The sequence below is a fragment of the Streptomyces sp. NPDC020681 genome (assembly GCF_044334895.1).
Taxonomy (GTDB): domain Bacteria; phylum Actinomycetota; class Actinomycetes; order Streptomycetales; family Streptomycetaceae; genus Streptomyces.
The window spans coordinates 176650-291992 of the sequence record NZ_JBIRTX010000009.1 but is presented as its reverse complement, the minus strand read 5'-3'; the positions used below and the strand labels follow the sequence as shown (position 1 = coordinate 291992).

Genomic DNA, 115343 nt, shown 5'->3' with positions numbered 1-115343 from the left:
AAGTGCGTGATGCACTGATGTTGGTGAACGACACATGACCTTCAGGCCACTGCCTTCAGGGGGAGGAACGATGGCGGACAGCTTCGGGCCGGTTCAAGACGACGCGGGCGACGCCGGTGACCCAGTCGTCGCAGTCGGCGATGCGGATCCGGGCGGCTCACGCAAGGAGCCGATCCGGGTCCTCGTGGTGGACGACCACGCCCTCTTCCGCCGAGGACTGGAGATCGTCCTCGCGCAGGAGGAGGACATCCAGGTCGTCGGCGAGGCGGGTGACGGCGCGGAAGCCGTCGACAAGGCGGCCGACCTGCTGCCCGACATCGTGCTGATGGATGTGCGGATGCCCAGGCGCGGCGGCATCGAGGCCTGTACGTCCATCAAGGAGGTGGCCCCCAGCGCGAAGATCATCATGCTGACGATCAGCGACGAGGAGGCCGATCTCTACGACGCGATCAAGGCGGGCGCCACCGGCTATCTCCTCAAGGAGATCTCCACCGACGAGGTGGCCACGGCGATCCGTGCGGTGGCGGACGGGCAGTCGCAGATCAGCCCGTCCATGGCGTCCAAGCTGCTCACCGAGTTCAAGTCGATGATCCAGCGCACCGACGAGCGCCGGCTGGTGCCCGCGCCCCGGCTGACCGAACGGGAGCTGGAGGTGCTCAAGCTGGTCGCCACGGGCATGAACAACCGCGACATCGCCAAGCAGTTGTTCATCTCCGAGAACACCGTGAAGAACCACGTCCGCAACATCCTGGAGAAGCTGCAGTTGCACTCCCGGATGGAGGCCGTGGTCTACGCGATGCGGGAGAAGATCCTCGAGATCAGATGAGGGCCGTGCTCAGGAAAGGGCCGCGACCAGGCCGGCGGTGAGCTCCGGGCGGTCGACGCGTTCGACCCGTACTGAGTCGCAGCCCACCCACTCGGCGGCCTCCAGCAGCGCCTGCGCCATCGGCTGCACGGCCTTCGGCGAGCTGAGCGAGACATGCTTGGCCACGAGCGTGGAGCCGTCGCGTGCCGGGTCGACGCGGCCGAGCAGCCTGCCGCCCGACAGCAGCGGCATCGCAAAGTAGCCGTACACCCGCTTCGGCTTGGGGACGTATGCCTCGAGGCGGTGCGTGAAACCGAAGATCCGCTCCGTGCGCGCCCGTTCCCAGATCAGCGAGTCGAACGGGGAGAGGAGCGTCGTGCGGTGGCGGCCTCGCGGTTCGGTGGCCAGCGCCTCGGGATCGGCCCAGGCCGGCTTGGCCCAGCCCTCGACCGTGACCGGCACCAGACCGGACTCCGCGACCACGGCGTCGAACTGCTCGCCCTTGAGCCGGTGATAGTCCGCGATGTCTGCCCGGGTCCCGATGCCGAGCGACTGACCCGCGAGCCGCACGAGCCGGCGCAGGCACTCCGTGTCGTCCAGCTCGTCATGCAGAAGATCACCGGGAATGGCGCGTTCCGCGAGGTCGTACACCCGCTTCCAGCTGCGCCGCTCCGTGCACACCACCTCGCCGTACATCAGCGCGCGCTCGACGGCGACCTTGGACGCGGACCAGTCCCACCACTCGCCGCCGTTCTTCGCGCCGCCCAACTCCGTGGCGGTGAGCGGGCCTTCGGCGCGCAGCTGCTTGATCACCGACTCGTAGGAGCCGTCCGGGAGGCCGTGGTTCCATTGGGGTCGGGCGCGGTGGGCGCGGCGGCGGAACGCGAAGTGCGGCCACTCCTCGACAGGCAGGATGCAGGCCGCGTGGGACCAGTACTCGAAGCTGTGGCCCTCGGTCCAGTACGCGTCCTCGACGGTCCTGCGGCCGACAGCGCCGAGCCGTGCGTACGGAATCAGCTCGTGCGAGCGCGCCAGCACCGAGATCGTGTCCAACTGCACGGCGCCGAGGTGGCGCAACACGCCTCGCACCCCGGCCCGTCGGTCGGGTGCGCCCAGGAAGCCCTGGGCGCGCAGCGCTATGCGGCGGGCCTCGTCGGAGGAGAGTTCGGCGGCGGGAGGCGGCAGCGTGGTCATGCCCGGCACGATAGACGGCGGCACTGACAGCCGTACCCTGACCTGCGCATCGACCCGGCTTCGCCCGCCTGCCGGTCTCGCCCGCCGGTCGGCCCACCTGCTGGTCTCGCTGCCGGTAACGCCCGCCGGTCCCTGCGTCAGTCCCTGGCCGGCAAGTACGGGTGCGGGCTCGGCAGGCCCAGGTCCGACGGGAGCAGCGCGCCCACCCAGGTGTCCCTGAGCGTGTCCTTGTTCAGCAGTGCTCCCCGAAGCGCCCCCTCGACCACGAAGCCGGCCTTCTCGGCGACCGCCCGCGAGCCCGTGTTGCCGACCTCCGCACGCCACTCAAGCCGCGTCGCGCGCAGCCTCGTGAAGGTCCAGTGCGCCACCGCGCCCACGGTCTCCGCCATGATCCCCTGCCCCCGGTACTCCTTGGCCGTCCAGAAGCCGATCTCCCAGGTGCCCGAGAAGGTGCGCAGGGTGACCGCCACCGACGCCATGAGCGGGCCGCCCGCACGAGGGAGTACCGCGAAGGTGCACATCGTCCCGGAGCGCCAGCCGTCCGGCACCATCTGGCCGGTGAACTCCTCGGCGTGCTGCCGCTCGTACGGCGAGGGCACCGTCGTCCACCGCTGGATGTCAGGATCCTGACAGGCCAGATAGGCCGCCTCCGTATCGTCGGTCGTGAACGTGCGCAGCAGCAGGCGCTCGGTGGTGAGGGTGATGGGCTCCATGGGCCGGATTCTGGTTCGGACCGCGGGCGGATGCGAGCACTTTTCGTACCTCACCGGCACCTTCCGCGCGTCCCGTGCGTTCACAAGGAAGGCGACAGCAGGCCTGGCTGACCGTGGACCTCCCGAGCCGGCGGGGTCCTCGCTTACGATGGCCGTTGCGGTGGGGCCCACCTGCCGTGCCCGCGCCAGTGTCCATAACACGACCCAGTGCCAGGCCCGATCGGCAAGGAGACCAACCTCAGTGTCCGTCTTCAACAAGCTCATGCGTGCAGGCGAAGGCAAGATCCTGCGCAAACTGCACCGCATTGCGGACCAGGTCAACTCCCTCGAAGAGGACTTCGTCAACCTCTCCGACGCCGAGTTGCGGGCGCTCACGGACGAGTACAAGGAGCGTTACGCCGACGGCGAGAGCCTCGACGACCTGCTTCCGGAGGCGTTCGCGACCGTCCGTGAGGCTGCCAAGCGCGTCCTCGGCCAGCGCCATTACGACGTCCAGATGATGGGCGGCGCCGCGCTGCACCTCGGCTACGTCGCGGAGATGAAGACCGGTGAGGGCAAGACCCTCGTCGGCACGCTGCCCGCTTATCTCAACGCGCTCTCCGGCAAGGGCGTCCACCTGATCACGGTCAACGATTATCTGGCCGAGCGTGACTCCGAGATGATGGGCCGGGTCCACAAGTTCCTTGGCCTGTCCATCGGCTGCATCCTCGCGAATATGACGCCCGCGCAGCGCCGCGAACAGTACAACTTCGACATTACGTACGGAACGAACAATGAGTTCGGCTTCGACTACCTTCGCGACAACATGGCGTGGTCCAAGGACGAGCTCGTCCAGCGCGGCCACAACTACGCGATCGTCGACGAGGTCGACTCGATCCTCGTCGACGAGGCCCGTACGCCGCTGATCATCTCCGGCCCCGCCGACCAGGCCACCAAGTGGTACGGCGACTTCGCCAAGCTGGTCACCCGGCTCAGCCGGGGCGAGGCGGGCAACCAGCTGAAGGGCATCGAGGAGACCGGCGACTACGAGGTCGACGAGAAGAAGCGGACCGTCGCCATCCACGAGCCCGGCGTCGCCAAGGTCGAGGACTGGCTGGGCATCGACAACCTCTACGAGTCGGTGAACACCCCGCTGGTGGGCTACCTGAACAACGCCATCAAGTCCAAGGAGCTCTTCAAGAAGGACAAGGACTACGTCGTCATCGACGGCGAAGTCATGATCGTCGACGAGCACACCGGCCGTATCCTCGCCGGCCGCCGCTACAACGAGGGCATGCACCAGGCGATCGAGGCGAAGGAAGGGGTGGACATCAAGGACGAGAACCAGACGCTCGCCACGATCACCCTGCAGAACTTCTTCCGCCTCTACGGCAAGCTCTCCGGCATGACCGGTACGGCGATGACCGAGGCCGCCGAGTTCCACCAGATCTACAAGCTCGGCGTCGTCCCGATCCCGACCAACATGCCGATGATCCGCAAGGACCAGTCGGACCTGATCTACCGCACCGAGGTCGCCAAGTTCGCCGCCGTCGTCGACGACATCGCGGAGAAGCACGAGAAGGGCCAGCCGATCCTCGTCGGCACCACCTCGGTCGAGAAGTCCGAGTACCTCTCGCAGCAGCTGAACAAGCGCGGCATCCAGCACGAAGTGCTCAACGCCAAGCAGCACGACCGTGAGGCGACGATCGTCGCCCAGGCCGGCCGCAAGGGCGCGGTCACGGTCGCGACGAACATGGCCGGACGTGGCACGGACATCAAGCTCGGGGGCAACCCCGACGACCTCGCCGAGGCGGAGCTGCGCCAGCGCGGCCTGGACCCGGTCGAGCATGTCGAGGAGTGGGCCGCGGCGCTGCCCGCCGCGCTGGACCGCGCCGAGCAGGCCGTGAAGGCCGAGCACGACGAGGTGACCGACCTCGGCGGGCTCTATGTGCTGGGCACCGAGCGGCACGAGTCGCGCCGTATCGACAACCAGCTGCGCGGTCGTTCCGGCCGTCAGGGCGACCCGGGCGAGTCCCGTTTCTACCTCTCGCTCGGCGACGACCTGATGCGGCTGTTCAAGGCGCAGATGGTCGAGCGCGTGATGTCGATGGCCAATGTGCCCGACGACGTCCCGATCGAGAACAAGATGGTGACGCGCGCGATCGCGTCCGCCCAGTCGCAGGTCGAGCAGCAGAACTTCGAGACGCGTAAGAACGTCCTGAAGTACGACGAGGTCCTCAACCGCCAGCGTGAGGTCATCTACGGCGAGCGTCGCCGCGTCCTGGAGGGCGAGGACCTGCACGAGCAGGTGCGGCACTTCATGGACGACACCATCGACGCCTACATCCAGGCCGAGACCGTCGAGGGCTTCGCCGAGGAGTGGGACCTGGACCGGCTGTGGGGCGCGTTCAAGCAGCTCTACCCGGTGAAGACCACCGTCGAGGAGCTGGAGGAGGCGGCCGGCGACCGTGCCGGGATCACCGCCGAGTTCATCGCCGAGTCCATCAAGGACGACATCCACGAGCAGTACGACGAGCGCGAGAAGCAGCTCGGCTCGGAGATCATGCGTGAGCTGGAGCGGCGCGTGGTCCTGTCCGTCCTCGACCGCAAGTGGCGCGAGCACCTCTACGAGATGGACTACCTGCAGGAGGGCATCGGCCTGCGGGCGATGGCCCAGAAGGACCCGCTGGTGGAGTACCAGCGCGAGGGCTTCGACATGTTCACCGCCATGATGGAGGGCATCAAGGAGGAGTCCGTCGGCTATCTGTTCAACCTGGAGGTCCAGGTCGAGCAGCAGGTCGAGGAAGTCCCGGTCCAGGACGCGGCCAAGAAGCCGTCGCTGGACAAGCAGGCCGCCGTGCCGGCGGGCGCCGGTCGCCCGGAGATCCGCGCGAAGGGGCTCGAGGCTCCGCAGCGCAGGGACCGGCTGCACTTCTCCGCTCCCACGGTGGACGGCGAGGGCGGCGTGGTCGAGGGCGACTTCGAGCACGACGGCGAGCCGGCCCGTTCGGAGACGGACGGGATGACGCGGGCCGAGCGCCGCAAGGCGCAGAAGGGCGGCGGCCGCCGCCGCAAGAAGTAACTGACTGAACGGCTGGGGCCGGACATCGCTTGCGATGTCCGGCCCCAGCCGTTTTCCGTGCTCTGTACGGCTCAGGGGCTGGTGGCCGCGCGGCCGAGGCCCAGCCGGCGGGCGATGCGGGTCATCGCCTGCGACATCCGCGAGGGCATGGAGTCCGGGGCCGGGACGGTGACCGGGCGCACTCGGCCGTTGTGGATGGCGCTGATCCGCCAGCCGTCCTGGGTGTTCACCACGACGACGGTCTGCCGTGACAGGCGGCGCTTGGGGAGCGTGGAGCGCCACGGCATCAGTACCGAGGCGGTGCCGTAGACGATCGCGACGTCCGGGGTGACGTACCGGATGTCCTCGATCTCGCCGACCAGCGCGGAGCCGGTGAGGACCCCGCGGAACAGCTTGTCGTGGTTGGCCTGGTGCTCGGCGCGGCCCACGGCGCGTGTGCCGTCGTACGAGACGTAGTCGGAGTCCTCGGTGAAGCAGGCGCCGAAGGCCTCGGCGTCGCCGTCGGTCCAGGTCTGCATGAAGCGCTGGAAGAGGTCTCGGATGTGGCTGTCGCTCGCGGTGCGACCGTCGCTCTTGTGCTGCTTGGTAATCATGGCTCTGCCCTCCGGGTGTTATCCTTACGACTGACGAAACTTACGATACCAGAAAGATTCGAATGTCGAAAGAAGCATTGATAGGTCAGGTCGCGCAGGAGCTGCGGTCGCTGCAGCAGAGCTTCGACGCGTTCGACGAGGCCGCGGCGACCCGGCTCGGCGTGAACCGCACTGACCTGCGCTGTCTCGACCTGGTGCTGGGCAGGGGGCCGCTCTCGGCCGGCGAGCTGAGCACCGCGCTCAAGCTCAGTCCGGCCGCCACGACGACGGTCATCGACCGGCTCGAGCGGGCCGGGCTCGTCGCCCGTACGCGCGACGCGGCCAACCGTCGGCGCGTACTGGTCACCGCGACAGAGGCGGCGGGCAAGGCCGAGGCCGAGGTCTATCTGCCGGTCGGCGCGGCCGCGGCGGAGGCGCTGAGCCGCTACGACGAGAAGCAGTTGGCGACGATCCTGGACTTCCTTCAAGTGGCGCGGCAGGTCCAGGAGGGGCAGGCGGCACGGCTCGGTGTGACCTCGGACTGAGCGGGCGGCCGTGCAGGGCTTGGCCGCCGCGCCCTCCGCCCCGTGTTCTGGCCCTCAGTCGACGGCCGGGCCGGCTGCGACCGGGACGCGTTCACCGCCCAGTTCGACCGCGGAGCACCGCCAGCGCTGGTCCGCGCCCTGTTCCAGGCGGAAGGCCATCGCGCTGACCCGGTCGCCCGAGCCGATCCGGGCGAAGGCCTCGATCACGCCCGGGCCCGGGTGGTACTCGCCGCAGTGCCGGACGACCGGTGTCACGCGCTCCGCGGGCCGCAGCGGTGCGCCCGGTGCGAGCTGTACCAGCTGCTCGTACGCCTCCCCGACGGTGTGCCCGAGCATCCAGTGGACCGGGCGACGGCCGCTGAGCACCGCCAGGAGTCGGTCGGCGAACCAGTAGTGCGGTTTGTTCTGCCGCCGTGCGCGTGCCGTCGCGGCTGCCGCGACGGCGGCGGGCCGGCGCTGGTCGTGTCGCCCCGCGGGCCGGGTCCTGTTCATGCAGATCGCCCCCGATGTGCCGGGCCCGGTTCAGTACCGGGCGGTAACTTCGATGGGTGATCTTCTACGGGGCGGGGACGGGCGTCCGCAAAGCGTGAGCCGCCGGGAGCCGGGCGGTCCGGAAGATCACCTATCAGAGTGACGAGAGGGCTCCTCGGGCCTTGGCGGGCAAAGATCAGATGTGTCCCCGGTGGACGGTCCGCAAGGCCCGGAGTGGCAGCCCGAAGGGGGACCTCGCACGTATCCTGAGGGCGTCTCCCGACTACGAAAGCGGCCAGCCATGCGCGTCTACGTCCCCCTGACCCTCTCCGGACTCGCAGAGGCGCACAAGACGGGCGAACTGGGCCCCGGCCCGCTGACCGCCTATGCCGTCACGCCGGGACTGCGCGAGTGGTACGTCTCCGACGACATCGAGGAGCTCGAGTACGCGGCGCTGAGCCGGGCCGCGGCCGCGTCGCTGCGGCTGCTCGCCGGCGACCCGGAGGTGGCCAGGCGGCGGGTCGTCGTGGCCGTCGACGTACGCGACCAGGACGCGACCTCCGATCCCGACCAGGTGCTCGACGCGATCGGGCTCGGCGAGGTGCGGATCAACGCCGCGGTGCCGCTGGCCAAGGCGGCCGCGGTGCATGTCGACGCGGACGACGCGGTGGGCGATGTGACCGCGGCGGCGGATGCGCTGGGCGCGGCGGACCAGGGCGACGACGACGCCCGGTTCACGGTGGACGGTGCGGAGGACCACGAGCTGCTCTGGTACGGGGTGCAGGAGATCCCCAACCTCATCGGCTGAGGAAGATCCTTCCTCAACCTCGTCGGCCGAGTTGTCGGACCCGGCAGGTACGGTCTTTCGCATGGGGAAGCACAACACGCATCTGGTCTGGGACTGGAACGGCACACTGCTCGACGACATCAAGGCGGTCATCGGGGCGACGAACGCCGCCTTCGAGGAGATCGGCCTTGAGCCGATCACACTCGAGAGCTACCGCGAGCTGTACTGCGTGCCGATTCCCAGGTTCTACGAGCGGCTGATGGGGCGGCTGCCGACGGACGCGGAGTGGGTGGTCATGGACGAGGCCTTCCACCGGCACTACAGCGATCACCGCGTCGGCTGCGGGCTCACGGAGGGTGTCGAGGAGCTGCTGCGGGAGTGGCGCGCTGCGGGCCGCAGCCAGTCGCTGCTGAGCATGTACGGGCACGAGGAGCTGGTCCCGGTCGTGCGGGGGTACGGCATCGAGAGCCACTTCATACGCGTGGACGGGCGCACGGGGCCGTCCGGCGGCGGGAAGTCACTGCACATGGAGCGTCATCTCGCGGCGCTGGACGGGCTGGCAGCGCCGGAGCGCACAGTGGTGATCGGGGACGCGGTCGACGACGCGGTGGCAGCGGCGCACGTCGGCGCGCTGGCGGTGCTGTACACGGGCGGCTCGCACAGCAGGGCGAGCCTGGAGTCGGTGGGCGTACCGGTGGTGGACACGCTCGCGGAAGCGGTGGAAGCGGCGACTCGCCTGGTGGCGTAGGGCGCGGGCGGGCCCGCCGCTGGGCCGTGCCTGCCCCAGCCCCCGGGGCGCCGCGCCCGCTCGCCCCGAAACGCCGCCTACGTCACCGGCGCCTTCGTCCTCAGGATCTTCAGGAACTCGCGCATCCATGCAGAGTGGTCCGGCCACGCCCGGCTGGAGACCAGGGTGCCGTCGACCACGGCCTCGGCGTCCTGGAAGCTCGCTCCCGCCGCCTGCATGTCCAGTTCCAGCGCGGGGTACGCGGTGACCCGGCGGCCCTCCAGGCTGCCGATCGCCGCCGTCAGCAGCGGGCCGTGGCAGATCTGGGCCACCGGCCGGTCGGCGTCGAAGAAGGACTTGAGGATCTTGCGCAGCTCCAGGTCGTTGCGCAGGTACTCGGGGGCCCGGCCGCCCGGGATCACCAGCGCGGCATACTGTCCGGGGTCGACCTCCGAGAAGGCCAGATCCGCGGGCCAGGTGTAGCCCGGCTTCTCCGTGTACGTGTCGAACCCCGGCTCGAAGTCGTGCACGACGAACTGCAGCTTCTTGCGGGCGGGGGCCGCGATGTGGACCTCGTACCCCTCCTCCCGCAGCCGCTGGTACGGGTAGAGGACTTCGAGGGACTCGGCTGCGTCGCCGGTGACGATCAGGATCTTCACTGTCATGGCTGCTCCCGGTGTCGGGCTGTCGACGGTTGCCTGCCGTGGGTGCAGGGTCAGCTGCTCGCGGTGGCGCCGTGTCGTCATCGCCAAACTGCACCGCGACGGGCTGTTTGCCAAGAGTGGGCCTGTGTCGCTGTCCAGACTGTCAAACTTCCGGCCCCGCTTTTGTACACATACGGCTCATGACGGGTCGGGGGGGCGGGGCGATAGCCTTGACCCGTGATCAGCGCTATATGCCGTGGGGGCAGCGAAGCCCCCGGCCAGCGCCCGGAGCGCCACAGCGCCCGGGCGGTCGTTGATCACCCCGTTCCGGCCCCGCCGCCAAAATTGGCCAATAACGGCTCGGACATCTCTCATCGCGGCATAGCGTCGACTCCGACCGGACACCCCGCGTCGTGGCGTTGCGCCGCTTCTTCCACCTACGTCACGCAACGGCGCGCGACAGGAGCCAGAGGACATGCAGACCAAGCTGGACGAAGCCAAAGCCGAGCTGCTCGCACGGGCCGCCCGGGTAGCTGAGAACAGCCCGGTCGGGGGGCACCTTCCGACTGGGGCCGAGCAGGGGGATCGTCCCGATCGGGCCACCCTGCTGACGTACCTCCAGCGCTACTACCTGCACACGGCACCGGAGGACCTGACCGACCGCGACCCGGTCGATGTCTTCGGTGCTGCACTTTCCCACTACCGGCTCGCGGAAAACCGTCCTCAGGGGACGGCCAACGTGCGGGTCCACACCCCGACGGTCGAGGAGAACGGCTGGACCTGCAGCCACTCCGTCGTCGAGGTCGTCACCGACGACATGCCCTTCCTCGTCGACTCGGTCACCAACGAGCTCTCCCGGCAGGGACGCGGCATCCATGTCGTGATCCACCCGCAGGTCACTGTGCGCCGGGACGTCACGGGCAAGCTCATCGAGGTGCTGCCCGCCGAGACGAACGGCAAGGCGCTTCAGCACGACGCGCTCGTCGAGTCCTGGATCCATGTCGAGATCGACCGCGAGACCGACCGCGCAGACCTCAAGCAGATCACCGCCGATCTGCTGCGCGTCCTGTCCGATGTCCGCGAGGCCGTCGAGGACTGGGAGAAGATGCGCGACGCCGCGCTGCGCATCTCCGAAGAGCTGCCGAACGAGCCGACCGCCGACGATCTGCGCGACCAGGAGGTCGAGGAGGCGCGTGAGCTGCTGCGCTGGCTCGCGGCCGACCACTTCACCTTCCTCGGCTACCGTGAGTACGAGCTCACCGACAACGACGCGCTGGCCGCCGTCCCCGGCACCGGCCTCGGCATTCTGCGCTCCGACCCGCAGCACAACACCGACGAGTCCCACCCGGTCAGCCCGTCCTTCAGCCGGCTGCCCGCCGACGCCCGCAAGAAGGCCCGCGAGCACAAGCTGCTCGTGCTGACCAAGGCCAACAGCCGCTCCACGGTGCACCGGCCGAGCTACCTGGACTATGTGGGCGTCAAGAAGTTCGACGCCGAGGGCAATGTCGTCGGCGAGCGCCGCTTCCTCGGGCTCTTCTCGTCCGCCGCGTACACCGAGTCCGTCCGCCGCGTGCCGGTCGTCCGCCGCAAGGTCGCCGAGGTCCTCGACGGTGCGGGCTTCTCGCCCAACAGCCACGACGGCCGCGACCTGATGCAGATTCTCGAGACGTACCCGCGCGACGAGCTGTTCCAGACCCCCGCCGACCAGCTGCGCTCCATCGTCACGTCCGTCCTGTATCTGCAGGAGCGCCGCAGGCTGCGGCTCTACCTGCGCCAGGACGAGTACGGGCGCTACTACTCGGCCCTCGTCTACCTGCCGCGCGACCGCTACACCACCGGTGTCCGGCTGCGGCTCATCGACATCCTCAAGGAAGAACTCGGCGGCAGCAGCGTCGACTTCACCGCGTGGAACACCGAGTCGATCCTCTCCAGGATCCACTTCGTGATCCGGGTCCCGCCCGGCACCGAGCTGCCGCATCTGACCGACGCGGACACCGAGCGCATCGAGGCCCGGCTCGTCGACGCCGCCCGCTCCTGGGCCGACGGCTTCGCCGAGGCGCTGAACGCCGAGTGCGGCGAGGAGCGCGCCGCCGAGCTGCTGCGCCGCTACGGAAACGCCTTCCCCGAGGGCTACAAGGCCGACCACTCGCCGCGCGCGGCGGTCGCCGACCTGGTGCATCTCGAGGAGCTGAACCGCTCGGACCAGGACTTCGCGCTCTCGCTGTACGAGCCGGTCGGCGCGGCCCCCGGCGAGCGCCGTTTCAAGATCTACCGCACCGGTGAGCAGGTCTCGCTCTCCGCCGTGCTGCCGGTACTCACCCGGCTGGGCGTCGAGGTCGTCGACGAGCGTCCGTACGAGCTGCGCTGCTCGGACCGTTCGGCCGCATGGGTCTACGACTTCGGTCTGCGCATGCCGCAGGCCACCGGCAACGGTGACTATCTCGCCGACGACGCCCGCGAGCGTTTCCAGAACGCCTTCGCGGCCGTGTGGATGGGCGAGGCCGAGAACGACGGCTTCAACTCGCTCGTGCTGGACGCCGGTCTGAGCTGGCGGCAGGCGATGGTGCTGCGCGCGTACGCCAAGTACCTGCGCCAGGCCGGTTCCACCTTCAGCCAGGACTACATGGAGGACACCCTCCGTACCAACGTCCACACCACCCGGCTGCTGGTCTCCCTCTTCGAGGCCCGGATGTCGCCGGAGCGCCAGCGCGGCGGCACCGAGCTGACCGACGCGCTGCACGAGGAGCTGGACGGCGCGCTCGACCAGGTCGCGAGCCTGGACGAGGACCGGATCCTGCGCTCCTTCCTCACCGTCATCAAGGCGACGCTGCGCACCAACTTCTTCCAGGAGGCGGCGGGCGGCCATCAGCACAGCTATGTGTCGATGAAGTTCGACCCGCAGGCCATCCCGGATCTGCCCGCGCCGCGCCCGGCGTACGAGATCTGGGTCTACTCGCCGCGCGTCGAGGGCGTGCACCTGCGCTTCGGCAAGGTCGCACGCGGCGGTCTGCGCTGGTCCGACCGGCGTGAGGACTTCCGTACGGAGATCCTCGGCCTGGTCAAGGCGCAGATGGTGAAGAACACCGTGATCGTGCCGGTCGGCGCGAAGGGCGGCTTCGTCGCCAAGCAGCTCCCGGACCCGTCCGTGGACCGGGACGCCTGGCTCGCCGAGGGCATCGAGTGCTACAAGATCTTCATCTCGGCGCTGCTCGACATCACCGACAACATGGTGGCGGGCGAGGTCGTCCCGCCGGCCGATGTCGTACGTCACGACGAGGACGACACGTACCTCGTCGTCGCGGCGGACAAGGGCACCGCGTCCTTCTCCGACATCGCCAACGAGGTCGCCGTCGCCTACAACTTCTGGCTCGGGGACGCCTTCGCCTCCGGCGGCTCGGCCGGATACGACCACAAGGGCATGGGTATCACCGCCCGTGGCGCGTGGGAGTCGGTCAAGCGGCACTTCCGCGAGCTCGGCCACGACACCCAGACCGAGGAGTTCACGGTCGTCGGCGTCGGCGACATGTCCGGCGACGTGTTCGGCAACGGCATGCTGCTCAGCGAGCACATCCGGCTTGTCGCGGCCTTCGACCACCGGCACATCTTCATCGACCCGAACCCGGAGGCGGCACCCTCGTACGCCGAGCGCCGCCGGCTGTTCGAGCTGCCGCGCTCCTCGTGGGCCGACTACAACAAGGACCTGCTGTCGGCCGGCGGCGGCATCCACCCCCGTACGGCCAAGTCGATCCCGGTCAACGCACACATGCGCGCGGCGCTCGGCATCGATTCCGGCGTCGCCAAGATGACACCGGCCGACCTGATGAAGGCGATCCTCAAGGCCCCGGTGGACCTGCTGTGGAACGGCGGCATCGGTACGTACGTCAAGGCGTCCTCGGAGTCGAACGCCGACGTCGGCGACAAGGCCAACGACGCGATCCGCGTCAACGGCGAGGACCTGCGGGTCAAGGTCGTCGGCGAAGGCGGCAACCTCGGTCTGACGCAGCTCGGCCGGATCGAGTTCGACCGCATCGGCGGCAGGATCAACACCGACGCCATCGACAACAGCGCGGGCGTGGACACCTCCGACCACGAGGTGAACATCAAGATCCTGCTGAACGGCCTGGTGTCGGAAGGCGATCTGACCGTCAAGCAGCGCAACAAGCTGCTCGCCGAGATGACCGACGAGGTCGGCGCGCTGGTGCTGCGCAACAACTACGCGCAGAACGTGGCCCTGTCCAACGCCGTCGCCCAGTCGCCCAGCCTGCTCCACGCCCACCAGCGCTTCATGCGCCGGCTCGGCCGGGACGGGGCGCTGGACCGGGCGCTGGAGTTCCTGCCGGCCGACCGGCAGATCCGCGAGCTGCTGAACGCGGGCAAGGGTCTCAGCCAGCCCGAACTGGCCGTGCTGCTCGCCTACACCAAGATCACGGTGGCGGACGAGCTGATCCACACCGCGCTGCCGGACGACCCGTATCTGCGCCGGCTGTTGCACGCGTACTTCCCGAAGGCGCTGCGCGACAGGTTCCCCGAGGCGGTCGACGGCCATGCGCTGCGCCGGGAGATCGTCACGACGGTGCTGGTCAACGACACCGTGAACACCGGCGGTTCGACCTTCCTGCACCGGCTCCGGGAGGAGACCGGCGCATCGATCGAGGAGATCGTGCGGGCGCAGACCGCGGCCCGTGAGATCTTCGGTCTGAGCGCGGTGTGGGACGCCGTCGAGGCCCTGGACAACAAGGTCGCGGCCGATGTCCAGACCCGTATCCGGCTGCACTCGCGCCGTCTGGTCGAGCGCGGTACGCGGTGGCTGCTGGGCAACCGGCCGCAGCCGCTGGAGCTCGCCGAGACGATTGAGTTCTTCGCCGACCGTGTCGAGCAGGTCTGGGGCGAGCTGCCGAAGATGCTGCGCGGCGCGGACCTGGACTGGTACCAGGGCATCCTCGACGAGCTTTCGGGCGAGGGCGTGCCGGAGGAACTGGCGCTGCGGGTGGCCGGATTCTCCTCCGCCTTCCCGACGCTCGACATCGTCCAGATCGCGGACCGTACGAAGAAGGAGCCGATGGCGGTCGCCGAGGTGTACTACGACCTCGCCGACAGGCTCCAGATGACGCAGCTCATGGACCGGATCATCGAACTGCCGCGGGCCGACCGCTGGCAGTCCATGGCCCGCGCCTCGATCCGCGAGGACCTGTACGCGGCGCACGCGATGCTGACGGCCGATGTGCTGACCGTGGGCAACGGCAGCTCGACGCCGGAGGAGCGGTTCACGGCCTGGGAGCAGAAGAACGCGGCGATTCTGGGACGGGCGCGGAGCACGCTGGAGGAGATCCAGAGCTCGGACACGTTCGACCTGGCGAATCTGTCGGTGGCGATGCGGACGATGCGGCAACTGCTGCGTGTGCACCGCTAGTTCGTACGTGTAGTGCGTGAGCGAGCCCGGCACCGTGATGGTGCCGGGCTCGCTGCTGTCCGCTCGGGCGCTCGGCCGTCGAGGCCCACAGACGTCGGCAGGAGACCACGGCAGCCGTGACCAGCAGCCCGTTCCGCAGGACCATCAGCGCACAGCCGAGCGCGGTGCCGCCCAGCACGTCGTCGTACAGCAGCGGATAGGCCAGTGCGCTCAGCGCGGCCGCCGGCAGCATCAGCAGCGCGACCGGGCGCTGCGAGGTGTGCCGGGAGGTGAGGCAGACCGCGGCGAGACCGAGCAGCCAGATCAGATACTGCGGGCTGATCACCCGGCTGGTGACGGTGAAGAGCAGTACGGCGGTGAACGCGGCGTCCAGCGGTGTGGCAGGAGTCCAGCGCCTGGCCCTGACCCGCCACAGCACCAGCCAGCACAGCGCGGCGACGGTCAGTGCCAGCGACAGCCGCGCCACGCTCGTCACATACGGGCCGGTGAACTCGAAGGCGCCGTACTGGTACCGGATCTCGCCGCTCCAGCCCGCCTTCCGCGCGAGTTGGAGGAACGTCCCGCCGAGCGACTCGATCTGCACGCCTCGCGCCTGTTGTTGCCGCAGAAAGTCGAGCGTGTGCGTGAAGCCGAGCGAGAGCGCGGCGAGCACCGCGGCGGCGCAGACGGCGGCCGACAGCCAGGCCTCGCGGGTGGTACGTCCCCGGGGCGTGCCGAGTACCGCGAGCAGCGGCCAGACCTTGATGGTCGCGCCGAGTCCGGCGAGCGCCCCGCCGAGCCGCGGCCGCCTGCGCACGGCGAGCAGCGCGACCACGGCGACGGCGGTGACCTGGACGTCGTACCGAGCCAGCGGCAGATTCAGCAGCAGCGGCAGTCCGCAGACCCACAGCCAGGCGCCCCGCACGCCGGCGCGGGCGAGTGCGGCGGTGATGACGGCGTCCGCGGCGAGCGTGAGAGCGACGAAGGCCTGGAAGTACGTGAGCCAGGGCAGCGCGCCCGGAGCGAGGAAGACGAGGGCGGCGCCGGGCGGGTACTGCCAGGTGACGTCGTTCAGCGGGAACGCGCCCTGCACGAGCTGCTCGTACCAGTGCCGGTAGAGCGTGTGCACCTCGCCGGCGACGCCGGAGTCGCCCAGGCGGTCGATGAGCAGCAGGCCGATCATGCCCAGGCGCGTCGCCGTCCAGACGGCGGTGAGTGCGGCGGCCTGCCGGGCGCGGGGGAGGAGACGGCCGGCACCGGGGCGGGTGGCCCTCGATGCCGGAGCGAGGTGGTGGGCGGACGGGAGCGGGGCGATCCGATGGGGCGTCATCGGCGGGTACTTTAGCCCGCTTTGGTCGGTTCTTTGGCTATTCCGCTCGGGCCGGTGACGCTATTTCTTGGCGCTGGTGAACTCCTCGTACGCGGCGACGACCTCCTTCGCCGGACCGTCCATCCGCAGCGTCCCGGCCTCCAGCCAGAGCGCGCGGTCGCAGGTCTCGGTGATGGTCCCGTTGCTGTGGCTGACCAGGAAGACCGTGCCCGCCTCCGCGCGCAGCTCCTCGATGCGCTGCTGGCTGCGGCGGCGGAAACGGGCGTCGCCGGTGGACAGCGCCTCGTCGATCAGCAGCACGTCATGGCTCTTCGCGGCGGCGATGGAGAACCGCAGCCGGGCGCCCATGCCGGAGGAGTACGTACGCATCGGCAGCGAGATGAAGTCGCCCTTGTCGTTGATCCCGGAGAAGTCGACGATGTCGTCGTACCGCTCCTGGACCTGCTCGCGCGTCATGCCCATCGCGAGGCCGCCGAGGATGACATTGCGCTCGCCGGTCAGATCGGACATCAGCGCGGCGTTCACACCGAGCAGGGACGGCTGGCCCTGGGTGAAGACCTTGCCCTCGGTGGGCGGGAGCAGACCGGCGATGGCCTTGAGGAGGGTCGACTTTCCGGAGCCGTTGGAGCCGATGAGGCCGATGGCCTCGCCCTTGTACGCGGCGAAGGTGACGCCCTTGACGGCGTGCACCTCGCGGACGCCGGGGGCGGCCCTGCGGGAGATGATCCGGCTGAGCGCGGTGGTGGCGCTGCCGCGGCCGGTGCGGGCGCCGTTGACCTTGTAGGTGACGTGGACGCCGTCGACGACGACGGTCGGTGCCTGGGTGCGTGTCTGTGTCTCGGTTGTCTCAACCACGGCCGTACTGCTCCTCCGCCTTCCAGAAGTACACGAATCCGCCCGCCCCGAAGAGCGCCGCCCAGAACAGGGCCACGACCCAGACGTGCGGCGGCAGTTGGGCCGCGGTGAAGCTCTCGATGAGCGCGAAGCGCATCAGGTCGATGTAGACGGCGGCCGGGTTGAGCTCCAGTGCCAGCAACAGCGCGTGCGGCAGCTGGTCGTGGCTGAGCACCTTGTCGATGGACCACATCACACCGGAGACGTACATCCAGGTGCGCAGCAGGAACGGCATCAGCTGCGAGACGTCGGGCGTGTGCGCGGCGATGCGGGCCATGGCCATCGACAGGCCGGTGTTGAAGACGGACTGGAGCAGCAGCGCCGGGATCGCCAGCAGCCAGGAGGGCCGCGGGAACTGGCCGAAGCACATCAGGATCGCGATGAGCGCGCCCATCGAGAACAGCAGCTGCTGGAGCTGCTGGAGGGCGAGCGCGATCGGGAGCGAGGCGCGCGGGAAGTGGAGCGCGCGGACCAGGCCGATGTTGCCGGAGATGGCACGGGTCCCGGCCATGATCGAGTTGGCGGTGAAGGTCCAGATGAAGACGCCGGTGACGAGGAAGGGCACGAAGTCGGCGACGTGGTCGCTGGTACCGAGGATGACGCCGAAGATGAAGTAGTAGACGGCGGCGTTGAGCAGCGGCGTCATCAGCTGCCAGACCTGACCGAGTTTTGCCTGGCTGTACTGGGCGGTGAGGCGGGCGGTCGCGAACGCGGTGATGAAGTGGCGCCGGGACCACAGCTGCCCGATGTACGCGCCGAGGGAGGGGCGCGCGCCGCTGACGGTGAGGCCGTGGCGGGCGGCGAGCTCGCTGAGGCTTTCGGTTGGATGGCTGCTCACGCTGGTCGCTTTCGCCGGGGGCAGGAATGTGTGCTGGCGATGGGACGGGTCCGTTTCGTCGCTACGGTGAGGTTAGGACGGAACGACGTCGCAACGCAACCGTCTCGTCGTGACGGGTATGCTCCTGGGCATGACCACGGACCCGGGAACTCCACGACGTGCCCCCGCGGGAGCCGCAGTGCTCCGGGAGGACGTGACCGAAGCGATCCGCACAGCCGTTTTCGAGGAGTTGGCGGCGGTCGGCTTCGCGCGGATGTCGATCGAGGGCATCGCGCGGCGGGCGGGCGTCGGGAAGACGGCGGTCTACCGGCGGTGGAAGTCGAAACTGTCGCTGGTGCTGGACCTGGTCTCGGCGTTCGCGGCGCAGGGGCTGCCCGCGCCGGCGACGGGATCGCTGTACGGGGACGTACGGGCGCTGCTGGAAGTCGCCTCGCACGCACTGCGCCATCCGGTGGCCTCGCAGGTCATCCCGGACCTGCTGGTCGAGGCGGCGCGCCACCCGGAGATCTCGGACGCGATCAAGGCGGCACTGCTGGACAGCCAGCAGGGCGTGGCGGCACTGGTGGTCCGCGACGCGGTGGCCCGGGGCGAACTTCCGGAGGACACGGACCCGGACAGGGCGCTGGACCTGATTGTGGGGCCGCTGTACTGGCGGCTGGTGGTGGTGAGGTCGGGGCTGCCGAAGGGGTACTTGGACGATTTGGCGTCGTCGGCGGTAGCGGCGCTGCGGGCCTGATTTCCCGGGGGCGGCTGCCCCGGGGGCCCCGCGGGTCCGGCTGCCGCGGGTGCGGGTCCCCGCGGGTGCGGGTCCGGGGTCGCTCCGGGGCTCGTGTCCTGGACTGCTTTCCTCACCGCGCTTCGCGCGAGTTGCGCCGCTTTACGTCCAGAACACGACCCCTGCGCGTCCCCTCGCCCGGGCTGAACGAACCAGGCGCCCGGGCACGGAGCGCCCGTCCGGTGGGGGGAGGGGCCGTGCAGGGTCGGCCCCGCAGGGATTGGCGGCAAGACCCGGGCGCGCAATGCAAGCGCCTGTATGCCGCCGACCCCGAGGAGTCGAGCCCGGAGGGGCCCCGTGCCCGAGCCGTACAAGGGGCGCACGCCCAGGGGCCGGAGCCTGTGTGGGCGAGAACCCGCGCTGCAAAGGGCCCAGGCCCTGGAGCGCAGGTCCCCGAGCCCCTAAGGCTCCCGGGGGCAGTGCCCCCGGGAACGTCACTTCACCGCGCCTGCCATCACTCCCGTCACGAACTGCCGCTGGAACGCGAAGAAGACCGCCAGCGGGATGATCATCGAGACGAACGCGCCCGGCGCCAGCACATCGATGTTGTTGCCGAACTGGCGGACCTGGCGCTGGAGCGCCACCGTGATCGGCGCGCTCTCCGAGTCCGCGAAGATCAGCGCCACCAGCATGTCGTTCCAGACCCAGAGGAACTGGAAGATGCCGAGCGACGCGATCGCCGGGCCGCCGAGCGGCATCACGACACGCGTGAACAGGCGGATCTCGCCCGCGCCGTCCAGGCGGGCCGCCTCCAGCAGTTCCCTCGGGATCTCCGCGAAGAAGTTCCGCAGCAGGAAGATCGCGAACGGCAGGCCGAACGCCACATGGAAGACGATCACGCCGATCGTCGTCTCGAAGATGCCGATCTCGCCGAACAGCTTCGACACCGGCACCAGCGCCACCTGCACCGGGACCACCAGCAGACCCACGACCACCAGGAACCACCAGTCGCGGCCCGGGAAGTCCATCCAGGCGAAGGCGTAACCGGCGAACGAGCCGATCACCACCACCAGGACCGTCGCAGGCACCGTGATCAGCACGCTGGAGACCAGCGAGTCGGTGATCGCCTCGTTCTCCAGCAGCCGCGAGTAGTTCTCGGTGGTCAGCTGCGCGGGCTCGGTGAACACCTTCCACCAGCCGCTCCCGCCGATGTCCGCGGGACTCCGCAGCGACGAGATCAGCAGTCCGATCGTCGGCATCAGCCAGAACAGGCCGATCAGCACCAGGAACACCCGCATCACGCCGCCGCTCGCGCGCGCCGCGATCCGTGCGGGAAGGGACTGTTTCGCCTTCACCACACCGTCGGTCGTGGTCATCGGCGACCCTCCCTTCGCATCCGCCGGATGTTGAACAACATCACGGGAATCACCAGCAACAGCAGGAGTACGGCGATCGCGCTGCCGAGCCCGAGGTTGTTGTCGCTGAACGACGAGCGGTACAGCTGCAGCGCGAGCACATTCGCGTCGTCCTGTGCCGAGCCCGGCGCGATGATGAAGACCAGGTCGAAGATCTTCAGGACGTTGATCATCAGCGTGACCAGCACCACCGCGAGGACCGGCGCCAGCAGCGGCACGGTCACCTTGCGGAAGACCTGCCACTCGTTCGCGCCGTCCACCCGTGCCGCTTCGAGCAGTTCACGCGGCACGCTCGCCAGTCCGGCCGCGATCAGCACCATCGCGAAGCCCGCCCACATCCATACGTAACTGCCGATGATCGCCGGAGTGACCAGCGACGGGCCGAGCCAGCTGACGCCGTTGTACGGCTCTCTGAAGTTGTCGGCGGGCAGCCGCAGTTGGGCTCCGTCCGCCGACGCGGGCAGGGTGAACGTACCGTCCGCGCCCGCCCGCGCCGAGGCCACCACCTTGCCGTCCTTGACCGCCTCCACCTTGATGCCCTCGAGGCCGAGTTCCTTGGCGTCGATGACATTGGGCTTGCCGCCGCCGCCCTTGGTGAAGTCCAGCCACACCGTTCCGGTGATCTTCCCGTCGTCCGGTTGCGCCGCCTTCGCGGGCTTCGCGTCCGACGGCATCTTCGCCGGCGCGACGCCGACCAGCGGCAGTTGCACCTGAGTGCCCGCGGTGACCGGCTCCTTGGTGACGAAGGACCCCTGGCCGCCCGCCTTGAGCGGGGCCACCGGCAGCGGATGCGCGTTGGGGAATCCGGTCGACTCGGAGAAGGTGTCATGGACGCCGACCCAGATCGCGTTGGCGATTCCGCGGTCCGGATCCTGTTCGTACACCAGCCGGAAGATGATGCCCGCCGCGAGCATCGAGATCGCCATCGGCATGAAGACGATCAGCTTGAACGCCGTACCCCAGCGCACGCGTTCGGTCAGCACGGCGAAGATCAGTCCGAGCGCCGTCGAGACGGTCGGCGCGAGTGCCACCCAGATCGCGTTGTTCTTGACCGCGGTGAGGATGGTGTCGTCGGTGAATATCTCCTTGTAGTTGTCGAGCCCGGCGAAGCCGCTGCCGGACTGGTCGATGAAGGACCGGTAGACCGAGTACCCGATCGGGTAGACCACGAGCGCGCCCAGCAGCACCAGCGCGGGCAGCAGAAAGCCGGCCGCGACGATCTTCCGGGTGCCAGTCACGCTCTTGCGCTTACCGCCGGGGGGCACCGTGCCTCCCGCGTTCGCCGCTGTGGTCACCCGTCAGCTCTTGTACGCCTTGGCGGCGTCCGACTCCAGCTTCTGCTGGGCCCCGGCCACATCCTTCGGGTTCTTCAGAAAGTCCTGCAGCGCTTTCCACTCGCCCTTGCCGGGCGTGCCGCCGAACGACTGCGGCATCTGGTCCGACATGTCGAAGCGGAAGTCGTCGCCCGCCGCGATCAGCGCCTTGGCGATATTGCGCTGTACGTCATTGGGATACGCGGCAAGGTCCAGCGACTTGTTCGGCGACAGGAAGCCGCCCGCCCCGGCCGAGATCTTGGCCGCGTCCGGCGACGCGAGGAAGGTCAGCAGCGCCTGCGCGCCCTTGCTGTCCTTCAGCGCGACGGCCGCGTCCCCGCCCGTGACCACCGGCGCCAACTCGCCGACCGCGGGGAAGGGGAACACCTTCGCGTCCGTGCCGATCTTGGCCTTGGTCTGGCCGATGTTGACGCTCACGAAGTCGCCCTCGAAGACCATCGCACCCTTGGGCTGGTCGCCGCCGGTGAAGGTCTGGGTGACGGACGTCGGGAACTCGGTCTGCAGCGCGCCGTCCGCGCCGCCCGCGATCAGATTCGGCTTGCCGAAGAGCTCGCCGAGCGTGGTCAGCGCCGTCGCCACGGACGGATCGGTCCACTTGATCTTGTGCTGTGCCAGCTGGTCGTACTTCTCCGGACCGGCCTGCGAGAGATACACGTTCTCGAACCAGTCGGTGAGCGTCCAGCCGTCCGCGCCGGCCACCGATACGGGCGTGACACCCGAGGCGGAGATCGTCTCGGCGGTGGCCAGGAAGTCCTTCCAGGTCTTCGGCTCCTGCGCGCCCGCGTTCTCGAAGACGGTGTTGTTGTACCAGATCAGCGACTTGTTGGCGGCCTTGTAATACACGCCGTACTGCTCGCCGTTCACCGCTCCGAGGTCCTGCCAGCCCTTGGAATAGTTCTTCGTCAACTGGGCCTTGGCCTCCGTGCCGACGGGCTTGGCCCACTTGCGCTCCACGGCCTGCTGGATCGCGCCGACCTGCGGCAGCATCGCGACATCGGGCGGAGCGCCGCCGGCGATCTTTGTGCCGAGGAAGTTGATGATCGGGTCCTGCGCGGGCACGAAGGTGACCGTCGCTCCGGTCCGCTTCTCGAACTCCTTGAGGACCTTGGTGAAGTTCTCCTGCTCGGGGCCGCTCCAGACCGCGGCCACCTCTATCTTCTCGCCGTTCAGCCTGGGCAGTTGGACGGTGGCCGCCGACTCCTTGTCATTGGTTTCGCCCGGTGTCGCCTTGTCGTCGCTGTCGCCGCATCCGGCGACGGCGAGTGCGCCGATCGCGGCGAACACCACTGCGGTCCTGCTCGTACGAAGAGTTGTGCGCATTACTGCCCCGTCTCTCCCGCGTGCACTGTCCCGTTGACCGACAGGTGTACGCCCGGTATCGGGACGTCGCAATAGTGCACTGGGCGTCAGGGAGCCTTTCGTAATGCCGTTGTGACGGGATGTCATGTCAAACGGAACAATCGTCCCGACGATCAGTCACCGATCAGTCACCGATCAGCCGCCGAACGGTCTTCGGTCAAGGGTGTGCAGGCGAGAGCGGAGGCAGCGGCACCGCGTCCACCGATCGCGCGGCCCGCTCCAGCGCGCTCGCCAGCAGCGCCAAGTCCGTTGGCCCATTGCCCAGTTCGCGAACCGGACGCCGGGTCGGTGGATCGCCCATCCGCTCCCACTCGAGCGGCACCACAGTCGGACGCAAGGTCGCCGTACGCGGAATCCGCCCCGTGACCCTGCCGCCCTGGAACGCGGTCACCCGGCCGTCCGGATGTCCCAACCTGCCGCGCCCGGGGACCGGATCCTCCGGACCCGCCGATGCCGGCGGCGCGTCCAGCACCGCCCGCAGCCGCGCGCCCTGCGCCAACTCCGTGTCGGCCGTGCGGTCCGGCCGCGCGGATGTCGCCACCAGATGGACGCCGAGCCGCTCGCCGTCCCGCGCCACCGCCTCCAGCGCCCGTACGACCGAACCGGCAGCCGGGCGGCCGGGGCTGCCGAGCCCCGGAGCCACCAGCGCGTCGAAGTCGTCCACCAGGACCACGAGTCGCGGCAGCGGGGCCGGACCTTCCGCCTTCGTGCGCGCCCCGGGCCGCAGCCGCAGCGTGCCGCTCGACGGAGAATCGAGGTCGCCGCGCTGCTCGGCGGCGCTCGGCGGCCGCTGGCCGACTATCCGGTCCGTGACCTCGCGCCGGGTGTGCCACTCGGCGAAGTCCTCGCCGCCCAGCAGCTCGGCCCGCCGCTTCAGCTCCGCGCCCAGCGCTTGCGCGAAGGCCCGCATCCGGACCGGGTCGCTGGCCACCAAGTGCTCGGTGACATGCGGCAGTTCCGTACAGGCCGCGAGTCCTTCGCCGCGCTCGCCGCCCGCGCCGTCGACCAGCAGCAGACCGAGCCGGTCCGGGCGGCCCGCGGCGGCCAGCGAGGCCGCGACAGAACGCAGCAGCTCGGTCCGGCCGCTGCCCGGCGGGCCCTCGATCAGCACATGCGGACCCTCGTCGGTCAGATCGACCGCCAGCGGGCCACGCGGACCCGCGCCCAGCACCGCGGTGCCGTCGCCGGCCGAGGCTGCCCAGCGCGCCATCAGCGACGCGGGGGTGGCGCGGGCCAGGCCCAGCTCGTCGAGCAGTCGCGCGGACCGGGGCAGGGCCGACGTCCTGCCCGGCTGTATGCCGCTGCCTTCCGCGCGCAGCGGCGCGAGCGCGCGGCCGAAGCGCTCCGCCCAGGCCGCGGACACCGCGTCCACCGCGCCGACGGTGCCATGGCCGGCCGGTCGGCCGCCCACCGTACGCATCAGCCGCAGCGCGGTCGCCACATCGCCGCTGAGCAGCGCGACCGCGCCGCACTCGCGGAAGGCGAGCGAGGCCGCGCACGCCGACTCGTATGTCGCCGCGACCGGCGACAGAGGCGAGGCGGCCGGGGTCTCGGCCAGACAGATCAGATGTATCCCGGCGGCCGCGCCCGCCCCGGCCAGCCGGGCGGTCGTCTCGCGCAGCACGGACGAGCCCGGGTCGCCGTCGAGGATGACCACGGTGCGCGCGCCGTCGTACTGCTCGGCCGCCTCGGAGACAGCCGCGCGGTCCGCGCTCGGCCAGCCAGGGCCGAGCGGACCGTCGTCCAGCCTGCGGGTCAGCTCCGCGGTACGGGCCGTTGCCTGATCGCGGTCGTACGCCAGCAGCAGCCGGCAGTCCTGGCCGCGCGCGGGGCGCAGGTGCGGCAGCCAGCCGAGCCAGCCCCACTCGGCCTTCCGCTCCTCCAGGCCCCGCGCCCGGTCCGTGCTGATCAGCACGATCTCCAGGTCGACGGGCGAGTGCAGCGCGGCGAGTTGAGCCACGGCGGACCTGGCGAGACCGGTCAGCCGCGCCCTGGGCCCGGCGAGCCCGAGCGAACCGGCCTCGCGCAGCCCGACGGTCACCGGCACGGACGGCAGGTCGGCCCGGTCGGCGGTGCCGAGCCGCAGCACCAGGGACTCGGGATGCGCGGGCCCTCGCTCCCAGAGCCGCGGACCGGGGCCGAGCGCGGTGAGCAGCACGGCGGCGGGGTCCGGCCAGCTCTCGACCAGGGGCACTGCGCTGAAAAGTTCCTCGGGCTGCGGCGCGACCTCGGCGGCGGGCTCCTCGCGCCCGCCGGCCAGCCGCCGCGCCCAGGCCCCTATCCCGCGCTTGCGAGCAGCCCCGGACAGCGGTGTGCCGCGATCCGGTGTGCTGCCCTGCCGACTGTGTGCCTCAGGGGTTTCGGGAGCGGTGTCCTGTGCGTCACCGACCCGCGAGTGCATGGTGTCGCCGCCCGCGCGGCCGGGGTCGTACTGCGGAGGCACGCGCAGATGCGTGTCGTCGGGGCGCAGCTCGGGGCCCGCGTTCCAACTGCCCGTCCCGTACGCACCGGTGGCCATGCCGCCCCAGACGGCGGTGGCGGAGGCGCTGGTGCCGTAACCGCTGCGAGTCGCCGCGGCGGGAGCCGACCCGTCCGCACTGCTGTCGGCACGGTCCGCGGGCGCGGGCTCCTCTTCTTCCTCGGGACGCTGGACACGGAGGTGTCCCTCGCCGTCCGGTGTCGTCGGGAGCGGGCAGGCGTCCGCCCCCACCGCCAGGCGGAGCGTCGATTCGCCGAGGCGCAGCAGCGCGCCCGCGGGCAGCCGGACCGGGCGCGAGCCCACCGGGGTGCCCGCCAGGGTCGTGCCGTTCGTCGAGTCGAGGTCCGCGACCGTCACCCGGCCGTCCTCCGCGACGGTCACCGCGCAGTGCAGACGCGAGACATCGGGGTCGTCCAGCGGTACGTCCGCGTCTGCGGAGCGGCCGATGCGGACCTGGCCGCCGTGCAGCAGATGGACCCCGCCCGCGTCCGGGCCCGCGACGACATGGAGCTGGGCCGAGGTGTCCGCGCCCGGCGACTCGTCGTCGCCCGGGAACTGGAGGGACAGCACCGCGCCGTCCACCAGCGGCGGCTCGCCCAGGGTGCGCCGCTGCGCGTCGAGCCGCTCCTGGCCCGCGTACAGCACGACAGCGCCCGAGGCGTCGGGTCCCGCGACGGCGGCCGCGAGGTCGGAGGCCACCGCGGCCAGAGCCGTCCCGGCGGGCGCGGTGATCAGCACGTCGCACGCGCACAGCGGAGTGGGTGCGGGGGTGTGTCCCGCAGCAGTGTGTCCCGCGCCAGCGGACTGCCCGCTGCGCGGCGCGAGAACGGTCAGCCGGATCTGCATCGCCGTCAGCAATCCCTTCTGCGCGGGGTGCCCGGCAGGGGAGCCGCCTGTGATCGCCCCCACCCGGCAGGTCGGCACGCGGCGCAGGGCTCCCGTCCCCACGACTGCGTGCTGAAGGCATCCTCGCACCTGCCACTGACAACACGCCCGGGGACCGGCATTAAGTGATCTTGATTGGTCCGCTCCGGGCGGAAAAATGGCTGGTTGAGCACTGATCCGGAACCGGAGTGACGTGCGCGGTACGGCCGTTCGGCAACCAAACCGTACGATGCCCGCGTCTTTCCTTCGAGCAGCGCCGGAATCCACGTCGGAATCCACGTCGGAATCCACGCCGGAAGCGGCGCCGCAGGACAACCGGGCGACGAACCGGCCGTCGGCAGGAGAGGACCGCAGGCAAGACGACCGGCCGGTGACAGGTCCACCCCCTAAAGTGGGTCGGACACCCGGGCGGTATCGGCAGTGGCCCGGGCCACGCAAGGACCACGATCAGCAGGGAGCACATGACGTGCGGCCGGTAGGCAGCAAGTACCTGCTCGAGGAGCCACTCGGGCGCGGGGCCACGGGCACCGTCTGGCGGGCCAGCCAGCGGGAGACCGCGGGCGCCGAGGCGGCGGTACCGGGCCAGCCCGGCGAGACGGTCGCGATCAAGGTCCTCAAGGAGGAGCTGGCGAACGACGCGGACGTGGTGATGCGCTTTCTGCGCGAGCGCTCCGTCCTGCTCCGCCTGACCCACCCGAACATCGTGCGCACCCGCGACCTGGTCGTGGAGGGCGATCTCCTCGCTCTCGTCATGGACCTGGTCGACGGCCCCGACCTGCACCGCTATCTCCGCGAGAACGGCCCGTTCACCCCGGTCGCCGCCGCGCTGATGACCGCGCAGATCGCCGACGCGCTCGCCGCCAGCCACGCCGACGGCGTCGTCCACCGCGACCTCAAGCCCGCGAACGTCCTGCTGAAGACCGAGGCCGACGGCCAGCTGCACCCGATGCTGACCGACTTCGGCATCGCGCGCCTCGCGGACTCCCCGGGCCTGACCCGTACCCACGAATTCGTCGGCACCCCGGCCTATGTCGCGCCGGAGTCCGCCGAGGGCCGCCCGCAGACCTCCGCCGTCGACATCTACGGCGCGGGCATTCTGCTGTACGAGCTGGTCACCGGCCGGCCGCCGTTCGCCGGCGCTACCGCGCTCGAAGTGCTCCACCGCCACCTCAGCGAGGAGCCCCGCCGTCCCACCACCGTCCCGGAGCCGCTCTGGACGGTCATAGAGCGGTGTCTGCGCAAGGAGCCGTCCGAGCGGCCGAGCGCCGAGAACCTCGCCCGCGGGCTGCGCACCGTCGCGGCCGGCATCGGCGTGCACTCCTCGTCCGCGCAGGTCGAGGCCGCGCTCGGCGTCGCCGCCCTGCTCGGACCCGACCTGGCGCCGGCCCAGGTGCCCGACACCCCGGGCGCGGCCGACCCGACGCAGGTGCTGCCGGGCAACGCCGGTGCGTACGACCCCAACGCCGCGACCAGCGTCATGCCGACCAACGCCGCGAACGGCCCCAATGCCGACCCCACCTCGGTCATGCCGCCCGTGTCTCCGGGGCAGTCCCGCCCCGAGGACCCGCACCCCTGGCAGTCCCAGCTCCAGGCGGCCCGCGACCGGAACGAGCAGACCCAGGTCCAGTACCTGGACCCGAGCCAGGACCCGCTGCGCCGGCGTCCGCAGCGCCAGCCGCAGCGGCCCCAGCAGCAGCCGCCGCAGTATCAGCAGCAGCAGTACCCGCCGCAGCCGCAGCCCCAGCAGCAGCGACCGCAGCCCCGGCGGCAGCAGCCCCAGCCGCAGCGTCAGCAGTACGCCCCGCAGCCGTACGCGCCTCCACAGCAGCCGCCGCCCCAGCAGCCCGCACCGCGGCAGCCGCGCCAGCGCAACCCCAACCGGACGCGGATCCCGGGCCTCGGCTGCCTCAAGGGCTGTCTGGTCTCGCTGGTCCTGATCTTCGTCGCGGGCTGGCTGGTCTGGGAGCTGACCCCGCTCCAGGGCTGGATCGCGGAGGGCAAGAGCTACTGGGACGCGATCGGCGACGGCATCACCAAGGTGTCGAACTGGATCTCCGACCTCGGCGGCTCCGACCCGGGCACCACGGACCCGAACACCGGATCGGTCCCCGGACAGCAGTGACTCCGTAGCTTTGTCGACTTCTGAGGGGTGATTTCCCCCGCAGAAGTGAAGGTTGGCTCCGTAGCGGGCACACAGGCCCCGGATGCCCGCGTATTTTGTGGGGATCGCCAGCCGCTGAGGGAGCAGTCTTGGCACGGAATATCGGCAGCCGGTACACCGCCCACCAGATCCTCGGGCGGGGCAGCGCCGGCACGGTGTGGCTCGGCGAGGGGCCCGAAGGGCCCGTCGCCATCAAGCTGCTGCGCGAAGACCTCGCCTCCGACCAGGAGCTCGTCGGGCGCTTCGTGCAGGAGCGCACGGCCCTGCTCGGACTCGACCACCCCAAGGTCGTCGGCGTCCGCGACCTCGTCGTCGACGGCAACGACCTTGCGCTCGTGATGGACCTCGTACGCGGCACGGACCTGCGCACCCGTCTCGACCGCGAGCGCAGGCTCGCCCCGGAGGCGGCGGTCGCGATCATCGCGGACGTCGCCGACGGCCTCGCCGCCGCGCACGCCGCCGGAGTCGTCCACCGCGACGTCAAGCCGGAGAACATCCTGCTCGACATGGAGGGCCCGCTCGGCCCCGCGGGATCCCACCCGGCGCTGCTGACCGACTTCGGCGTGGCCAAGCTGATCGACACCCCGCGCCGCACCAAGACGACCCGCATCATCGGCACGCCGGACTATCTGGCCCCGGAGATCGTCGAGGGCCTGCCACCACGGGCCGCCGTCGACATCTACGCCCTCGCCACCGTGCTGTACGAGCTCCTCGCCGGCTTCACGCCCTTCGGCGGCGGCCACCCCGGAGCGGTCCTGCGCCGCCATGTCACCGAGACCGTGGTCCCGCTGCCGGGCATCCCCGACGAGCTGTGGCAGCTGATCGTCCAGTGCCTGGCCAAGGCCCCGGCCTCCCGGCTGCGCGCCTCCGAGGTCGGCACCCGGCTGCGCGATCTGCTGCCGCTGCTGGTCGGCATGCCGCCGCTGGACGTCGACGAGCCGGACGCCGAGCCCTCGGCGGAGCCGTACGAGGACGTCGCCCCGGCCGTCCCGGGCGAGGTGCGCCGCCGCGGCGCGGTCCCGCTCGTCCCCGGCGCGGCACCCACGGACTCCAACCGCGACACCCACACCTCGATGCGTGTCCCGGCCCCCGACGAGCTCGCCGGTGGCGCGCGCGGCACCGCCCGCGCCCCGCGCACACCCGGCCAGCGCCGGCCCGGCTCCGCGCGCCACAAGTCCGAATCGGTCCGCAAGCGCCGGATCGCCCTGGGCGTCGCCGCGCTCGCCGTCGCGGCGGCGGTCGGCGTCGGCGGCTGGCTGGCCACGAGCGACGAGGGCGAGCAGACGCCGCCCCGGGACTCCAAGCAGTCGGCGCCGACGGAGCCGTGACCGGAGGGCGGCGGGCTGTGAGAAGGCCATCGCGCCGCGCTGCGACAGCACTTGCTGTGGTTGTAGGTGCAATTCTTTCTGTCGGCTTCCTCGGGTACTACTTCTTGGCTTCGGTGGATCGGAACCCTGGCGGGGTGGGAAAGTCGGATGCGGTCGGTGCATGGGAAAGTCCTCAGGGCGGGAGGATGGATCTCCTGAGTGATGGGAGGTTCATCGCGGACAACATCTCCCTGGGCCATCCCTGCGATCCGGAGGGTGTCCGGCCCGAGGGTGAGCGAGTTTCTGGAGCTGGGACCTGGAGGGCGGGTTCATTTCGGGATGAGGGGCCGGGCGTGGAGATCGACTTTCAGCCGGCCGGCAGCCCCGTAACCAGCTGCCGGATCTGGGCCGTCTTTACCGGGCCGGAGGCTTCGTCTCAGATGTACCTCCTTCATGAAGATGGCGAGGGCGAGCGTTACCAGCGCCCGTGAGTTCTTCAGCTCCCCACGGATTCTGTTGCCTGGGGCGAGGCTTCCTCGAATCGCGATCTGGGGTACTCGGAGGGCAGCGCCTGCACCGCGGGCGGTCTGCGGCTGACGGCCGGAGTTGTCCGGTCCGGCCACCAGTTACGCTGGACCCGTGGCAGTCGTCGATGTATCCGAAGAGCTGAAGTCCCTCTCCTCGACCATGGGGTCGATCGAGGCCGTCCTGGACCTCGAAAAGATGAGGGCAGACATCGCCGTGCTCGAGGAGCAGGCCGCGGCCCCGTCCCTGTGGGACGACCCGGAGGCGGCGCAGAAGATCACCAGCAAGCTTTCGCACCTCCAGGCGGAACTCCGCAAGACCGAGGCGCTCCGTGGCCGGATCGACGACCTGAGTGTGCTCTTCGAGCTCGCCGAGGCCGAGGACGACGCGGACACCCTCGCCGAGGCCGAGTCCGAGCTCACCGACGTCCGCAAGGCGCTGGACGAGATGGAGGTGCGCACGCTCCTCTCCGGTGAGTACGACGAGCGCGAGGCGCTGGTCAACATCCGGGCAGAGGCCGGCGGCGTGGACGCGTCCGACTTCGCCGAGCGCCTGCAGCGCATGTATCTGCGCTGGGCCGAGCGCCACGGCTACTCCACCGAGGTTTACGAGACCTCGTACGCAGAAGAGGCGGGCATCAAGTCGACCACCTTCGTGGTCAAGGCGCCGTACGCCTACGGCACGCTCTCCGTCGAGCAGGGCACGCACCGCCTGGTGCGCATCTCGCCGTTCGACAACCAGGGCCGCCGCCAGACGTCCTTCGCGGGCGTCGAGGTGCTGCCGGTCGTCGAGAAGACGGACCACGTCGAGATCGACGAGACCGAGCTGCGCGTCGACGTGTACCGCGCGTCCGGTCCCGGCGGTCAGGGCGTCAACACCACCGACTCCGCGGTGCGTCTGACGCACATCCCGACCGGCATCGTCGTCTCCTGCCAGAACGAGCGCTCGCAGATCCAGAACAAGGCGAGCGCGATGAACGTCCTGCAGGCGAAGCTGCTGGAGCGCCGCCGCCAGGAGGAGCAGGCCAAGATGGACGCCCTCAAGGGCGACGGCGGCAACTCCTGGGGAAACCAGATGCGTTCGTACGTCCTGCACCCGTACCAGATGGTCAAGGACCTGCGTACGGAGTTCGAAGTGGGCAACCCGCAAGGGGTACTTGACGGCGAGATCGACGGCTTCCTGGAAGCCGGAATTCGCTGGCGCAAGCAGCAGGAGAAGTAACGGGACGCTTTGTCGACAAGGGAACTGCCGCCCGAGGGGCGGCAGTTCCCTTTTATGTCACAGTTGCATCCCCGCAGGTCAGGCACTCTCGCCTATACCGGACATCGCACGCGCAACGACCTTGACGCGCTCACGAAAACTGGGAAAGCTGACGCGCGGCATGCGTATCTCTGGGGCGCGTGTGAACGGGGAAGAGCTTCAACTCCCCGCGGCGGCAGCCCCGGACGCTGCTCCATTGACGAATAGCTACTGGGGGTAGCAGCCTGATGACCAAGAAGACGCGGATGCGTGTGGCGCGAATAGCCGCCGGCGCGGTGATCGCCGCCGGTGCGTCGCTCACCGCCGCGGGCGCAGCCTCGGCCGTGGGTGTCGACATCAACGTGGGTCCCCTCGAAGTGTCGGCCAACGCCGACCAGAACGGCATCGACGCGGGTCTCGGTATCAACGAGGACCCGACCGACCCGCCGACCGAGATTCCGACGGACCCGCCGACCGAGCTCCCGACGGACCCGCCCACGGATCTCCCGACGGACCCGCCGACGGACCTTCCGACGGACCCGCCCACGGATCTCCCGACTGACCCGCCCACGGGTAAGCCGACCGACAAGCCGACGGGTAAGCCGACCGACAAGCCCACGGGCAAGCCGACCGACGACCCGTCCGAGGACCCGGCCAACCCGGGTAACGACAACGACGCCGACGGTGACGCCGGCACCTGCACCGTCGACCTCGACGGCGCCGAGTGCGCGGACAACACCGACACGGACAACGCCGGCTCCCAGCCGGTCGAGCAGGGCAAGGCCAAGGACGAGCTCGCCGAGACCGGCGCCGCCGAGACCACGTTCCTGCTCATCGGTGCCGCGACGATGATCGCCGGTGGCATCGGCTTCCGTATGCTTCCGCGCCTCGTTGGCGGCGGCCGTACGATCGCCTGACTGAGCTAGCAAGCAAGAAGGAGGGCCCGGGGTGCGCTCAGCACCCCGGGCCCTCCTTTGCGTACGTCTTACGCAGTCTGGTACGCGGCCAGCACCGTCACGGCCGCGACAAGGACCACCAGCAAGGTCAGCAGCGCCACCGGGCTCAGGCCGCCGAAGGGGCCCTCCTGCTGCAGCCGCTCGCGGTTCGCCCGGCAGACCGGGCAGCGGCCCTCTGAGACCGGGGCCGCGCAGTTGGCGCACACCAATCGGTCGTAGGTCATGCGCTCTCCTCCTCCCGCGCGCCGGAGCCGCAGGCGCGGACCGTAAGCACAGTTCTCTCCTGACAACGCTCAAGGAAACGCAACTGTTCCCCATACCACTCTGCCAGCTCGCGCGCTTTTCGGCGCGCCCCGCCGGATTACGCCCGTTCCGTGACCGTGGGCCAAACAGACAAAATACGCATCCGCGGACGCCGACTGCGCGGGCCATCCGGGTTCGCGTAGTGTCTCGCACACCTACTCCCGGCCGACCGTGGTGCACCCGTGATCCGATTCGACAACGTCTCCAAGAGCTACCCCAAGCAGAACCGCCCCGCCCTGCGCGACGTCTCTCTCGAGATCGAGAAGGGGGAGTTCGTCTTCCTCGTGGGCTCGTCCGGTTCCGGCAAGTCGACCTTCCTGCGGCTGGTTCTGCGGGAAGAGCGCGCCAGCCAGGGACTTGTGCATGTGCTCGGCAAGGACCTGGCCCGGCTGTCGAACTGGAAGGTGCCGCACATGCGCCGCCAGCTCGGCACGGTGTTCCAGGACTTCCGGCTGCTGCCCAACAAGACCGTCGCCGAGAACGTGGCCTTCGCCCAGGAGGTCATCGGCAAGCCGCGCGGCGAGATCCGCAAGGCAGTGCCCCAGGTCCTCGACCTCGTCGGCCTCGGCGGCAAGGAGGACCGGATGCCCGGTGAGCTCTCCGGTGGTGAGCAGCAGCGCGTGGCGATCGCGCGGGCCTTCGTCAACCGGCCCATGCTGCTGATCGCGGACGAGCCGACCGGCAACCTCGACCCCCAGACCTCCGTGGGCATCATGAAGCTGCTGGACCGGATCAACAGGACCGGTACCACCGTGATCATGGCGACCCACGACCAGAACATCGTCGACCAGATGCGCAAGCGTGTGATCGAGCTCGAGAAGGGCCGTCTCGTACGCGACCAGGCACGCGGCGTCTACGGCTACCAGCACTGAAAGGACGCCATGCGCGCCCAGTTCGTCCTGTCGGAGATCGGCGTCGGTCTCCGCCGCAATCTCACGATGACCTTCGCCGTCATCGTTTCCGTCGCTCTTTCACTCGCCCTGTTCGGCGGTGCGCTGCTCATGCGCGAGCAGGTCAGCACGATGAAGGACTTCTGGTACGACAAGGTCAACGTCTCTATCTTCCTCTGCAACAAGAACGACGCGGCGACCACGCCGAAGTGCGCCAAGGGCGCGGTCACCGCTCAGCAGAAGCAGCAGATCGAGGCCGATCTCAAGAAGATGGACGTGGTCGACACGATCCACCACGAGACGGCCGAAGAGGCGTACAAGCACTACCGCGACCAGTACGGCGACACCCCCATCGCGTCCACCATCACGCCGGACCAGATGCAGGAGTCGTTCCGGGTCAAGCTGGACGATCCGGAGAAGTACAAGGTGGTCGCGACCGCCTTCGCCGGCCGGGACGGCGTCCAGTCCGTCCAGGACCAGCGCAACATCCTGGAGAACCTCTTCTCCCTGATGAACGGCATGAATATCGCCGCGCTGTTCGTGATGGCGCTGATGCTGGTGATTGCGCTGATGCTGATCGTCAACACCGTGCGTGTGTCGGCGTTCAGCCGCAGGCGTGAGACCGGCATCATGCGGCTGGTCGGAGCATCCAGCTTCTACATCCAGATGCCGTTCATCATGGAGGCTGCCTTCGCCGGTCTGCTCGGCGGTCTGGTTGCCTCGTTCATGCTGCTGGTCGGCAGATACTTCCTGATCGACCACGGTCTGGCGCTGTCCGAGAAGATGCAACTGGTCAATTTCATCGGCTGGGACGCGGTGGTCACCAAGCTGCCGCTGGTGATAGCGATCGGTCTGCTGATGCCCGCCATGGCGGCTTTCATCGCATTGCGCAAGTACCTCAAGGTGTGACAAGCGCCCCGGGCGCCGTGCGGCCAACGGCCGTACGGCGCCTTTCGCTTGGCCTAGACTCGGCGCCATGCCGGGCCCGGAGTACAGCCCTCGGCCCCGCCGCATCGGCCGCGGGGCGGCCCTGACATTGGTATTTGCCAGCGTTCTCGCCACCGCGGCGGCCACCAACGCGCTGCCGCACAACGACAACAGCGCACCCCGCCCGCTCTCCGCCCGCAGCGCCGGCGCGACCGTCGACCGCGACGATGTGGCCCGCGCCGCGGCCGAGGCGATGGCCGACGGCAAGTCCGGCACCAAGGCGGCCGAGGAGGTCGTCAGCCGCAGCGGCGACCGCTGGGGCGCGGTGTACGACAAGAGCGAGTACGCGGAGTTCCAGCAGGCACTCGACGGCGAGTACACCGGCGTCGGCCTGACGGCCAGGCGCGCGGACGGCCGGCGCGTCGAGGTCTCCCGGGTCCAGCCCGGCGGCCCCGCCGACAAGGCGGGCATCAAGGCGGGCGACCGGCTGCGGACCATCGACGGCATCCGCGTCGACGAGCGTCCGGTGACCGAGGTCGTGGCTCTGCTCCGCGGCGCCGTGCGTACGAGCGTGACCCTGGGCCTGGAGCGCGGCGGCCGTGCCTGGACCGAGACGCTGCGGCGGACCACGCTCTCCACGGAGACCGTCACGGTCCAGCACCTCGACGGCGGGGCCGTCATGATCAGGGTCGTCTCCTTCACCAAGGGCTCCGGCGAGCGGGTCCGGGATGCGGTGCGGCAGGCGCCGGCCGGTGCGGGTGTCCTGCTCGATCTGCGGGGGAACGCGGGCGGTCTGGTCGCCGAGGCCGTCACCGCCGCCTCGGCGTTCCTGGACGGCGGCCTGGTGGCCACGTACGACATAAGGGGCGAGCAGCGGGCGCTGTACGCGACGCCCGGCGGCGACACCGAGAGACCCGTGGTCACGCTGGTCGACGGCGGCACGATGAGCGCGGCGGAGCTGGTGACGGGCGCGCTGCAGGACCGCGGCCGGGCGATCACCGTCGGGTCGCGCACCTTCGGCAAGGGATCCGTGCAGATGCCGGAGAAGCTGCCGGACGGCTCGGTCGCCGAGCTGACGGTCGGGCACTACCGCACTCCGGCCGGTCACAGCGTCGACGGCCGGGGCATCACACCGGACCTGGCGGCGAGCAAATCGGCCGAGGAACGGGCCCAGACAGTATTGAGTGGCCTCGGGGGAGGGTCGTAGTGCGAAAATGTCCGCACTATGGCTAAGGAAAAAGGGCGCAAGCTGATCGCGCAGAACAAGAAGGCGCGGCACGACTACCACATCCTCGACACCTACGAGTGCGGTCTCGTGCTGACAGGTACCGAGGTGAAGTCGCTGCGTCAGGGACGGGCCTCGCTGGTGGACGGCTTCGTCCAGATCGACGACCACGAGGCGTGGCTGCACAACGTCCACGTCCCCGAGTACAGCCAGGGCACCTGGACGAACCACAGCGCGCGGCGCAAGCGGAAGCTGCTGATGCACCGGGCCGAGATCGACAAGCTCGAGTCGAAGTCGCAGGAGACCGGGCACACCATCGTGCCGCTGGCGATGTACTTCAAGGACGGCCGGGCGAAGGTCGAGATCGCGCTGGCGAGGGGCAAGAAGGAGTACGACAAGCGGCAGACGCTGCGGGAGAAGCAGGACAGGCGGGAGACCGACCGCGCGATCTCGGCGGTCCGGCGGCGCCAGCGGGCCTGACCCACGGCCTGACCGCGGCCCGACCTCGGCCTGACCACGCGGAATAGGCTGGCACCGTCGTGCGTTGGTCGCGTACGATGGCTTCTGCCCCTCACAGCGGGGGCACGCTTGAAAAATAAACATGGGGATGATCGGTTTCGACAGCGGATGTCGAAGCAGGGGAAGCGAGCCGAGGAAGCGGCAATGATCTCGTAAACCATATGTCGCAACCAATAATCGCCACTTCCAAGAGCGATTCCCGCGCCTTCGCGCTCGCTGCCTAATTAGCAGCTAGCGAAGGCCTTCGGGTGTCAGCCCGGGGCTGTTCCCGACCCGGATCCTGGCATCAGCTAGGGAACTAAACCTCTAAGCCCGGTCACGGGGCGTAGAGGGAAAACAAACAGTGACTGAGCCCGTCGGAGACTTGTCCACGTGATCTCCGGGGCTGAGAAAATCTCAGTGGACTGCGCTCGGAGAAGCCCTGATTCTGCACCGTTGGACGCGGGTTCGATTCCCGCCATCTCCACAATTCCCATGTGAATATCGAAGGCGAAGGCCCGGCTGCCACGGCAGCCGGGCCTTCGTCGTGTGCGCAGATCCTCTTCACTCAGGACGAGATACATGTCCTTGCGGCCCTTCGCGGCAGCGCTCAACGCGGCCGTCACGGTTGCCCATCCGCGCGGTGAACAACGTGCCGGGTGGCTCGCCGGCCGGCTCGTGCACGGGCCGACAGGGACAGCAGCAGCGCAACTGCGGCCGCTGTGACCGGGATCGCGTACCCGGTCACGGGGCTCGCGTGCTCCGCGGTCCAGCCCGCGCCCGCCGAGCCCGCAGCGATGCCGCCGAGTATCGCGGTGACGGCGAGTGTCATCCCCTCATTGAGGCTGCCCGGCGGCGTCAGCCGCTGTACCAGCGTCATCCCCGTCACCATGGTCGGCGCGGTCGCCGCGCCCGCCATCAGCAGAGCCACGGCGAGCAGGGCGGCCGAGCCGGTACGGGCGGCGAACAGCGGCAGCGTCATCAGCGCGGTCATGGCGGCGAGGCAGATCGCCAGCCGTCCCGGCAGGCCCCGGGCCGCGGGCACAGTCCCGTACAGCAGGCCCGCCGCGCACGATCCGGCCGCCTGAAGTCCGAGCAGCAGGCCCGCCGTTGGGCCGTCGAGCAGCGCGAGCGTGCTCACCTCCAGCGCGCCGAAGACCGCGCCGGTGGCAAGGAAGACGGTGAGCAGCGGAAGCATGCCGGGCGCGCGCAGCGGGGAGCGCGATCCGGCCGGGCGTCCGGCCGGCGGCGGCTCGGTGGAGCGCTGGGCGGCGAAGACGAGGATGCCGGTCATCATCAGGACCACGCCGGCCAGCGTGCCTGCCTCCGAAAACAACGCCGAGCACAGCAGCGCGGCGAGCACCGGGCCGAGCATGAAGCAGAGTTCGTCGGCGGCCTGCTCGAAGGAGTTCGCGGTGTGCAGCGCGGCCGGGTCGCCGCGGTGGATGTGGGCCCAGCGGGCGCGGGACATGCCGCCGGTGTTCGGGGTGGTGGCGGTTGCGGCGTACGCGGCGAACAGCGTCCAGTCCGGTGCGTCGAGCCGTACGCACAGCAGCAGCGCGATAGATCCGAGCGCCGCGAGCGCGGCGGCGGGCACGGCGATCCGGGCCTGCCCGTACCGGTCCACGAGCCGCGCGGTCCACGGCGCGACGAGCGCGGTGGCAAGGAGCCCGACGGCGGTGACGGCCCCGGCGAGCGCGTACGAACCGCGGACCCCGGCGATCATGATGACGGCGCTGACGCTGAACATGCCCATGGGGAGCCGGGCGAGCAGATTCCCCACGGTGAAGGCGGTCGAGCCGGCCGGCTCGAAGAGCCGACGGTAGGGCGCGAGCCGCCCGGTCTTTCGGCCGAAGGCCGTTCGGAGGGCCATGGGCTCGTCGCGGGCGTCGGCGGGCGCCTGCTGTCGGCAGTCGGATGAATTTGGCATGGACCCACCATTGGTGCAGGTCACGGCAGGCGTCCAACACCTGTCCGGCCGGATTGACGCACCCGCGTTGTAAATTCGGGCGCGTGCCCCACGACATAGAGCCCCGGCTCCTCCGCGCCTTCCTCGCCGTCGCCGACGAACTGCACTTCACCCGCGCCGCCGCCCGCCTCTTCGTCGCGCAGCAGGCGCTGAGCCGTGATGTGCGGCGGCTGGAGCGGGAGTTGGGCGCCGAGCTGTTCGTACGGACCACCCGGCAGGTGACGCTGACCGGTGACGGCGAACGGCTGCTGCCGTACGCCCGGCACGTCCTGGACGCCCAGGACGAGCTCGCCGCCGCCTTCGTCCGCCGGCCGAGGCCGCTGCTCGTCGACATCAGCGCCACCGTGGGAACCGGCTACGAGGTGCTCGGGCGGGTCCGGCAGGACGCCCCGGGGCTGGAGTTCGTGGCCCGGTTCCTGAGCGGGCTCACGGGCGCGGCGGCCGAGATCCTCGCCGGACGGCTCGACGTGTCCTTCGGCCGGGTCGCGGGTCTTGCCCCGGCCCTGCTCGCGGGGCTCGAGCACCAGCCGGTGCGGTACGAGCGCGTGGCGGTGCTGCTGCGCGACGACCATCCGCTCGCCGCGCTCAACGAGGTACCGCTGGGCGCGCTCGCCGGCGAGACCCTCTATGCCGGAGCGGGCAACGCGGCGACCGCCGAGTGGACCGATCTGGCCGCCCGGCTCTTCGAGGGGCGCGGCATCTCCATGGCCGACCCGTTCCCGGAGATCGTGGGCAACGAGGAGTTCGTCCGCGTCGTCCGCAAGCACGGCTGGTCGGTGCTCGTGAGCACCGAGTTCATCGACGTGCCGGGCATGTGCGTCCGCCCGGTCGTCGATCCCGTACCGCTGTCACCCGTCTCGGTGGTGTGGCGCAAAGGGCTCCGTCATCCCGGCGTCGACGCGCTGCGGGCCGCTGCCGGCGAACTCGCCCTGGAAGAAGAGTGGCTGAAACGTGACCCGTCCGACTGGCTGCCCGAGGGCGACATGTCGCTCATGGGTGACAACACATGAGACAAGGACGCGATAGTCACCGGCGTGCGCTACATTCTGGGTCCGGGTGATTGTGGTATCGACGCGGGGCGGGTGGGGACCTGTCCGTGCGGAATCTGGCCACAGGTGCGCACCCGGATCCAGCCGTGGGGGTGTGCAGTCAGCTGTGGAAAATTGGCGAGAAGATGCCGGTATCGGGCATACGCATGAGCCGAACGAGGTAACCGTCCAACTCGACGGAATCGGCCGGAAGCTCGGTGAACTGCCCGCCGGACCGCAGCGCTCGGACACTCAGGACGGCTCCGACGGCCCCGTGTTCGTCGACGAGAGCGGCCGCCGGAGCAAGAAGTTCCGCCGGGTCGGCTGGGTACTGGCCGCCGCCTGTGCCTGCTATGCCGTGACCCTCGTCGCCGCCCTCATCGGCGGCGACTCCACCGCGCCGCTGCTGCCCGGTTTCGGCCAGCAGGACAAGGAGCGCAGTGGCTCGGTCGAGGTGCAGCCCACGGCCGGCGTCGGCGCGCCCACCGTGGCCACACCCTTCGCACCCGGCGCCCCGACCCCGACCGACGCCGTCGGCTCGCCGGTACCGGGGCCCACCGGCAGCGCGTCCGGCACGGTCTCCGGCGGACTTCCGGCAGACCCGGCCCCCGGTACCTCCGGATCCGCGTCGCCGAACACCTCCGGCGGAGGAGCCCCGGTCCCCGGCGCGCCCTCCAGCTCCTCGTCCCCGGGCGGCGGCGGAACCGCACCCGGCCCCGACCCCGGGGGCAGCCCTCCCGGACCCTCGCCCTCCGACTCCGGGCCCACCGGCCTGCCGACCGAGCCGGCGGCACCCGTGCAAGAAGGCACCCTCTAAATGAACAACGCCAGCAGGGCCCCGCGACCGTCGCGGCGGCCCCGGACCGTCGTACGCCACAGACTGCCCATGCGCTATCTGCTGCCCGTGCTCTTCCTGGTCGCGCTGAGCGCCATGCTGATGCTGCGCGGCTATGTGCACAGCGAGATCCTCGCCGACCATCGCGTACGCCCGCCGACCTGGGCCGACCAGGTCCCCAAGGAGATCCTGCGCGGCGGACCGGTCATCGACGCCCGTGACGAGGACGACCCGAAGACCCTGCGCATCCCCGACCGCAGGCTCGTGCTGACCTTCGACGACGGGCCCGACCCGGCCTGGACGCCGAAGGTCCTCGAGACGCTGAAGAAGTACGACGCACACGGCGTCTTCTTCGTCACCGGCACCATGGCATCCCGCCATCCCGACCTGGTGGAACGGATCGTGCGCGAGGGCCACGAGGTGGGCCTGCACACGTTCAACCACCCCGACCTCGCCTTCCAGTCGGCCTCCCGCATCGACCGGGAGCTGGCCCAGAACCAGCTGGCGCTGGCGGGCGCGGCCGGCATCCGCACCTCGCTGTTCCGCCCGCCGTACTCCTCGTTCTCCGCCGCCCTGGACAACGAGTCCTGGCCGGTCACGCAGTACATCGGCAGCCGCGGCTACATCACCGCCTTCAACGACACCGACTCCGAGGACTGGAAGCGGCCCGGAGTCGCCGCGATCATCGAGCGGGCCACGCCCAAGGGCACCCGTGGCTCGATCGTGCTGATGCACGACTCCGGCGGCGACCGCTCGCAGACCGTCGCGGCTCTCGACCGCTTCCTGCCGCAGATGAAGGAGCGGGGCTACCGCTTCACCAACCTCACCGAGGCACTCGACGCGCCCAGCGCCCACACCCCGGTCACCGGCGTGGAGCTGTGGAAGGGCAGGGCCTGGGTCGCCGCCGTCACCGTGTCGGAGAACACCACCGGCGTCCTCACCGTCGGCCTGGCCGCGATCGGCGTGCTGGTCATCGCCCGGTTCGGGATGATGCTGCTGCTCTCCTTCGGGCACGCCCGCAAGGTGCGCAGGCCCGGCTTCAGCTGGGGCGAGCCGGTCACCCGGCCGGTGTCCGTGCTGGTCCCCGCGTACAACGAGGCCAAGTGCATCGAGAACACGGTGCGTTCGCTCAGTGAGAGCGACCATCCCGTCGAAGTGATCGTCATTGACGACGGGTCGAGCGACGGGACCGCACGGATCGTCGAGGGCCTGCGCCTGCCGAACGTACGCGTGGTCCGGCAGCTCAACGCCGGCAAGCCGGCCGCACTCAACCGCGGTATCGCCAACGCCCGCCACGACATCATCGTGATGATGGACGGCGACACCGTCTTCGAGCCGTCCACCGTCCGCGAACTGGTCCAGCCCTTCGGAGACCCGCGCGTCGGCGCGGTCGCGGGCAACGCCAAGGTCGGCAACCGCGACAGCCTCATCGGGGCCTGGCAGCACATCGAGTACGTGATGGGCTTCAACCTCGACCGGCGGATGTACGACGTGCTGAGCTGCATGCCGACCATCCCGGGCGCGGTCGGGGCGTTCCGCCGCGCCGCCCTGGACCGCGTCGGCGGCATGAGCGACGACACGCTCGCCGAGGACACCGACATCACCATGGCGCTGCACCGCGACGGCTGGCGCGTGGTCTACGCCGAGAAGGCGCGCGCCTGGACCGAGGCCCCGGAGACCGTGCAGCAGCTGTGGTCGCAGCGCTACCGCTGGTCGTACGGCACCATGCAGGCGATCTGGAAGCACCGCCGCGCCCTCGTCGAGCGCGGCCCTTCGGGCCGCTTCGGCCGGGTCGGGCTGCCGCTGGTCTCCCTGTTCATGGTGCTCGCGCCGCTGCTGGCCCCGCTGATCGACGTGTTCCTGCTGTACGGGCTGGTCTTCGGGCCCACGCTGAAGACGGTCGCCGCGTGGGTCGGGGTGCTCGCCGTGCAGGCGCTGTGCGCCGCGTACGCCTTCCGTCTCGACCGGGAGCGGATGGTGCATCTGATCTCGCTGCCGCTCCAGCAGGTGCTCTACCGGCAGCTGATGTACGTCGTGCTGCTGCAGTCCTGGATCACGGCGCTGACCGGCGGCCGCCTGCGCTGGCAGAAGCTGCGGCGCACCGGAGCGCTGGGAGCCGCGCCCGGGAACATCCCGAGCCCGCGGAGCAGCGACGAGGACCGGCGGCCGGTCGCATGAGCCACGCCGCCACCGCTGCCGCCGCACCCGAGGCCGCCGTTCCCGAGCGGGGCGGCCGCGACCGGTACTTCGACCTGCTGCGGGCCCTCGCGCTCTTCCGGGTCTTCCTCTACCACCAGGTGGGCTGGGCCTGGCTGCCGCTGGTCTTCCCGTCCATGGGCGTGATGTTCGCGCTCGCGGGCGCCCTGATGGCCCGCTCCCTGGGACGTCCCGCGCTCCAGGTGATCCGCGGCCGGCTGCGGCGGCTGCTGCCGCCGATGTGGGTGCTCGGCGCGGTCGGCGTGAGCGCCATGGTGCTCCAGGGCTGGCGTCCCGGAGCGTCCGCGCTCTTCTGGATCCTGCCGCTGAGCGACCCGGCGTACGCGAGCGAGCAGTGGGCCGTCGATCTGGCCGAGCCGCTCTGGTATCTCCGCGCCTATCTGTGGTTCGTGCTGCTGTCGCCGCTGCTGCTGCGCGCCCTGCGGCGGCTCCCGTGGGCGACGCTCGCGGCCCCGCTCGCCCTCTCGGTCGCGCTCAGTTTCGGATACCTTCCGCTGCCCGAGCGGATCGACTCCGCGCTCACCGACTTCGCCACCTTCGGCGCCTGCTGGATCCTCGGCATGGCTCACCAGGAGGGGATCCTGCGGAGGCTGCCGCGCTACGCCGTCCCGTCCGTCGCGCCCTTCGTCATGCTGGCGGGTCTGTTCTGGGCGTCCCGGCACGGCTTCCCGGCGGACGACCTGGACGCCATCCCGACCGCGCACGGGCTCTGGTCGCTCGGCGCCGTCCTCCTGCTTCTGCACTTCAGCCCCTCGTGGGACCGGCTGCCGCCGCGGCTGCGCCGCTGGGACCGGGTGATCACGCTGCTGAACGCGCGTGCGGTGACGGTCTACCTCTGGCACAACATCTGCATCTTCGTCGCGGCCACACAGTGGGACCGGCTCTGGGACATCGACCTGCTCGCCGAGCATGCGCCCTGGCTCCTCGAGAGCTGGGTGCCTGCGCTGTTCCTGTCCGGGGCGCTGACCGCGGCGGCTGTCGCGCTGTTCGGCTGGGCCGAGGATCTGGCGGCCCGGCGCAGACCGCGGCTGTGGCCCTGACCGCTCGTACAGGCCCGAACGTCTCACACCGGCCCCGACCGCCGGGTGAGAGCAAGGTTTCGCGCCGGTCACCTCGGGCCACCTGGGCCGAAACGCGCCGTTCCTAACGTCGCTCCCACGACGACACAGGTGGAGGCGCGTGATGGCTGGCCGGTGGATTGAACAATGGGACCCCGAGGACGAGACATTCTGGGAGGCGCAGGGAGAGCGGACCGCACGTCGCAACCTGATCTTCTCGATCCTCTCCGAACACATCGGGTTCTCCATCTGGACCCTTTGGTCCGTGCTGGTCCTGTTCATGGGACCGGAGTACGGCATCGACCCGGCGGGGAAGTTCTTCCTGGTGGCCATGGCCACTCTGGTCGGAGCCTTCATCCGGGTCCCGTACACCTTCGCCGTCGCCCGGTTCGGCGGCCGGAACTGGACGATCGTCGCCGCGTCGATGCTGCTCCTGCCGACGGGCGCGGCATTCCTGGTGATGGAGCCGGGGACCTCATACACCACGTTCATGCTGGTCGCGATGCTCACCGGCGTGGGCGGCGGTAACTTCGCCTCGTCCATGACCAACATCAACTCCTTCTTCCCGCTGCGGAAGAAGGGCTGGGCGCTCGGGCTGAACGCGGGCGGCGGCAACATCGGTGTGCCCGTCGTCCAGCTGGTCGGGCTCGCGGTCATCGGGGCGGCCGGCGGACCGCGTGTGCTGCTCGGGATCTACCTCCCCTTCATCGCCGTCTCCGCTGTCTGCGCAGCCCTCTTCATGGACAATCTCGCGCCGGTCAAGAACGACACCGGAGCGTCGAAGGAAGCGGTGAAGGACCCGCACACCTGGATCATGTCCTTCCTCTACATCGGCACCTTCGGGTCGTTCATCGGCTACAGCTTCGCCTTCGGCCTGGTCCTGCAGACACAGTTCGGGCGCACGCCGCTGCAGGCCGCCTCCATCACCTTCATCGGGCCGCTGCTCGGCTCGCTGATCCGCCCGCTCGGCGGCTGGCTCGCCGACCGCTACGGCGGCGCGCGCATCACCCTGTGGAACTTCCTCGGGATGGGCGCGGCCACCGGAGTCGTCGTCCTCGCCTCGGTGGAGAAGTCGCTGTCGCTGTTCACCGGCGCGTTCATCGTGCTCTTCGTACTGACCGGGGTCGGCAACGGCTCCACGTACAAGATGATCCCGGGCATCTTCCAGGCCAAGGCCGTCGCGAAGGGAATGACCGGCGAGGCTGCCGCCGCGTACGGACGCCGGCTGTCCGGAGCGTCCATGGGACTCATCGGCGCGGTCGGCGCACTCGGCGGTCTCGGCATCAACCTCGCCTTCCGCCAGTCCTTCCTGACCGCGGGCACCGGCACCTCCGCCTTCGTTGCCTTCCTCGCCTTCTACGCGGCCTGTTTCGCGGTGACCTGGGCGGTATACCTTCGCCGGCCCGCCGCTGCCGCTCAGCCCGTCGCGGAGGCAAAGCCACAGCTCAGCTACGCGGAGGTGTAACACCGGGGAAATCCAGGCGAACCGAGCCCGTCACGCTTCCTTGGCAGGCTCGGTCGCCCCACTCCCGCACATGGGGACCGCACAACGGGACGGCAGACATGACGGCAGACACGGACGCACGCCTGCACGGGCCGCTTGCCGGATTCACGGTAGGTGTCACCGCCGCGCGCCGGGCCGACGAGCTCGGGGCACTGCTGCGACGCCGCGGCGCGAACGTCTTTCACGCGCCCGCGCTGCGCATCGTCCCACTCGCCGACGACGCGGAACTCCTCGCAGCCACCAAGGAGCTGATCGACCACTCGCCCGACGTGGTGGTCGCGACCACCGCGATCGGCTTCCGCGGCTGGGTCGAGGCAGCGGACGGCTGGGGCCACGGCGAGGAGCTGCTGGCCCGGCTGCGCGGGGTGGAACTGCTCGCCCGCGGGCCCAAGGTCAGGGGAGCGGTCCGGGCCGCCGGCCTCACCGAGGAGTGGTCGCCCGCCTCCGAGTCCATGGCGGAAGTCCTCGACCGGCTGCTCACCGAAGGGGTGGCCGGCCGCCGGATCGCACTCCAGCTGCACGGCGAACCGCTGCCCGGATTTGTCGAGTCGCTACGGGCCGGGGGCGCCGAGGTCGTCGTCGTACCGGTCTACCGGTGGATGGAACCCGAGGACCCCGCACCGCTCGACCGGCTCCTGGAGGCGACCGTCTCCGGCGCTCTGGACGCCGTGTCCTTCACCAGCGCTCCGGCCGCCGCCTCGCTGCTCTCCCGCGCCGAGTCCCGAGGGCTGCTGCCCGATCTGCTCCAGGCGCTCCAGCACCGGGTGCTGGCCGCCTGTGTGGGGCCGGTCACCGCGCTGCCGCTGCAGGCCCGCGGGATCCCCACGGTGCAGCCGCAGCGCTTCCGGCTCGGCCCGCTGGTACAGCTGCTGAGCCTGGAACTGCCCTCGCGCGCCCGAGCGCTGCCGGTCGCCGGCCGCCGCCTGGAGATCCGCGGCCACGCGGTCCTGGTCGACGACGAACTGCGCCTCGTGCCGCCCGCCGGGATGGCCCTGCTGCGCGCGCTCGCCCGCCGCCCGGGCTGGGTCGTCTCGCGCGCCGACCTGCTCGGCGTGCTGCCCGGTGCAGGCCGCGACGAGCACGCCGTCGAGACGGCCATGGCCCGGCTGCGTACGGCACTCGGCGCGCCCAAGCTGATCCAGACGGTGGTCAAACGCGGCTACCGGCTGGCGCTGGACCAGGCCTCCGGAACCAAGTACGCGGACGCCTGACGTACGAGCGCGGTGGCGCGCCACAGGCACACCAGTGCAGCCGTCGACAGCACTGTGCGCACGATGTTCCAGGCGATCCAAGGGTCCTCGAACGTTTCGCGCACGGCACCCGGATCGGCGATCCGCTCGGGGTCGCCTGCCGCCACGAGGTCGTCGTTGAGCGGCACGTTCACGCCGACGGTCACCAGGAACGCGGCGGCGTACAGCACGAGCGCCGCGAACACCCAGCCGCGTGACGCGGCCCGGCGCTGCTGCCACGCGCCGAGCGCGGTCAGCGCGAGCGCGCCGAGGAACGCCGCGAAGAAGACCGGGTTGTAGATCGCGTCGTCGATGTTCTGCATGACCTCGATGAAGGTCCGGTCGTCGCTGCGGCCGAGTCCCGGCATCACCGAGGTCGCGTAAGCGAAGAAGACCCCGGCCATCAGCCCACTGGTCACGGTCGCAGCCCCGAGCACCGCCCCGGCAGCCCTGCCCCGCGTCGTGTTCTGCGCTCTGTTCTGCGTCGTGTTCTGTGTCATACGACCAGTCAATCGGCGGCTCGTGGCGCTCACCATGGGCGAGCGTCGCAAACGCATGTCCGAGCGTCCAGCAGGCGGGCCCAGGCACTGAAGAAGGCTGAAAACTTCGGGACTTCACCCTGCGGATGCAACCTGCCCGCACCTCCGGCGCGTATAGCTGTTGCCGGCGTCCGCAACCGCGGCGCGGCTCGCACCGGAGTTCAGGAGAAGAACCAGATGGTCTCAGGCATGGTGGGCAGAGGCACGGCGCTCGGCGCGGTCCTGCTGTCCTTCCTCGCAGTCCCCGCGCAGGCGGCAACCGCCGCAGAGAGCGCGCCGTCGGCCGTCGCCAAGACGCTGCCCGCGCCCGATCTCGCGGGGCTGCGCGGGGTGTTGCGTTCGGCGATGGCCGAGGGCGCGCCGGGCGCGATGGCGAGGATCGACGACAACGGCACCGTCCACAAGGTGTCCGAGGGCGTCGCCGACCGGGCCACCGGCCGCGCCCTCAGCACCCAGGACCGCTTCCGCGTCGGCTCCGTCACCAAGAGCTTCACCGCCGTCGTGCTTCTCCAGCTCGTCGACGAGGGCAAGCTCGGCCTGGACACCTCGGTCAACACGTACCTGCCCGGGCTGCTGCCCGACGACCGGATCACGGTGCGCCATGTGCTGAGCCACCGCAGCGGTCTGTACGACTACACCAACGAGATGTTCGAGGCGACGGTCCCCGGCTTCGAGTCCGTCCGCAACCGGGTCTTCACCAACCAGGAGCTGGTGAACCTGTCTCTGGCCAAGCCGGTCAACAACCAGCCCGGCGCGGCCTATTCGTACTCCAACACCAACTTCGTGGTCGGCGGCATGCTGATTGAGAAGGTCACCGGCCACTCCGTTCACACCGAGTACGGCTCGCGCATCATCGCGCCGCTGAAGCTGCGCGACACCTTCTACGTGCACCCGGACACCGCGCTCCCCGGCCGCCACGCCAAGGGCTACCTGAAGCCCGACGAGGCCGGTGCGCCGCTGGTGGACTCCACCCGGCAGACCGCCTCCTGGGCGCAGGGCGCCGGCGCGATGATCTCCAGCGCCCGTGACCTGGACACCTTCTTCTCCGCGCTGCAGCGCGGCAAGTTGCTCTCCGCGGACGCTCTGGCACAGATGCAGAAGTGGACGCCGGTCAACAGCACGCAGGGGTACGGCCTCGGCCTGCGCCGCCGCGATCTCGCCTGCGGCGTCTCCGTGTACGGGCACACCGGCACCGTGCAGGGCTACTACACGTACTCCTTCACCTCGAAGGACGGAAAGCGCACCATCACCGCGCTCGCCAACACCTCCAACAACAGCAATGTGCTGAACGCGATGGCCCGCACGCTGGACGCCGCCTTCTGCGGCAAGCCGGCGGCCGCGCCGAGCGCCCGGACGACGGCTCCTGTCGAGCGGTACGAGGACATCGCTCCGGACATCGCCCGCGACTGAGCCCTCCGCCCGGCGCATGCGGCCGGACCCGCAAGAACGAGGGGTTCCGGCCGCACGCCCGGAAGGGCACTCTGGTGGGGAGACCCGGCGGTGACCCCATAGGCGGTGACAGGCGCATGACGGCAGGCGCGACGGGTACGGCGCCGTACGACTGGCGGTTCGACTCCGGGCGGATCTGCCTCGATCTGGTGGCGACCGCGGAGACCGGATCCGCCGAGACCGGTTCCGTACCGACTGGATCGGGGCGCGAGCCGCTGGCCGGTGCCGGCCGGCTCGGCCGCTGGCTGGTGGGCGCCGGACTGGTTCCCGCCGACACCCAGCTCGCCGCCGTGGACGGCCGGTGGGTGGACCGCTTCGCCGAACTGCGCGGCTGGATCAGCCAGTTGGTCCGCGCCGAGATCGACGGCAGGCCCGCCGAGTCCGCGCTGGACCGGGTCAACGCCATCGCCGCGGGACCGCCGCCCGCCATCAGAGCCGTACGGGACGAGGACGGCAGTCTCGTACGCGCGCTGGGCGCGGCTCCCGAGTGCGGCGCGCTGCTCGCCGCCGTCGCCCGCGACGCCGTGGAGCTGCTGACCGACCCGGCGGCCCGCGCGAGGCTCCGACAGTGCGAGGGCGAGGGTTGCCTGCGTGTGTACTTGGACACATCCCGCGGGCGCCGCCGCCGCTGGTGCTCCAGCGAGGTGTGCGGAAACCGCGAGCGGGTCGCCCGTCACCGGCGCAGAGCGGCCGTGGCGCGGGCCTGAATCACCGCACCGAGCACCCTCGGAAAGATCTTGGAAAGTTTTTCTCCCGGCATTGAGTGATCCGGCTGCTGACCCCGTAGTGAAGGAGGACAAGCAGTCAGCCAAAACAGGGTCTCGACCGGGAGGTTCAGGTGCGCAAGGATGCGGCCGTGGCCGATGACCGTCCGCAAAGGGCCCGCCATCGAAGCGAAAAGCCACGCATCGACTCCTCAGCACCTGACGAGGAACTCATGCGCGCGCTGTATCGCGAACATGCGGGACCTTTGCTCGCCTATGTACTGCGCCTCGTTGCCGGCGATCGCCAGCGTGCCGAGGACGTGGTCCAGGAGACGCTCATCCGTGCCTGGAAGAACGCCGGTCAGCTCAACCGAGCAACCGGCTCTGTCCGACCCTGGCTGGTGACGGTCGCGCGCCGCATCGTCATCGACGGTCACCGCAGCCGGCAGGCCCGGCCGCAGGAGGTCGACCCGTCGCCGCTGGAGGTCATGCCCGCGGAGGACGAGATCGACAAGGCGTTGTGGCTGATGACGCTCTCAGATGCACTCGATGATTTGACGCCCGCCCACAGGGAAGTGCTTGTCGAGACGTATTTCAAGGGTCGTACGGTCAATGAGGCGGCCGAGACGCTCGGCATACCCAGTGGGACCGTGCGGTCCCGCGTGTTCTACGCACTGCGTTCGATGAAGCTCGCTCTGGAGGAGAGGGGGGTCACGGCATGACCATGTATGAGCAGGAATCCGTACACGATGCGGTCGGCGCGTACGTGCTGGGCGTGCTCGACGACGCGGACGCCTCCGCCTTCGAGGCGCACCTCGCGGGCTGCGACATCTGCGCCGCCCACCTCGAGGAGTTCTCCGGGATGGAGCCGATGCTGGCGATGCTGGCAGAGGCCCCGGCACCTCCCGCGGGCCGGTCGAACGTACTCAGCATGCCCGGCATGCCGGACGCCCAGGACTGGTCGGACTTCGGCCGGCCGCGGGCCGTGCCCGTGGTGCCCGCACCGCCCAGCCCCAAGCTGCTCGGCGGCCTCCTCGACGAGGTCGCGGCCAAGCGGGCCGCCAAGCGCCGGCGCGGCATGTATCTGGTCGCGGCAGCCGCGGCCCTGATCATCGGCGGTCCCACCGCCGCGGTCGTGGTCACCTCGAACGACTCCGGCAGCAACGAAGCGCTCCCGCACCCGACCTCCCCGGCCGAGGACGCCTTCTTCAACCACATGGAGGAGAAGGTCAAGGCCACGGACCCGACCACCAAGGTCAGCGCGACCGTTGGCCTGGAGAAGAAGGGCTGGGGCACCCACACCGTTCTGGAGCTGAAGAACGTCAAGGGTCCGCTGAAGTGCAACCTGATCGCCGTCTCCAAGACCGGCGAGGAGGAGGTCGTGACCTCCTGGGCCGTTCCGAGGTGGGGTTACGGCATACCAGACAGTCCGGACAAGGCGGCCAAGAACCCGCTGTATGTCCACGGCGGAGCGGCGATGGACCGGAACGACATCGACCACTTCGAGGTCCGTACGTTCGAAGGCAAGCGACTGGTGGAGGTCGAAGCCTGACAGATTCGCCCCCTTCGCGTACGGTTGACGGCTGCCCAGTGCACGTCAGAAGGGGGCCCCGGTGGCCGCGCAGGAAGCCGCTGTCGACTCTGTCCGGGACCGCGAAATCGGTGTCGAGCAGGAACATCTGAATCAGGTGTACCGCCGCCTCGAGGAGAAGATCCACGAGGCGGAGTTCCTCATGCACGACGCCGCCAAGCGCGGCCAGGTCGGCACGCCCGGCGCGCTCGCCGAGCGGGACGCGCAGGTGTTCCGCGCGGGAATCCATCTGAACCGGCTGAACAACGAGTTCGAGGACTTTCTCTTCGGCCGGATCGATCTGCTGCTCGGCAAGGACGGCGAGAAGGGTCCGGACGGGGCGTACACCTCGGTGGAGCCCGCGGACGACGCCGTACGGCCGGACAACACGGCCGACATCGCGGAGACGCTGCACATCGGCCGCATCGGAGTCCTCGACTCCGACTACGCGCCGATGGTGATCGACTGGCGTGCGCCCGCCGCCGCGCCGTTCTACCGCTCCACGCCGGTCGACCCGGGCCGGGTGGTACGCCGCCGGGTCATCCGCTCCAAGGGCCGCAAGGTCCTCGGCGTCGAGGACGACCTGATGCGCCCGGAACTCGCCGCGACGCTGGACGGCGCGGAACTCCCGGTCATCGGCGACGGCGCGCTGATGGCGGCCCTCGGCCAGGCCCGCGGCCACACGATGCGGGACATCGTCGCCTCCATCCAGGCGGAACAGGACCTGGTGATCAGGGCCCCGGCCGCCTCGGTGACCTATGTGGAAGGCGGCCCCGGCACCGGCAAGACGGCGGTCGCGCTGCACCGCGCGGCGTATCTGCTCTACCAGGACCGCCGTCGGTACGCGGGCGGCATCCTGATCGTCTCGCCGACGCCGCTGCTGGTCGCGTACACGGAGGGCGTGCTGCCCTCGCTCGGCGAGGAGGGCCAGGTCGCGATCCGCGCGGTCGGCCACCTCGTCGACGGCGCGGAGGCCACGGCGTACGACTCCCCGGACGTGGCCCGTGTGAAGGGCTCCTTGCGGATGCTGAAGGTCCTGCGGAAGGCGACGAGAGGGGCGCTGGAGCTCACCGGCGGTCCGGGTGCCGCCGCCGGTCGCGGCGGGCAGCTCGCCTTCGGCGAGGACGCCGACGACTCGCGCGGCGGGGACCCGCGTTCCGCGCGCGGCGCCGGGACGCCCACCCGACTCCGCGTCGTCGCCTTCGGGCGGCGGCTGGAGCTGGAGGGCGACGAGCTGACGCGCATCCGGCACAACGTCCTCGGCGGGACCACGCCCGTCAATCTGCTGCGGCCCCGTGCCCGGCGGCTGCTGCTCGACGCGCTGTGGGCGAAGTCCGGGTCCCAGGGCCGGCACACCGACCCCGAACTCGCCGCCGAGCTGCGGTCCTCGTTCGACGACGACGTCAGTGGCGAGGACAGCTTCATCACCTTCCTGGACGCCTGGTGGCCCGAGCTGACCCCGCGCGGTGTCCTGGAGGCCATGGCCGACGAGCGGACGCTCGGCCGCTGGGCGCGCCGGATCATCAACCCGGGGGAGGTTCGCCGGGTGGCGCGATCCCTGCGCCGGGACGCGCTGTCCGTGCACGACGTGGCGCTGCTGGACGAGCTCCAGACGCTGCTCGGCACTCCGGCCCGCCCACGCAAGAAGCGCGAACTCGACCCGCTGGACCAGCTCACCGGTCTTGAGGAGCTGATGCCCCAGCGCGAGGAGACCCAGCGCGAGCGTGCCGAGCGGCTCGCCGCCGAGCGCGTCGAGTACGCCCATGTCATCGTCGACGAGGCGCAGGACCTGACCCCGATGCAGTGGCGCATGGTCGGCCGCCGCGGCCGGCAGGCCACCTGGACGGTGGTCGGCGATCCGGCCCAGTCGTCCTGGTCGGATCCCGAGGAGGCGGCCGAGGCGCGCGACGAGGCGCTCGGCTCCCGCCCGCGCCGCCGCTTCCAGCTCACGGTGAACTACCGCAACCCCGCCGAGATCGCCGATCTCGCGGCCAAGGTGCTGCGGCTCGCGATGCCCGGCAGCCAGTCGCCGCGCGCGGTCCGTTCGACGGGCCTGGAGCCGCGTTTCACGGTCGTACGGGACGGGGACCTCGCCGGGACCGTGCGCGAGGAGGCACAGCGGCTGCTGGACCGGGTCGACGGCACGGTCGGCGTCGTGGCCGCCATGAACCGCCGTGAGCAGGTGGCACGTTGGCTCAAGGGGCTCGGCGACCGGGTGGTGGCGCTCGGCTCGCTGGAGGCGAAGGGCCTGGAGTACGACGCCACGGTGGTCGTGTCACCTGCCGAGATCGCGGACGAGAGCCCGGCCGGGCTGCGGGTGCTCTATGTGGCGCTGACCCGCGCGACGCAGGAGCTGACGGTGGTCTCGGACCGGCGCGACGACCCGGACGGGGACGGCGTTCCGGACCTGCTGCGGGACTGACCGGTTAATGATCGGCTGCTGACAGGGAGTCAACCCGTGATGGAGGAATCACTTCCCGGGGTCGTTTGTTAGCCTGGGTACGGCACCGGCCCGATCCAAGCCCCCGGGCCCAACCTTCGTCGCTACGAGCGACCACTTGCCGCGAGGCGAGCATGGCGGGTCGGTGTCTTCAGATCGTCGGAGAGGTCCGCGTCACCACTGGTGGCGCGGACCTCTTCTGCATCCTCTTCTGTTTCCCCGACGCTTCTCGTATGGTGGAAAATCCTTTCCGAAAACAAAACGAACACTATTACCTGCTACCCGCAGGTAGGTGCGACCATCAGAACGCGTTGCCGGGCACCAGCCGCGGCCGCAGGGCAATGAAGCTAGCGAAAGCAGAGGAACCCGGTCATGGCAACGGCGCCAAGCGTCTCGTACTCGATGACGGTCCGGCTGGAGGTGCCCGCGAGCGGAACCGCGGTCTCCCAGCTCACCGGGGCCGTCGAGTCCCACGGAGGCTCGGTGACCGGCCTCGACGTGACCGCCTCCGGCCACGAGAAGCTCCGGATCGACGTCACCATCGCGGCGACCTCCACGGCGCACGCCGATGAGATCGTCGAGCAACTGCGCGGGATCGAGGGCGTCGTCCTCGGCAAGGTCTCCGACCGTACGTTCCTGATGCACCTCGGCGGCAAGATCGAGATGCAGTCCAAGCATCCGATCCGCAACCGCGACGACCTCTCGATGATCTACACCCCGGGTGTGGCGCGCGTCTGCATGGCGATCGCCGAGAACCCCGAGGACGCCCGCCGCCTCACCATCAAGCGCAACTCGGTCGCCGTGGTGACCGACGGCTCCGCGGTCCTCGGCCTCGGCAACATCGGGCCGATGGCCGCGCTGCCGGTGATGGAGGGCAAGGCGGCCCTGTTCAAGCGGTTCGCCGGCATCGACGCCTGGCCGCTCTGCCTGGACACCCAGGACACCGACGAAATCGTCGCGATCGTCAAGGCGATCGCCCCAGGATTCGCCGGCATCAACCTCGAGGACATTTCCGCCCCTCGCTGCTTCGAGATCGAGGCGCGGCTCCGCGAGGCCCTCGACATCCCGGTCTTCCACGACGACCAGCACGGCACCGCGATCGTCGTGCTCGCCGCTCTGACCAACGCGCTGCGAGTGGTCGGCAAGGCGGTCTCGGACGTACGGGTCGTCATGTCCGGTGCGGGCGCGGCCGGTACCGCCATCCTGAAACTGCTGATCGCGGCGGGTGTCAAGCACGCCGTCGTCGCCGACATCCAGGGTGTGGTGCACGCCGGCCGCGAGGACCTGGTGGACGCGGCCGTCGGCTCGCCGTTGCGCTGGATCGCCGACAACACCAACCCCGAAGGCGTCACCGGCACGCTCAAGCAGGCCGTCGCCGGAGCGGACGTCTTCATCGGCGTCTCCGCTCCGAACGTGCTCGGCGGCGAGGACGTCGCCGCCATGGCCGACGGTGCGATCGTGTTCGCGCTCGCGAACCCCGACCCCGAGGTCGACCCGGCAATCGCCCGCCAGACCGCGGCCGTTGTCGCCACCGGGCGCTCCGACTTCCCGAACCAGATCAACAACGTGCTGGTCTTCCCGGGTGTCTTCCGAGGGCTGCTGGACGCTCAGTCCCGTACGGTCAGTACGGAGATGATGCTCGCGGCGGCCACCGCGCTCGCGGACGTCGTCACCGAGGACGAGCTCAACCCGAACTACATCATCCCGTCCGTCTTCAACGACAAGGTCGCAGGAGCGGTCGCGGGAGCCGTGCGCACCGCCGCGAAAGCGGCCGGAGCGGGTGTGACGGGCGCTTCGTCGTCCTGACGCACGGCGCGTCGCGAGTCGCGGGGCCAGGACTGCCGCTCTAGGGTGGCGGTCCATGAGCCCGGCGGTTCCACAGGAATCTCCACAAGGAGTCTCCACCCGGTGGACGGAACGTCACCACCACGAGGCAGTGGCGCTTTTCGTGTGACTCCAGAGGGTGCCGGATTGGCTTTCCCGCCGCTGGTGGGGGCAGGATGCGTATTCGGGCGCGAGGGTCTGACAGCAGACCCGGGTCCGGGGACTGTCCGAGGGCCCTGGCAGCATCGGCTTCGATCTCACGCCTGACAGGCAAGAAGAACACGGGAGTAACAACATGAACCGCAGTGAGCTGGTGGCCGCGCTGGCCGACCGTGCCGAGGTGACCCGCAAGGACGCCGACGCTGTGCTGGCCGCTCTCGCCGAGACGATCGGCGAGGTCGTCGCCAAGGGCGACGAGAAGGTCACCATCCCCGGCTTCCTGACCTTCGAGCGCACCCACCGTGCCGCTCGCACCGCTCGTAACCCGCAGACCGGCGACCCGATCCAGATCCCGGCCGGCTACAGCGTGAAGGTCTCCGCGGGCTCGAAGCTCAAGGAAGCCGCCAAGGGCAAGTAAGACAACTGCCTGCGACACACGGCGCGAGGGCGGACGTTCCCACTGGGAACGTCCGCCCTCGCGCTGTTTGTTCTTACGGAGCTTACGGAGCTTACGGAGCTTACGGAGCCAGTCGTGACGAGCTTGTCCTGACGAGCCGGTCAACCCGCGCGGCGGGGCCACCCGGAGGTGGCCCCCGACGGGCTCACACCGCCGCGCCGCCCGGCAGTTCGACCTTCGCGCCGAGCTCGACGAGCTTGTCCATGAAGTTCTCGTAGCCGCGGTTGATCAGGTCGATGCCGTGCACGCGCGACGTCCCCTGCGCCGCCAGCGCGGCGATCAGGTACGAGAAGCCGCCGCGGAGGTCCGGGATGACCAGATCCGCGCCCTGAAGCTTGGTGGGGCCCGAGACGACCGCCGAGTGCAGGAAGTTGCGCTGACCGAAGCGGCAGTCCGAGCCGCCCAGGCACTCGCGGTACAGCTGGATGTGCGCACCCATCTGGTTCAGCGCGGAGGTGAATCCGAGCCGCGACTCGTAGACCGTCTCGTGGACGATGGACAGGCCCGCCGCCTGCGTCAGAGCGACCACCAGCGGCTGCTGCCAGTCGGTCTGGAAACCGGGGTGCACGTCGGTCTCCAGGGCGATCGCGTTGAGCGAGCCGCCCGGGTGCCAGAAGCGGATGCCCTCGTCGTCGATCTCGAAGGCGCCGCCGACCCTCCGGTACGTGTTCAGGAACGTCATCATCGAGCGCTGCTGCGCGCCGCGCACATAGATGTTGCCCTCGGTCGCCAGCGCCGCCGACGCCCAGGACGCCGCCTCGAGCCGGTCCGGGAGCGCACGGTGCGTGTAGCCGCCGAGCTTGTCGACACCGGTGATCCGGATCGTCCGGTCGGTGTCCATGGAGATGATCGCGCCCATCTTCTGCAGCACGCAGATGAGGTCCTCGATCTCCGGCTCCACCGCCGCGTTCGACAGCTCGGTGACGCCCTCCGCCAGCACCGCCGTCAGCAGCACCTGTTCGGTCGAGCCGACCGACGGGTACGGCAGCCGGATCTTGGTGCCGCGCAGCCGCTGAGGGGCCTCCAGGTACTGGCCGTCCGCGCGCTTCTCGATCGTCGCGCCGAATTGCCGCAGCACGTCGAAGTGGAAGTCGATCGGCCGGCCGCCGATGTCGCAGCCGCCGAGGCCGGGAATGAAGGCATGGCCGAGCCGGTGCAGCAGCGGTCCGCAGAACAGGATCGGGATGCGCGAGGAGCCGGCGTGCGCGTCGATGTCGGCGACGTTGGCGCTCTCCACATGTGTCGGGTCGAGGACCAGCTCGCCGGGCTCGTCGCCCGGGCGGACCGTCACGCCGTGCAGCTGGAGCAGTCCGCGCACGACCCGTACATCGCGGATGTCGGGCACGTTGCGCAGCCGGCTCGGCTCGCTGCCGAGCAGCGCGGCGACCATGGCCTTCGGCACCAGGTTCTTGGCGCCGCGGACACGGATCTCGCCCTCGAGCGGGGTTCCACCGTGGACAAGCAGTACATCGTCTTTGCCGGTCATGTATCTCGCGTTCCGGTGGAGTCCCCCCAGTGGAGCGAGGGGAGAGTCGGGCAGGGGCCAGTGATAAAGGGTAAGGGGCCTACACCCCTGTCCCGTAAGACCGAGGACGCACTAGGAGCGTAATGAATTCGGTACAACACGCTCGGTCCCTGCGGGCTGGCGGAGCGTTACGGCCGGCGGTCGCGGCGATGTGCGCCCGTCCCGCGTCATGAGCCGTCCTGAGCTGCGTCGGCTCACACTGTGCCGCTCGGCCCCCGCGGAGGGCGAAGATGCGGGATCATGTCTCGCATGACCGAGGTGTCCTCGCTCACAGGACGGCTGCTCGTGGCCACGCCCGCCCTCGCCGACCCGAATTTCGACCGGGCGGTGGTTCTGCTGCTCGATCACGACGACGAAGGCTCCCTCGGCGTGGTGCTCAACCGGCCGACTCCCGTTGACGTGGGCGACATTCTGGAGACCTGGGCGGGTCTCGCGGGCGAGCCCGGAGTGGTCTTTCAGGGTGGCCCGGTCTCGCTCGACTCGGCGCTCGGCGTGGCGGTGATCCCCGGCGACGAAGGACCGCTCGGCTGGCGCCGGGTGTACGGCGCGATCGGCCTGGTCGATCTGGAGACGCCGCCCGAACTGCTGGGCGCGGCGCTGGGATCGCTGCGGATCTTCGCCGGGTACGCGGGATGGGGCCCCGGCCAGCTGGAGGACGAACTCAACGACGGGGCCTGGTACGTCGTGGAGTCCGAGCCCGGCGATGTCTCGTCGCCGCGGCCGGAGACGCTGTGGCGCGCCGTGCTGCGCAGACAGCGCAGCGAACTGGCGATGTTCGCCACCTACCCGGACGACCCTTCGCTCAACTGACGGGGCCGTCGGTCGCCGGGCCGGGCCCGTGACCGCCGACAGCGCGCCGGAGTGAGTACCCTTGGAGCCCATGAGCACTCTTGAGCCCGAGCGCGGGACAGGCACGGGGACCCTCGTAGAGCCGACGCCACAGGTGTCGCACGGCGACGGCGACCACGAGCGCTTCGCCCATTACGTCCAGAAGGACAAGATCATGGCGAGTGCCCTCGACGGCACGCCCGTCGTGGCGCTGTGCGGAAAGGTCTGGGTGCCGGGGCGCGATCCCAAGAAGTACCCGGTCTGCCCGATGTGCAAGGAGATCTACGAGTCCATGGGCGCCGGCGGCGACAAGGACAAGGGCGGCAAGGACAAGAAGTAGTCACACGGTCCGTGCGACCGGTCCTCGGGGCTGGTCGGTGCGGTAGTCGGTGAGTGGGGACGGCCCCCGGGGCGCGCGGTTTGCGCGCCCCGGGGGCCGTTCGCGTTGTCGTCGGGATGTGGTTCGCGTTGCACAGGGTGCACCCGGCGGTCACAAGGTGGTTGAGACCTCTTGTCCCGTTGTTTGCGCGGCTCTAGCCTCCTGCGTGTTGTGCAGCACGAAACGAACGTTGCATATGTTGCAACGATTACTCGTAAGGGACGACACCGCATGAAGCTCAGCGCCCGAATTGCCGCACCCGTCACCGCACTTGTTCTCGCCGGCCTCACCGCCACCGCCTGCGCTCCCCAGTCCTCCGACAGCAGTGCCAAGAAGGACGAGAAGAGCGGCACACTGCGCGTCTGGCTGTTCCAGGAGGTCAACAACAAGCCGAAGCAGAAGGTCGTGGACGACGCCGTCGCCGCCTTCACCAAGGAGCACAAGGACACCAAGGTCGAGATCGAGTACATCCCGGTCGAGACCCGCGCCCAGCGCATCAAGGCCGCCTTCAACGACCCGAAGAGCGCGCCGGACGTGATCGAGTACGGCAACACGGACACCGCCGGGTACGTCAAGGACGGCGGACTCGAGGACGTCAGCGAGGAGTTCACCGCCTGGGACGAGGCGAAGGACGCCGACCCGACCGCCACCCAGTCCGTCACGGTCGACGGCAAGATCTACGGCGCGCCCTTCTTCGTCGGCGTACGGGCCCTGTACTACCGCACCGACGTCTTCAAGGAGCTCTCGATCGCCCCGCCGAAGACACAGGCCGAGCTGATCTCCACCGCGAAGAAGATCCACGCGGAGAAGCCCGAGCTGTACGGCATAGCCGTCGGCGGCGCGTACACCTACGGCGCGATGCCGTTCATCTGGGCCAACGGCGGCGAACTGGCCGAGGAGAGCGGCGGCAGCTTCAAGGCCACCATCAACAGCGCGGCCGCGCAGAAGGGCATCGAGTCCTACACCTCGCTGTTCGGCGACGACAACTGTCCGGCCGCCAAGTGCGCCTCAATGGGCGGCAACGCGACCGTCACCGCTTTCGCCTCCGGCAAGGCGGCCATGGCGATCGGCGGCGACTTCAGCCACCAGGCGGTGGAGGCGGGCACGGTGAAGGGCAAGTACGCGGTCGTTCCGCTGCCGGGCGTGAAGGCGGGCGCCACGGCGCCGGCGTTCGCGGGCGGCAACAACATCGGCGTACTGAAGAGCAGTTCGCACCGGACGCTCGCGATCGACCTGATGAAGCAGTTCACGGGCAAGGAGACACAGCGGAAGCTGTTCGACGCGATGGGCTTCCTGCCGACGTACATGGAGCTGCGCTCCGAGGTGGCGAAGAAGGACCCGTTCGTCGCGCCGTTCGTCGAGACGCTCGCCGGAGGCGCGAAGTTCGTGCCCGCGACGCCGGCGTGGGGCCAGATCGATGCCTCGCTGGTGCTGCCGACGATGTTCCAGGAGATCGTCAGCGGCAAGAAGGACGTGGCGAAGGCCTCGGGTGACGCGGCGAAGAAGATGGACGAGGCGTTCGCGGCCACGGGCTGACCGGACAACGAGTAACGGCCTGAGGCCGGAACAACAACAGGCTGGACGAAATGACGCACCAAGCGACGGCCGCCGGGCCGGCCGCGGTCACACCGACGACCGCGCCGGCCCCGCCTCGAAGCCACCGCCACCGCCCCGCAAAGAAACGCGGCCGCTGGACGCCCTGGATCTATCTCGCACCCGCACTCGTCGTACTCGCCGGGCTGCTGGTGTACCCGATCTACCAGCTCGGCCTGATCTCCTTCCTCGAATACACCCAGGCCCAGGTCAGCGGCGGCGAGCCGACGACCTTCCAGGGCCTGGGCAACTACCGCACGCTCTTCGCCGACAGCCAGTTCTGGCAGGTCCTGCTCGCCACCGTGGTCTTCGCCGCCTGCTGCGTCGTGGCCACGCTGGCGGTCGGCTGCGCGCTCGCGGTCCTGCTGACGCGCATACGGGCCCTGCCCCGGCTCGCGCTGATGCTGGCCGCGCTCGGCGCGTGGGCCACGCCCGCCATCACCGGCTCCACGGTCTGGGTCTTCCTTTTCGACCCGGACTACGGCCCGGTCAACCGGCTTTTGGGCCTCGGCGACTTCTCCTGGACGTACGGGCGCTACAGCGCCTTCGCGCTCGTACTCCTCGAAGTGGTCTGGTGCTCTTTCCCGTTCGTGATGGTGACCGTGTACGCGGGCATCAAGGCGATCCCGTCCGAAGTACTGGAGGCGGCCTCGCTGGACGGCGCCTCGCAATGGCGTATCTGGCGCTCCGTCATGGCGCCGATGCTCCGTCCCATTCTGGTCGTCGTCACCATTCAGTCGATCATCTGGGACTTCAAGGTCTTCACCCAGATCTACGTGATGACCAACGGCGGAGGCATCGCGGGCCAGAATCTCGTGCTCAATGTGTACGCCTATCAGAAGGCCTTCGCGTCCTCGCAGTACAGCCTGGGCTCGGCGATCGGCGTCGTCATGCTGCTGATTCTGCTCGCCGTCACGCTCGTCTATCTGCGCCTGCTGCGACGCCAAGGAGAAGAACTGTGAGCCTCTCGCGCCAGTTGCGCATACGCCGGCCCTGGCGGCTCGCCGCCGAGGCGTCCGCGCTCGTCATCGCGGTCGTGGTGGCCTTCCCGCTGTACTGGATGGTGCTCTCGGCCTTCAAGCCGGCGGGCGAGATCCAGTCGACCGAGGCCCGGCCGTGGACGCTCGCGCCATCGCTCGACTCGTTCCGCCGGGTCTTCGAACAGCAGGAATTCGGCCGGTATTTCCTCAACAGCCTGTTCGTGGCGGGCGTGGTGGTGATCGCGTCGGCGCTGATCGCCTTCCTGGCGGCGACGGCCGTAACTCGTTTCCGCTTCAAATTCCGTACGACGCTGCTGATCATGTTCCTCGTCGCACAGATGGTCCCGATCGAGGCGCTGACGATCCCGCTGTTCTTCCTGATGCGGGACTTCGGCCAGCTCAACACGCTCGGCTCGCTGATCCTGCCGCATATCGCCTTCTCGCTGCCGTTCGCGATCTGGATGCTGCGGGGCTTTGTGAAGGCGGTCCCGGAGGCCCTTGAGGAAGCGGCCTACATCGACGGCGCGAGCCGTACGCGCTTTATGTGGCAGATCCTCTTCCCGCTGGTCTTCCCGGGCCTGGTGGCGACGAGCGTGTTCTCGTTCATCTCGACCTGGAACGACTTCCTGTTCGCCAAGTCCTTCATCATCAGCGACACCTCGCAGTCGACCCTGCCGATGGCGCTGCTGGTCTTCTTCAAGCCGGACGAGAACGACTGGGGCGGGATCATGGCAGCGTCTACCGTGATGACCCTGCCGGTGCTGGTCTTCTTCGTACTCGTACAGCGACGCCTGGTCTCCGGACTGGGCGGCGCGGTGAAGGACTGACGCGATGACTCCTGACGCGACCACACCCACGGATCTGATCCCAGCGCCCGCGGCCGTCGACGGCCCGTACCGGACCCCGTTCGTCTTCGGCGCCGCCACCGCACTCGCGGCCGCGCCCGGCACCGAGGGTGTCGCCCGCTGGCTGCGCACGGCCGTGGGCAACGCACTGGGCCGCGAACTGCCGCCGGGTGCCGCCGGTGCCGACCACACGATCACGCTGCTGATCGACCCGTCGCTGGCTCCCGAGGCATACCGGCTCACCGTGTCGTCGGGCGTCGAGATCGCGGGCGGCACCGCCGCCGGGGTGTTCTGGGGAGCCCAGACGCTGCGTCAGCTCCTCGGCCCCGACGCCTACCGACGGGCATGCGCGGACCCGGAAGCCTGGCGAGGCATCCCGTACCAGGTCATCGAGGACGCGCCCCGCTTCTCCTGGCGCGGCATGATGCTCGACGTCTCACGCCACTTCATGCCCAAGGCCGACGTGCTGCGCTATCTCGACCTGCTCGCCGCCCACAAGCTGAACGTCTTCCACTTCCATCTCACCGACGACCAGGGCTGGCGCATCGAGATCAAGCGCTTCCCGAGGCTCACGGAGATCGGCGCCTGGCGGTCGCGCACCAAGTACGGCCACCGCGCTTCGGACCTCTGGGACGAGAAGCCGCACGGCGGTTTCTACACGCAGGACGACATCCGCGAAATCGTCGCGTACGCCGCCGAGCGGCATATCAGCGTCGTCCCGGAGATCGACATCCCGGGCCACTCACAGGCCGCCATCGCCGCATACCCGGAACTGGGCAACACCGACGTCATCGACACAACCACCCTTTCCGTCTGGGACACCTGGGGCATCACCGAAAACGTACTCGCTCCCACTGACAACACCCTCCGCTTCTACGAGGGCGTACTCGAGGAACTCCTCGACCTCTTCCCGGCCGAGACCTCGCCGTTCGTGCACATCGGCGGCGACGAGTGCCTCAAGGGCCAGTGGAAGGCGTCCCCGACCGCCCAGGCCCGCATCGAGGAGCTCGGACTCGCCGGCGAGGACGAGCTCCAGTCCTGGTTCATCCGCCACTTCGACACCTGGCTGGCCGCCCGCGGCCGCCGCCTCATCGGCTGGGACGAGATCCTGGAGGGCGGTCTGGCTCCCGGCGCCGCCGTCTCCTCCTGGCGTGGCTACGCCGGCGGCATCGCGGCCGCCGAGCAGGGCCACGACGTCGTCATGTGCCCCGAGCAGCAGGTGTACCTGGACCACCGCCAGGACGCCGGCCCCGACGAGCCGATGCCGATCGGCTACGTACGCACGCTGGAAGACGTCTATCGCTTCGAGCCCGTTCCACCGTCTCTCAGTCCCGAGGCCGCCGCCCACATCCTCGGCACCCAGGCCAATGTCTGGACCGAGGTGATGCAGGACCGCGCCCGCGTCGACTACCAGGTCTTCCCGCGGCTCGCCGCGCTCGCCGAAGTCGCCTGGTCAGCGCTGCCCGACCCCGCCGAACGCGACTTCGCGGACTTCGAACGCCGAATGGCCGTCCACTACGGGCGCCTTGACGCGCTCGGCGTCGATTACCGGCCGCCTGGTGGCCCGTTGCCGTGGCAGAAGCGACCAGGTGTGCTCGGACGCCCGATCGAGGGTGCGCCCCCAAACGTGTGAGCCCGGCACAAGAGAGGTGTCCGCGGCCCAGGACCCTGAGACTGTTGAACGGCCGTAAGGAATAAGTCGTACAAGGATCGCCGAAGGGTGGCAATCCGGGTGCCAATCCGCATGTGGCGGAGATGGAAGGCCAAAACGGACCATCTCTGCAAGAACGGGCATCCGGTGCGGATGCGTCCTTCGCGGACCCTCTCGTCGGTCGGCTCGGAAGATGTGCCAGAGTTGCCACGTCGGGCCTGTGAGCACGTACGGTACGGCAACACAGGCGGGACAGCCGGACACCGGGAAGGGGCAGCTGGGTGACCACGCACGCACCGCACACGTCGCAGTCGGTGACGCTGCCGGCTTCGCTCGACGAGGCCGTGGCGGCGCTGAGCGCCATGCCCGCCGCCGTGCCCGTGGCCGGCGGCACCGACCTCATGGCCGCCGTCAACAAGGGCCAGCTCCGCCCCGCCGGCCTCGTCGGCCTCGGCCGCATCAGCGAGATCCGCGGCTGGCGCTACCAGGACGGTCACGCGCTGCTCGGTGCCGGACTCACGCACGCCCGGATGGGCCGGCCCGACTTCGCGGCCCTCATCCCCGCGCTGGCCGCGTCCGCGCGCGCGGCGGGCCCGCCGCAGATCCGCAACGCGGGCACGCTCGGCGGCAACATCGCCAGCTCGGCCCCGACCGGCGACACCCTGCCCGTACTGGCCGCCCTGGAGGCGGACCTGGTGATCGCGGGCCCCGGCGGCAGCCGTCGCGAGATCCCGGTCTCCCATCTGCTGGCAGGCCGCGAGATGCTCGCGCCCGCCGAACTCATCGGCTTCGTACGCGTGCCGCTGCTGCACGCCCCGCAGGTCTTCGTGAAGGCGACGGGCCGGACCGGCCCGGGCCGCGCCACCGCCTCCGTCGCGGTCGTACTCGACCCGGTGCGGCGCGGAGTGCGCTGCGCGGTCGGCGCCATCGCGCCGATGCCGCTGCGGCCCCTGGAGGCCGAGCGCTGGATCGCCTCGCTGATCGACTGGGACGGCGAGCGGGGGCTTGCGGGAGAGGCGCTGGCGGCCTTCGGCGAGTACGTCGCGGCCGCGTGCATCCCGGACCCGGCCCCGCCCGTGCAGGGCGAGGAGCAGGCGGTGCTGCCGCCCGCACTGCTGCACCTGCGGCGTACTGTTGCCGCGCTGGCCCGACGTGCACTGGGGAGGGCGCTGTCGTGAGCAACGAGGAGAATCCGCAGGGCCGCCCGCCGGAGCGGGGCGGCTGGCAGCCGACGCCTCAGGGCGAGTACGACGCCGAGGCGACCGGCTTCTTCCAGCTGCCGCCGGAGGGCGCACTGGACGCCGCGCCGCTGGAGGCGCCGGGCCACGGCTACGTACCGCCGATGATCATGCCGCTGACGCCCGCAGGCGCCGACCAGTCGGCCACGGGCAACTGGCCCGTGCAAGGCACGGGCCAGCCGGAGCCGGTGCAGTGGCCCGAGCCGGAGGGTCCCGCGGCGCCTCGGTCCACGGACCCTCACGCGACGGGCCAGTGGACCTTCACCGAGGCGGAACGGGTTCCGGGCCAGGCGCCCGCACCCGCGTCGGACGTGACCGGCCAGTGGACGATCCCGGTGGCGCAGGGTGATCTGCCGGACGAGTCGGGCGAGTTCACGACGTCCGCGCTGAGGACCCAGTGGCGAACGCCGGAACCTCCGGCGACGCTGCCGGGCGGAGCGCCCGCGCCATGGGCGACCGACGCCCCTGCGACGCTGCCGGGCGGAGCGGCGGCGCCCTGGGCCACACCGGAGCCCGAAGCGGTGGACGCGGCACCGACGCAGGACATCCCGGTCGAGCACGCCTCCGCCGAAGAGCCTGCCGCCGACGAGCCTGCCGAGGAAGAGCCCGCCACGGACGCGGACCCGGAGGCTTCGGACGAGCCCGCGAGCTCCTCCACCGGCAGCGACGAACACCCGCCCACCTCCTACGTCCTGCGCGTGAACGGCACCGACCGCCCGGTCACCGACGCCTGGATCGGCGAGTCCCTGCTCTACGTCCTGCGGGAGCGCCTCGGCCTCGCCGGCGCCAAGGACGGCTGCTCGCAGGGCGAGTGCGGCGCGTGCAACGTCCAGGTCGACGGCCGTCTCGTCGCCTCCTGCCTGGTGCCGGCCGCGACAGCGGCGGGCTCCGAGGTCCGTACGGTCGAAGGCCTCGCCGCCGACGGCGAACCGTCCGACGTCCAGCGCGCGCTGGCCGCCTGCGGAGCGGTTCAGTGCGGCTTCTGCATCCCCGGCATGGCCATGACCGTCCACGACCTCCTGGAGGGCAACCACGCCCCCACCGAGCTCGAGACCCGCAACGCGCTCTGCGGCAACTTGTGCCGCTGCTCCGGCTACCGGGGTGTGCTCGATGCCGTACGGGAGGTGGTCGCCGAGCGCGAGGCGAGCGCCACGGCCGCGGCGGAGGCGAGTGCGGAAGCTCGGATTCCGCACCAGGCGCCTCCCGGCGCAGGTAGTGTGCAGCCCCACCCGCACGACGGAGGCATGGCGTGAGCAACGACGCGGCCACCACCGCGACGCCCCAGGCGGCCGGTTCACCGCGGCCGGAGCCCCCGGCCCTCGGTCTCGGCGCCTCTCTTCCGCCCGCCGACGCCCGCGCGAAGACCGAGGGCACGTTTCCGTACGCCTCGGACCTGTGGGCCGAAGGGCTGCTGTGGGCGGCGATCCTGCGCTCTCCGCACCCTCATGCCCGCATCACGTCGATCGACACCTCGGCGGCCGCGGAGATGCCCGGAGTCCGGTCCGTGGTCACCCATGAGGACATTCCGGGCGATTCGGCCTACGGCAGGCGTATCGTCGACCGCCCCGTCTTCGCCTCCGAGATCGTCCGCCACCACGGCGAGGCGATCGCGGCCGTGGCGGCCGACCACCCGGACACGGCCCGGCTCGCGGCCGCGGCGATCGCCGTCGAGTACGAAGTACTCGACCCGGTCACCGACCCGGAGAAGGCCTTCGCCGCCGAGCCCCTGCACCCCGACGGCAATCTGATCCGCCACATCCCGCTGCGCTACGGCGACCCGGACATGACGGGCGAGGTCATCGTCGAGGGCCTCTACCGCATCGGCCGCCAGGACCCGGCTCCGATCGGCGCCGAGGCGGGCCTCGCCGTACCGCGCCCGGACGGCGGCGTCGAGCTGTACGTCGCCTCCACCGACCCGCACACCGACCGCGATCTGGCGGCGGCCTGCTTCGGCCTGGACGCGGACCGCGTCAAGGTCGTGGTGACGGGCGTCCCGGGCGCCACGGGCGACCGCGAGGACCCAGGCTTCCAACTCCCCCTGGGCCTGCTGGCGTTGAAGACGGGCTGCCCGGTCAAACTGACCGCAACCCGCGAGGAGTCCTTCCTCGGCCACGCCCACCGCCACCCCACGCTGCTGCGCTACCGCCACCACGCGGACACGGAGGGCCGCCTGGTCAAGGTCGAGGCCCAACTCCTCCTCGACGCGGGCGCCTACGCGGACTCCTCGTCGGAATCCCTCGCCGCGGCGGTGGCCTTCGCCTGCGGCCCGTACGTCGTCCCGCACGCCTTCATCGAAGGCTGGGCCGTACGCACCAACAATCCGCCGTCCGGCCATGTCCGCGGCGAAGGCGCGATGCAGGTCTGCGCAGCGTACGAGTCCCAGATGGACAAGCTCGCCGTGAAGCTGGGCCTGGACCCCACCGAACTGCGCCTGCGCAATGTGCTCGCGACGGGCGACATCCTCCCCACCGGCCAGACGGTCACCTGCCCCGCCCCTGTCGCGGAACTCCTCACCGCCGTACGCGACTTCCCGCTCCCCTCCCTCCCGAAGGACACTCCGGAGGACGACTGGCTGCTCCCGGGCGGCCCTGAGGGCGCGGGCGAACCCGGCGCCGTCCGCCGTGGCGTGGGCTACGCACTGGGCATGGTCCACATGCTCGGCGCCGAAGGCGCGGACGAGGTCTCCACGGCGACGGTCAAGGTCCACGACGGAGTCGCCACCGTCATCTGCGCGGCGGTCGAAACGGGCCAGGGCTTCTCCACGCTCGCCCGCCAGATCGTGCAGGAGACGCTGGGCATCGAAGAGGTCCACGTGGCCTCGGTCGACACGGACCAGCCCCCGGCCGGCCCTGCGGCCCACGGCCGCCACACCTGGGTCTCGGGCGGCGCGGTCGAACGCGCCGCGAAGATGGTCCGCACGCAGCTTCTCCAGCCCCTGGCCCACAAGTTCGGCATGTCGACGGAGCTGCTCCAGATCACCGACGGCAAGATCACGTCGTACGACGGCGTGCTGTCGACGACGGTCACGGAGGCCATGGACGGCAAGGAACTCTGGGCCACGGCCCAGTGCCGCCCCCACCCCACGGAGCCGCTCGACGACTCGGGCCAGGGCGACGCCTTCGTGGGCATGGCGTTCTGCGCGGTACGCGCGGTGGTCGACGTGGACATCGAACTGGGCTCGATCCGCGTGGTCGAAATGGCGGTCGCCCAGGACGTCGGCCGCATCCTGAACCCCGCCCAACTGGCCGCCCGGATCGAGGCAGGCGTCACCCAGGGCGTCGGCACGGCCCTCACAGAAAACCTCCGCACCAACCGCGGCCTGGTCCGCCACCCGGACCTGACAGGCTACGCACTCCCGACATCCCTGGACGCCCCGGACATTCGCATCGTGAAACTGGTCGAAGAACGGGACGTGGTGGCCCCGTTCGGCGCGAAGCCGGCAAGCGCGGCACCGGTGGTGACCTCGCCTGCTGCGGTGGCTTCAGCGGTACGCGCGGCGACCGGAAGACCCATCAACAGGCTGCCGATCAGGCCTCAGGCGGCGGTGGCTGTTCCCAACTCGTAACAGGGTTGTGTGGATTGCAGCTGCAATCCAGGGATGCGGACTGTCGGTGTGGCTCGGTACAGTGATCCCTGTAGACGTGTGTAAACGGGGAGGCGTTCGTGGCGGAGGACATTGGGACGGGAGCGTCCGCAGCGTTCGGGGCGTTCAGCATGGTCCCCTTTGTGGGTGGGATTGCGGCGGCAGCCAAGCTGGTCACCGAGCTTGAGTCGATGACGACCTTCAAGAAGGAGGTCGACAAGATGCTCGTCGACCTCGAGGGGTCCGAAGCGGCACCGGACAAGGTCACCGCCGAGCGGCTGGAGCCGGCCAACCTGGGCACGGCCGACTTCAAGGAAAGCGCGTTCCTGTACGGCGCGTACACGGTCGTCCATGACGAGCTCGAGAAGCTTTCCAAGATTCTCGCTCTGCAGGTCGACGGCCTGAGCATCGCGGTACAGGCATCCCAAGTGGGATACGAGAACATCGACTACGACATCAGGCAGCGCATGCGCAATCTCGCCTCTGAGGTGGATGCGCACTACGGGGATCAGGCGCAGCAGAGTGGGGCCAACCACCAGGCCGGTGGGGGCGCGGCGCAGCCGGGCGACACCCACGGTGCCGCCTGATGAGGACGAGCGTGAGGGAAACGGGGAAGGCGGAAGTGGTGATTCACCATGGCTGAGGACGAGGGGTCGGGACGCAAGGCGCCGGCACTCCAGGAGACGGACTTCCACTCCAAGTCGCACGATGAGCTGCTGGCGATGATCGAGGGCACCAACGCCGAGACGGCTGCGGAGCTCGCGAAGAGGCTTTCCAAGGCGGCCTCAACGATCACGAAGGTCGGCGAGGGCCTCAAGTCCCATATGACCAGGGTCATCTGGGAAGGCGACGGTGGAGAGGCCTTCCGCGACTGGGGCCACAAGGCTGCCATGGCCACGCTGGAGCTTGGCAAGTACAGCAAGGAAGCGTCGTCGTGGCTGGAGGAAGTCGCCACGGCCATCGCCACGGCGAAGAGCTCGGTGCCGAAGAAGGACGGGTCTCTCCAGAAGCAGGTAACCGACGCGACCGAGGGCATGAAGGCTGCCCGTGGCCCCGGCACCGGCTTCGAGAGGCAGGAATTCCAGACGCAGAAGTCAGAGGCGCTGGCCGAGATGGAGCGCCGCCGGCTTGAAGCAGCCGACCAGCTGCGGAAGCTGGGGCAGACGTATTCCCACTCGGGCACGCAGATCATGAGCCTGCAGCCGCCGGAGTTCCCGCCGCCGCCGGGGGAGTTCGTGCCGCCGCCCCCGCCGAGGGCCGTCAACGATTCCACCTACATCGGCGACACAGGCGGCGTGGCCAGGCGGGAGTCGTCGGACACGTACTCGCCGTCGGAGCGAGCGGTGTCCACGACGTCTGAGAAACAGGTCAAGACGACGCCCGATGCGCTTATTCCGCAACATGTCGTTGTGCCGGATCGCCCTGTCGAGATGGGGATCGACAGCGTGACAACCACGCCTCCCACTACGACAACGCCACCGGCAACGACCAATACCGTTCCGCCACTCGGCAAGACTGATGGAGTGCCCCCTCTTGTGGGCACGATTCCGCCTGCCTTCGGCGGCGGAAACACCAATCCGAGTGGCCCTGGAGGCAAGCCGCTCCCCAGCGCCAGAAACATGGCGCCCGGACAGGCCGGCCTCACCTCGAGGATGCCGCGGGAAAGCGGCATCAGTGGTGGCCGACCCGTCGCGCCGAACACCGGCCGCCCCACCGGTATCCCCCGCGGCACAGTGATCGGCAACGAAGCCAACAACCGAGGCCCGATGGGGCGGGGCATGGGCGGCATGCACGGCGGGCCGCCCATGGGCGGCGCAGGCCAGAGTGGTATCAGCGGTGGGCGTCGACTGGCGTCCGAGACGGGCGGCGTTGTCGGAGGCCGACCGAGTCCTCAGGGAGCCGCTGGGTCCCGGCCTTTCACCCCGGGCGGCTCCGGCCTTGTGAGGAACGCGGCGTCGGATGGCAGCGCACGCACTGGGCCGGCGGGCCGCGCTGGAGCAGTTCCGTCGGCTACCCCCCGTGATGGACGCCGTCGTGATCGCGAGGACGCCGACCGTCCTGACTACCTGACCGAAGACGAAGAGACCTGGCAGCAGAGCGATCGCCGAATCGTGCCGCCGGTCATCGACTAACCACACATTCATCCGCCAAGAGGGATTTGATGCACACCAGCAGCCGTTCAGTAGCAAGGCGTGGTCGAGCGGTTTCCGCCGCCCTGGGATTGCTGCTGGTGGGCATCGCCGCCACGCCCGCGCACGCGGAGACCATTCGCGAGCAGCAGTGGCATCTGGATGTGATGAAGGCCGACGAGATGTGGCAGACCAGCACGGGTAAGGGTGTCACCGTTGCTGTGATCGATTCCGGTGTTGACGACACGTTGGCCGATCTGAAGGGGCAGGTGCTTCCCGGGCTCGACCTCTCCCAGGAACAAGCCGGTGACGAGAACACGGACTATGACGGTCACGGTACGGGCATGGCTTCCATGATTGCTGGCACTGGAAAGCGGCCAGGAGGGAAGGGCGCCTTCGGTCTTGCTCCGGGAGCCAAGATCCTCCCGATCCGGCTTCCCAAGGGTGACGAAGGCACGAACCTGGCAGACAACCCGAAGCTTTGGAACGGGTCGGTAGCTAAGGGGATTCGCTTCGCGGCGGATTCCGGCGCGCGCGTCATCAACATCTCGCAGGCTACGCGAGACTCTTCTGACGTAATCGCAGAAGCCGTGAAGTACGCCCTGGGAAAGGGTTCACTGATCTTCGCTGGCGTCGGAAACGACGGCGATGCCGGAAATGAAGTCATGTACCCCGCTGCCACGCCGGGCGTTGTCGGCGTGGGGGCAGTGGACAGGAGTATTGGCGTAACCGCTGAATCTCAGCGAGGGCCGCAGGTGGATCTGGGTGCGCCCGGCGACGAGATCGTTGCCGCGTGCGGAGGAGGCACACAGATTTGCAAGAGTCATGGCACGAGTGACGCCACGGCTCTTGCCTCGGCTTCTGCCGCGTTGATCTGGTCGAAGTACCCGAAGTGGACCAACAATCAGATTCTCCGCGTCATGATCAACACGGCTGGCAAAGCAAAGAGTGGCAAGGCCCGCACCGACTTCATCGGCTACGGAGTCGTCCGTCCTCGCATTGCGCTCAAGACCCCCGGCGACCCCGGCCCCGCCGACGAGTACCCGCTCCCCGACCTCGCGGCCGCCGCGCCCAAGTCGCCTTCTCCGGAAGCCTCCAAGCCCGCCGGTGGCACCGAGACCGACAAGGGCGAGTCTGACGCCGCCGCTCCGGCCGCGTCGAAGGACGACAGCAACACCGGCCTCTGGATTGCCCTGGGTGTCGGCGCCGCTGTCCTCATCGGTGCCGCGGTCGCCGTACCGCTCATTCGGTCCCGTCGGCGTAGCGCGGCTGTGCCGGCGGCTCCCTCGTTCCCGCCGAATGCCTATCAGCAGCAGCCGCCCTACCCGGCTTACGGCCCGCCGCAGACAGGCCCGTACCAGAACCCGCCGCATCAGGCTCCGCCCGGCCCCGGCCAGCACTGATGTTCCCGCGCTAGTGCAACGCGGATCACGAACTGAGGTTCAGCACGCGACCTGACCGGCTCGGCCAAGGTGGCTGGACCGCTACGGATTTGTCGACAGGGCTGTGGCGGTCTCGTTCTGAAGCAGGAACAGTTGGTTGGCATTCGTCGCCAGCTTCAGCTGCTTGGTGCTGTGCTGGGAGTAGCCCCATGCCCGCTTTCCGCTGTCCTTGCGAAGCACGACGGCGTCGTATGACTTGGCGTCCGCGCCTGAGGCTTCGCACACGAACGGGCCGCTGATCCGCGGGGGGTAGTAGCCAACAGGGCTTACCTTGAGGTCGTATGTCCATACCCTGGCACCATCGCTGAGGCTGAGGCAGTGGAGCGTTGTGCCGTTGATCGCGTACACATGCTTCTCATCGATGGCGGCGGCGCCCCATCCAAGGCTGTCGCCGCCCGCGACGGACCACACGTCCTTACCGTCCTTGAGCCGTGTCATGGTCAGCGACTGCCCGCAGAGCGCGACATTGTCGCCCTGGATCGTCGGCAGGTTGGCTACGTCGCGCGTGGACTGCCGGCTCCAGACACTGGCACCCGAGCGCGTGTCGAATGCGATGATGCCTGGCTTCTTCGCCGAATCTGCGTTGTCTCCGTGAACAATCAGGCGAGTCTTGGAGGCCGCTGCGCCCGCGAATTCGAAGGGAGTGGCGGCCGTCCACAGCACCTTGCGGGTGTTCGTGTCGAGGGCGCAGACCTTGTTGCCTTGCGTCAGGAGATAGACAGCTGCATCGTTCGCCGCCATCACCGCTGTGGCACCTACGTTCGCGGTCCACTCCTCCTTGCCGGTTGACGGGTTGAAGGCATGCACCACACCCCCGGCATCCGCGGCGATGATCAGGTTGTTCGGCAGAGCCAAGTACTCCGCGGACGGCGTGATGTTTACCGCGTCCCACCTCTTCTTGCCGTCGACAGCCCCGTAGGCGACGATTCCACCGTCTTTGGCACCGAAGACCACGACGTCGTCAACGGCGAGTGCGGGAGGGCTCCATGGGTCGGCGACGGGCACCGGGCCCCAGAGAGGGGTTCCCGCGGAAGAGCCGACCACCGCCTGCGAGCCCTTCCCCTGTTGGCCACTTGACCCGTCACGGCGCAACAGCCAGGCGGCCGTTTCCCCTCCCGCCGCCAGAACGGTTGCCCCGGCGGCCAGTCCTGTCAGGAATCGGCGACGGTTCGGGGGCGGCGTTACGGTTGTTCCAGGCAAGGTGACCAGCTGCTTCGCGCCAACCTCACGCTGTTGAATGTCCGTAGCCAATGGACCCTGCTGCCAGATCCGTTCGGCGCGGCGGGGCGGTGCGAACGCTGTAACGATCTGCTCGGGCGAGGGGCGGAAGGCGGGGTCCTTCGCCAGGCACGGTCCGATGAGCGCACGCAACTGCTCCGGCACCAGACTCAGGTCCGGCTCCCCGTGCACCACTTCGTACTGCACGGCAGCCACATGCGCACCGTCGTACGCCCGTCGGCCACTGGCCGCGTACGCCAGGACAGCTCCGAGCGAGAAGATGTCGGCGGCCGGCCCGACGCGATGGCCCAGCACCTGTTCGGGTGCTCCGTAGCCGGGAGTCACCGGTACCTGGCCCGTGGTCGTGAGCGTGAGACCGTGTTCGGGGCGTGCGATGCCGAAGTCGATGATGCGAGGGCCCTGCGAGGTCAGGACGATGTTCGGCGGCTTGAGGTCGCGGTGGATCAGGCCTGCGGCATGGATGGTCCGGAGCGCCTCGGCGAGGGAAGCCGCGAGTGCGCGCATCGCCTCGTCGGGGAACGGCCCGTATGCCGCGACAGCTTGGTCCAGAGTCGGTCCTGCCAGAAACTCCGAAGCGATCCAAGGGCGGCCACCCTCGGTCTGAGCGCCGAGGACGCGCGCGACACCAGGTCCGGTAACTGCGCGGGCGGCCTCGGCCTCACGCAGGAATCGCTGCACAAGGCCCTGATCGTGGGCGAGTTGGGGCAGGAGGACTTTGACGGCCGCGGGACGGCCGTGGCTGTCGTGGCCGAAGTAGACCTTGCCCATACCGCCTGCGCCGAGCACCCCTACGAGGCGATAGGGGCCGAGCCGAAGCGGGTCGCCGGGGCCTAGGGGAATCATCCGGTGTCGTCCTTCTTTTCAGGATCTTTGTTGCGTCAGGTCGTTCAGTACGTGATGTCGAATCTGATGGCGAAGACCTGTTCGCCGTTCGACTGGATGAGACGCTTGGTGCCCTCATGGAGGACGAGGCTGGGCGAGCCAGGTTTCGAGGACCAACGCTCCGCGTGCTCGCTGAGGCTGACTGCGACGATGCCGGTCTCGGCCATCACGAACAGGTGCTTGCTGTCCACGACGGGCGGAACACCTACGTCCGGACGTCCGCCGGTCTTCGCCTCCCAGCGCAGCTCTCCGGTCGCGGCAGACAGGGCTACGACGCCCTTGCCCTTCTCTGCTGCGTACACCACTCCGTCCTTGAGGACCGGCACGCCGTACGAGGCTGAGCTGCGCCCAGCGCCGAACGTCCATGCGACGGTCCCGTCGGTGGCATCAAGTGCCTGGACGCGGTTGCCGCCCACATAGACATGACCGTCGTCGTTCGCAAACACGTTGGGAACGGCCGGCGACGAGCCGGCTGCCTCTGCCCGAGCCACGGTGGTGTCCCAGACTTGTGCTCCATTGCGTGCGTCCCTGGCGCTGACTTCGAGGGCGTCTCCGCTCTTCGACGTACGGGAGAGAATCAGCCGGTCGCCGACGACGGCGGAGTAGATGGAGTCTTCTGGGCTCGCGATGTCGTACGGGGCGACGGGTGACTTCCACCGCTCCGCCCCCGTGCGGATATCCACGGCCACAAGGTTCCAACTCTGCGCCTTCGCCGCCGCGGAATCGGTCGGCAGACCCTTGCGTGCAACCAAGTAGGCGCTGTCAGCGGTGACTTGCAGCAGTGCGGCCTCCTGCAAGGGCTTGTCGAACTTTGCAAACGAGCTGGCAAGGGACGTTTGGCCGCCGGAGGGGTCCACCCTGTGCAGCGACAACTGATTCCCGTGCTGCCCTCCAGGGATCAGAGCGTGGATCTTCTTCCCGTCCGAGTGGACGTGTCGAGGTTCCTTCACCTTGGCAGCGAGCCAGCGCCGCTCGCCGCTCCGGGCACCTAGAGCCAGCAGTCCCTCGTCTGTCATCACCACGGCGACGTCACCGACCGTCGTCTGGAGGAACGGGAGCGCCCTGCTCTTGATGGTCTTGCGCCAGGTCTCACGCCTGTCGCGGACGGCGGCAGGCAGCGGCTCGCCCGGCGTGGGCCCGGAGCTTGACTCGGCACCCGTTTCGGGAGCTTTGCCGCTGGGGTTCCTCAGCCACGACCAAACGCCCACGCCTACGGCCGCCACGGCGACTGCCGAGCCGCCCGAGATGGTCAGAAGCTTGCGACGGCTCAAACCTGATGGAGTGATGTCCGGGGTAGTAGCTGCGAGAGCCGCCTGAGCCGGTGCCGGTGCCGGGAGGCGGTAGGGCTGGTGTTGCCAGACCTCTGTTGCTCTGCGTGCGATCTCGGCGAGGAGTGTGTCGGGGAGGTGGTCGGCGAATTGGCCTTGGCCGGAGTGGAGTTGTGCGGCCAGTTCTGTGGTGGTCGGGCGCTGGGCCGGGTCCTTGGAGAGGCAGCGGGTGAGGAGTGGGGTCAGGGCTTCGGGTACGCCTGTGAGGTCCGGCTCCGCGTAGCGGACGCGGTAGATGAGGTCGGCCGGTTGGCCTGTGCCGAAGGGGCCGTGGCCGGTGGCGGCGTAGGTGAGGACGCCCGCCAGGGCGAAGACGTCGCCTGCTGGGGTGTGTTCCTGGCCGGTCGCCTGTTCCGGTGACATGAATGCCGGAGTACCAGCCGCCGCTCCCGTGCTGGTGAGGCGGTCGTCGCCGGCCGCGCGGGCGATGCCGAAGTCGATGATTTTGGGTCCGTAGGCGGTGACCATCACGTTGGAGGGCTTGAGGTCGCGGTGGACGACGTCGGAGGAGTGGAGTTGTCCGAGTGCTCCGGCGAGGGCGGCGCCGAGTGCGCGGACCGTGGGTTCGGGAAGCGGGCCGGAGAGGGTGACCGCGTCGTCAAGCGGAGGGCCGAGGACGTACTCGGTGGCCAGCCACGGCGTTTCGGCGAGTGGGTCCGCGTCGATGACGGTTGCGCCGTGGTGGCCGCCGATGATGCGGGCCGCGTCTGTTTCGAGGCGGAAGCGGGTCCGGAAGCCGGGATCCGTCGCGATGCCCGCGTGCATGGTTTTGAGTGCGACGGTGCGGCCGCCGGGTGAGCGCGCCAGATAGACCGTGCCCATGCCGCCGCTGCCCAGACGGGCGATCAGGCGGTACGCGCCGAAGCCGACAGGGTCGTCATGGGTGAGGGGAGAAAGCACCGGTCAGATCCTGGAGGTGAGCGGGATGCGCAGTTCCGCGGCGAGTACCTCTGCGGACTGGCGGGCCACCGCCGCCACCACCCGGCCGGGGAGCCAGCCCGGGGTGAGCAGGGAGGTCGTCGAGTCGAGCACCGTGGCCATGGGGGAGGGGGACGACGGCGGGAGTGCGTGCAGGACGTCCGCCGCGGTCGGGCGGGCCGCGGGGTCCCGGGTCAGGCAGGCGGAGATCAAGGAGCCGAGCGACGCGGGGAGTTCGGAGCGCTCGGGCATGGTGTGGCCGGTTGAGGCGTACGCGAGGACCGCGCCCAGTGCGTAGACATCGCCTGGGGGGCGGGGACGGCCGCCCGATGCTTGTTCCGGGGCGAGGCTGCCGGGCTCGAGTCCCGGGAGGCCGGTGCGCTGTTCGCCGTCCTGGGCCGCGGTGCGTACCGCGCCGAAGCACGTCAGGCGCGGGCCGTCTCCTGCCAGGAGTACGGCGGCGGGCGACAGGCCCGCGTGCGTGAGGCCGGCGGCGTGCGCGCCCGCGAGCGTTTCGGCGAGGGCCGCGCCGAGCGCTCGTACCGTGCGCTCGGGCAGCGGGCCGCCGTGGACGGCGAGCGCGACGGGGAGGGGCAGCGCAGGGAGGTAAGGGGAGGCGTACCAGGGGGAGTTGGACGGCGGCGAGAGTTCGGCGACCGGGAAGACCCAGGGGCCGATCAGGCGGCGGGCCGCGTCCGCCTCGACCAGGAAGCGGCCGGGGTCGATGCCGTCGAGCGGGGCACTCACCAGCACCGTACGGTCGCCGTCCGCACTCCGCGCAATGAAGCGGCGCTCAGGGGCGGGCGGGAAGCCGGGGCCGGTCGGGTCGAGACGGGTGATGAGGTGGTACGGGCCGATCTGGCGTGGACTGTCCGCGCGCGACCGTTCCGTGTGTACTCGTTCCATCTGCTAAGCCCCCGTGGTCATGACGAATGACAGGAGCCTACTCAAGTGCCGTTGAGTGCATGACGGGTGGTCGATCCATCCGCCTTGCACGTGCAATGCAGATATGGGCGCGACGGTCAGAAGACCGTCAGAAGACCGTCAGAAGACCGGCATCGCGACCAGCGACCCCTTGTGCAGCAGAAAGGCCCGATTGCCCCCGGCACCCACGTGCCAGGCACCTTCGGAATCCGGTTCGTAGGTCCACAGGAGCTCGAGATCCGCCTCCTCGGACAGGGAGTCAGTGAATGCCGAGACACCCCACGACGTGCCGCCCTCAATGATCCAGAGCGTCTTGCCCTCGACGACGGCGGGCAGGCGGGATGGGGTGCCGCTGTCCGGCCAGGAGAGGTCGCTGAGGGTGCCGGACTCCTTGAACACGCGGCGGAGGATTCCGCTGTCGAGGGCGGCGATGTGGTTGTCGTTGATCGCGGGGGAGACCCAGCCTTCCGCTGGGTCGAACGAGTCGGACGCTGTGGACCAGATCTCCTCACCGGACGCGATCTGCAACGCGGTGAGCTTCTTTCCGCCGAGGTAGACGATTCCCTTTTCGACGGCGGGTGTCAGGGCCGTCGTGGCCTGTCCCGTCACCCGCCATGCCTCGTCGCCCTTCTTGGAGTCGAGGGCAAAGTACGTTCCGTCGGCGGTGCACACGACCAGCCGTCCCGCTTCCGCCGCGGCCACGGTTTCGGGATCGACGGTGGACTCGACGGATACCGTCCAGCGAACCTTGTGGTCCTCCGTGTCGATCGCGGTCAGTTGGTTGTCCTTGGTCACCGCGTACACGGTCCGGTCCTTGGGCGCGACCGCCAGGAGCTTCTCCACGTTGGCCGCGGCACTCCACCGCCGCTCGCTGGTGGACGCGTTGAAGGCCAGTACCTTGCCGTCCGCGTCGGCCGCGAGGAAGTCGTCGTCCGTCACTTGCAGGAAGCCGCCGGACGGAGACACCTCCGGAAGGTGCCATTTCCGCTTGCCGTTGGTCACCAGGTGCGCGGCAAGTCCCCCTGACGGGGCGGCGAACATGACGACGTCCCGCATCACCAGCAGGCTGGACGCGTTCGGTGCGGCGATCTTCAGCGGGCCCCACAGGGGATTCGGCGGCGTGTCATGCTCGTAGTCGGCGGTGGTCAGCAGTTTGGCCGGTGCGGCGTCGCCCGCCTCGGGCAGATCCGGGCCTCTGGTCAGCCACCAGGCCGTCCCGCCGCCGCCCGCGGCCAGAACCGTGCCGCCGACCGCGAGCGAGGAAGCGAGGAAGCGCCGCCGTGACGGACTCCCGTGGTCGACGGCGGTGCCGGTCAGCGTGCTGAACTCTGCCGTCCGAGCCTCGTGCTCCTTGATCTGGGCGCCGAGTACACCTTGTTTCCAGGTGCGTTGCGCACCCCGAGGAGGCACGAAGGCGTCGACAAGGGCCGAGGGTTGCGGACGATGCGCCGGGTCCTTGGCAAGGCACGGGGTGATGAGCGGCCGGAGCGACGGAGGTACGGCGCCGAGGTCCGGGTTGCCGTGCACCACTTCGTACTGGACTGCCGCGACATGCGGTCCGTCGTAGGCCCGCTTGCCGCCTGCCGCGTACACCAGGACCGCACCGAGGGCGAACACATCGGCGGACGGGGCGACGCGTTGACCCAGGATCTGCTCGGGTGCGCCGTATCCGGGGGTGGCCGGTGTCTGGCCGGTGGTGGTGAGGGTGAGGCCGTGCGTGGGCCGGGCGATGCCGAAGTCGATGACGCGCGGGCCCGAGGAAGTGAGCACGATGTTGGACGGCTTGAGATCGCGGTGCACCAGGCCCGCGGCATGAATGTCCTTGAGCGTCGAGGCCAGAGAGCGGGCCAGCGCCCGTACGCCGGCGTCGTCCAGTGGCCCGTTGGCGGCTATCGCCTGGTCCAGCGTCGGCCCGGCCAGGTACTCGGTGGCGATCCAAGGGCGGCCGCCCTCAGTCTGTGCGTTCAGGACGCGTGCGATGCCTTTGCTGGTGACCGCCTGCGCGGTCTGCGCCTCCCGGACGAAGCGCTGAGCGAGGTGCTGGTCGTGCCCGAGCTCCGGGCGAAGGACCTTGACGGCCGCGGTCCGGCCGGAGTTGTCGTGGCCGAAGTACACCTTGCCCATTCCGCCCTCTCCCAGGACTCCCCCGAGGCGGTAGGGCCCCAGCCGGATCGGGTCGCCGAAGGAGAGAGGGAGCATGGCGTGGGTCGACCTTTCGTGATGACGATGATGATGACGATGAGGATGGGGATGAGTAGGAGGAGGCTAGGGGGTGTCCGTCACGGGCAGTGCGGTGATGGGCCCTTCCCCGAAACCGATGAGCCGCCCGGCTGAGGCCAGTGCGGTGAATCGGTCGAGACTCTCTTTGTGCAGCCAGACCGTCTCGTGTGTGCGGAGATCGATGGCTCGGAGTCCCGCCGCACTGTGCTTGTAGACGTACCGATCCCCTACGGTGGGCGCGACTTTCAGCTCGCCGCCTGACTGAACGGGGTCCTTTTCACGCCACAGGAGTTTGCCGGTCTCGGCGTTGACGGCCACCAGAGCCCGCGCTCCGGCACCCTCCACGGCGTAGACCACTCCGTCCTTCACCGTGGGAGCGCCGTACGAGGTGACGCCCGTGCCCTGGTACTTCCAGGCTTCCTTGCCGTCGGCCAGACGCAGCGCCCGCAGCGCATCCGATGCGACGTACAGGTGCTCGTCGCTCAGGGCCATCGGGCTCCTCGGGGTCTCGTCGGCGTCGAGGCTGAGGGGCATCCGCGAGACGGCCGCTCCCGTGCGCGTGTCGCAGACGAGTACGTTGATTCCGCCGGAGTCCGTACGGAACTGCAGGACCAGGTACGAGCCGGTCACGCGAGCCCCCGTCACCCACGGGAACTCTTCGGTCGGGGACTCTTTCAGCACCAGCTCGGTGCGCTTCTTGCCGTTCGAGAGGGAGAACGAGGCAATCAGCCAGCCCTGGTCAGGGCTGACACCGCTCGACTCCTCCGTGTCCGACGCGCGTACCGGCGCAGTGAGGATCCAGGCGACGCCGTTGGCGACAGCAAGGAGCTGATTGAGCAGCAGTTTTCCGTTGTAGGCGCGCTCGTGGACTTCGGGGTCCTTGAGCTTGCCGTCATCCAGGTCGAACTGCGCGATGCGCAGCCCCTCCTTCGGATCGAGGGAGTACAGCACCCCATAGAGCTTCTCCCCGTCTGTGGCCATGTCCCATGGACGCATCACCTCGTCGCTGGACCAGAGGTTCCGGCCGGTCGACGCGTCGATAGCGGTCAGGGTGTTGTCCAGTGCCACGATCACCTTGTCGCCGACCAGCATTGGGCGCCCCATCTTGGCCGGCGCCGCTGTTGGGACGCTTCGCCGCCACAGTGGGGTTGGGGCCTTCGCGGACCCTTCGCCCTTCGGGCTTTCCGCGCTACGGCCGTCGAGCCAAGCCCATGCTCCGACGCTCGCGGTGGCAACGCCGAGCAGAGAACCTCCGCCGATGGCAAGGATTTTGCGACGGCTTGTTTTGGTTCCCTGGTCGGCCGGCAGGGTCTTGGCGATGGCGTGGTCGGCGGGTGCTGGTCGGCGGTATGGCTGGTGTTGCCAGACCTCTGTTGCTCGGCGTGCGATCTCGGCGAGGAGTGTGTCGGGGAGGTGATCGGCGAATTGGCCCTCGCCGGAGTGGAGTTGGGTGGCCAGCTCTGTGGTGGTCGGGCGTTGAGCCGGGTCCTTGGAGAGGCAGCGGGTGAGGAGCGGGATCAGGGCTTCGGGTACGCCTGTGAGGTCGGGGTCGGCGTAGCGGACCCGGTAGAGGAGTTCTGCCGGTTGGCCTGTGCCGAAGGGGCCGTGGCCGGTGGCGGCGTAGGTGAGGACGCCGGCCAGGGCGAAGACGTCGCCTGCTGGGGTGTGTTCCTGTCCGGTGGCTTGCTCCGGTGACATGAAGGCGGGGGTGCCCGCTGCGGCGCCTGTGCTGGTGAGACGGTCGTCGCCTGCCGCCCTCGCGATGCCGAAGTCGATGATTTTGGGGCCGTAGGCGGTGACCATCACGTTGGACGGTTTGAGGTCGCGGTGGACGACGTCGGAGGAGTGGAGCTGTCCGAGGGCTCCGGCGAGCGCGGCGCCGAGTGCGCGGACGGTGGGTTCGGGCAGCGGACCGGAGAGGGTGACGGCGTCGTCGAGTGGTGGGCCGAGGACGTATTCGGTGGCCAGCCACGGTGTTTCGGCGAGTGGGTCCGCGTCGATGACGGTTGCGCCGTGGTGGCCGCCGATGATGCGGGCCGCGTCCGTTTCGAGGCGGAAGCGCGTACGGAAGCCGGGATCTCTGGCGATGCCGGCGTGCATGGTTTTGAGTGCGACAGTGCGGCCGCCGGGCGAGCGGGCCAGATAGACCGTGCCCATGCCGCCGCTGCCCAGGCGGGCGATCAGGCGGTACGCGCCGAAGCCGACAGGGTCGTCATGGGTCAGAGGAGAAAGCACCGGTCAGATCCTGGGTGAGGGAGATGACGGCAGCAGTGCGCGCAGGACTTCCGCCGCAGACGGGCAGGAAGCCGAGGTCCGTCGGGTCGGGACAGTGATGCGGTGGTACGGGCCGATCTGGCGTGGACTGTCGCCGCGCGACCGTTCCGTGTGCACTCGTTCCATCTGCTAAGCCCCCGTGGTCATGACGAATGACAGGAGCCTACTCAAGTGCCGGTGGCTGCATGACGCGTGGTCGGCCGCTGCACCGAACCACCCGCCTTGCATGTGCAATCCGGCGCCGCGCGTGATCGGCGAACGCGCAGAAGCGGCCGCCTTCGCGCCATGAGGGCCCGCCGTGGTGTGCAGCGGCCACAGGTGCAACTAGCCGAGCTACATGCTGAGTTACTCCCTCCGTCCCGCACTCAGCCACTACGATTGCCCTCCGTGTCCGTGGCGCACCGGGGCGTGAGGTGGGGTCTTGATTCAGTGGCTGGCCGGTGCCCTGGGCGGTGCCTTCATCAGCCTGATAGTGGGCGTCCTGTTCCAGGAGAGACTCACCGACATCGCGGCTCGGCTGGTGGTTCGGCGACCGAGCCGTGGGCGGGAGATAGCAGGCCAGTGGAGAACGTACTGGGGTGTCACGACGGATCCGAGTTCCTCGCAAACCGCAGGGACGCCGAGCACCGTGATCCCCACGTTCATGCTCAAGCGCCTGCGGAGTCGCGTGACGGGGCGCGATGTCGATCAGGCAGCGTCGGGCATCATCGCCACGCTTGAGCATGCGACGTTCTTGACCGGCACGTGGCACGACCACTCTGGCGAGAGGAACCAGTGGGGAGCGTTCCAGCTGTGCTGGGACGACGACGGCAACGGGATGATCGGCAAGTTCACGGGTAAGGACTCCCGGAATCACATCAATCACGGGGTCTGGCTCTGGGCGCGGCAGCAGGAGGACCTCCTGAGGCTGGCAGACATCGCGCACCAACAGGGGTACCAGTTCGACCTGGCAGCGTTTAAGGCGGGGATCAGGGCCGCTTTGTGACGCGGTGAGACGTGAGCCTTTGGTGCCTACGCCTGAGTTGCTCGTCTTCGCGGCAACGGAAGTCCGGCAGGCCGCTGTCGGCGAGCGCGCGGGGCAGCTCGGCCCGTGAAGGGCTGTGGAGGCCGTGACCGGAATCGAACCGGCGTAACTCGCTTTGCAGGTTTGTCCAGGCTGGTCAGGGCATGATCCGAGGATGTTCAGTGGCGTTCATTCCCGTACGGACACCTTGGTGCTGGGGTTCACCGAACGGCCCTGGACGGCCGCGTACCGCGATGAATGAGACGGGAACTGAGACGGTCAACTCTGCCTTGCTGTATTTCAGTTGCGAGACTTGACGCCTCTGTGAGGCCGTGCAACTACAGTGCGTGCATGGCGCTTGTCAGTCCCGATGTAGCGCCGACCGTGACTCTTGCAAGTCTCGCCGTAGCGATCCTTGGGAGCTGCCCGGATACAGGGACTACTCGTACTATCGATGAAGCTGGCCGGCGGCCTGTCCTGAGCCGCAGTTGCTCAGACGCTCTACCGGAGTGTCGAGGGTGCTGGCAGTGTGGCAACGGCAAGGGGGGAGTACCGAGTGACCTCACCTGACTATGATTTCAAGGACTTATCTCCTTACGACTTTGAAGCGCTAATCCGTGACTTGCTCTCTGTGCATGAAAAGAAAGTATTTTCCACATACAGAGTGGGCCCTGATGGCGGGATCGACCTTCAGGCCCGTGGAGCTGGGCTGCTTCACATTGTGCAATGCAAGCACACGCCGGATGCCTCGCGTGCAAGACTCAAGAGTTTGGCAGCTGAGGAACGAGATAAACTGCCGAAGCTTGGGAGAGCGATTCAGCGATACATCTTTATCACCTCGGCGGACGTCACTCCAGCTGTTGAGGAGGAACTGCAAGCGGCATTTTCTGGTTGCGCTGCAGAGGTTGAGGTCCACAGCAGAGGGTGGCTAAACGCGCTTCTTGCACTGTATCCCGAAATGGAGCATCGTCATTTTAAGCTTTGGCTTAAGTCCTCGGTGGCGATCAAGGAAATGCTTCGTGGAGGCATTTTTCTTCGAGGAGAGTCTCGGGCGAGACGCATCGAGCAGAACTATTTCCGTTTCGTTCACCACGAGATATGCGACCGGGCTGAGGAGTCGCTGAAGTCCACTGGCATGGTACTTATCACCGGCTCGCCCGGTGCTGGCAAAACTGCCATTGCGGAGTTTCTCATCTTGCAATGGTGGAGGCAGGGATATCGAGTCATTGTCGATCCACGGACCGTAGACAGTTGGTGGGAGTGGCTCGAAGACGATACCCCCACCATATTTTTCTTCGATGACGCCTGGGGTCAAACTCGACTCCATGATCATGCAACGAGTCATTACGACAAGGACTTCGCCGAATTTCTCACGTCGATTCTTGAGAAGAACGCTAGCGAGAAGGGCAGTCTGACTAGAAGCAAGGTGGCTGTGATTACGAGCCGGTCGCTAGTGCTGCACGACACCCGGCGATTCAGTGATGCCACGAGCGTGTTGCTTGAGCACATCCCTGATTCAGTCGTTGCTGTGGAACGACTGACGCCTGAGGTTAAGTCGAGGATTCTTTTTAACCACGTCAATGCCGCCGTCGTGGATGAGGTTGCTAGGCAACAACTTGCGGTCGGTGATTGGTGGAGGAGAGTTGCTAGCCACCAGAACTATTCTCCCCGCATAGTGGAGCTTGTTACAGCTAGAAGTAGTTCTACTTCAGGGTCTAGACTGATTGAAGAACTAAACGCTGCGATGGACGACCCTCAGCAAGTCTGGCAGACGTCATTCAATGCATTTTCCCACCTTGAGCAGCTACTGCTGTCTACCCTTGCCGTGTCGGACTCGCAGGGCGTGAGGCGCGACGCCATAGCCGCACGTCTATACGACTACTCGCCCACTGAGTTCGGGAATGCCCTTAACCGGCTGGTTGGAACATGGATTGAGCGTTCATATGTGGACGCTAGTGACGTATTTACCCTTGCCGATCCGAGTCAGCGTGATTTTTTGATCCGGCACATCTCACGGGAACCCCTCGTCTGCCTTGACTTGATCAAGCATGCCGGAACTTTCGAGGATCTGAAGATAATGTGCGAGCGAGGGAGGCCGGAGGAGCTTGAATATCAGCCTTCGCTCTTTTCCCTGGACAACGCTTCTCTGCGTGCCACCCTTGATGATTGTGCACAGCCGCTCTTGAGTACCCTACGCGCAATGTGGGATATGCGGCTTCAGGGGGCCGATGTCATCCCTGAAGGCCTTCGCGTGCTCTCCACGGATCACTTTGTTGATCTGTTTTCAACCTTCACTGAGATGGTGGTCTATCACTCGGATCGATATGTAAGTAGAGGTGCTCATGACTTCGCGTTTGATGGTTGGTTTGAGTCCAACTTGGGCAGGCTCATGAGACTGCAGGCTGAGACCGATGTGGGTTCTTTTCGCGAATCCATGAATGCTGTGGAGCAGATCTTTTCCGCATTTCGTGAATTGACACGTTTTAGAGTCTTTGAGACCCCTTATGCTCGATGTGTCGATCGTCTTCGGGGTGCGATTTTGCAGGTTTGGTATACCTGGGACCAGGAAGAGGTGCAGTTCGGGTTCAGCGGCTACTCGCTTGACCTCGTCGAGACTGTAGTGAACTCTCCTTATCTGTTTAGGGAGCTTGGGTTTCATGACGTGGCTGATTCCGTATTCGATTTGGTTTCGCTTGATTATGAACTGAGTTCTCAAGTCGAAAACCATCCGTATGATCCGACTTGGGTAAGAAAACTTTATGATCTTGAGGACCTGTTCGATTGTGCACTGTCAGAGTCGCGAAGTGTGCTCAAGAAGTATGGCTTACTTCACGATGGTTCTGACCTGACCGAGGATGGAGTGGAACGACCGAGGGGAATTCAAGTGAACGCGCAGGCGGATCCTATTGCGGCGACGGGGACAATCGACGCACTCTTTCGGTCGCTGGCTAGCCCTTTGGCGAATGGCGATGGCTTGGAGTCACGCACTCCGTGAAGAACGGCCTCACTTCAGCAGGCGGCATGGGCATCCTGACGCGATGCTCCATGAACGTATGACTGAGCACCATCTGAGTAGGCCCGGCGTGGGAGGTCGGCGAGGCCCGGGAAGGAGAAGGCAATGTGCCGCAGGTCAGTCTGCGAGGTACGTACTTGCAGGGTTTCTTAGTCCCTGCGCCAGAAGATTGCCGGCGGTGAGATGGCTCAGGAGCTTCCATCGCAAGCGGCACTCCTGACCATCACAACGTGAGCCGCAGACGGAGGGCCGATCGCGAACGGACTGCGCTTCGTCGGTAGCGTCGTCGCGTGCTGGCACTCTTCGACCTCGACAACACACTGATCGACCGGCGCGGCGGTCTTGACGAGTGGGCCCGTCGTTTCGTGCGTTCACGGCACCTACCGAAAGAAGCAGTGGCTGTCATCAACGATCAGCTGCGTGAGCGTGCGTACCCTGCGGACTTCGTACGTCTGCGGGACACGTTCGGGCTCAGTGATGCCCCGGGCGACCTCTGGCGCGAGTACGTGGAGGACATCGCCCGCTCGGTTCGCTGCTTCCCGAGGGTCTTGGAGGGGCTTGAGGAGCTGCGGCGCTCGGGATGGACTATCGGCATCGCAACGAACGGCGCGGGGGACATCCAACGCGCCAAGCTGGATGCGACCGGCCTCGCCCCACTCTTTGACGGGGTTTGCATCTCGGGGGATGTAGGCGCCCGGAAGCCGGCGTACAGCCACTTCGCGGCCGCCGCCCGCATGTGCGGTATCCGGCTGAGTGCCGGAGGGTGGATGGTTGGCGACAACCCCAGGACCGACATAGAAGGGGGAAGGTCGGCGGGGCTGCGCACGTTGTGGGTGGGCAACGGCCGTCCGTGGACCTATGGCCCCCGCGAGCCCGACATCGCAGTGCGGGACGCAACGGAGGCCATCGCTGCGCTGCGTCACTGGCACACTCGCCCTCATGGATGACAGAGGGACGACCGAACCTGACCACACTGCGATCGAGGCAGCCCTAGGCCGCATGGTCTACACGGCAGCCACAGTTGAACTGGTCATTGAGGTAACCGGGCACCTCATATCTGCCAACGAGGCCGAGGAAGAGGCGCTCATGGGCAAGTCCGTTGGAATATTGGCGGACCTGACCTTGACGTACGCAAAACGAGCGAGCTATCTGGACGAGACCATGCTGGCTGCCCTGAAGGGCATCTTTGACGACGTGAAGGTTGGCATGGACAACCGAAACGCATACGTTCACGGGCCTTGGGCCGAGAGAGACGGTGCTCTCGTGGCGGTGAACAGCAAGGGATTCAAACGGGTGCCCGGCGGCTTTCGGATAACGCCCCTGACTGTGCAGCACCTCACCCAACTCACTGCCGAACTGGTCGATCTTCGCGAGCGGGTCACGGTGTGGTGCAATCGGGCCTTCGCCCTCAAGCGCCCGGACCTAGTGGACATAATCGAGGGCCTTGAGCCGGACACTGTCCCGGCGTACCCGCGCCAAGGGCCTGCTCGCTCTTGAGTATTTCGGCGGTACGTGGCTGCCACCCCCCGGCGCTGGTCTGGCAGCAGCCGTCCATGTGTTCTCCCGCCTCTTTCGCTCACTGAGCGGGTTCGTTGTCCGAGGACGCGTGCAGTTGATCGAGCACCTGGTAGAGCTCTAGGGACGAATCCTTGAGGCTGTCCCAGCGGCTCATGACTTCGGCTGACGCGACTGCCAGATCGGAAGGCAGTCCGGCCTCTTCCAGGGCATGCGCCACCGCTTTCATCTCAGGACCCCAGCGCCACGACCGTGCGGCCAATTTCGGAATGTAGGCGGTCTCGGCCAGGTAGCTGGTCGTACGGCCCTGCGCGATGTCGAGTAGCTCGGCCTCCACGCCGTAGTCACGGGCCAGTGCGTACGAGACTGCCGCCAGGACCCGGCTTGCTTTCTGGTAGCTGCTGTACGACAACTTGAGCGCCGAGGCCCGCCCGATGCCGCCAGACAAGAGGTGGGCTTGAACGGCACTCCCGGCGAAGACGTGCGCCACGGGACGCAGGGCCTTTGACGGCCCGGAGAGATACAGGCGCGTGCTCTTCGACGCCGACGGGGGTGAACCGATGACGGAGCCGTCGACCACCGATGCCCCGTGCGTCAGCATGATGGCGCTGATGCTCGCCATCGTGGCGGGCGAGACCGCGTTCCCGTCCACGTAGATACGCGCGTACGAGTGCGCTGCGACGGACCGAGCGACGTCCTCGGCGACGGCCGGCGGGCACAGGCTCAGGATTATGTCGGCTCGCGCGACCATTTCGGCGAGGCCTGACACTGGGGTCAGCCCATACCGCTCTCCGCGCTCCTTGGTCGACGCGCTGCGTCCGGCAGGACACCACAAGACTTCTGCTCCGCAGAGTCTTGCCTGAGCTGCGACCGCCGCGCCCATACTGCCCGGATGCAGGATGCCGAGGGTGGTCATCCGACCAGCTCCCTGATGTTCCGGAGCTCGGCCTTCGCCCCAGACGCCATTGCCTTGCTGATGGCGCGGGCCGACTCGGCAGGGCTGAAATGATCGGTCCGAATGGTCAGCGTCCACGGTTCGCTGGGGTGGGCCAACAGGTCTTCTCGTGTCTCGTGCCAGACCTTCGACCGGGCCTCTACGTCCTTGTCCCCGCGGCCGACGGACCGCGTCTGCGTCACCTCCAAGGGGCACCACAGCAGGACCCTGACCCAGTGCAGGGGGAACGTTGTGACTGCGGAGGCTCCGGCGATCTGGCCCATGTGAAGAACGGGGATGCGGTCGGCATTGATGAGTGCGCTGATCTCGATGCGATCGATGGCGTACTCGGCTCCGTAGCGCGCGTTCCGATACAGCAGTTCTCCGGCCTCTGCCAGGCCCTCGATGTGGGCAGTCGTGGTGAGCCGGTAGCTGGTGGTGCGACCAGGACCAGCCTTGAGCCGCTGGAAGAGGGTGAACTCTGGTCGGATGCGAGCGAGTTCAGCCGTGATCGTGTCCTTGCCGGACGCCGGAGGGCCGTACAGGATGACGCCGCTTGGTCTCATAGCCCGCCTCCACTCAGCACGTCTCGCGCCTCATCGACCAAGGCCACGGCCGCACCGAGCCGATTGTCAACCACATAGTGCGGGCCCTGCGGTCGCATGGTCAGGTCGAGCCCGGAAACGTACTCCTCCCACGCCGACATCTTCCCGGCGTCGCGAGCCGCACCTCTGAATTCGATGTACTCGCGCATGGATTCAGGATCGCACTCAACCCATATTGTCGCTACCGACACCCGCTTTGAGCGGCAACGGTTCTGAAAACGCTGCATCCAGTCCGCCTGAGAGAACTCCGAAATGAACGGCGCATCAAGGATGGTGGAAATACCGCAATCAACGTTGTCCCACGCCGCCTCCATGAGACAGCGATATTCGAGCGGCCTGACCTTTTCTCGGTAGAGTACCGAACTTCGGTCGTGGGCCTCACCGCCAAGCGCCACCAAGAGTTGGTCTACCAGGGGGCGGGTCAGTGAGTCCTTGTCGAGGATGGGCCAGCCTGTAAGGCCGCCGAGGAATTTAGCGAACTCGGATTTGCCGGATCCAGCGAATCCCCCGACCAGCACAACAGACGGGCCATCGAGGCTTCCGCCTGAGGTGCGGCGATTCCATGCGTCAATAACGCGATTGCGTAGCGCTTCGCCGTCTACGTCGTCCGTACCTTCGCGGATGCTGCTCAGTGCCTGTCGAACCGCTTGCGGCTGATCGGGGAGCTTTCGCTCTGTTATAGGTGGTGCCGGGATGGACACAGGGGCATCCTCTCCGGGCAAGGCTCGGCGGAAGCCGAGTTGCGCTTCGTTGCGCCGATAGAGGCGGCAATACGCCCGGCGATAATGCGGGCCGGGATATACCGTGCCCTTCTCATGGCCCCAGATTGTCTGGAAGTTCGCGGCGATGTTGAAGCCGTGCCGCTCCGCGATTTCGCGAAGCTTTTCCCCCGTATCCTCCAGTGTGAGCCCTATTTCCTCTCGGTGCATACGAAGAAGATCAGGCTTCCAATCCGGGTGTTGCCGAGCCATCTGCCCCTCCAAGATAGCTAGTCGGAGCCGCGAGTGTAGCGGTCCGAGTATGCCCATGGGAATTCGTGATAGCGCATGTGTAAGCGGATGTGTAAATCCGCCGGAGAAATCTCAGGTAGCGGAACGTGATACCGGTTTTCGGCTCGCGACGGTGAACTGGAGCACATCCGAACAGGGAGGGTGCTCATGCATCACGACGCGGCCACGATGGTCCGACTCAGGCTCGCCGGCACCTCACTTGCCATCTCGCGGCTCTGCCTCAAGCTGCGCAAGTCGCTGCGAGAGGTCGTCGAGTCGGGAAGAGACGTGCCGCACGTGCTCCTGGAGGTCGCGGAGGCTCGCGGCAGTGGCCTGAGCCGAGGGTTCGCCTTTCTTTGCGTCGACCACGTAGGTCCCGCTGCCGGGGCGCCCTTCGACCAATCCGTCCTCAGCAAGCTGTCGGTACGCGCTCTGGACCGTCATGAGGGCCACACCCAACTTCTTGGCCAGGCCCTGCGCGCCTGGCAGTCGTACGCCCGGTCCGTAGGTGCCATCAGCGATCGAGGCCCGGTAGTGGGCCGCAATGTCCTTCGCGGTCGGGGGTGTCTCGGGCTTCCAGTCCATGACTAGAGCCTATCCAACCTAGGTCACTTTCGGACCGACTGCGCGTACCCCTTGACCCCTCGAAGCTACCTAGGTAGTTTCTGAGGTTCAAGTAACCTAGGTCGTTTGATGTTGGTGCTGGCGAGTCCCGCGCTAAATCGGGAGCCCTGACCAGGGGTTACCGCGCTCGCCAGGAGCCGCAGTTCCTTGAGAACTCAACAGAGTGCTTTGAGCTTGACGGGGCTTGGCCCTGTCCCCGTGACGGCCGGGTGATGACCGTCGACAGCCCCGGTATCCAGCCGCGAGGGCGCGGGATCAGATCCCGCCCGGGGCCCTGGCCTGCCGCTTGGTGCGGCATTGGCCCTCATTGCCGGTGCGGCGGCACTCCCGGACAAGGACAGCCCGCCGCCCGGTCTCCATCCCGACGTATGAAGAGGGGATCCACCATGCGTATGCGCACATTCGTCGCTGGCCAAGAGGTGTACGGCGACTCGGAGTTCGCGGAACTTGCACTCGGCATCGACATCGAGCTGTTCCGAGGCCCGCTGACGCCGGAGACGCCGGCAAACCGCGCTGCCCGCGAGGATGCGGCCCGCGACGTGCTCGCGGGGCTGCGAGAGATGGGCGAGGCCGGTGACGAGATCGCCGGTTGGGACGCCCTCTACGCCGACGCCCTGACGCGGACCGTGCCGTTCCTGCGTGCCGCCCGCGACCTGCGATCGGGGACGGGGGAAGCGGCATGACGCCGATCACCCACACGGAGCGGGCGCTGTTACTGCTGGCGCGGCTGCGGGTTGGCCTGGCGATTGCTGGTGTGGCGTGGCTGCTGGGCTACGCGCCGCCGGTCGGTGGGCGGATCACGGTCGGCGTGCTGGTCGTGGGCGTGCTGCTGCTGGATGCGGCGGCCGGCACGGTCCGCGAGCCCGTCACGGTCGCACCCGGCCGACGGCGGTTCGGGGGTGCCCGATGAACCGCAAAGGCAAGATCCTCCTCGTCGCCGCGCTGGTCGCGGTGGTCGGCATGGCGTTCCGGGTTTCCTGGAATGCGCTGCACGACGTGGCCAGGACGGTTGGTGCGGATGCCACTGCGGCGCTGCTGTATCCGTTTGTGGTTGACGGGCTGATGGCGCTGGCGCTGGTCGCCACGCTGGTGCTGGACGGCGCAGCGCGGAAGTTCGCGTTGAAGGTGCTGGCCGGATACACGCTCGCCTCGCTGGTGCTGAACTTCGTGCACGGGCTGGTTCCGGAGCTGCACGGCAAGTCGGTCGACTGGGGTCGACTGGCCGACTGGGATGCGGCGAACGTCGCGCTGGTGCTGCTGGCTACGTCGCTTCCGGTCGGGTCGATCTACTTCGGCTCGGACCTGGTGGCTAAGGTGCTGCACCACCAACCCGACACCACCACAGATACGAAGAAATCGACTCAGATCGAGTCAGAACGGTCTACCTCTGACCTGCGCGAGTCGACCCGCGAACCGATCACGGCAGCGGCCGAACTGCCTGCTGTCGATGCGGCCGACTCCGAACCGGCCGCCCGTGAGCGGCTGCTCGAACAGCTTGGTCTGCCGACCGAGCCGCCCGCTGCGGTCGGGCATGCGCCGCGTCGGCCGACTGGCCCGGTGCCTGAGTCGGCGCGCACGCCGCGACCGAACCGCACGCCGGACCAACTGCTCAGTGAGGCCCGCACGGTCACGGCCGGTTGGTCGGATGAGGCGCTGACGGCTGAGGCGATCCGCAAGGCGGTCCGTACGTCGGCCGCCAACGCCCGCACGCTCCGCGACGCACTCAGGGCTGAGCGGGAGGCGGACGGGCGGGATGAGGCGGCTGCCTGATGTCGCCGACGTTCGGCAAGTGCTTCGACCCGAACGGCACCCGGTACGGCGTACCGACCTACCCGTGGCGCTACGCCCCGGAGGGCTATGCCACCCGGCGTCAGCTCCGTGCCCGCGGCTTACGGCCCGGCGGGCAGCCGGTCGCCGCGCAGATCATGCGCCGCTGCCGGGGCCGCAAGTCCGGGGTCCAGGTCGCCTACCTCTACTGCATCGACCGCGCCAAGCCCGTGCGGCCGATGACCTCACGGAAGTGGGGCGCGCTCGCCCTGGCGATGCTCGCCCGCCGCACCTGCCCCGCCTGCCGCACCGATGCCGGGTACTGCATCCCGACCTCGCTCGGCATGTGCGTGACCTGCGCGTATCCGCCAGAACAGTCCGCTGCCTGAACACCCCAACCCCGCTAGGAGATTGCTGTGACCGGCAAGACCGCTTGGCCCGCGAACGTGCTGTTCCGGTTCCTGACGATCGTCGGGGCCACCGTCGACATCGCCCCGCAGCCGACCGCCGCTCTGCCGGACCGTCACGCGGCCGTCTGCCGCGGCTGCGACGCCTCATACCCCGACGCCAACAGCGCGAGCCACAACGTCAAGGGATGGGCTCAGGCCCACTCCGAGACCTGCCGCGCTCTGCCGCGCCCCACCGCCTGACCTGCACAACAATCCCGAGTTTTCGGGGCCCGGACGCCTGTCGGCCAAAGCGCCGTCCGGGCCCCTTCCCTCTTACTCCCAGAAGGAGCACACCCCATCGTGACCGAGCACGCTGCACGCTCCAACTCCACCCCGAACGTGGTGGACCTGGACGACTACCGCACCACCGAACCCCGGATCATCGAAGGCACCGTCCTCGACAAGACCGACACCTACCCCGACCTCCCGCCGTTCGCCACGTTCGACGACGACCCGGCCGCCGACACGCCCCTGATCCCCGCGTGGATCCGCACCCGTCAGGGCCGCCAGGCGCGTCTGCGTTACCTGCGGCGTTTGTCGGTGCGGGCCGCGCGTCGCAACGCGCGGCGTCAGATGACGATGCACGGCACCCTGCCCCGCGCGTTCCGCGGGATACGGCGCACGCATGAGTGGGTGCGCGGCACCGAAGGCATCCGCGTCACGACCGCAGCGGACCGTGCGCACCACAAGGCCAAGCTCGCCCGCACCGCGGAGCGCAAGGCCCGGTGGACGCTGATGGACCGCGACATCGCGGCTAAGCGCGCGGACAAGGCCAAGGACGAGGCCGACCTTGCCGCGCTGGAGCACGCCAAGCTCAAGAAGCAGTCCCGCCGGGCCACCATGCTGCGCGGAGCTGCCGCCTACGGGCCGTTCGCCGCGCTGGAGACCAGCGGATACGTCCTGGAACAGGGCCTCGGTATGGCGGTGGCCACCATGCTGACAGTGTCCGTCGCGGCGTGGCGTGGGCGCCGGTTGAACGAGGACGAGGCCGCGTTCTACGACGACCCCGAGCGCTCGATCCTCGACCCGGGCATGACGCCGCGGGCGTTCGGCCGGATGCTGCGTGACGCCCTCGAAGAGGACCTGGGCGTGAATGTCGCCGACCTGCACGTGATCGCGCATGCCTGGGGTTTTGAGGCGAAGGTGCAGCTCAACAAGGCCAAGCCCGCCGACGTCACCGCGAAGTTGGATGACCTCGAAGCGGCGCTCATCGCACGCCCGGGTTCGCTGCTGGTCCAGCAGTCCGCCAAGGCCCGCCCGCTGTTCACCCTCCGGGCGCTGGGGGAGAACCCGTGGGAGGGACAGCAGCCCATCCCCTACCGTGCGCCGAAGTCGGTGTCCTGCCACGACAAGGCTGACCTGGGTGTGGAGCTGTCTCAGCGGCCGCTGCTGATGAACTTCCTGCGTACCAACGCGGTGTTCGTCGGCGGACCCGGATCCGGCAAGTCGAATGCGCTGCTGTCGGTCGCGGAGTACCTGACTGCGTGCCGGGACGCGGTCGTGTGGGACATCGACCTCGGCTCGGCCGGGGCCGGACTCGACCCCATCTCGGATGGCATCGCGCGGCGGGCCACGAACAAGGAAGCCGCCCGCCAGCTCTTGGTGGACGCGCTCGCCATCTCCATCACCCGCCCGAAGCTGTTCAAGTCCCTGGGCATGGGCCGCAACTGGGAACCCTCGGAGTCGCATCCAGCGATCTACCTGATCATCGACGAGTACCCGGCCCTGGTCGCCGCGGGCTTGTGGCCGCTGGTCGCGGAGATCATCCGCACCGGACGCAAAAGCGCCGTCAACCTCGTCATGGCAGCTCAAGGCGCGACCAAGTCGTTCCTCGGCTCGGCTGACCCCGGCGCGGTGCAGAACCGGGTGGCGCTGCCGTGCCGGCCGCAGGATGTGACGCAGCTCTTCGACGGCGGCGCACTGGGGGAGGGCTGGGCGGCGCACAAGCTGCGTCCGGCGGAGGGCAAGACCCTCAATGACGTGTCCGTGGCCTACGTCCGCGGCGGCGACCACGTCGAGCCGGTTCCGAAGCGGTTCAACTACCTCGATGACGACGGCTTCGAGACCCGCGGGGCGGAGCGGAAGGCGGCCGGACTGGTCGCCGTCGACACCGACTCGCTGACCATCGCCGACGTCGACCTCGACACGGCTCTGCCGCAGGGCGCGGACGCGTTCGAGAAGCGCATCCACATCGTCGAGGACATCGAGGACGCCGACCACGCGGTAGAACTGCCGCCGCTGCTGGCCGCGTCCATCGAGGTCCTGCAGGACGCGGAAGAGACCGCGATGACCCCCGGCGATCTGCTGGCCGCGCTCAAGTCGCGCAATGCGGTGGCGTTCGCGGACCTCAATCCGGTCACGCTCGGCCGCGGCCTGTCGGCGTTGGGCTCGGGGGCGCGCAAGTGGGGAGAGGCACGGGGCGTCTATCTCTCCGATCTCCTCACCGCGGCAGCCGCCTACCGCCGCGAGGGCGCGCAGAGCGCCTGACGCATCCGTCCGCGCATCCGTCCGGGCGGACACATCATCCGTCCGGCCGGACGGATGCCCGGACACATAGAAAACCGGCTCTGATCTGCACGAACAGCGTTGCGGACGGAACGGACGGATCCGGCCGACACACCCCTCCACAGCCCCAAAACCCGTACTGCGGGCCCTCACGCATGTGTCCGTGCGGGAGGGCCCGCCTCATCTCAGGAGGCAGCCATGACCCACCAACACGAACCGCCGGGGCAGTTAGCCCCGCACATACCCGCCGAGGTCTACCAGCGCGCTGAACGCGAGGGACGGCCGATCATCGTCATCGTCCAGACCACCACCCCGACTACGCGTCCAGCGCGCGCCTACCTCGCGCCACTTGGCATCGGCCTCGCTGCCGCGATCGGCGTCGCAGGCGCCATCGCCGCGATCCTCGCGCTCTTCGAGTTCGCCATCCACACCGCAACCCTCATCGCCACCACCGCCGGACCCATCGGCATCGGCGGCCTCACCTTCAGGCTCACCCGACCCAAGCAATGACGCCCGAGGGCGGCGGCACTCCCGGACAAGGACAGCCCGCCGCCCCCGGGTCTCCCTATCCCGACGTAGCAGAACAGGAGACCTCAAGCATGACACCTGACAGCAAGCCTCCGAGGCCACGCGCCATGAATCACCTGGACGGGAACCACCTGCGCACCGCACTGGAATTGGCTGCGGCTAGTGTGCCGCCGCTACCTCTGCGGGCAGGGAAGGTGCCGTTCGGGAACTGCCGTGCGTGCGCGGGCAGCGCCTGCGGTGGGCGGCCGAACATGAAGAGCCCGGGCACTTGCCGGTGCCCGGCCGTGTGCCACGGCTGGGCAGCCGCCACGACCGACACCAACGTGCTCACCTCCCCTGCATGGACTGCGGCGTGGCGGGAGGCTCAAGCGGTCGCTTACCACCCCGGCGGTGCCCGGTTGACCGTCGTGGACCTGGACAACGCGCAGGCCATCGCGTGGGCGCGGGAGAACCTGCCGCCCACCAGGACTGTGCCCACCACCCGTGGCGAGCACTGGATCTACCGCGGGGCTATGCGGTCGGCCAACTCGGTACGGCCGGGCGTGGACATCAAGTCCCGTATGGCCTACGCCCGTTGGCTCGGACCCGGTACGGGCACCATGGCGGCCCTGCCATCTGCCGTCCTGGCCCTGGTGGCGGGGGAAGAGACCACCTCCGCCCGCGGGGAGGTGGTCTCTTCGGTCCCCGTGCGCGCCGCGTGGGACGCGACTGTGGCCACCGGATGCCGCCACACCGAGCGCTACGTACGCACCGGCCTGGAGCGAGGTCTGGCGATGGTGCGGGCCCGCACTGAATCGGGTGCCGGATCGCAGGTGTTCGGGGTCGCTCAGTTCCTGGCCAAGCAGCACGCGCAGTGCCCCGGACCGTGCGGCCTGGAAGCCCTGGGATGGCAGATCGTCACTGCGGCCGTGTCCGTCGGTGTCCCCGAGGCGTACGCGGAACGGGCCGTCGCCAACGGTCTCGGCATGGGCAGTGGGAGGGCGGCGTGAGCACTCGCCCCAACACCCCGCACGCCGCTCGACGGGCCCGCCTGCGGCTGGTCGTGGGCGCGCAGAAGGGCGTCGCCCAAGGCGTCCCCATTGCTGTTCGCCCTGACCCGCAGACGGATGACGGGCGTCGCCCGGTGGCGGAGCTGCACATCGTGGCCCCGCCCGACTGGTCGGTGACTCCGTCCGCCCGCTCCTGGTGCTCGTGCGGCCGCGAGCGCAACGCCAGCGGTCGCGCCGCCGTACTGGGGCTCGCGGCGGACTACGCCGAACACCGTGACATCTGCCATGAGTTGTACCGGATTGAGGAAGGAGGAATGGCCGTATGAGCATCCCCAACGACATGAGCCCTGACCTGTGGGAGGGCTTTGACCAGCTCGACCCCGAGCAGATCACCGGCCCGGCGTGGGACGAACCGGTGCCCATCACGGCCCGCCCGCCGCTGCCCACGTTTCCCGTGGGCGCTTTGCCCGCGTGGCTGGGGGACATGGTGCGCGGTGTCGCGGAGGAGACGCAGACCCCGGTCGACCTGGCCGGATGTTTGGCGCTGGCCGTCGTTGCGACGGCTGCCGGCGGCCGGGCCAAGGTGTGCGTGCGGGGGAACTGGCGCGAGCCGGTGAACATCTACACCGCCGTGGCCCTGGACCCCGGCAACAGGAAGTCCGCCGTGTTTGACCTCATGGTCCGCCCCCTCCTCGCGGCCGAGAAGGCCCTCATCGAGCTATCGGGGCCGGTGCGGGCCGAGGCGGAGACCACCGCGCATCTGGCGAAGGCCGCAGCCGACAAGGCCGCGCAGAAGGCCGCTGCCGCCGACCCGGCACTGAGGGACGCGCTCGCGACCGAGGCCATCGAACTCGCCCAGGTCGCAGCAGAACTGCGCGTTCCTGCTATCCCTCAGCTCGTGGCGGACGATGTGACGCCTGAGAATGTCGGCACCCTGTTGGACCAGCAAGGCGGACGCATCGCCTGCCTCAGTGCCGAAGGTGAGCTGTTCGACATCATCGCCGGGCGGTACACCGGCAAGCCCAATATGGGCATGTTCCTCAAGGGCCACGCCGGGGACATGATCCGCGTCAACCGCCAGGGCCGCGAGGCCCAGCACATCGACGCCCCCGCGGTGACCGTGGGCCTGGCCATCCAACCCGAAGTGCTGGACTCCCTGGCCCGGATCGACGGGGCCGACGGCCGGGGCTTGCTCGCCAGGTTCCTGTACTCCAAGCCCCTGTCCCTGGTTGGCAGCCGCAACCTCGCCCCGGACCTCCTGGACGAGCAGGTAGCTGCCACCTACGCCAAGCAACTCGGCGGCCTCACACTGGCGTTGGCGGACTGGACGGATCCCGCGATCCTCACCCTCACCCCCGAGGCGAACACGGTGATCCTGGCGTTCCAGAAAGTCACCGAGTCCCGGCTGGGGAAAGACGGCAGCTTCGCCCCCATCGTGAAATGGGCCTCCAAGCGGGACGGAGCCGTGGCCCGCATCGCAGGACTCCTCCACCTGGCCACCCACCCGGAGGACGGATGGCACCGGCCCATTGAGGGCGCCACGATGGCAGCCGCCACCGAGCTGGGCGACTACTTCACCGCACACGCCCTGGACGTGTTCGACGTCATGACCGCAGCCCCCGCCCGCGATGTCGCCTACACCGTCCTCACCCACCTGCACGCCAGCGGTATGGACGGCTTCTCCAAGCGGGAACTGTTCCGGGCCCTGCCGCGGGCGGACTTCCCCGCCATCGGCGACCTGGACCCGGCGCTGGCGCTCCTCGAAGAACACGGCTGGATCCGCCAACAGCCCCTTCCCCCGCGCAGCGGGCGCGGTGGCCGGCCACGCTCCCCGCGCTACGAAACCCACCCTCGCATCGCCCGGCCCGCCTGACAGAACCCCCAGAGCTCTGCCAGAACTGACACAACCCCCCGCCATGGACACTGACCTGCACAAACGCTCGTGATCGCGGCCGTGACAAAACCTCCGAAAACTCTGACAGAACCTCACGGGCCCCGAACCGGGGCCCGTGACAGAACTCCCCTCCCGGAGGTTCTGTCAGAGTTTTTTCAAGTTCTGTCACAAGATCACGAACCGGCGAAACCACAGGTCAACGGCCTAGCAGGGAGGTTCTGTCAGTTCTGTCAGCACATTCCGTCCTCCCGCCCCCTTCCAGGAACTCAAGGAGATGCCCCCTATGGGCTCGCTGACAGCCATCAGGAGTGAGTCTTGAACGAACACGGCAACCCCAAGACGTTGACTGACGCTGACCCGACGCTGGTTCTCCTCACCGTCGAAGAGGCCGCCCGCCGACTCCGCATCGGCCGGACCACGTGCTACAGGCTCATCCGCTCCGGCGAACTGGAATCGATTCCTGTCGGGCACCTCCGACGCGTGCCTGTCGACGCGCCGGCCGAGTACGTAGCCCGCCGGCGCACCGCCCAACGCGCAGCTTGACGACGCCCGAGGCGGCGGCACTCCCGGACAAGGACAGCCCGCCGCCTCGGTCTTCATCCCGACATCCAGAAACAGGAGCCTGCCTGTGGCAGAGAACGAGAAGCGCACCCGACAGCCGAACGGCCGGTCCTCGATCTATCTCGGCAAAGACGGCAAGTGGCACGGCCGCGTCACCGTCGGCGTACGCGACGACGGCACCCCGGATCGCCGCCATGTCGAGCGCAAGACCCGTGCGGAAGTCACCGATGCCGTGAGGGAGTTGGAGCGGCAACGCGCAGCCCAGACCGTACGCAAGCCGGGCAAGCCCTGGACGGTCAAGGCGTGGCTCACGCACTGGATCGACAACGTCGCCCCACTCGGAGTCAACGACAACACGATGGTGGGGTACGGCGTGGCCATTCGGAAGCACCTCATCCCTGGCCTGGGTGCTCACCGACTCGACAAGCTCAAGCCGGAACAAATCGAAGTCTTCTACGCGAAGATGCAGGCCAACGGCAGCAAGCCCGCGACCGCTCACCAGGTGCACCGCACGTTCCGGACTGCTCTCAACGAGGCGGTGCGGCGCGGCCACCTCGGGAAGAACCCCGTCCAGTTGGCCAAGGCTCCGAAGACGGGTGACTACGAGGTGGAGCCTTACACCGTGCAAGAGGTACAGCGTCTACTCAAGGCCGCCGACCGGCAACGCAACTCCGCACGCTGGGCCGTTGCACTCGCCCTCGGACTGCGTCAGGGGGAGGCGCTGGGCCTGAAGTGGGAAGACGTGGACCTTAGCGGTGGGTTCCTGGTGGTCCGCCGCAGTCGCCATCGGCCGCAGTACGCGCATGGGTGCCCCGAGCCCTGCGGACGCAAGGCCGGGTACTGCCCCCAGAGGCGACGCAGTAACCCAGAGACCGCCACGACCAAGTCGCGTGCCGGCCGCCGCGCGGTCGGTCTCCCAGAACAGCTCGTCGACCTACTACGAGCGCATCGCAAGGCCCAGGGCGCAGAGCGTCAGGCGGCCGGGAAGCGCTGGACGGAAGGTGGTTGGGTGTTTCCCGACGAACACGGCCGCAGCCCTTCCCACCGCAAGGACTGGGCAGAGTGGAAGGCCCTACTAGCAGAGGCGCAAGTACGAGACGGGCGTTTGCACGATGCACGCCACACGGCTGCCACGGTTCTGCTCATCCTCGGTGTACCCGAGCGCGCCGTCATGGGCCTCATGGGGTGGTCGACTACCGCTATGGCTGCGCGCTATCAGCACATGGTGGACGCCGTGCGTGCCAACATTGCGAGGCAGGTCGATGGGCTGATCTGGAACACCTCGACGGATGGACCCGAAGACGAAGGCGGTTCCGCTGGACCGCCCGTGCCGACCGACTGAGATCGGGCAGAGTCGGCCAGCCCGCGACACTGTCTGACTCGCTGTCATCTGCACTCGGACGTGATCACTCCCTGAGCCTTCCACATCCCAAGCCCGGCAACGAGCGGTCACAGGTGAAGTCGCGGTCTCCTGGTCGTGCCCGACGGAGTCGAACCGGCTTCTGGCTGCGGCTTCTGATGTGGCAAAAGTTTTTTTGAGGTGGAGGGGTACGAATTGGCGCCCGACGCGGACTAACGAGTCGAGTGCCTCGGGTCGTGCCGAGTTCTCCGGACTGTCGAGGGACGACGGTCTGTACGACGGAGAGGGACCACCGCAAAAATGCCCCCTTCGATCACACCCGCGCAAGGGGAGCCGGAACTTCCGGCAACCCTGCGGGGCAGTCCGAGCATCGGCATTGACGCCGAGGCTCCCCTGCAAGGCCGCGAGAGTGCGACACCTGCGGACGAGATGGACGGATCTCAGCTCATCGACGTAGTTGAGTGGGCTGTAGAGAATCAGTCTCGAATTGACAGGTGGGCCAGACGCTGGGAACGGATCCCAGAGGAGGCCCGACAACTCGGGCAGGACATCCTCACGAAGACCCTTCATTCAGGGGCGGGTAAGAAAGTGCAGTACCCGGTCACTTATGTGTGGAGAATCGCGTGGGGGGTAGCTTGCGATCACTACGAACGCAAGGTTAAAAGCCCGCAGTCAGTTGCGCTCGGTGCGGAGCATGAAGAAATCCCCAACAGAGTGTCCGGGGAGAGTGCATATGGGCTTCGGTCCGTCATGCGCTCAGCGATCTCGCAACTGCCGCGCAGGCAGAAGCAGGTTATATGGCACAGGTACTACGAGGGCCGTCTCTGGGAGGATGTTGCCTCCGAGTTGGGCATCTCTGTAGGGGTGGCCAAGAAGTATCACTTCAAGGCCCTAGGAAACCTACGGAAAGGGCTGAGTGCCGTGGGAATTACGAAGGAGGATTGGAGGGATCAACTTGCCCCATGAGGACCTGCTAGAGAGCCTCCGTCTGGACGCTCGGGTTCTCGCCCGCAGACTCACCGCGCTGGGACACGCCGATGCGGCGGCTGCCGCCGATGAAGCGTTGTACCAGGTCTACTCGGTGTTCCGCGGGGCCTGGGACCGGGAAGGTCGCCGCGAGGCGACCGCCCCGGTCCCCGGCTGGGGTCTGGGCGAGAAGGAGGAAGCTGCCGCTGTGTTGGCCGGGGATCACGACGTCCTCGACGAGTACAAGCGGCGCGCGGAGCAAGGTGACGCGGGAGCTGCACGCCGAGTCGCCGAACTCTTGGAGCTGTTGAACGAAGTCACAAAAGCTGAGCGGTGGTGGCGCTTGGCAGCGGATCTTGGTGATCCGGACGCGGTCGACTACGTCGACGACTTTGTGTCCAACGGCTCCTCAGTCTGAGACCAAAGGAAAGTGATATCCGGAAAGAAAGGAGAGACTAGATGGAGGAGGTGAACTGGCCCGCTCGAAGGGTGGATCGCCGCATTGCGGCGATACTCCGAGCGCGGCAAGTTCCAGCAATCCTCGTCACCCTTGTAGCGATCCTGATCTCCAGCGTCATCTTGGGGATCAGCGACAGGATTTCGCTGCTCTGGTGATCTGAACAACGCAAGGGCGGTGGCCGCAGGTTCGGGGGAACTGAGGCCACCGCCTCTTTCTGTTGTGGGGGTACGAAACAGAGCCGCCGGCGGTCTCTTGGGGTAGATGCCCAACAGAGAGGCGGAGTCGACGAGATGTCGAGCGGCGAGCAGGAAGACAACAGGCAGACGGCGGAGCGAAATCCGCGCGCGTGGTGGAAGATCACTCGGCGAGTCGTGGTCAAGGTCGGATTTCACGTAGCCCTGGGTGGGGGCCTGGACGACCTCGGCGAAGTGATCCAGAGCGCCATCGAGGAGGTCGAGGAGACGGTCCACGAGGCCGTAGACGCCGTGGAGGACTTCACCGATCGGACACCCCACGATTCGAGGGAGTACTGAGACGAGAACTGAGACGGACGCACAAAAGGGTGGCATCCTCTCGCGGATGCCACCCCTCGTTTTGCCTGGTCGAGTAGCTGGAGGCCGTGACCGGAATCGAACCGGCGTAACTCGCTTTGCAGGCGAGTCCCTGACCACTCGGGCACACGGCCGTGTGTCTCCCGGTGAAGCAATGACTCGACCGTAGGCGGGCCGCCTCGCCTCGCTCAAGAGAACCGGGCGGGCTGCAATACGACTGCCACACGGCGTTCATGGTCGTACGACCAAGGGACCAGCGGGGTCCCGACTCGCGACAGGGTCCAAGGCTCGTCATGCCCCTTACCGTGGGGCCATGACCGCCCTCGAACCCCGTGACGCCGACGTCAAGCCGCCCTCAGCCGCACCGCAGTACGGGGTTCTCGGCAGGGACCATCGTGCCCTCAGCATCGGCATCGTCTCCGTCGTCCTCCTCATCGCCTTCGAGGCGACCGCCGTCGGGACCGCGATGCCCGTTGCCGCGCGCGAGCTGCGTGGGGTCGAGTTGTATGCCTTTGCCTTCTCCGCGTACTTCACCACCAGCCTCTTCGCCATGGTGCTCTCCGGGCAGTGGGCCGACCGGGACGGGCCGCTGCGGCCGCTGGCCGTCGGGATTTCGGCGTTCGGGGCCGGGCTGTTGCTGTCCGGGACCGCGGGGAGCATGTGGATGTTCATCGCCGGGCGGGCCCTTCAGGGGCTCGGGGGTGGGCTGGTGATCGTTGCGTTGTACGTGGTCGTCGGGCGTGCGTACTCGGAAGCGCTGCGGCCCGCGATCATGGCTGCGTTCGCCGCGAGCTGGGTGATCCCGTCCGTTGTGGGGCCCCTCGCCTCCGGGACGGTGACGGAACAGCTCGGCTGGCGCTGGGTGTTCATCGGGATACCCGTGCTCGTCGTGTTTCCGCTGGCGCTCGCGCTGCCCGCGATCCGGCGGATGGCGTCGGGGCCCGCGGATCCGTCCGCGCCCCGGCAGGCCTTCGACGCGCGGCGGATCCGGCTGGCGCTGGGGATCTCGCTGGGGGCCGGGCTGCTGCAGTACGCGGGCCAGGATCTGCGGTGGGTCTCGCTCGTGCCGGCGGTGGCGGGTGCGGCGCTCATGGTGCCGGCGGTGCTCGGGCTGCTGCCGCGCGGGACGTACCGGGCGGCGCGCGGGCTGCCGTCGGTCGTGCTGTTGCGGGGCATCGCCGCCGGGTCCTTCATCGCCGCCGAGTCCTTCGTGCCGCTGATGCTGGTCACTCAGCGCGGGCTGTCGCCGACCATGGCCGGGCTTTCGCTGGCGGTGGGTGGGGCGACGTGGGCTTTGGGGTCGTACGTACAGTCCCGGCCGCGGGTCGAGCCGTACCGGGAACGGCTGATGCTGACCGGCATGGTGCTCGTCGCCGCCTCGATCGCGACCGCGCCGAGTGTGCTGATCGAGTCGGTGCCCGTGTGGATCGTCGGCGTCGCCTGGGGGTTCGGCTGCTTCGGCATGGGCATGGTGATCGCTTCGACGAGCGTGCTCCTGCTGAAGCTCTCGGCGCCGGAGGAGGCGGGCTCGAACTCGGCGGCGCTGCAGATCTCGGACGGGCTGTCGAACGTGCTGCTCCTGGCGGCGGGCGGGGCGGCGTTCGCGGCGCTGGGCGGAGGCGCGGTGGGGGGCCATGTCTCGGATGCGTCCGGTGCTGCCGGCGCGCATCCGGCGGCGTTCGCCGCGGTGTTCCTGCCGATGGCGGCGGTGGCCCTGGTGGGGGCATGGGTGGGGACGCGCCTGCGGGGGCGGTGAGTAGGGAGAGTGAGCCGGGGCAGCGAGCCGGGGCCCCGCCCCGCGCTGCCACCCGCCCCCGCCCCCGCGTCGCGCTGCCACGCGCCCCCGTTGTGACACTCGCCGCATCCGCCCGCCCCACGGCCTCGTCCGCGCCGGCCCGCGACCGTCGCACCGGTAGGGTGGCCCGGTTGTCGTACCTAATGCCGTAACCGAGGGCCCGGATCGGAGACCGTGACCACTACCGCCTCCCACCACCTCTCACCCGCCTTTCCCGGCCGCGCACCCTGGGGCACCGCCGGGAAGCTGCGTGCCTGGCAGCAAGGGGCGATGGACCGGTACATCCAGGAGCAGCCGCGTGACTTTCTCGCCGTCGCGACACCCGGCGCCGGTAAGACCACCTTCGCGCTGACGCTCGCGTCCTGGCTGCTGCACCACCATGTCGTGCAGCAGGTGACCGTCGTCGCGCCGACCGAGCATCTGAAGAACCAGTGGGCCGCCGCGGCCGCGCGGATAGGCATCAAGCTCGATCCCGACTACAGCGCCGGGCCGTTGAGCAAGGAGTACCACGGCGTCGCCGTGACGTACGCCGGTGTCGGCGTGCGGCCCATGCTGCACCGCAACCGCTGTGAGCAGCGCAAGACGCTTGTCATCCTCGACGAGATCCATCACGCCGGTGACTCCAAGTCCTGGGGCGAGGCGTGTCTTGAGGCCTTCGACCCGGCGACCCGGCGGCTCGCGCTGACCGGTACGCCGTTCCGGTCCGACACGAATCCGATTCCGTTCGTCGCGTACGAAGAGGGCAACGACGGGATCCGGCGGTCCGCCGCGGACTATACGTACGGATACGGGAACGCCCTCGCCGACGGTGTCGTGCGGCCCGTGATCTTCCTGTCGTACAGCGGCAACATGCGCTGGCGCACCAAGGCCGGTGACGAGATCGCCGCCCGGCTCGGTGAGCCCATGACCAAGGACGCCATCTCGCAGGCCTGGCGCACCGCGCTCGACCCGCGTGGCGACTGGATGCCGAACGTGCTGCGCGCCGCCGATCAGCGGCTCAGTGAGGTACGGAAGTCCATCCCGGACGCGGGCGGTCTGGTGATCGCCTCCGACCAGGACTCGGCACGCGCGTACGCCAAGCTCATCCGCGAGATCACCGGCCGCGGCGCGACCGTCGTGCTCTCCGACGACACGGGCGCGTCCAAGCGGATCGACGAGTTCAGCGAGGGCGACGACCGGTGGATGGTCGCCGTACGCATGGTGTCCGAAGGCGTTGACGTGCCGCGGCTCGCCGTCGGTGTCTATGCGACGACCATTTCGACGCCGCTGTTCTTCGCGCAGGCCGTCGGTCGTTTCGTACGGTCCCGGCGGCGCGGCGAGACCGCGTCCGTCTTCCTGCCCACCATCCCCAATCTCCTCGGCTTCGCCAACGAGATGGAGGTCGAGCGCGACCATGTGCTCGACAAGCCGAAGAAGGACGGCGAGGAAGACCCGTACGCGGAGTCGGAGAAGGAACTCGCCGAGGCCGAGAAGCAGCAGGACGAGGACACCGGCGAGCAGGACATGCTGCCCTTCGAGGCGCTGGAGTCCGACGCCGTCTTCGACCGGGTGATGTACAACGGCGCCGAGTTCGGCATGCAGGCGCACCCCGGCAGTGCGGAGGAGCAGGACTACCTCGGCATCCCCGGGCTCCTCGAACCCGACCAGGTGCAGCTGCTGCTGCAGAAGCGGCAGGCGCGGCAGATCGCGCACAGCCGCAAGAAGCCGGACGAGGAAGCGGATCTGCTGGAGCTGCCGGCCGAGCGGCGGCCGGTCGTCTCGCACAAGGAGCTGCTGGAGCTGCGAAAGCAGCTCAACACGATGGTGGGGGCGTACGTCCACCAGAGCGGGAAGCCGCACGGGGTGGTGCACACGGAGCTGCGGCGGGTGTGCGGCGGGCCGCCGAGCGCGGAGGCGACCGCGGGGCAGATCCGGGAGCGGATCAAGAAGGTGCAGGAGTGGGCGACGCGGATGCGGTGACGTCCGGTCTCGGGTGAGGCCGGCGTACGGACCGCGCTGCGGTCATGCGGTCATGGTGTCGCTTTGACGGCGAAATGCGGATCAAGCGGTCGTACCGCGCCCCGCCGCGCCCGGATTCTGGACGAGGGCTTCCGCTGAGCGAACCAGGTCGCTACTGTCCCCGGCATTGCAAACGCCCCGTGGCAGCGCCGCCGCGGAGCGCAGTCGGTGTGCCATGGCCTGCCGGCGGCCTCTGGGTGCGACGCCGACGGGACCGGTGTCGCGATTGCCGTGTGAGGACCGCCGTCACTCACTCCGAAGGAGAGGGCGTCGTGACCGCGGAGACCTCCCAGACGCTCGACCGGGGACTACGTGTCCTCAAGCTGCTCGCGGACACCGACCACGGGCTGACCGTCACCGAGCTGTCCAACAAACTCGGTGTCAATCGCACGGTCGTCTACCGGCTGCTCGCCACGCTGGAGCAGCATGCGCTCGTACGACGTGACCTCGGCGGCCGCGCCAGGGTCGGCCTCGGCGTGCTGCGCCTCGGCCGGCAGGTGCATCCGCTGGTGCGGGAAGCCGCGATGCCCGCGCTGCGGGCGCTCGCGGAGGACATAGGCGCGACCGCGCATCTGACGCTGGTCGACGGTGCGGAGGCGCTGGCCGTCGCGGTCGTCGAGCCGACGTGGACGGATTACCACGTCGCGTACCGGGCCGGGTTCCGGCACCCGCTGGACCGCGGGGCCGCGGGCAGAGCGATCCTGGCGGCGCGGCAGGGGCAGGCGAACGACCCCGGCTACACGCTGACGCACGGCGAGCTGGAGGCGGGCGCGAGTGGGGCGGCGGCGCCGCTGGTGGGGGTGACGGGGATCGAGGGCAGCGTGGGTGTGGTGATGCTGGCGGACTCGGTCCCGGAGCGGGTCGGCCCGAGGGTCGTCGACGCGGCCCGAGAGGTCGCGGACGCGCTTCGGTAGTCGCGGGAGCCGGGGCCGGTCCCGTGCGTGCTCTGTGAGGTCGCGCACCAGTAGCGCGGGAGCCGGGGCCGGGCTGGTCGTGTGCGTACCCCGCCCCGATACATTGACCCCGTGCTCTCCAGTCTCACGCGTACCCGCGCCCTCATCCTCTGCGCGCTTCCGATCGTCGCGCTCTTCGCCGTCGCCGGGTTCGCGCCGCTGCCGTACGTGCTCGCGCAGCCCGGTACGACCGCGAATGTGCTCGGGGACGACCAGGGCACTCCCGTCATCACCATCAGCGGTGCGCCGACCCGGAAGACCGAGGGCGCCCTGCGGATGACGACCATCGTCGCGACGGGGCCGTCCGCCGATGTGTCTCTCGGGGATGTCGTCGACGCCTGGTTCCAGACCGACAAGGCCGTCATGCCCGTCGACTCCGTCTATCCGCCCGGCAAGTCCGAAGAGGAAGTCTCCCGGGCCAACCTCGAGGACATGGAGGAGTCGCAGGACGACGCGACCATGGCCGCGCTCGCCTATCTCGACGAGGACCCGGCGAAGGTGAAGGTCGACCTGCAGCTCGCCGACATCGGCGGGCCGAGCGCCGGGCTGCTCTTCTCGCTCGGGATCGTCGACAAGCTCGACGGCGACGGTGCGGGCGGCGATCTCACCGGCGGCCGTGACATTGCCGGTACGGGAACGATCAGCGCGGACGGTGAGGTCGGCGCGGTCGGGGGCGTCTCGCTGAAGACTCAGGCGGCCAAGCGGGACGGGGCGACCGTGTTCCTGGTGCCGAAGGGCGAGTGCTCGGACGCGCAGGCCGAGCTGCCGGACGGACTGCGGCTGATTCCGGTCACGACCCTGAAGGGTGCGGTGGACTCGCTTCGGGCTCTGGAGAGGGGCGGGAAGGTTCCCGCCTGTTGAGGTCCTCGGGGCCCTCAGGATTCCTGGGTCCTGTCCCTGTCCCTGTTCCTGGCCCTGCCTTGTGCCCGGTGGCCGGAGCCGTGTCCATGTCGCGCCAGCTCGGGAAGACCGCCGGTGCGAGTGTCGCCGCGAAGTACAGTCCGCCGAGTGCCAGCAGTGCCGCCGTCAGGTCCGTCCGTTCCACGAGGTAGCCCGCGGCGAGGCCGCCGAGCGGTGACGTCAGAAGAACTCCGGCGGTGGTCACGCCCGTGACCCGGCTGCGGAGTTCGTCCGGGATCCGTTCGAAGATGATCGTGGTCAGGATCGGGTTGAGCATCCCGGCCCCGAGTCCCGCCACCGCCATCGTCGCGGCCAGCGGCGCCGTGCCGTCGGTGAACGCCGCCACCACGAACCGCGGCATCCCGGCCAGCAGGAACGCGACCGTGAACAGCGCCCGCCGCGGAAAACGGTGCCCGACCGCGCCGTACAGCAGCGCGCCGAGCAGTGCGCAGCCCGCCATCACCGCTACCAGCAGGCCGAGATGGCCCGCGCCGCCGAGGTTCTCCTTGGCGTGAACCGGCAGGAGCACCGCGTTCCAGCCCTGGTCGAGGCCGTTGGTGAGCATCACCATCAGCACGATCGCCAGGAGGAGCCTGCTGCGCAGCAGGAAGGCGCAGCCCTCGCGCAGTTCGGCCCGGTACGGGGAGCGCGGGCTCTGCCGTGGATCGCCCGCGCTCAGGCTCCGTAACCCCGCGAGGATCAGCAGCGCGGAGCCGCCGAAGGTCGCGGCGTCCAGCAGCAGCACCGCCTCCGCGCCGGTGAACGCGATCAGCAGGCCCGCGAGCGCCGCCCCGGCCATCCGGGCTCCGCGCGAGACCGCGTCGAAGAGGCTCGCGGCCCGGGAGAGTGGTGTGCCCGCCGCCTTCGCGAGGTCGGGAATGAGGACGGCGCGCGCGGTCTCGCCGGGCGCGTGGAAGAGGCCCGTGACGGCCATCAGCGCGCACAGCATCCAGAACGCCAGCACGCCCGCGTAGTGCAGCAGCGGGATCGCGGCGACGGCCAGCGCGCAGACGAGGTCGGAGCCGATGCTGACCCGGCGGCGGCCGATCCGGTCGATGACCGGGCCGCCGGCGATCGCGGAGACGACGACCGGCAGGGTGGCGCAGAAGGCGACAAGACCGGCCTTGGCGGGACTGCCCGTGGTCTCCAGCGCGAACCACGGCACGCCGACCAGCGTGAGCGAATTCCCGGTGATGGACACGGCGTTGGCGGCCAGCACACTCGCCAGCGGCCCGCGTCCGGCCTGCGCCTTCACGCGGTGCGCGCCGTCTGCGCAGGCCGCTGCTGTACGAGCCGGAGTTCCAACTCGACGAGTCTCCAGCCCAGTTGCGTACGGATCGGGGGACGGCGAGGGCGCATCGCGTACCCGGCGGCCTCGCGTCGCAGTTCGGCGGCGCGTATGGAGTGCAGCAGCAGATGGATGGTGGGATCCACGGCGTTGTCCTCTCAGCCGGTGGCGCGCGGGAAGGAATGGAGATGCATACGGACCTGGGCGACGTCCTCGGACTCGGGGCGAGGCGTCGAGTCCCGGTAGCTCTCGATCAGTTCGTGGACCTTCTGGTTGAGCTCATGGGCCTGCTCCGGAGTCAGCCGCAGCGTGAAGTCGCTGATTTCCGAGCTGCGGCGCCAGGCCTCGGGCCACTCGCGCGAGGTGCCGAGCCAGGTGCCGACCTCCTGGGTGTGGAGCGTGGCGACCTCGTGCAGGAAGAGGTCCGCCGCCCCGCGCACCGCCGGATCGGGGTCGTCGAACAGGGAGTCGTCCATGCTCGTCCCCTCCTCCGCGGCCTTCCACCAGCGCTCCCGGCCCTTGCCGCGCTCCGGGGCGTCCTCGACGAAGCCGTGCGCGGCGAGCTGGCGCAGGTGGTAGCTGGTCGCGCCGCTGGATTCCCGCAGCCGGACGGGCCCACGAAGATCACCGTCTCGCCGGCCTTGATCTCCAGCGAGACATTGTCCACCGCGGGGTTGGCGCTGCCCGGATAGCGCTTGGTGAGGTTCTCCAGCTGGATGGTGGCCCCGGACTGGACAGCGGCTCCGGCCCGGACAGTGGCCGAGGAGGCGGTGTTCCGGGGCGAGGCGGCGTTCTCAGGCACGGATCCCCCTCGAGATGGTCAGCCGTCCGAGCAGGACGTACCCGGCGTCGAAGAGCAGCGCGAGAATGACGATTCCGAGCGTGCCGGAGAGGACCTGGTTGATCGCGTTGGCGCTGCCGAGCGAGGCGATGCCGCGGAAGATCTCGTTGCCGAGACCGGGCCCGGAGGCGTACGCGGCAATGGCGGCGATCCCCATCAGCATCTGCGTGGCGACCCGGATCCCGGTGAGGATCGGCGGCCAGGCGAGCGGCAGCTCGACGCGCAGGAGCCGTGCGGTGCGGGACATGCCGATGCCCGTGGCCGCGTCCACCAGCGAGGGGTCCACACCGCGCAGCCCGACGATGGAGTTGCGCACGATCGGCAGCAGTCCGTACAGCGTCAGAGCGATGACCGTCGGCGCCACGCCGAGTCCGACCGCCGGGATCAGCAGACCGATGAGTGCGAGGGAGGGGATGGTGAGGAAGGCGGCCGTGCTGGTGATGGCGAGGTTCCCGGCCCAGCTGCGGCGGTACGTCAGCACGCCGATGAGGACGCCGAGCAGGGTGGCGATCAGCATGCACTGGAGGACGGCGCTGGCGTGCTGGTAGGCGTCGGTGAGCAGTTGCTGGTGCCGGTTGCCGACATACTCCCAGAAGCTCACGCCGCGTCACCTCAGCCGTCTTCGTCCTCCGCAGCCTGCTCCACCAGCGGGATGATCCGCAAGGGCACGGGATTCTCCATGACGATGGCGGTGGAGGCCCGCACAATGCCATCAAAACCGACAACCCGGTCGATCACCCGCTGGAGATCGGCGTTGGAGCGGGCCACCAGACGGCAGAGCATGTCCCCGTGCCCGGTGGTCGTGTGCAGTTCGAGCACCTCGGGCACGGTGGCCAAATGGGCCCGCACGTCCGCGCCTTGTCCCTGCTTGATCTCCAGGGTCGCGAAGGCGGTGACGGGATAGCCGAGCGCCGCCGGGTCGACATTCGGCCCGAAACCGCGGATGACTCCATTGGACTGAAGGCGGTCGAGCCGCGCCTGGACGGTGCCGCGGGCCACGCCGAGCCGGCGGGAGGCCTCCAGCACGCCGATCCGCGGCTCGCGCGCCAGCAGGACGATGAGCCGGCCGTCCAGATGATCGATCGCCATTGCCTCTCCCGAGTGGTCATCCTGTACAGATGTCCCCTCCATGGTGCTCCAAGGCTGTACAGATTGCCCAGAGGAATTGCGAACTGTTGCGCACCTTGTGGATCGGGTGGAGCCTGCGGCTATGACTGAGACCATCGATCACACCCCCAACACCGCGCGCAAGGCCGACCCCTTCCCGGTCAAGGGAATGGACGCGGTCGTCTTCGCCGTCGGCAACGCCAAGCAGGCCGCGCACTTCTACTCCACGGCCTTCGGCATGAAGCTCGTCGCCTACTCCGGACCGGAGAACGGCAGCCGCGAGACCGCGAGTTACGTGCTGGAGAACGGAGCCGCGCGCTTCGTCCTCACCTCCGTCATCAAGCAGTCCACGGACTGGGGCCAGTTCCTCGCCGGCCATGTCGCCGAGCACGGCGACGGCGTCGTCGACCTGGCCATCGAGGTGCCGGACGCGCGCGCCGCGTACAAGTACGCCACCGAGCACGGCGCCCGCGGCATCACCGAACCGTACGAGCTCAAGGACGAGCACGGCACCGTGGTGCTGGCCGCCATCGCGACGTACGGCAAGACCCGTCACACGCTGGTCGACCGCTCCGGCTACGACGGTCCCTACCTGCCGGGCTTCGTCGCCGTCGCCCCGATGGTCGAGCCGCCGGCCAAGCGCACCTTCCAGGCCATCGACCACTGCGTCGGCAATGTCGAGCTCGGCAAGATGAACGAGTGGGTGGCCTTCTACAACAAGGTCATGGGCTTCACCAACATGAAGGAGTTCGTGGGCGACGACATCGCCACCGAGTACTCCGCGCTGATGTCGAAGGTCGTGGCCGACGGCACGCTCAAGGTGAAGTTCCCGATCAACGAGCCCGCGATCGCGAAGAAGAAGTCGCAGATCGACGAGTACCTCGAGTTCTACGGCGGCGCCGGAGTCCAGCACATCGCGCTCGCCACGAACGACATCGTGGCGACGGTACGCGCCATGCGGGCGGCGGGAGTTCAGTTCCTGGACACGCCCGACTCGTACTACGACACCCTCGGCGAGTGGGCCGGCGAGACCCGCGTGCCGGTCGAGACGCTGCGCGAGCTGAAGATCCTCGTCGACCGCGACGAGGACGGCTATCTGCTGCAGATCTTCACCAAGCCGGTGCAGGACCGGCCGACGGTCTTCTTCGAGATGATCGAGCGGCACGGCTCGATGGGCTTCGGCAAGGGCAACTTCAAGGCGCTCTTCGAGGCGATCGAGCGCGAGCAGGAGAAGCGCGGAAACCTGTAACCCGCCTCTGCTGAGCAGCTGCTGAGCGACTGCGGCCCCACGGATCCTGATCCGCGGGGCCGCACGGGTGTTTACGATCGGCGGCGTGTGCGCACATGTGATGGTCGCCGAGGACGACGAGAAGCAGGCCGAGCTGGTCCGCCGTTATCTGGAACGGGAGGGCCATGCCGTCACGCTCGTACGGGACGGCAGAGCGGCCATCGAGTCCGTCCGCCGGCGGCCTCCCGACCTGCTCGTCCTCGATGTGATGATGCCCCGCGCCGACGGCCTGGACGTGCTGCGCGTGCTGCGGGCCGAGGCCCGGGAGCTGCCGGTGCTGATGCTGACGGCCCGCAGTACGGAGGACGATCTGCTGCTCGGTCTCGACCTCGGCGCGGACGACTACATGACCAAGCCGTACAGCCCACGGGAGTTGATGGCCCGGGTCCGCACGCTGCTGCGCCGCACCCGGCTGGGCCCGCCCGCCGACCGGGTGCTGTCGGTCGGCACTCTCGCCGTCGACCCGGACCGGCACGAGGTGCGCGTCGACGGTGACCAGGTCGAGTGCACGCCGGGCGAGTTCCGCATCCTCGCCGCGATGGCCGCCGAGCCCGACCGGGTCTTCACCCGGCAGCAGCTGCTCGAGGAACTGCACGGCTTCGACCGCTACATATCCCACCGCACCGTCGATGTGCACATCATGAATCTGCGCAAGAAGATCGAGCCGGCGCCGCGGCGGCCCGCCCGGCTGCTCACGGTCTTCGGCGTCGGCTACAAACTGGCGGACCCGGCGAAGGCGAAGAGCGCCGGCCGTGGCTGAGGGCCGGCGTCGGCAGGGCCCGCCTCGTGAGGGCCGGCGGCTGCCGCTGCGCAAGAGCCTGCTGGGCCGGCTGCTCGCCGTGTCCGCGCTGGTGGCCGCGTGCTCGGTGGCGGCGACGGCCTGGCTGGCCGTGCAGACCACATCCGGCGCGATCAAGCAGGAGCAGGGCCAGAACCTCACCGACGACGCCCGGATCTACCACACGCTGCTCGGCCATGCGGCGACCCGTCCGCAGTGGGACGGCGTCGAGAAGACCGTGGCCGACCTGGCCCGCCAGTACGGGCGGCGGATCACGCTCACCACCCAGCGGCGGGAGCCGATCGCCGACTCCGCCACCCAGAAGTCGCCGCCGGCGCTGCCCGCGAAGGCCTCGGCGGTCGTCGACCCGCTGTCCGCCGACACCGCTCTCACACCCGGCGCGCAGCAGGTCGAGGGTGACACGGACCGCATCGACCCGCGCGCGGTCGGGCCGTTCCGGCTGCCGTCGGCCGAACGCACACAGCTGCGGACCTCGGCCGACCGGACCGTGGACTGCCTGCGCCAGTACGGCCTCGCCGCCGACATCCTCGACAGTCCCGGCGGACGCCCGCGCATCCAGGTCGTCGGCAATGACATCGACCGCATCGAAGGCACTCGCTGCTCGCTCGACGCGCTGGACCGGCCCACCGCGACCGAGACCAAGGCGCTCACCGCGCTCAACCAGTTGGCCGATGCCTGCCTGAAGCGCCAGGGCAAGGCGGGCGTACGGCTCAGCCTGGACCTGTCCTGGACGAGATACCCCGCGCCGGACAGCAGCGGCGAGCCGCGCCCGATCCCGGCCGCGCCGATCGTGCGCGGCCCGGCCGGCAGCGCCGAGGACCGGGCCGTCGCGTCCTGTGTGGGCACCGCCCGCCGGGAACAGCTCGGTTCGTACGTCTCGTCGCCCGCGCTGCTGTTCATCGCCGACCCCGACGGCACGACCGTCCCCGGTTTCGACCTGTCGCCGGGCAACACCGCCCGTATCGCGGGCGTCGCGGCGCTCGTCCTCGCGCTCACCGTCGGCGCTTCCGTGCTCGCCGCCACCCGCCTCGTACGGCCGCTGCACGCGCTCACCGGCGCCGCGCAGCGGATGAAGGACGGCGAGACCTCGGCACCCGTCCCGGTCACCGCGGACAACGAGATCGGCCGGCTGGCCGCCGCGTTCAACGACATGTCCGCGCACCGGGCCCGGCTGGAGGTCCAGCGCCGGGCCATGGTCAGCGATGTCGCGCACGAACTGCGCACCCCGCTGAGCAATATCCGCGGCTGGCTGGAGGCGGCCCAGGACGGACTCGCCGACCCCGACCCCGCCTTCGTCTCCTCGCTGCTGGAGGAGGCCGTGCAGTTGCAGCACATCATCGACGACCTCCAGGACCTGGCCGAGGCCGACGCGGGCGCGCTGCGGCTGCACCTCGAAGCGGTACGGATCGACGAACTCCTCGCCCAGGTCGCGGCGGCGCACCAGGCCGGAGCGGACACGGCGGGTGTCACGCTGAAGGTCTCCGCCGCCGATGCCCCTGCCGCGGCCGTGGATCTGATCGCGGATCCGGTGCGGCTGCGGCAGGCCGTCGGCAACCTCGTCTCCAACGCCGTACGCCACACACCGCAAGGCGGCACGGTCACACTGCGCGCGTACGCCGACGGGGACCTGGCGGTCGTGGAGGTCGCCGACACCGGCAGCGGGATCCCGGCCGACGACCTGCCGCACGTCTTCGACCGCTTCTGGCGCGCGGAGAAATCACGCAGCCGCCGCACAGGAGGCAGCGGACTCGGTCTGTCGATCGTGCGCAAACTGGCCGAGACCCACGGCGGTTCGGCGGACGCGGCGAGCACGGCGGGCGAGGGGTCGGTCTTCGCGCTGCGGATCCCGGCGGCCGGGCCCGAGCCGGGGGCCGCGATGAACGCTGATACGAAGCCCACAGCGATCTGACAGCTTCTTCACAACTTCAGGCCAGCCTGCGGTCACCTGACTTCCGCTGGAATGGAGCACATCCCCATGTACCACCGTCTGTCCCTGCGCGCCCTCACCGTCGCCACCGTGGCAGCCGCCACGGTGCTCGTCCCGGTCGCTTCGGCGTCCGCCTCCGACCCGACGCCCCGACCCTCCGCGCCGGCGGAGCGGACGCCGGAGCCCGTACGCGGCGACTCCGGCGACTCGTCGGAGCGGGTCACGCGCACGCCGCGCGGCGGCGTGGCCGCGGGCGACAAGCCGACCCCGGCCCCGGCCCGGGACCGCGTCACGCGCACCCCGCGCGGTGGCGTCGCCGCAGGCGAGCGGCCGGCCGGCGAGAACGGCGGCAGCACCGCGCTCGCCGGGTCGGCCGTCGCCGTCGCGCTGCTCGCGGGCGCGGGCACCGTCGTGGTGCGCCGCCGTGCGCACGGCAACGGCTGACCCACCCGCTCCGTGGGGGGCCCCCCCACGGGGCGCCCCCGCCCCCAAACCCCCCCCCCGGGCCACCGATCGCCCGGGCGTCCCACGCCGGCACCCCCGCCGACCAGCCCCCCGCCCCGGCGGGGGGGGCGCCCGCCCCCCG

At 69.0% G+C, this 115343-nt stretch carries 97 protein-coding genes, 1 tRNA gene, 1 other RNA gene and 2 pseudogenes; 69 read left to right on the top strand and 32 right to left on the bottom strand.

The window, feature by feature from the left end:
* The first annotated feature begins 70 nt into the window (after positions 1-70).
* Positions 71-826 (top strand): response regulator, encoded by a 756-nt coding sequence (locus ACH4YL_RS23390; protein ID WP_398509347.1) that lies wholly within the window; start codon positions 71-73, stop codon positions 824-826.
* Positions 827-835: 9 nt separating this feature from the next.
* Here the strand turns inward: ACH4YL_RS23390 and ACH4YL_RS23385 are convergent, their stop codons facing one another.
* Together ACH4YL_RS23385 and ACH4YL_RS23380 are read right to left on the bottom strand one after the other, a co-directional pair.
* A complete protein-coding gene (locus ACH4YL_RS23385) occupies positions 836-1999 on the bottom strand; it encodes a winged helix-turn-helix domain-containing protein (protein WP_398509346.1) in 1164 nt (387 codons plus the stop codon).
* Positions 2000-2136: 137 nt separating this feature from the next.
* On the bottom strand, positions 2137-2712 hold the full coding sequence (locus ACH4YL_RS23380) for a GNAT family N-acetyltransferase (RefSeq protein ID WP_398509345.1): 576 nt from the start codon (positions 2710-2712) through the stop codon (positions 2137-2139).
* 241 nt (positions 2713-2953) lie between these two features.
* On the opposite strand from ACH4YL_RS23380, the gene secA reads away from it, so the two are divergent.
* Complete coding sequence (secA, locus tag ACH4YL_RS23375) at positions 2954-5773, top strand: preprotein translocase subunit SecA (protein ID WP_398509344.1); 2820 nt, start codon at positions 2954-2956, stop codon at positions 5771-5773.
* A 71-nt stretch (positions 5774-5844) separates the two neighbouring features.
* Here secA and ACH4YL_RS23370 read toward each other — a convergent pair whose 3' ends face one another.
* Complete coding sequence (locus ACH4YL_RS23370) at positions 5845-6366, bottom strand: SgcJ/EcaC family oxidoreductase (protein WP_398509343.1); 522 nt, start codon at positions 6364-6366, stop codon at positions 5845-5847.
* 62 nt (positions 6367-6428) lie between these two features.
* Between ACH4YL_RS23370 and ACH4YL_RS23365 the strand changes: the two genes are divergently transcribed.
* Complete coding sequence (locus ACH4YL_RS23365; RefSeq protein WP_398509342.1) at positions 6429-6890, top strand: MarR family winged helix-turn-helix transcriptional regulator; 462 nt, start codon at positions 6429-6431, stop codon at positions 6888-6890.
* Between the two features lie 54 nt (positions 6891-6944).
* Here the strand turns inward: ACH4YL_RS23365 and ACH4YL_RS23360 are convergent, their stop codons facing one another.
* Positions 6945-7382 carry an Rv3235 family protein gene (locus ACH4YL_RS23360; RefSeq protein ID WP_398509341.1) on the bottom strand — a complete coding sequence of 146 codons (438 nt, stop codon included), beginning with the start codon at positions 7380-7382 and terminating at the stop codon, positions 6945-6947.
* 280 nt (positions 7383-7662) lie between these two features.
* On the opposite strand from ACH4YL_RS23360, the gene ACH4YL_RS23355 reads away from it, so the two are divergent.
* Positions 7663-8169 carry a DUF6912 family protein gene (locus ACH4YL_RS23355; RefSeq protein ID WP_398509340.1) on the top strand — a complete coding sequence of 169 codons (507 nt, stop codon included), beginning with the start codon at positions 7663-7665 and terminating at the stop codon, positions 8167-8169.
* 61 nt (positions 8170-8230) lie between these two features.
* Complete coding sequence (locus ACH4YL_RS23350) at positions 8231-8896, top strand: HAD family hydrolase (RefSeq protein ID WP_398509339.1); 666 nt, start codon at positions 8231-8233, stop codon at positions 8894-8896.
* A gap of 77 nt (positions 8897-8973) precedes the next feature.
* Here the strand turns inward: ACH4YL_RS23350 and ACH4YL_RS23345 are convergent, their stop codons facing one another.
* Positions 8974-9540, bottom strand: coding sequence for a DJ-1/PfpI family protein (locus tag ACH4YL_RS23345; protein ID WP_398509372.1), 567 nt, complete (start codon positions 9538-9540; stop codon positions 8974-8976).
* Positions 9541-9994: 454 nt separating this feature from the next.
* On the opposite strand from ACH4YL_RS23345, the gene ACH4YL_RS23340 reads away from it, so the two are divergent.
* Positions 9995-14929, top strand: coding sequence for an NAD-glutamate dehydrogenase (locus ACH4YL_RS23340; RefSeq protein WP_398509338.1), 4935 nt, complete (start codon positions 9995-9997; stop codon positions 14927-14929).
* Between the two features lie 325 nt (positions 14930-15254).
* Here the strand turns inward: ACH4YL_RS23340 and ACH4YL_RS23335 are convergent.
* From ACH4YL_RS23335 to ACH4YL_RS23325, 3 genes and pseudogenes are all read right to left on the bottom strand, one after another.
* Positions 15255-16091, bottom strand: a pseudogene (locus ACH4YL_RS23335) (glycosyltransferase 87 family protein); the annotation flags it as partial.
* Positions 16092-16298: 207 nt separating this feature from the next.
* On the bottom strand, positions 16299-17093 hold the full coding sequence (locus ACH4YL_RS23330) for an ABC transporter ATP-binding protein (protein ID WP_398509337.1): 795 nt from the start codon (positions 17091-17093) through the stop codon (positions 16299-16301).
* Positions 17086-17970 carry an ABC transporter permease gene (locus ACH4YL_RS23325; protein WP_398509336.1) on the bottom strand — a complete coding sequence of 295 codons (885 nt, stop codon included), beginning with the start codon at positions 17968-17970 and terminating at the stop codon, positions 17086-17088. Before ACH4YL_RS23325 ends, ACH4YL_RS23330 begins: the two co-directional genes overlap by 8 nt.
* 130 nt (positions 17971-18100) lie before the next feature.
* On the opposite strand from ACH4YL_RS23325, the gene ACH4YL_RS23320 reads away from it, so the two are divergent.
* The gene (locus tag ACH4YL_RS23320) at positions 18101-18706 is read left to right on the top strand and encodes a TetR/AcrR family transcriptional regulator (RefSeq protein WP_398509335.1); all 606 of its coding nucleotides are present in this window, start codon (positions 18101-18103) and stop codon (positions 18704-18706) included.
* A gap of 473 nt (positions 18707-19179) precedes the next feature.
* Here ACH4YL_RS23320 and ACH4YL_RS23315 read toward each other — a convergent pair whose 3' ends face one another.
* The 4 genes from ACH4YL_RS23315 to ACH4YL_RS23300 form a co-directional block, all read right to left on the bottom strand.
* Positions 19180-20061, bottom strand: a complete 882-nt coding sequence (locus ACH4YL_RS23315; RefSeq protein WP_398509334.1) for a carbohydrate ABC transporter permease — start codon at positions 20059-20061, stop codon at positions 19180-19182.
* The gene (locus ACH4YL_RS23310) at positions 20058-21395 is read right to left on the bottom strand and encodes a carbohydrate ABC transporter permease (RefSeq protein WP_398509333.1); all 1338 of its coding nucleotides are present in this window, start codon (positions 21393-21395) and stop codon (positions 20058-20060) included. Before ACH4YL_RS23310 ends, ACH4YL_RS23315 begins: the two co-directional genes overlap by 4 nt.
* A 3-nt stretch (positions 21396-21398) precedes the next feature.
* Entirely contained in the window at positions 21399-22754 is a 1356-nt protein-coding gene (locus ACH4YL_RS23305; RefSeq protein WP_398509332.1) for an ABC transporter substrate-binding protein, read from the bottom strand.
* 196 nt (positions 22755-22950) lie between these two features.
* Positions 22951-26118 (bottom strand): FHA domain-containing protein, encoded by a 3168-nt coding sequence (locus tag ACH4YL_RS23300; RefSeq protein WP_398509371.1) that lies wholly within the window; start codon positions 26116-26118, stop codon positions 22951-22953.
* A 505-nt stretch (positions 26119-26623) separates the two neighbouring features.
* Here ACH4YL_RS23300 and ACH4YL_RS23295 point away from each other — a divergent pair.
* The 4 genes from ACH4YL_RS23295 to ACH4YL_RS23280 all read left to right on the top strand — a co-directional run bounded on the left by ACH4YL_RS23295 (position 26624) and on the right by ACH4YL_RS23280 (position 32306).
* Positions 26624-28279, top strand: coding sequence for a serine/threonine-protein kinase (locus ACH4YL_RS23295; protein ID WP_398509331.1), 1656 nt, complete (start codon positions 26624-26626; stop codon positions 28277-28279).
* A gap of 128 nt (positions 28280-28407) precedes the next feature.
* Positions 28408-29646 carry a serine/threonine-protein kinase gene (locus tag ACH4YL_RS23290; RefSeq protein ID WP_398509330.1) on the top strand — a complete coding sequence of 413 codons (1239 nt, stop codon included), beginning with the start codon at positions 28408-28410 and terminating at the stop codon, positions 29644-29646.
* Between the two features lie 618 nt (positions 29647-30264).
* Entirely contained in the window at positions 30265-31371 is a 1107-nt protein-coding gene (gene prfB / locus ACH4YL_RS23285; protein ID WP_398509329.1) for a peptide chain release factor 2, read from the top strand.
* A 266-nt stretch (positions 31372-31637) separates the two neighbouring features.
* Entirely contained in the window at positions 31638-32306 is a 669-nt protein-coding gene (locus tag ACH4YL_RS23280; protein WP_398509328.1) for an LPXTG cell wall anchor domain-containing protein, read from the top strand.
* A 68-nt stretch (positions 32307-32374) separates the two neighbouring features.
* On the opposite strand, the gene ACH4YL_RS23275 is transcribed toward ACH4YL_RS23280, so the two are convergent.
* Positions 32375-32569: a hypothetical protein gene (locus tag ACH4YL_RS23275; RefSeq protein WP_398509327.1), complete on the bottom strand. Its 195-nt coding sequence runs from the start codon at positions 32567-32569 to the stop codon at positions 32375-32377.
* A 261-nt stretch (positions 32570-32830) separates the two neighbouring features.
* On the opposite strand from ACH4YL_RS23275, the gene ftsE reads away from it, so the two are divergent.
* The 5 genes from ftsE (at position 32831) to ssrA (ending at position 36678) form a co-directional block, all read left to right on the top strand.
* A complete protein-coding gene (gene ftsE, locus ACH4YL_RS23270; RefSeq protein WP_398509326.1) occupies positions 32831-33520 on the top strand; it encodes a cell division ATP-binding protein FtsE in 690 nt (229 codons plus the stop codon).
* A gap of 9 nt (positions 33521-33529) precedes the next feature.
* Positions 33530-34447, top strand: coding sequence for a permease-like cell division protein FtsX (ftsX, locus tag ACH4YL_RS23265; protein ID WP_398509325.1), 918 nt, complete (start codon positions 33530-33532; stop codon positions 34445-34447).
* A gap of 67 nt (positions 34448-34514) precedes the next feature.
* Positions 34515-35672, top strand: a complete 1158-nt coding sequence (locus ACH4YL_RS23260) for a S41 family peptidase (RefSeq protein ID WP_398509324.1) — start codon at positions 34515-34517, stop codon at positions 35670-35672.
* Positions 35673-35690: 18 nt separating this feature from the next.
* Positions 35691-36170 carry an SsrA-binding protein SmpB gene (smpB, locus tag ACH4YL_RS23255; RefSeq protein WP_398509323.1) on the top strand — a complete coding sequence of 160 codons (480 nt, stop codon included), beginning with the start codon at positions 35691-35693 and terminating at the stop codon, positions 36168-36170.
* Positions 36171-36293: 123 nt separating this feature from the next.
* Positions 36294-36678, top strand: a transfer-messenger RNA (tmRNA) gene (gene ssrA / locus ACH4YL_RS23250).
* Between the two features lie 132 nt (positions 36679-36810).
* On the opposite strand, the gene ACH4YL_RS23245 is transcribed toward ssrA, so the two are convergent.
* On the bottom strand, positions 36811-38061 hold the full coding sequence (locus tag ACH4YL_RS23245; protein ID WP_398509370.1) for an MFS transporter: 1251 nt from the start codon (positions 38059-38061) through the stop codon (positions 36811-36813).
* 140 nt (positions 38062-38201) lie between these two features.
* On the opposite strand from ACH4YL_RS23245, the gene ACH4YL_RS23240 reads away from it, so the two are divergent.
* From ACH4YL_RS23240 to ACH4YL_RS23215, 6 genes are all read left to right on the top strand, one after another.
* The gene (locus tag ACH4YL_RS23240; RefSeq protein WP_398509322.1) at positions 38202-39167 is read left to right on the top strand and encodes a LysR family transcriptional regulator; all 966 of its coding nucleotides are present in this window, start codon (positions 38202-38204) and stop codon (positions 39165-39167) included.
* A gap of 145 nt (positions 39168-39312) precedes the next feature.
* Positions 39313-40002 carry a hypothetical protein gene (locus ACH4YL_RS23235; RefSeq protein ID WP_398509321.1) on the top strand — a complete coding sequence of 230 codons (690 nt, stop codon included), beginning with the start codon at positions 39313-39315 and terminating at the stop codon, positions 40000-40002.
* 69 nt (positions 40003-40071) lie between these two features.
* Entirely contained in the window at positions 40072-42198 is a 2127-nt protein-coding gene (locus ACH4YL_RS23230) for a bifunctional polysaccharide deacetylase/glycosyltransferase family 2 protein (RefSeq protein ID WP_398509369.1), read from the top strand.
* Positions 42195-43277 (top strand): acyltransferase, encoded by a 1083-nt coding sequence (locus ACH4YL_RS23225; protein ID WP_398509320.1) that lies wholly within the window; start codon positions 42195-42197, stop codon positions 43275-43277. Before ACH4YL_RS23230 ends, ACH4YL_RS23225 begins: the two co-directional genes overlap by 4 nt.
* A 142-nt stretch (positions 43278-43419) precedes the next feature.
* Positions 43420-44760: a nitrate/nitrite transporter gene (locus ACH4YL_RS23220; RefSeq protein WP_398509319.1), complete on the top strand. Its 1341-nt coding sequence runs from the start codon at positions 43420-43422 to the stop codon at positions 44758-44760.
* A 98-nt stretch (positions 44761-44858) separates the two neighbouring features.
* Positions 44859-46010, top strand: coding sequence for a uroporphyrinogen-III synthase (locus ACH4YL_RS23215; RefSeq protein ID WP_398509318.1), 1152 nt, complete (start codon positions 44859-44861; stop codon positions 46008-46010).
* Here ACH4YL_RS23215 and ACH4YL_RS23210 read toward each other — a convergent pair.
* On the bottom strand, positions 45959-46528 hold the full coding sequence (locus tag ACH4YL_RS23210; RefSeq protein WP_398509317.1) for a DUF1772 domain-containing protein: 570 nt from the start codon (positions 46526-46528) through the stop codon (positions 45959-45961). The two genes, ACH4YL_RS23215 and ACH4YL_RS23210, sit on opposite strands and share 52 nt — an antisense overlap.
* 216 nt (positions 46529-46744) lie before the next feature.
* Between ACH4YL_RS23210 and ACH4YL_RS23205 the strand changes: the two genes are divergently transcribed.
* The 7 genes from ACH4YL_RS23205 (at position 46745) to ACH4YL_RS23175 (ending at position 55131) form a co-directional block, all read left to right on the top strand.
* Complete coding sequence (locus ACH4YL_RS23205) at positions 46745-47977, top strand: serine hydrolase domain-containing protein (protein WP_398509316.1); 1233 nt, start codon at positions 46745-46747, stop codon at positions 47975-47977.
* Between the two features lie 116 nt (positions 47978-48093).
* Positions 48094-48723 carry a CGNR zinc finger domain-containing protein gene (locus ACH4YL_RS23200; protein WP_398509315.1) on the top strand — a complete coding sequence of 210 codons (630 nt, stop codon included), beginning with the start codon at positions 48094-48096 and terminating at the stop codon, positions 48721-48723.
* Between the two features lie 131 nt (positions 48724-48854).
* Positions 48855-49442, top strand: coding sequence for a sigma-70 family RNA polymerase sigma factor (locus ACH4YL_RS23195; protein ID WP_108148995.1), 588 nt, complete (start codon positions 48855-48857; stop codon positions 49440-49442).
* Positions 49439-50272, top strand: coding sequence for an anti-sigma factor family protein (locus tag ACH4YL_RS23190; protein WP_398509314.1), 834 nt, complete (start codon positions 49439-49441; stop codon positions 50270-50272). Before ACH4YL_RS23195 ends, ACH4YL_RS23190 begins: the two co-directional genes overlap by 4 nt.
* A 61-nt stretch (positions 50273-50333) precedes the next feature.
* On the top strand, positions 50334-52712 hold the full coding sequence (locus ACH4YL_RS23185; protein WP_398509313.1) for a HelD family protein: 2379 nt from the start codon (positions 50334-50336) through the stop codon (positions 52710-52712).
* A gap of 390 nt (positions 52713-53102) precedes the next feature.
* Positions 53103-54536 (top strand): NAD-dependent malic enzyme, encoded by a 1434-nt coding sequence (locus ACH4YL_RS23180; protein WP_398509312.1) that lies wholly within the window; start codon positions 53103-53105, stop codon positions 54534-54536.
* 313 nt (positions 54537-54849) lie between these two features.
* The gene (locus tag ACH4YL_RS23175; protein WP_103834809.1) at positions 54850-55131 is read left to right on the top strand and encodes an HU family DNA-binding protein; all 282 of its coding nucleotides are present in this window, start codon (positions 54850-54852) and stop codon (positions 55129-55131) included.
* Positions 55132-55315: 184 nt separating this feature from the next.
* Here ACH4YL_RS23175 and murA read toward each other — a convergent pair whose 3' ends face one another.
* Positions 55316-56656 carry a UDP-N-acetylglucosamine 1-carboxyvinyltransferase gene (murA, locus tag ACH4YL_RS23170; RefSeq protein ID WP_398509311.1) on the bottom strand — a complete coding sequence of 447 codons (1341 nt, stop codon included), beginning with the start codon at positions 56654-56656 and terminating at the stop codon, positions 55316-55318.
* 288 nt (positions 56657-56944) lie between these two features.
* On the opposite strand from murA, the gene ACH4YL_RS23165 reads away from it, so the two are divergent.
* The 12 genes from ACH4YL_RS23165 (at position 56945) to mycP (ending at position 71324) form a co-directional block, all read left to right on the top strand.
* Entirely contained in the window at positions 56945-57505 is a 561-nt protein-coding gene (locus ACH4YL_RS23165; protein ID WP_398509310.1) for a YqgE/AlgH family protein, read from the top strand.
* 70 nt (positions 57506-57575) lie between these two features.
* Positions 57576-57863, top strand: coding sequence for a DUF3039 domain-containing protein (locus ACH4YL_RS23160; protein ID WP_398509309.1), 288 nt, complete (start codon positions 57576-57578; stop codon positions 57861-57863).
* A 270-nt stretch (positions 57864-58133) separates the two neighbouring features.
* A complete protein-coding gene (locus ACH4YL_RS23155) occupies positions 58134-59438 on the top strand; it encodes an extracellular solute-binding protein (RefSeq protein ID WP_398509308.1) in 1305 nt (434 codons plus the stop codon).
* A gap of 50 nt (positions 59439-59488) precedes the next feature.
* The gene (locus tag ACH4YL_RS23150) at positions 59489-60457 is read left to right on the top strand and encodes a carbohydrate ABC transporter permease (RefSeq protein WP_398509307.1); all 969 of its coding nucleotides are present in this window, start codon (positions 59489-59491) and stop codon (positions 60455-60457) included.
* Complete coding sequence (locus ACH4YL_RS23145) at positions 60454-61302, top strand: carbohydrate ABC transporter permease (protein WP_398509306.1); 849 nt, start codon at positions 60454-60456, stop codon at positions 61300-61302. Before ACH4YL_RS23150 ends, ACH4YL_RS23145 begins: the two co-directional genes overlap by 4 nt.
* A gap of 4 nt (positions 61303-61306) precedes the next feature.
* A complete protein-coding gene (locus ACH4YL_RS23140; protein WP_398509305.1) occupies positions 61307-62953 on the top strand; it encodes a beta-N-acetylhexosaminidase in 1647 nt (548 codons plus the stop codon).
* 299 nt (positions 62954-63252) lie between these two features.
* Entirely contained in the window at positions 63253-64149 is an 897-nt protein-coding gene (locus ACH4YL_RS23135) for an FAD binding domain-containing protein (RefSeq protein WP_398509304.1), read from the top strand.
* On the top strand, positions 64146-65462 hold the full coding sequence (locus tag ACH4YL_RS23130) for a 2Fe-2S iron-sulfur cluster-binding protein (protein WP_398509303.1): 1317 nt from the start codon (positions 64146-64148) through the stop codon (positions 65460-65462). Before ACH4YL_RS23135 ends, ACH4YL_RS23130 begins: the two co-directional genes overlap by 4 nt.
* Complete coding sequence (locus tag ACH4YL_RS23125; protein WP_398509302.1) at positions 65459-67774, top strand: xanthine dehydrogenase family protein molybdopterin-binding subunit; 2316 nt, start codon at positions 65459-65461, stop codon at positions 67772-67774. Before ACH4YL_RS23130 ends, ACH4YL_RS23125 begins: the two co-directional genes overlap by 4 nt.
* A 98-nt stretch (positions 67775-67872) precedes the next feature.
* Positions 67873-68379 (top strand): hypothetical protein, encoded by a 507-nt coding sequence (locus tag ACH4YL_RS23120; RefSeq protein WP_398509301.1) that lies wholly within the window; start codon positions 67873-67875, stop codon positions 68377-68379.
* A gap of 48 nt (positions 68380-68427) precedes the next feature.
* The gene (locus ACH4YL_RS23115) at positions 68428-69924 is read left to right on the top strand and encodes a hypothetical protein (protein WP_398509300.1); all 1497 of its coding nucleotides are present in this window, start codon (positions 68428-68430) and stop codon (positions 69922-69924) included.
* Between the two features lie 29 nt (positions 69925-69953).
* A complete protein-coding gene (mycP, locus tag ACH4YL_RS23110; RefSeq protein WP_398509299.1) occupies positions 69954-71324 on the top strand; it encodes a type VII secretion-associated serine protease mycosin in 1371 nt (456 codons plus the stop codon).
* Between the two features lie 81 nt (positions 71325-71405).
* Here mycP and ACH4YL_RS23105 read toward each other — a convergent pair whose 3' ends face one another.
* The 5 genes from ACH4YL_RS23105 to ACH4YL_RS23085 all read right to left on the bottom strand — a co-directional run bounded on the left by ACH4YL_RS23105 (position 71406) and on the right by ACH4YL_RS23085 (position 81109).
* Positions 71406-73370 (bottom strand): PQQ-binding-like beta-propeller repeat protein, encoded by a 1965-nt coding sequence (locus ACH4YL_RS23105; RefSeq protein ID WP_398509368.1) that lies wholly within the window; start codon positions 73368-73370, stop codon positions 71406-71408.
* A gap of 119 nt (positions 73371-73489) precedes the next feature.
* On the bottom strand, positions 73490-75712 hold the full coding sequence (locus ACH4YL_RS23100; RefSeq protein ID WP_398509298.1) for a PQQ-binding-like beta-propeller repeat protein: 2223 nt from the start codon (positions 75710-75712) through the stop codon (positions 73490-73492).
* A 3-nt stretch (positions 75713-75715) separates the two neighbouring features.
* A complete protein-coding gene (locus ACH4YL_RS23095; protein ID WP_398509297.1) occupies positions 75716-76636 on the bottom strand; it encodes a serine/threonine protein kinase in 921 nt (306 codons plus the stop codon).
* Positions 76637-76774: 138 nt separating this feature from the next.
* Positions 76775-78853: a protein kinase gene (locus tag ACH4YL_RS23090; protein WP_398509296.1), complete on the bottom strand. Its 2079-nt coding sequence runs from the start codon at positions 78851-78853 to the stop codon at positions 76775-76777.
* Between the two features lie 66 nt (positions 78854-78919).
* The gene (locus ACH4YL_RS23085; protein ID WP_398509295.1) at positions 78920-81109 is read right to left on the bottom strand and encodes a PQQ-binding-like beta-propeller repeat protein; all 2190 of its coding nucleotides are present in this window, start codon (positions 81107-81109) and stop codon (positions 78920-78922) included.
* A gap of 460 nt (positions 81110-81569) precedes the next feature.
* Between ACH4YL_RS23085 and ACH4YL_RS23080 the strand changes: the two genes are divergently transcribed.
* The 4 genes from ACH4YL_RS23080 (at position 81570) to ACH4YL_RS23065 (ending at position 86661) form a co-directional block, all read left to right on the top strand.
* Positions 81570-82133 carry a hypothetical protein gene (locus ACH4YL_RS23080; protein WP_398509294.1) on the top strand — a complete coding sequence of 188 codons (564 nt, stop codon included), beginning with the start codon at positions 81570-81572 and terminating at the stop codon, positions 82131-82133.
* Between the two features lie 574 nt (positions 82134-82707).
* The gene (locus tag ACH4YL_RS23075) at positions 82708-85146 is read left to right on the top strand and encodes a restriction endonuclease (RefSeq protein ID WP_398509293.1); all 2439 of its coding nucleotides are present in this window, start codon (positions 82708-82710) and stop codon (positions 85144-85146) included.
* Between the two features lie 308 nt (positions 85147-85454).
* The gene (locus tag ACH4YL_RS23070; RefSeq protein WP_398509292.1) at positions 85455-86111 is read left to right on the top strand and encodes an HAD family hydrolase; all 657 of its coding nucleotides are present in this window, start codon (positions 85455-85457) and stop codon (positions 86109-86111) included.
* Entirely contained in the window at positions 86104-86661 is a 558-nt protein-coding gene (locus ACH4YL_RS23065; RefSeq protein WP_398509291.1) for a hypothetical protein, read from the top strand. Before ACH4YL_RS23070 ends, ACH4YL_RS23065 begins: the two co-directional genes overlap by 8 nt.
* A gap of 79 nt (positions 86662-86740) precedes the next feature.
* On the opposite strand, the gene ACH4YL_RS23060 is transcribed toward ACH4YL_RS23065, so the two are convergent.
* The 4 genes from ACH4YL_RS23060 to ACH4YL_RS23045 all read right to left on the bottom strand — a co-directional run bounded on the left by ACH4YL_RS23060 (position 86741) and on the right by ACH4YL_RS23045 (position 89792).
* Positions 86741-87595: a DUF1932 domain-containing protein gene (locus ACH4YL_RS23060; RefSeq protein WP_398509290.1), complete on the bottom strand. Its 855-nt coding sequence runs from the start codon at positions 87593-87595 to the stop codon at positions 86741-86743.
* A complete protein-coding gene (locus ACH4YL_RS23055; RefSeq protein WP_398509289.1) occupies positions 87592-88179 on the bottom strand; it encodes a guanylate kinase in 588 nt (195 codons plus the stop codon). Before ACH4YL_RS23055 ends, ACH4YL_RS23060 begins: the two co-directional genes overlap by 4 nt.
* Positions 88176-89147 carry an AAA family ATPase gene (locus tag ACH4YL_RS23050; RefSeq protein WP_398509288.1) on the bottom strand — a complete coding sequence of 324 codons (972 nt, stop codon included), beginning with the start codon at positions 89145-89147 and terminating at the stop codon, positions 88176-88178. The genes ACH4YL_RS23055 and ACH4YL_RS23050 overlap by 4 nt, the downstream gene beginning before the upstream one ends.
* Before the next feature lie 276 nt (positions 89148-89423).
* On the bottom strand, positions 89424-89792 hold the full coding sequence (locus ACH4YL_RS23045) for a GntR family transcriptional regulator (RefSeq protein WP_398509287.1): 369 nt from the start codon (positions 89790-89792) through the stop codon (positions 89424-89426).
* A gap of 431 nt (positions 89793-90223) precedes the next feature.
* Here ACH4YL_RS23045 and ACH4YL_RS23040 point away from each other — a divergent pair, with 431 nt between their 5' ends.
* The 16 genes from ACH4YL_RS23040 (at position 90224) to ACH4YL_RS22965 (ending at position 101843) form a co-directional block, all read left to right on the top strand.
* The gene (locus ACH4YL_RS23040; RefSeq protein ID WP_398509367.1) at positions 90224-90514 is read left to right on the top strand and encodes a hypothetical protein; all 291 of its coding nucleotides are present in this window, start codon (positions 90224-90226) and stop codon (positions 90512-90514) included.
* The gene (locus tag ACH4YL_RS23035) at positions 90511-90741 is read left to right on the top strand and encodes a hypothetical protein (RefSeq protein ID WP_398509286.1); all 231 of its coding nucleotides are present in this window, start codon (positions 90511-90513) and stop codon (positions 90739-90741) included. The genes ACH4YL_RS23040 and ACH4YL_RS23035 overlap by 4 nt, the downstream gene beginning before the upstream one ends.
* The gene (locus ACH4YL_RS23030; protein ID WP_398509285.1) at positions 90738-91601 is read left to right on the top strand and encodes a DUF2637 domain-containing protein; all 864 of its coding nucleotides are present in this window, start codon (positions 90738-90740) and stop codon (positions 91599-91601) included. Before ACH4YL_RS23035 ends, ACH4YL_RS23030 begins: the two co-directional genes overlap by 4 nt.
* On the top strand, positions 91601-91987 hold the full coding sequence (locus ACH4YL_RS23025) for an RRQRL motif-containing zinc-binding protein (protein ID WP_398509284.1): 387 nt from the start codon (positions 91601-91603) through the stop codon (positions 91985-91987). The genes ACH4YL_RS23030 and ACH4YL_RS23025 overlap by 1 nt, the downstream gene beginning before the upstream one ends.
* A gap of 27 nt (positions 91988-92014) precedes the next feature.
* Complete coding sequence (locus ACH4YL_RS23020; protein WP_398509283.1) at positions 92015-92248, top strand: hypothetical protein; 234 nt, start codon at positions 92015-92017, stop codon at positions 92246-92248.
* A gap of 99 nt (positions 92249-92347) precedes the next feature.
* Complete coding sequence (locus tag ACH4YL_RS23015; protein WP_398509282.1) at positions 92348-94534, top strand: hypothetical protein; 2187 nt, start codon at positions 92348-92350, stop codon at positions 94532-94534.
* Between the two features lie 216 nt (positions 94535-94750).
* Positions 94751-95062: a hypothetical protein gene (locus ACH4YL_RS23010; protein WP_398509281.1), complete on the top strand. Its 312-nt coding sequence runs from the start codon at positions 94751-94753 to the stop codon at positions 95060-95062.
* Positions 95063-95151: 89 nt separating this feature from the next.
* The gene (locus tag ACH4YL_RS23005) at positions 95152-96069 is read left to right on the top strand and encodes a DNA primase (protein WP_398509280.1); all 918 of its coding nucleotides are present in this window, start codon (positions 95152-95154) and stop codon (positions 96067-96069) included.
* Positions 96066-96395: a hypothetical protein gene (locus tag ACH4YL_RS23000; RefSeq protein WP_398509279.1), complete on the top strand. Its 330-nt coding sequence runs from the start codon at positions 96066-96068 to the stop codon at positions 96393-96395. The genes ACH4YL_RS23005 and ACH4YL_RS23000 overlap by 4 nt, the downstream gene beginning before the upstream one ends.
* On the top strand, positions 96392-97942 hold the full coding sequence (locus ACH4YL_RS22995; protein ID WP_398509278.1) for a YfjI family protein: 1551 nt from the start codon (positions 96392-96394) through the stop codon (positions 97940-97942). Before ACH4YL_RS23000 ends, ACH4YL_RS22995 begins: the two co-directional genes overlap by 4 nt.
* A 336-nt stretch (positions 97943-98278) precedes the next feature.
* A complete protein-coding gene (locus ACH4YL_RS22990) occupies positions 98279-98506 on the top strand; it encodes a helix-turn-helix domain-containing protein (protein ID WP_398509277.1) in 228 nt (75 codons plus the stop codon).
* Positions 98507-98591: 85 nt separating this feature from the next.
* Positions 98592-99866 (top strand): tyrosine-type recombinase/integrase, encoded by a 1275-nt coding sequence (locus ACH4YL_RS22985; protein ID WP_398509276.1) that lies wholly within the window; start codon positions 98592-98594, stop codon positions 99864-99866.
* A gap of 447 nt (positions 99867-100313) precedes the next feature.
* A complete protein-coding gene (locus ACH4YL_RS22980) occupies positions 100314-100850 on the top strand; it encodes a sigma-70 family RNA polymerase sigma factor (protein ID WP_398509275.1) in 537 nt (178 codons plus the stop codon).
* Positions 100840-101268, top strand: a complete 429-nt coding sequence (locus ACH4YL_RS22975) for a hypothetical protein (protein ID WP_398509274.1) — start codon at positions 100840-100842, stop codon at positions 101266-101268. The genes ACH4YL_RS22980 and ACH4YL_RS22975 overlap by 11 nt, the downstream gene beginning before the upstream one ends.
* 41 nt (positions 101269-101309) lie before the next feature.
* Positions 101310-101465 carry a hypothetical protein gene (locus ACH4YL_RS22970; protein WP_398509273.1) on the top strand — a complete coding sequence of 52 codons (156 nt, stop codon included), beginning with the start codon at positions 101310-101312 and terminating at the stop codon, positions 101463-101465.
* A gap of 135 nt (positions 101466-101600) precedes the next feature.
* Positions 101601-101843, top strand: a complete 243-nt coding sequence (locus ACH4YL_RS22965; protein ID WP_398509272.1) for a hypothetical protein — start codon at positions 101601-101603, stop codon at positions 101841-101843.
* Between the two features lie 78 nt (positions 101844-101921).
* Here the strand turns inward: ACH4YL_RS22965 and ACH4YL_RS22960 are convergent.
* Positions 101922-101995 (bottom strand) — tRNA-Cys (locus ACH4YL_RS22960).
* Between the two features lie 179 nt (positions 101996-102174).
* Here ACH4YL_RS22960 and ACH4YL_RS22955 point away from each other — a divergent pair.
* The 4 genes from ACH4YL_RS22955 (at position 102175) to ACH4YL_RS22940 (ending at position 107468) form a co-directional block, all read left to right on the top strand.
* Positions 102175-103617: an MFS transporter gene (locus ACH4YL_RS22955; RefSeq protein WP_398509271.1), complete on the top strand. Its 1443-nt coding sequence runs from the start codon at positions 102175-102177 to the stop codon at positions 103615-103617.
* Between the two features lie 213 nt (positions 103618-103830).
* A complete protein-coding gene (locus ACH4YL_RS22950) occupies positions 103831-105615 on the top strand; it encodes a DEAD/DEAH box helicase (protein ID WP_398509270.1) in 1785 nt (594 codons plus the stop codon).
* A gap of 311 nt (positions 105616-105926) precedes the next feature.
* A complete protein-coding gene (locus tag ACH4YL_RS22945; RefSeq protein WP_398509269.1) occupies positions 105927-106568 on the top strand; it encodes an IclR family transcriptional regulator in 642 nt (213 codons plus the stop codon).
* Between the two features lie 111 nt (positions 106569-106679).
* Positions 106680-107468: a PDZ domain-containing protein gene (locus ACH4YL_RS22940; protein WP_398509268.1), complete on the top strand. Its 789-nt coding sequence runs from the start codon at positions 106680-106682 to the stop codon at positions 107466-107468.
* Here the strand turns inward: ACH4YL_RS22940 and ACH4YL_RS22935 are convergent.
* From ACH4YL_RS22935 to ACH4YL_RS22910, 6 genes and pseudogenes are all read right to left on the bottom strand, one after another.
* Positions 107398-108762, bottom strand: a complete 1365-nt coding sequence (locus ACH4YL_RS22935) for an MFS transporter (RefSeq protein ID WP_398509267.1) — start codon at positions 108760-108762, stop codon at positions 107398-107400. The two genes, ACH4YL_RS22940 and ACH4YL_RS22935, sit on opposite strands and share 71 nt — an antisense overlap.
* On the bottom strand, positions 108759-108941 hold the full coding sequence (locus ACH4YL_RS22930) for a hypothetical protein (protein WP_398509266.1): 183 nt from the start codon (positions 108939-108941) through the stop codon (positions 108759-108761). The genes ACH4YL_RS22935 and ACH4YL_RS22930 overlap by 4 nt, the downstream gene beginning before the upstream one ends.
* A 12-nt stretch (positions 108942-108953) precedes the next feature.
* Positions 108954-109271: a hypothetical protein gene (locus tag ACH4YL_RS22925; RefSeq protein ID WP_398509373.1), complete on the bottom strand. Its 318-nt coding sequence runs from the start codon at positions 109269-109271 to the stop codon at positions 108954-108956.
* A 122-nt stretch (positions 109272-109393) separates the two neighbouring features.
* Positions 109394-109597 (bottom strand): annotated as a pseudogene (locus tag ACH4YL_RS22920) (polyamine ABC transporter ATP-binding protein); the annotation flags it as partial.
* Positions 109590-110237 (bottom strand): ABC transporter permease, encoded by a 648-nt coding sequence (locus ACH4YL_RS22915; protein WP_398509265.1) that lies wholly within the window; start codon positions 110235-110237, stop codon positions 109590-109592. The pseudogene ACH4YL_RS22920 and the gene ACH4YL_RS22915, both read right to left, overlap by 8 nt.
* A gap of 11 nt (positions 110238-110248) precedes the next feature.
* Positions 110249-110725 (bottom strand): Lrp/AsnC family transcriptional regulator, encoded by a 477-nt coding sequence (locus tag ACH4YL_RS22910; protein WP_398509264.1) that lies wholly within the window; start codon positions 110723-110725, stop codon positions 110249-110251.
* A gap of 121 nt (positions 110726-110846) precedes the next feature.
* On the opposite strand from ACH4YL_RS22910, the gene hppD reads away from it, so the two are divergent.
* From hppD to ACH4YL_RS22890, 4 genes are all read left to right on the top strand, one after another.
* Positions 110847-111992 carry a 4-hydroxyphenylpyruvate dioxygenase gene (gene hppD, locus ACH4YL_RS22905; protein WP_398509263.1) on the top strand — a complete coding sequence of 382 codons (1146 nt, stop codon included), beginning with the start codon at positions 110847-110849 and terminating at the stop codon, positions 111990-111992.
* A gap of 85 nt (positions 111993-112077) precedes the next feature.
* Positions 112078-112791 carry a response regulator transcription factor gene (locus ACH4YL_RS22900; RefSeq protein ID WP_398509262.1) on the top strand — a complete coding sequence of 238 codons (714 nt, stop codon included), beginning with the start codon at positions 112078-112080 and terminating at the stop codon, positions 112789-112791.
* Positions 112784-114739: a sensor histidine kinase gene (locus ACH4YL_RS22895; protein ID WP_398509261.1), complete on the top strand. Its 1956-nt coding sequence runs from the start codon at positions 112784-112786 to the stop codon at positions 114737-114739. The genes ACH4YL_RS22900 and ACH4YL_RS22895 overlap by 8 nt, the downstream gene beginning before the upstream one ends.
* Positions 114740-114805: 66 nt before the next feature.
* Complete coding sequence (locus tag ACH4YL_RS22890; protein WP_398509260.1) at positions 114806-115201, top strand: hypothetical protein; 396 nt, start codon at positions 114806-114808, stop codon at positions 115199-115201.
* The last annotated feature ends 142 nt before the right edge of the window (positions 115202-115343 follow it).

What these genes read in the sequence shown, in the direction of transcription:
- ACH4YL_RS23200 (WP_398509315.1), top strand. Translation starts at nt 48,094, where the DNA reads ATGACGGCAGGCGCGACGGGTACGGCGCCGTACGACTGGCGGTTCGAC.
- ACH4YL_RS23230 (WP_398509369.1), top strand. Translation starts at nt 40,072, where the DNA reads ATGCGCTATCTGCTGCCCGTGCTCTTCCTGGTCGCGCTGAGCGCCATG.
- ACH4YL_RS23220 (WP_398509319.1), top strand. Translation starts at nt 43,420, where the DNA reads ATGGCTGGCCGGTGGATTGAACAATGGGACCCCGAGGACGAGACATTC.
- ACH4YL_RS23155 (WP_398509308.1), top strand. Translation starts at nt 58,134, where the DNA reads ATGAAGCTCAGCGCCCGAATTGCCGCACCCGTCACCGCACTTGTTCTC.
- ACH4YL_RS23115 (WP_398509300.1), top strand. Translation starts at nt 68,428, where the DNA reads ATGGCTGAGGACGAGGGGTCGGGACGCAAGGCGCCGGCACTCCAGGAG.
- ACH4YL_RS22965 (WP_398509272.1), top strand. Translation starts at nt 101,601, where the DNA reads ATGTCGAGCGGCGAGCAGGAAGACAACAGGCAGACGGCGGAGCGAAAT.
- ACH4YL_RS23105 (WP_398509368.1), bottom strand. Translation starts at nt 73,370, where the DNA reads ATGGGCAAGGTCTACTTCGGCCACGACAGCCACGGCCGTCCCGCGGCC.
- ACH4YL_RS22995 (WP_398509278.1), top strand. Translation starts at nt 96,392, where the DNA reads ATGAGCATCCCCAACGACATGAGCCCTGACCTGTGGGAGGGCTTTGAC.
- ACH4YL_RS22925 (WP_398509373.1), bottom strand. Translation starts at nt 109,271, where the DNA reads ATGGACGACTCCCTGTTCGACGACCCCGATCCGGCGGTGCGCGGGGCG.
- ACH4YL_RS23095 (WP_398509297.1), bottom strand. Translation starts at nt 76,636, where the DNA reads ATGGAACGAGTACACACGGAACGGTCGCGCGCGGACAGTCCACGCCAG.
- ACH4YL_RS23090 (WP_398509296.1), bottom strand. Translation starts at nt 78,853, where the DNA reads ATGCTCCCTCTCTCCTTCGGCGACCCGATCCGGCTGGGGCCCTACCGC.
- ACH4YL_RS23165 (WP_398509310.1), top strand. Translation starts at nt 56,945, where the DNA reads ATGACCGAGGTGTCCTCGCTCACAGGACGGCTGCTCGTGGCCACGCCC.
- mycP (WP_398509299.1), top strand. Translation starts at nt 69,954, where the DNA reads ATGCACACCAGCAGCCGTTCAGTAGCAAGGCGTGGTCGAGCGGTTTCC.
- ACH4YL_RS23355 (WP_398509340.1), top strand. Translation starts at nt 7,663, where the DNA reads ATGCGCGTCTACGTCCCCCTGACCCTCTCCGGACTCGCAGAGGCGCAC.
- ACH4YL_RS23140 (WP_398509305.1), top strand. Translation starts at nt 61,307, where the DNA reads ATGACTCCTGACGCGACCACACCCACGGATCTGATCCCAGCGCCCGCG.
- ACH4YL_RS23275 (WP_398509327.1), bottom strand. Translation starts at nt 32,569, where the DNA reads ATGACCTACGACCGATTGGTGTGCGCCAACTGCGCGGCCCCGGTCTCA.
- ACH4YL_RS23350 (WP_398509339.1), top strand. Translation starts at nt 8,231, where the DNA reads ATGGGGAAGCACAACACGCATCTGGTCTGGGACTGGAACGGCACACTG.
- smpB (WP_398509323.1), top strand. Translation starts at nt 35,691, where the DNA reads ATGGCTAAGGAAAAAGGGCGCAAGCTGATCGCGCAGAACAAGAAGGCG.
- ACH4YL_RS22890 (WP_398509260.1), top strand. Translation starts at nt 114,806, where the DNA reads ATGTACCACCGTCTGTCCCTGCGCGCCCTCACCGTCGCCACCGTGGCA.
- ACH4YL_RS23025 (WP_398509284.1), top strand. Translation starts at nt 91,601, where the DNA reads ATGTCGCCGACGTTCGGCAAGTGCTTCGACCCGAACGGCACCCGGTAC.
- ACH4YL_RS22980 (WP_398509275.1), top strand. Translation starts at nt 100,314, where the DNA reads ATGGACGGATCTCAGCTCATCGACGTAGTTGAGTGGGCTGTAGAGAAT.
- ACH4YL_RS23365 (WP_398509342.1), top strand. Translation starts at nt 6,429, where the DNA reads ATGTCGAAAGAAGCATTGATAGGTCAGGTCGCGCAGGAGCTGCGGTCG.
- ACH4YL_RS23385 (WP_398509346.1), bottom strand. Translation starts at nt 1,999, where the DNA reads ATGACCACGCTGCCGCCTCCCGCCGCCGAACTCTCCTCCGACGAGGCC.
- ACH4YL_RS23040 (WP_398509367.1), top strand. Translation starts at nt 90,224, where the DNA reads ATGCGCACATTCGTCGCTGGCCAAGAGGTGTACGGCGACTCGGAGTTC.
- ACH4YL_RS22970 (WP_398509273.1), top strand. Translation starts at nt 101,310, where the DNA reads ATGGAGGAGGTGAACTGGCCCGCTCGAAGGGTGGATCGCCGCATTGCG.
- ACH4YL_RS23360 (WP_398509341.1), bottom strand. Translation starts at nt 7,382, where the DNA reads ATGAACAGGACCCGGCCCGCGGGGCGACACGACCAGCGCCGGCCCGCC.
- murA (WP_398509311.1), bottom strand. Translation starts at nt 56,656, where the DNA reads ATGACCGGCAAAGACGATGTACTGCTTGTCCACGGTGGAACCCCGCTC.
- ACH4YL_RS23225 (WP_398509320.1), top strand. Translation starts at nt 42,195, where the DNA reads ATGAGCCACGCCGCCACCGCTGCCGCCGCACCCGAGGCCGCCGTTCCC.
- ACH4YL_RS23005 (WP_398509280.1), top strand. Translation starts at nt 95,152, where the DNA reads ATGACACCTGACAGCAAGCCTCCGAGGCCACGCGCCATGAATCACCTG.
- ACH4YL_RS23060 (WP_398509290.1), bottom strand. Translation starts at nt 87,595, where the DNA reads ATGACCACCCTCGGCATCCTGCATCCGGGCAGTATGGGCGCGGCGGTC.
- ACH4YL_RS23315 (WP_398509334.1), bottom strand. Translation starts at nt 20,061, where the DNA reads ATGACCACGACCGACGGTGTGGTGAAGGCGAAACAGTCCCTTCCCGCA.
- ACH4YL_RS23390 (WP_398509347.1), top strand. Translation starts at nt 71, where the DNA reads ATGGCGGACAGCTTCGGGCCGGTTCAAGACGACGCGGGCGACGCCGGT.
- ACH4YL_RS23030 (WP_398509285.1), top strand. Translation starts at nt 90,738, where the DNA reads ATGAACCGCAAAGGCAAGATCCTCCTCGTCGCCGCGCTGGTCGCGGTG.
- ACH4YL_RS23190 (WP_398509314.1), top strand. Translation starts at nt 49,439, where the DNA reads ATGACCATGTATGAGCAGGAATCCGTACACGATGCGGTCGGCGCGTAC.
- ACH4YL_RS23370 (WP_398509343.1), bottom strand. Translation starts at nt 6,366, where the DNA reads ATGATTACCAAGCAGCACAAGAGCGACGGTCGCACCGCGAGCGACAGC.
- ACH4YL_RS23300 (WP_398509371.1), bottom strand. Translation starts at nt 26,118, where the DNA reads ATGCAGATCCGGCTGACCGTTCTCGCGCCGCGCAGCGGGCAGTCCGCT.
- ACH4YL_RS23280 (WP_398509328.1), top strand. Translation starts at nt 31,638, where the DNA reads ATGACCAAGAAGACGCGGATGCGTGTGGCGCGAATAGCCGCCGGCGCG.
- ACH4YL_RS23260 (WP_398509324.1), top strand. Translation starts at nt 34,515, where the DNA reads ATGCCGGGCCCGGAGTACAGCCCTCGGCCCCGCCGCATCGGCCGCGGG.
- ACH4YL_RS22910 (WP_398509264.1), bottom strand. Translation starts at nt 110,725, where the DNA reads ATGGCGATCGATCATCTGGACGGCCGGCTCATCGTCCTGCTGGCGCGC.
- ACH4YL_RS23050 (WP_398509288.1), bottom strand. Translation starts at nt 89,147, where the DNA reads ATGCACCGAGAGGAAATAGGGCTCACACTGGAGGATACGGGGGAAAAG.
- ACH4YL_RS23065 (WP_398509291.1), top strand. Translation starts at nt 86,104, where the DNA reads ATGGATGACAGAGGGACGACCGAACCTGACCACACTGCGATCGAGGCA.
- ACH4YL_RS23010 (WP_398509281.1), top strand. Translation starts at nt 94,751, where the DNA reads ATGACCCACCAACACGAACCGCCGGGGCAGTTAGCCCCGCACATACCC.
- ACH4YL_RS23205 (WP_398509316.1), top strand. Translation starts at nt 46,745, where the DNA reads ATGGTCTCAGGCATGGTGGGCAGAGGCACGGCGCTCGGCGCGGTCCTG.
- ACH4YL_RS23245 (WP_398509370.1), bottom strand. Translation starts at nt 38,061, where the DNA reads ATGGCCCTCCGAACGGCCTTCGGCCGAAAGACCGGGCGGCTCGCGCCC.
- ACH4YL_RS23055 (WP_398509289.1), bottom strand. Translation starts at nt 88,179, where the DNA reads ATGAGACCAAGCGGCGTCATCCTGTACGGCCCTCCGGCGTCCGGCAAG.
- ACH4YL_RS23045 (WP_398509287.1), bottom strand. Translation starts at nt 89,792, where the DNA reads ATGGACTGGAAGCCCGAGACACCCCCGACCGCGAAGGACATTGCGGCC.
- ACH4YL_RS23035 (WP_398509286.1), top strand. Translation starts at nt 90,511, where the DNA reads ATGACGCCGATCACCCACACGGAGCGGGCGCTGTTACTGCTGGCGCGG.
- ACH4YL_RS23160 (WP_398509309.1), top strand. Translation starts at nt 57,576, where the DNA reads ATGAGCACTCTTGAGCCCGAGCGCGGGACAGGCACGGGGACCCTCGTA.
- ACH4YL_RS23320 (WP_398509335.1), top strand. Translation starts at nt 18,101, where the DNA reads ATGACCACGGACCCGGGAACTCCACGACGTGCCCCCGCGGGAGCCGCA.
- hppD (WP_398509263.1), top strand. Translation starts at nt 110,847, where the DNA reads ATGACTGAGACCATCGATCACACCCCCAACACCGCGCGCAAGGCCGAC.
- ACH4YL_RS23340 (WP_398509338.1), top strand. Translation starts at nt 9,995, where the DNA reads ATGCAGACCAAGCTGGACGAAGCCAAAGCCGAGCTGCTCGCACGGGCC.
- ACH4YL_RS23215 (WP_398509318.1), top strand. Translation starts at nt 44,859, where the DNA reads ATGACGGCAGACACGGACGCACGCCTGCACGGGCCGCTTGCCGGATTC.
- ACH4YL_RS23150 (WP_398509307.1), top strand. Translation starts at nt 59,489, where the DNA reads ATGACGCACCAAGCGACGGCCGCCGGGCCGGCCGCGGTCACACCGACG.
- ACH4YL_RS23210 (WP_398509317.1), bottom strand. Translation starts at nt 46,528, where the DNA reads ATGACACAGAACACGACGCAGAACAGAGCGCAGAACACGACGCGGGGC.
- ACH4YL_RS22955 (WP_398509271.1), top strand. Translation starts at nt 102,175, where the DNA reads ATGACCGCCCTCGAACCCCGTGACGCCGACGTCAAGCCGCCCTCAGCC.
- ACH4YL_RS23180 (WP_398509312.1), top strand. Translation starts at nt 53,103, where the DNA reads ATGGCAACGGCGCCAAGCGTCTCGTACTCGATGACGGTCCGGCTGGAG.
- ACH4YL_RS23175 (WP_103834809.1), top strand. Translation starts at nt 54,850, where the DNA reads ATGAACCGCAGTGAGCTGGTGGCCGCGCTGGCCGACCGTGCCGAGGTG.
- ACH4YL_RS23380 (WP_398509345.1), bottom strand. Translation starts at nt 2,712, where the DNA reads ATGGAGCCCATCACCCTCACCACCGAGCGCCTGCTGCTGCGCACGTTC.
- ftsX (WP_398509325.1), top strand. Translation starts at nt 33,530, where the DNA reads ATGCGCGCCCAGTTCGTCCTGTCGGAGATCGGCGTCGGTCTCCGCCGC.
- ACH4YL_RS23305 (WP_398509332.1), bottom strand. Translation starts at nt 22,754, where the DNA reads ATGCGCACAACTCTTCGTACGAGCAGGACCGCAGTGGTGTTCGCCGCG.
- ACH4YL_RS23345 (WP_398509372.1), bottom strand. Translation starts at nt 9,540, where the DNA reads ATGACAGTGAAGATCCTGATCGTCACCGGCGACGCAGCCGAGTCCCTC.